Raw genomic sequence first — 87,428 nt, 5'->3', positions numbered from 1 at the left:
CATCAGTCAACATACCAGCCGTAGCCGCGTCAACCATGTTCCCCTCAGCAGCGGAAACAACATACAAACGCTTCGGATTCATGGTCCCGTGGTCATCACCAAACTGATGAGCCGCCACCTCCAAAGACGTCTGCACACGATCCAAACCGCCCAAACGAGCCAGCTTCGCAATCGAACCAGGCAAAGACGGAGCAGCCACAGCAGCCGGAGCAGCCACGCCACCCATGCCAGCAACCAGCGCCACCGAAGCAGCACCAATCACAAACTTCTTCTTCAAATTCATCTTCAAAAAAACCCTTCTTCTGGGTAATAAAGGGTCAGAAATTCGGGGGTAAATCAGGTTATAAACACACAGAGAATCCCGGGCAGACACCCGCCGGGGTTGCAGGAACGCGGGGATTCCCGAGCCAACACTGGCCGGGGTTGCAGGTACACGGGATCCGGTGAGAGACCATACCTGCGAGGATTTGAACAACAGCCGGATTTTTAGACCTATTCCGACCGGGTTGCAGGCACACAGGGATTCCCGGGCCGACACCGGACAGGGGCGCGGCTAAACCGGGGAGGTTATTTGAGGGGATACCCGGCAGGGGTGTGCCTAAAGGGGGAGTATAGCCGGGCAGCTGCCATTATTGGCAGCTACCCGGCTATACTCCCCCTATAAACCCCAAACCCCGAAGCACCCACGCATCCAGGCCCTCAATACCCCAACACCCTTCTGACTATTTTGCAGAAAAAATCCCCCGCCTTGGTGACATGAGCTACAGGGTGGGTATCACGCCTCGAGCAGCGCGAGGGGGATGACGTAGATTCCGTCGGGACGCCGGTAGGCTTGTGTGCCGGTGTTGATTACCGCGAGGAGCGGGTTTTGGCCCGGGAGTTGGCTGCGCAGCCAGTGCAGGTGTTTCACGTCTTGGTCATCGATGGCGCTGGCGAGTTTGACTTCCAGACCGGCAATCTCGCCGTTCGCGCCTTCTAAGATGATGTCGACTTCATGGTCGCCGTTACGGGTTCGCAAGTGGTAGACACGAGCCCGGTTCGCTTCGGCTGCCACGCGGAGGCTCAACACCGCGAGGGACTCAAAAAGCTGTCCCAAGAATTTTTGGCCGCGCGCTCCCAGCAGCGTGGTTTCGTTTAGATTCAGCAGCCGCATAGCCAAAGCGGGGTCTGCCAGCTGGTGTTTCGGGGCTTGTTGCAGCCGCTTGGGAGCGTTAGACGAAGGCGTCCAGCCGGGGACGGGATCGAGAATCCACAGAGCTGTCAAATGATCGCGATAGGCGATGGTCGTGGTTTTGGCCGGCTGGGAACCGTCCCCGCCAGTAGTCGCATCCAGCAGGTTAGCGTAGGAAGTAGTCTGCGAACTTGCCGCCGCATAAGCCGCCAACCAACGGCGCAGCGTCTCAGGTCGGCGCACGGTAGCCCCGTAATCAGGCAGGTCCCGGTCCACAATCAGACGCAGATATGAATCGAGCAACTCCTGAGCTACCTCGGCAGATTTCCCCATAATCCCAGGAAACCCACTGCGCGCGATGGCCCGGCAATAATCAGGCAAAGCAAAGTCTGTCCGCCCCTCCACGGCGTGGTCAGGGTCACTCAATAGTGCCCCCAGACTCACGGACGGTTGTGTCAGACCCCTTTCGAACAGCGCCATCGGACGCATCCGCAGTGACAGAATTCGCCCCGCCCCGCTGTGTGTCCCGTTTGCGTCGAAAGGCGTGGCCGAACCCGTCAGCAAAAACCTGCCCGCCGGAGCTCCCGCGTCAACTTGACGACGCACCGCGTCCCACACCGATGGAAACTTTTGCCACTCATCAAGCAGGAAAGTCCCCGCCTCGACAGTCAAAAAATCGGGATCCGCCGCCGCTACCAGCAGAGTCTCCTCGCGATCCAGCATCCAGACCGTGTCGGCCCGCTGCAGAGCCGTGGCCGTTTTCCCCACGCCCTTCGGGCCATCAATCGCAATAGCAGGCACCTCGGGCAGCAAGGCATTGAGCCGCCTATCCAACGCGCGCGTAACATAAGACATGATTCTATTATACTGTTAGCAGGTTATCTACGCTACCTTTAGCCGGTATTTTGTGATGCTTTTAGCAGGGATTGTGGTGCCCCTGGCGTGAAGCAATATCGTAAACATGCAACGCTAGATGTTGCTAATCGGGAAGTTTTCGTTGGGATAGCGCGGAAAGTGGGTAATAGTGGAGCCGGCGAAACCCGCGAAGCTGGCTGTGTCCACCAGGACAGTGCGGAATCACAAGAACGTTGAGGATTCAAGAGAGCGGATACGCCAGGGATAGTCGAGACGGTGGTGATTTTGTGGGCCTGGATGCGTGGGTGCTTCGTTGTTTGGGGTTTATAGGGGGAGTATAGCCGGGTAGCTGCCATTACTGGCAGCTACCCGGCTATTCTCCACCTTTAGGCACACCCCAAGCGGGTATCCCCTCAAAAAACCTCCATGATTCCCCGCAGCTCTGGCAGATGTCGGCCTTGGATTCTCTGTGTGTTCACAACCTGATTTACCCCCGAATTTCCGACCCTTTATTACCCAGAAGAAGGGTTTTTTTGAAGATGAATTTGAAGAAGAAGTTTGTGATTGGTGCTGCTTCGGTGGCGCTGGTTGCTGGCATGGGTGGCGTGGCTGCTCCGGCAGCTGTGGCTGTGGATGGTACGTTGACGTTGCCTGGTTATGCTAAGTCGTTGACGCGGTTGGCTGGTCTGGATCGTGTGCAGACTTCCCTGGCTGTGGCTGATAAGCAGTTCGGCAAGGGCATGCATAATTCGGTGAATCGTCCGACTCGTTTGTACATTGCTTCGGCTGCTGACGGGAACATGGTTGACGCGGCTTCTGCTGGCATGTTGCAGGATGGCCCGATTGTGTTCGTTTATGGTAGTTCTTATGTGTCTACTGCTGTTGGCGAGCACGTGAAGAATTTCGAGAAGAACACTGGCTACAATGGTTACGCTAATATTTCTGAGGTTGTGGCCATTGGTGGCGATGGTGCCGTGTCTGATGCTGCGTTGAAGAACGTTGCGGGGGCTTTGAAGGTTTCCAAGACTTCTCGTTTGGGTGGTAAGGATCGTTACGAGACTTCCGTGGCGATTGCTGACTATATTTATGGTCAGGCTCAGAAAGCTGTGAAGGGTGACGGTTACCGTGATCGTAACGGTGGCCTGATTATTAATGCGGCTACCACGAACTTGAACGTGGTTTACATCGCTAATGGTGCTGATACCCACGTGGTTGACTCGATGGTGTCGGGTACTTTGGATAATGGCCCGGTGTTGTTGGCTACCCCGGATGGTAAGATTCCCGAGCCGGTGGCTGAGTTCATTAAGAAGACTTTGCCTGAGCAGTTCGCTGCTTTGGGTGGGGCTCCGACTGTTCCGGATTCCACGATTCAGGAGGCTTGGCTGATTAAGGCTTTGGCTAACAAGTGGGATACGTCTTACAGTGTGCCTGACTTGAAGAAGAAGGTTGACAATCTGCAGCGTATTGTTAACGGCGACGGTGACAGCGCGAAATACGATGCTCTCGATTTCAAGGGCATGGAGCGTTCTTACCAGGATGCCGTGAATATCTACAATGCGTGGCATGGTGAGTACACCAAGAACACTAACGCTGTTAACAGCAAGTACTTCGCTCAGGATATGAAGGGCAAGGTTGCGCTAACTACTGCTGCGGCTACTTTGCTTGATCCTACGTCAGCTCCGGGTCAGGCTTTCCTGGCTTTGTACGGCACTAACGAATGGGTTCAGAAGGATATTGAGGGCTACTTCGATTCCTGGACTGAGAAAGGTGTGAAGTACGCGCGTTCCTTCGATTTTGATCGTTTCACGAAGGATAAGTTGGGTTCTGACTTTATTGACCCGGCTACTGATGCTTTGAACAAGGTGTGGACTGGTATCCAGGCTGACTTCAGCGCTTTGCAGACTAATAATGCTGGCGCGGCTTACGTGGCTATGGCTTCCCAGGACTTCCCGGATTTGGCTATTCCGACTTCCGGCACCAAGGGTAATGGCGTTGCTGTCGATCTCAAGGTTCCGATGGCTGCGGTGAATTTTGTGGCTGATTATGCTCGTAGCGCGGTCGAGACCCTGTTGAAGAATAAGAAGGCCGAGTTGGCTTCGACTTCGCAGAGCCTGCGTAACGAGTTGGACAAGATTGCTCCGAAGACCGAGCTGCGCCTTGGTGGTGCGGATCGTTTCGAGACCGCTCAGTTGATCGCGAACCAGTTCGCGAAGACTTACGGCAAGGTCATGACTAACGGTCATGCCGTTGACTTCAACGAGGCTTACATTGCTTCTGGTTACCGTATGGCTGATTCCCTGGCTGCTGGCCAGTTGGCTATGGGCCCGATCTTGTTGGTGAAGGGCACCGAGAAGGACGGTAAGGAACTGCCCGAGTTCACTCAGAACGTGGCAAAGAACCTCATGTGCTGGACCAAGCAGGCTACTATCGATGTTTACGGTATTGGTGGGGAAGGCGTCCTGGCTGACAGCGCCCTGGAAGCCACTATCGCCCTGATCGATAACCCCAACTGCAAGGTTGCCCCCGCGCCTGCTGCTACCGGTTTGCTTGACGACACTGTGCATGCTTACCCGAGCGAAAGCCTTGACGTGATTATGCACGTGGCTGGGGACAAGAACGCCCCGACCCTGACCCTGGATAATATCACCAAGAGCGACAAGAAGACCACTATCAAGGGTACTGGTGACGCACAGATTGCAGGTGTTGCTAACCAGGACAAGGCTGGTAACTCGAAGACTGGTGCCCTTCACTTCACGGTTGGTAAGGATGTCGTTCCTGGCACCTACTATGCTTTCGTGAACGATGCTAACGGCAACAAAGCTACGGTGACCATCATCGTCGCTAACAAGTTCGAAGTCACCCCGGCATTAATCGTAGGTAAAACAGGTACTACCCAGCAGTTGACCGCCAAGTTCAACGGTGGTACGACGGCACTCACCTACGGTACTGATTACACCTGTACGTCTAGCGACCCCAAGGTCACGATTAACGCTACTGGCGAGGTTACGCTTGGTGCGGACGATGGTAAAGAGGTTACCCTGACTTGTACCCATAAAGCTAGCAAGGCAACGGCCACTGTCAAGGTAATCGGATACACCAACGAGATTACCCCGGCCTCATATGACGTCGTGGCAGATTTGGGTGGAACGGCCGCTAAGAATGTTCCGAACAAGACCAAGACCACGGGTGCTCACTACACCTACAAGGTGACGGCAGACAACGATAACCTGACCGTTGAAAATCACGGAACTTTGTCGATTAGTATCGACCCGGCCACTGGTGAACTCACGGTTACCGACCCTGACTACAACAACGCCGCCGGCGCCACTGCTAAGACCGTGACGGTTACCGTGACGGCTTCTAAGTCCGGCCTGGCTCCGAAGGACGGGACCTTCACCATCAATACGAAGCGCTAATCTTTACGGATTAGCAACGCTATAACTTCATAACACTGGCCCCGGTAGTTACCTACCGGGGCCAGACTTTTATGAAGTTATCGTTGAAACCGTAAAGGTTTCAGTTGCGATTACGCAGTGAGAGTAATCGTCTTGGAGATGGTGTTCACGACCTCGCCCGCACGAGAAGCGGTAATCGTGATAACGAAAGAGTCACCAGCCTTAGCAGCAGTAGTGCTCTTGGTTACCGTTGCTTTGACTTTGCCATTGGCGTCGATTGCGGGGTTACCCAGAGCCACGGTCTCGTTACCGCCGCCGGTAGTCGCCGTGACGGGGCTGGTCACTGTAGCGCTGTAGGTGATACCCGCTGTAACACCGGCCGCGTAACCATCGATAGTCAAAGTAGCATCGACGTCACCAGAAGCAGCTTCCACAGCAGCAGCAGACACGGAGACATCCGTTTCAGTAACACTCAACGGGGTAGTCTTGGCGGTGGACTTGACGGTTCCGCAAGCGGAAGCGGTGTTGATCAGGGAGATTACTGCCTTGAGGGTTTCGTCAGAGACGACGCCCTTGCCGCCCAGAGCAGCCACACCGATGTTGCCAGCCTTGTTCCAGCACTGCAGGTGGGTAGCCACGTCCTTGGTGAACGCCGGGATATCCGTGGAATCACGTACCAGCATGATCGGGCCGTGAGACAACTGGCCACCAGCCAGGGAATCGGGCAGGCGAGTACCGTTAGCCACGTAAGCCTCGGTCATCACGTTAGCCGTCAAGCCCTTGTTGAACACGGTGCCGTAGAGCTTACCGTACTGGTTAGCAATCAACTGAGCGGTCTCGAAACGATCCGCACCACCCAAACGCAGCTCGGTCTTCGGAGCAATCTTGTCCAACTCGCCAGCCAAACGACCAGACACGTCAGCCAACTCGGCCTCGGTATCCTTCAACCACTGCTGCTGCTGAGCAGTAACCCACTCAGCCACGTCCTTCACCGCAGCCATCGGCACAGCCTTGGCGCGGTGAGCGTCAGCGGTGTTAGAAGTGTAGTTGCCCGCAGCCTCGGCAGCAGTAGGAGTGTTCTGAGAAGCCTCAGCCACCGGGTTACCCAACGCGACTACCGTGCCGTCCATAGCGGCCTTCCACTGGTCGGTCAAAGCCTTTTCAGCCGGAGCCACGTAAGCATTCTGGAAGCTCTTAGAGCCCAGCAGAGCCTTGTAATCGAAACCGACAACCTTCCAATGATCCTTGTTCATATCCGAAGTATCGTAAGGCTCAATATCGATGTACTTTTCAATCTTGGTCTTATCAATCGCACCAGAGGAGTCCAGCACGGCTTCGCCGAACAAAGCCCGCAACGCGGTAGCCACGTTAGAAGCATAGTCGGTTGCGCTAGTAGAAGGGCTATCAGCCTTGTACGCCGCAGTCGGGTAGTTGAGCATGGTAGCGCCAGCCAAAGCATTCTCGACATCAGCGCGGTTATTATGTGCAGCAACCTTGGAGATCTGGGACAGTTTAGCAACAGCCTCACCATATTGACCGTTCCAAGCGGTCTGCAAATTACCGGCCTCACGCACCACGTTACGCAGACCCATAAAGTCATCGCTGCCGGTCACGCGGTCAGTCTTGTTGCCCTTACCGTCGACCAGGGCCTTCAAGGTTTCCTGCTTGACCTTCAACTGCGGAATGCTAGAGGAAGTCTCCCACTTGTTAGCCAAAGCCTTAATGAGCCAAGCATCCTGAACGGTCTTATCCGAAACCGTAGGAGCCCCACCCAAAGCAGCGAACTGCAACGGCAAAGTCTTCTTAATGAACTCGGCCGCAACATCCGGGATAGTCCCATCAGCATTAACCAACACGACCGGGCCGTTATCCAACGTGCCAGCCACCATCGAATCGACCACGTGCTCGTTAGCACCGTTAGCCAGGTACATCACGTTCAAGTTAGTGCCATTAGACACAATATGATTACCCGCGCGATCCAGGTAAGCATCAGTGGACTGCAAGGCATGGTTGTAGATACGCGAAGCAATCGCCACGGAAGTCTCGAAACGATCCTTGCCGCCCAAGCGGTCGAAGGACTTCACGCCCATTTCTTCGCCAACGGCCTTCATCGCAGCGTCAGAAACCGCGCCTTCGCCACCAATGGCGATAATCTTTTTAATGTCAGAGTAGCCAACCAGCTCATCATCAGCAAAGTGCTTGCCAACAGCGGAAGCCACGTAAGAGTTGCCATAAACAAAAGCAATCGGGCCATCCTGCAACATGCCAGCCGAAGCAGCGTCAACCATGTTCGCATCCGCCGCGGAAGCAATGTAAAGCACACCCGGCTTGTTAGCGGTGCGATGGCCGAACTCGTGATCCGCAATCGCCAAGGCGGTCTGAATACGGTCAATACCGCCGAGACGACCCAGCTCAGTCGCGTAACCCGGCAGGCGGTTAGTATCAGCCACAGCAGCCGGAGCAGCCACGCCACCCATCGAAGCAATCAACGCCACCGAAGCAGCGCCAACCACAAACTTCTTCTTCAAATTCATCTTCAAAAAAACCCTTCTTCTGGGTAATAAAGGGTGGAATTTTTTAAACCACCCAGGTGATCCAGGACGGAAGCACCCGGGAAAAGTTTACACCACCCAAGTGTTCTGTCAATAATGCGAGAGGCCTTGAGTCGCGTTTTTACGCCACTTTCGAGCCTCACGCTTCCGGGATTTCCCGGAACCAAGGAATCCGTCACGCCTCGCGGCTATCAGCCTAAAGGTGGGCAGAAACCTTGCTAACACCCTGTATATGTAAAGGCTTGGAGCAATCTTACACGAAACCTCGGAAATCGAGTGTGATTTAGGTCACACTTACATCTAGGTGTAAAATTAGCATGATAAAACCAAAGCACCTTGAGCCTGATAGCCATATCGGTGATTGCCACGCCAAAGAGTTCTACGTTCCCCTCGATACTCAGTCCTCCGAAATTTTTATTGATGAATCCGGTTCTAAAGCCAGCCGCAGCGATTTTTTTGTTCTGGGCATGATTAAGTCGCGAGACACCGGACTTCTGGCCCGACATATCCGTGGCATCAGAGAGAAACACAGATTTTGGGATGAATTTCATTTTTCTGAAGCCACCCAGGGAAGCAAAGCGGCTTATTTCGCAGCCTGCGAGCTGCTGGGAATTTCGGACGTTCGAATCAGCGCTTATGTTTTCGACAAATCAATCTCCAATCCGTTTGCGCACAGGACAACATGGAGAACACAAGCCGATTGTGCAGCACGATTGGTGCGCGGAAATATCAACATGGGTGAGATTGTTTCCGTTTACCTTGACATCGTTACCACCCCGAATTGGTTTTCTATTGCTGAAAATGTAAAACAGCAAGTTAATGACAAATTCGGCAAGCTCGCCGTGGTCTCAGCCCTCGATTTGGACTCAAAATCGTCAGATTTGTTACAGATGGCTGATTTAGTTGCTGGAGCAGTCGCTTATTACAGAAGAACGTGGAGCGGGCAGCATCCTGACAGTCCCGACAGGAGCAACAATACGAAAGCCCAGATTATGCGTCGGTTGATGCGCTGCTTTGACCTGAATGATTTTGAAGATGTTCGCACCGGGAACGGAAAGGTAAACATTCAAACTGCAGGAAGACGCAAAGACGCCGTTGACTTGCAATTTGAACGATAATTTGGTAGTATCTAACTGCTGTGAGTCCTGGACTCTGTCCTACAGCTCGCAGTCCGGCCCGTGGCTCTGCTACGCAACCGGAGCATAGCGTATTTCTAGTACGCAAACATACTTTGAACCCCGGGCGTAAAAACCCGGGGTTCTTTGAAACCCCAACTAGCGAGACCAAACGCTCCGGGTTATTCCGTGAAGTTAGTTCCACCAGCACTGAGTGGCGCAGTTAGGCAGTCGGCTAGTGTCCGGCTATGGCTAGGGCCAACCCACTGAAACCCCTAGCCGCCACACCACAGCGCCAAGCGCCCAACGTGTAAAGCATTTTTACACGTCGGAAAAACGTGTAAAGAAATTCGGAAATTCTTTACACGTTGTCCTAAACGCGCTGGTACTCCCCCAGACGTACACGCGCGCTACAGCGGCGCGCCGCTATCGCTCATAATTCAACAAGTACCAATTTTATTGACGAATCTGGCACTTTCACATAGTCTATTTCTATAGCTCCCCGTCGTCTTCGGACTGGCGGGGTTTACTCTTATCGCAGGGGAATCAGATGAAATCTATGGCAGTGGTGATTGACTACCAAAACGTCCATATGACTGCCGCTGATGTTTTTCTTCCCAATAGGCCAAAAGAGGACGCGCTGATTTCACCCCACAACCACCGCGACCGCCACGCCGCAACACCCTTGTGAACTGAAACCTACCGCGAGCGAGCGGAATTCCAATCATTCGGCTCCCATTATGGTCGCCGTGAACCCCTTACCGCGGGCGGTACGGATTATCCTCGGCGGGGCGCAGAATCACGACACCGAGCGGGGGAATCCGCAAAGACACCGAACAGGGACGGTTGTTCCAGGGAATCTCTTCGGCCGTGACCTGACCCAGGTTGCCCACCCCGGAACCGCCGTAAACCTCGGCGTCCGTGTTTAGCACCTCGTCCCACTTGCCGGCAAACGGCAGGCCGACCCGGAACGGATCGTGGGGGTTGCCGCTAAAGTTCGCCACCACCGCCAGCAGGTGACCCGAATCAATCCCAGAAGGGTCCGATTCCGCCACGGACCGGCGCAGATAGGTAATCAAGTTGTGGTCGGCATCGCTGGGCTCAATCCACTCGAACCCGCGATAGTCGTCACACCACAGCGCCGGGTTGGACGCATACAGGTGGTTCAAATCGGTGACCAGCTGGCGAATCCCCTGATGCTCGGGAATGTCCAGGTGCCACCAATCCAGGGACGCCCCCGAATTCCATTCCGCGCCTTGGCCAAACTCGGAGCCCATGAAGATGAGCTGTTTGCCCGGATGGGTCCACTGGTAAGCAAACAGCAGGCGCAATCCGGCCAGCTGGCGCCAGTAATCGCCGGGCATCTTGGACAGCAGGGAGCCCTTGCCGTGCACGACCTCATCGTGGGACAGCGGCAGGACAAAGTTCTCTGAAAACGCGTAGACCAGGCTAAACGTCAGCTCGTTGTGGTGCCACTTGCGGTTGACCGGGTCCTCCGCCAAGTAGCGCAGGGTGTCGTTCATCCAGCCCATGTTCCACTTGAAACCAAAGCCCAGGCCACCTTCGGAAGTCGGCTGGGTCACGCCGGGCCACGCGGTCGATTCCTCGGCAATCATGACCGTGCCGGGGCAGACCCGGTAGCAGGTCGCGGTCACTTCCTGCAGCAGGGCGATGGCCTCGAGGTTTTCCCGCCCGCCGTACTGGTTCGGGTGCCACTGGCCCTCTTTGCGGGAATAGTCCAGGTAGAGCATCGACGCCACCGCGTCCACCCGCAGGCCATCAATGTGGAAGTCCTCCATCCAATACAGGGCATTAGCGACCAGGAAGTTCTTCACCTCGCGCCGGCCGTAGTTGAACACCAGCGTCCCCCAGTCCGGGTGCTCGCCGCGCTGCGGATCAGGGTCCTCGTACAAGGCCGTGCCGTCGAACCCGGCCAGCGCCCAGTCGTCCTTCGGGAAGTGCGCCGGAACCCAGTCCAAAATGACGCCAATCCCGTTTTGGTGCAGCACATCCACCAGGTAGCGGAAGTCGTCAGGCGTGCCGAAGCGGGCGGTCGGAGCAAAGTAGGACGTGCATTGATACCCCCAGGACGGGCCGAAGGGGTGTTCCGCCACGGGCATGAACTCCACGTGGGTGAAGCCCATTTCCTTGACGTAAGGCACCAGGTGTTCGGCCAGGTCACGGTAGCCATAGCCTTCTTTCCATGAACCAATGTGGCATTCGTAGATACTCATCGGCTGGGCGTGAATCGGGTGGTCCTCCACGTTCGCGGCACGCCGCTCCATCCATTCGTCATCGTTCCAAGTGTGGAATTTGTCGGTGACGACCGAGGCGGTAGCAGGGGGAATTTCAGTAGCGCGGGCCAGCGGGTCGGCCTTTTGCCGCCAGTTTCCGTCCGGGCCTTTGATGTCGTATTTGTAGCGTGCGCCTATCTCGACACCGGGAATGAACAGCTCCCAGACGCCCGACGCGCCGAGGCTGCGCATCGCGCACCCCGACCCGTCCCAAAAGTTGAAGTCCCCCACGACCTTCACCGCTTGTGCGTTCGGCGCCCACACCGCGAACGCCACGCCCTTTACGACCCCGAGCGGACCCTCGTACTCCTTAATATGTGCACCCAAAACGTCCCACAAGCGCTCGTGACGGCCTTCTGAAATGAGGTAGGTGTCCATTTCGCCCAAGGTCGGCAGGAAACGGTAGGGGTCGTCCCCCAAGACTTCTTGGTCGCCGTAGGTCACTTTCACACGGTAGTCCTCGACTTCGGCGTGCGGAATGACGGCCACCCACACCCCGTCCTGTTCGTGTTCAGCAGGGAATTCGCCGTGTTCGGTGACGATGGTGACGCTTTGCGCCATGTGGCGCACGGTGCGGATGGTGACGTCCTCACCGTCCGAGTGCGGCCCCAGCACCGAGTGCGGGGCGTAGTAATTCGCGTAGGCGACCTGGTTCAAAAGTTCCGGGGAAACGGTGATTTTAGCCATGGGGTAATTCTTTCATATTTTGCTAGGCGATGTTTGGGTTCAATCGGGAATGGGGCTGAAGCTGAGAATATGGCCGGGACCGGTATAGGGATTGAGCTGGACAAAATTATCTCGTCCCCAGGTATATTCACCGCCGGTCAGTTCATCGCGCACCACAAACAGGCGCTGCCCCTCGCCGGGCGCGGCCAGCTCCGGGAACTCCTCCGGGCTCAACCCTAGTGACGGCAAATCCAGGTGCACCCAGCCGGTTTGGGTGTTATGCGGGTCGAGGTTCACGATGACCAGCACCGTGTCCGCCCGGCCGGTCGGGGAATGCGCGGCATCAATATGCTTGGAAAAAGCGATGATGGCATCGTTTTCAACAGCGTGGAACTTGATGTTGCGCAGCTGCAGCAGCGCCGGGTGAGCGGACCGGGCCGCGTTCAGGGTGCGCAGCAGGGAGGCGATGCCGTACTTGTCGCGCGCCGCCCAGTCATAGACTTTCACCTCGTACTTCGGGTTGTCGATGACTTCCTCCACGCCGGGACGCTGCACGTTTTCGCAAAACTCGTAGCTGCCCCCGAGGATCCCCCAGGTCGGAGCGGCCGTGGCCGCCAGCAGGGCGCGGGCTTTGAACGCCCCTACCCCCTCGGTCATGTAGTCGGTCAAAATGTCTGGGGTCATGGGGAACAGCGCCGGGCGCAACACGTGTGCCGTTTCATAAGCGAGTTCCTCAAAGTACTCGGTCAGCTCCGTCTTGGAGTTGCGCCACGTAAAGTACGTGTAGGACAGGTGGAACCCCGCTTTTGCCAGCCCCCGCATCATTGCCGGAGCGGTAAACGCCTCGGAGAGCATGACTACTTCGGGATGGGTTTGGTGCAGGTCCGCCGCCAAGCGCTGCCAGAAACGCACCGGCTTCGTGTGCGGGTTATCCATGCGGAAAATCGTGACCCCGTGGTCAATCCAAAACTCGATCACCCGCCGGATTTCGGAATACAGCCCGTCCGGGTCGTGGTCGAAGTTCAGGGGATAGATGTCTTGGTATTTCTTTGGCGGGTTTTCCGCGTAGGCAATCGAGCCGTCAGCCCGGGCCGAGAACCATTCGGGGTGAGCCTTTACCCACGGGTGGTCCGGGGAACATTGCAGGGCAAAGTCCAAGGCAATCTCGAGGTGGTTGCGTTTCGCCGCCGCCGCGAACTCGTCAAACGCCTCAATCCCGCCCAAAGCCGGGTCGACCGCGTCATGTCCCCCGTCCTCGTTACCAATCGCCCAAGGCGAGCCGGGATCGTTTGGTCCGGCCACAAGGGCGTTGTTGCGCCCTTTGCGGAAAGCATGCCCAATCGGGTGGACGGGAGTGAGGTAAATGACATCGAAACCGTCAGCGGCAACCTCGGGCAAGATTTCCGCGGCCGTGCGCAAAGTTCCCGGCACAATCTGACCGTCCGACCCGTAATAGGATCCGATGGAACGCGGGAAGATTTCGTACCACGCTCCGGCCACCGAACGCGCCCGGTCCACCCGCAGCGGGCACAGCCGGGTACGAGTCACCAAATCCCGCAGCGGATTTTCCGCCAAAATGTTTGCGACCAGCTCATTCGTGGCGGCCGACAGACGCACCTGAGGGCGGCGCTTTTTCTCGCGCAAGCCAGCAATCGCGCCCTGTAGCACCGCCGCGTCAGCCGCGGGCAGCGGAACGGCGGGAGCGGCCGTGTCCCGAGCCGAACCGTAGGCCGGTTTCGCCTCGCCCGCAATCGCGCGTTCCAGCAGGCGGGCGCCCTCCTCGAGGGTCAGCTCCACGTCGATGCCCGCGGGGATTTTCACCTTGGCGTCATGCACCCAGGTTCCATAAGGGTCAATCCAAGACTCGACCGCGAAGGCGTAACGTCCCAGGGTGTTGGGCTGGAGCCAGGCTTCAAACTGGTTTTCACCAGTGCCGATTTCATACATCCGGGCGCGATCCACGACTTCCCAAGCGGTTGGGTCCCCCGGGTCGGGAGCGCCCTCGGGGCTGCCCGCTGGAGCGTAGAGGTCATACCCCTTTTCGCCACGGCGTTTCGGGTCGGCGGGGCGCAGCAGCACCGCGTCGGCGCCGAAGTGGGAATGCCCGTCCACAAACACGGTGGCGTGGACCGGGAACAACTCTCCGACCGCGGCTTTTGCCGGGAACAGCCCGTCCTCTACGGTGGGACGCAGCTCGGTGACGCTGATGCGGTTTAGTTCCGCGTCAGCAGGCAGGTGGTAGAGGTTCGCGAGGGTTGCCGGGGTTTTGGCTGCGGCGGCTGGGGTTTCGGGGGTATTAGCGGCCGCCGCGGGAGCCGGTTTCTTCGTTGATCTCGCGGCGCTTCCCGAGGATTTTGCCGTCGATTTTGTGCCAGAAGTCCGGGTCTTGCGGGCGGCAGTCGGCTTACTCGGCTTGTCAGCCGGGGGCTTCGCCGCCGGCTTCGTAGCCGGACGAGTGTTAGCAGTGGAATGACGCCCGGGTTTCTTGGCGTCGGAATTGCCCGTAGAGTTCGTCGTTTCGCTCACGTCTAAATCTTAAAGCATAACCACAGAATTTATAATCGTTGAATGTGGGGCATTTACAGCTTTAGTAAAGCCCGAGGTAGCACTCGGGTCGAACCAGCGCACCGGCACCCAAAGAGATCAAAACACCAGGGCAAACCCGGCGCAACACCCTTGTGAGCCTGGCGAAAACTCGACCCACCGGCTCCGTGAACTAACCGAAACCCCAGCGCCACTCCCCTTGTGACCCTAAGCAGTGACCCCCAAGAAGTGGCCGACCCCGCCGGTGATAATCATCGCCAGGGCGCCCCCGACCATGACCCGAATGACTGCGCGGAGCCGCGGGGCCTCGCCGCGCCACGCCGAAAGCCAGCCGACCAGCGCTAATGCGACCATCACCATGACGAATGTGGCTTGGATTTTCCACGGGCCGCTGAACAGCAGAATCGCCAGCAGCGGCACCAGCGCGCCGACTGTGAAGGACACCGCCGAGGAAAACGCCGCCGCCCAGGGCGAAGTGAACTCCTCGGAGCTCAGGCCGTAATGGGCCTGGACGTGGGCCTCTACCGGATCGTGGGCGGAGTATTCCTGGGCGACCAGGGTTGCGGTCGCGCGGGTCAGGCCCTTTTCGATGTAGTTTTCCACCAGGCCTTGAAATTCTTTTTCCGGGTCCTCGGCAATGAGGCGGCGTTCCTTTGTCACCACCGCTTTCTCCGTGTCGCGCTGGGTGGACACCGATACATATTCGCCCGCCGCCATCGACAGCGCCCCCGCGACCACAGCCGCGATGCCGGCGGTCGCGATGGCCATCGTGTTTTCCGGGTTCGCCGCTGCCACGCCCACGACCACGCCCGCGGTCGAAACAATGCCGTCATTGGCGCCTAACACTGCAGCTCGAAGCCAGTTGAGGCGCGAGGAAGTCGCCGCCGATTTATCGCGTTTCTGGTCAGGTTCGTTCGGGTTATCAACCGGGTTTTCGATTAAGCTTTGGCTCGGCTGTTCGCTCAAGGTGCGTTGCCTCCGTTGTCCCTTTCGGTACTGAGTTTACTGTCTCAAGTTACGGGGTTTTTGGCTATATTTCAACGAATCTAAGGCTTGCCTTGCTTAGGCGCGGCTATGTTCAGGCGGGTTCGAGGGGCGCGGTGGGGGCTTCGAGAAATGCGGGGCGGGCGACTCGGGGCGGAGCGGACGAAGCGGGCTACCCCGGTCAGGCGCGGCAGCGAACCCAACCAAAGCACCTCACTTGTGACAAATGTCGCGGCTCCGGAACACAGACGTGCGAAACTCCAGATGTCGCAGTCAGCACCGGCCGGTTTTAAGCGCTGGGCGATTTTTCCCCGATTGGATTTGATACAGTCCAGACTTAACAGGTTAAATATCAGCATACGGCCATTGTTGGCCCCGCTCGGAATTAGGAAAGATGAGGCATAACCATGAACGCTCCCGAAGAACTGCACGATATTCCCGCTGGTCAGGGCAGCGAGCCTGGTTCGGGCAATTTCGCTGGAGGCGCAGGTGCGAGCGGTGCGGCTGGCTCGCAAACCATTCCGGGGCCACTGGTGCGCGATGTCACTGACGACACATTTGCCCAGCTCCTGGAGCTTTCCCAGACTGTCCCGTTCATTTTGGACATGTGGGCGCCCTGGTGCGCTCCGTGCCGTCAGCTGGGACCAATTTTGGAAAAGTCGGTAGCGCAGGCAGGCGGGCGCGTAGCTTTGGCAAAGGTCAACGTAGACGAAAACCCCGCCATCGGCCAAGCATTCCGAGTACAAAGCATTCCAGCCGTGTTCTTGCTGATAAACGGGCAACCCGCGCCCTTGTTCAACGGCTCCCTGCCCGCTTCGGCTGTGCAGAAGGTCATCAGCAAGGTCATTGAACTGGCTGAGAAGGAAGGCGTGACGGGTCGTGTGCAGACCGATGAGGCCGGGGCGGCTGGGGCTGCTGACGGGGCTGAGGCTGCCGGTGCGGCTGGTACGCCTGCCCCAGACGCGCCGCCCGCGGTAGCCGAGGAAATCGAAACCGCGCTGAAACTTCAGGCCAAAGGCGAATATGGCCAGGCCATCGAGACTTTGGAGACCTACCTCAAAGCCAACCCCGGCGAATCCAGCAAGGTAGAGCCGCTGCTGGCGAAAGTTCGGTTGCAGGCCCGCTCAGCAGTTGCAGAACCTGCCGGTGACCAGGCCGAACAGGGGGCTCAGGCTGCGACCGGCGAGATAGCCGCGCAGCTCGAGGCAGCTGATGCCCAGATGAATGCGGGAGATGCTGCCGGGGCGATGTCTCGGCTACTGGGGGTCGTGGCGGAAACTAGCGGCGAAGACCGCGATGCGGCCCGGGCACGTTTAGTGGAGTATTTCGCGATTCTGGGCGATGATCCGCTGGTTCCGGCGATGCGCTCAAAGCTGGCTACTTTGCTTTACTAGCCTTCTTTGACGCGGATTTCGTGCCCGATTTCCGCGGGGCGCGGTTCGCGGGTTTAGCGGTCGACTTAGCGGCGGGTTTCCCAGTGGGTTTCTGGGAGTGAGCCGGACGCCCTGCTGACCCAGGTGCAGACCCGCTAGCTGCAGAGATGGCATTCGTGACCTCAGCCGACATGGTACGCAGGCCGCGGGAAAGCGCGCCCGCATCATCAAAACCGGCGGCCAGAGTGAGCGTGCCCTCTACCCCAGACAGAGTGCGTTCAGACAGGGAAGCTGCCAAACCGCGGTCTACTCCCAGGCTGAGCAGGGCTTTCGTCAGCGCAGCGCGCCACGTGTTGAAATGCTCCTGCACCTCGGGGGCAAAGTCGCGGCCCGCGGCGTCATGAACCAGCTTGCCCCAGATGCTCTGTTTCTCGCCGTGGTCAAAGAACGCCAGGATTCCGGCGAACATCCCGGCGATGTCTCCTGATTCCAGTGGCGCGACCACGGCGGCTTGAAAGTCGTGTTCCACGGCCGCCAGGACTTCGCGCATCATCTGAGCTTTTCCATCGGGAAAGAGGTGATACAGCGAGCCGCGCCCCAGTCCGGTCGTCGCCGAAATCTCGGCCATGCCAGCGCCGGTGTAGCCCCGAGCCTGAAACAGCGCCGCCAGTTTCCCTACTATTTCCACGCGATTTGGTTTCCCCACCGCCGGTCCTTTCCGCGAATCAATCCATCTAACTGACAGTATGGCGAATTTTTGACCGTTCGTTCCATTGCCGCGCCGACTGGCCTGATTTTCGCGAAAAATCCCTCGATATCAGGGTGTGCGTGGATTATAAGGGGAAAATAGCCGGGTAGCTGCCAATAATGGCAGCTACCCGGCTATTTTCCACCTTTAGGAACACCCCGGCGAGCAGCCCGCCGACAAACAGCGGCGGAAAACGCCTGCAGCCATAGAAAAAGCCCGGCCGGCTGGAATCCCAGCCGACCGGGCCAAAAGCGGGCAAAACCCAACGAACTTAGCTGCCGAAGAAGTAGTGAGTCTCCGGGTTATCGGCGGCACGCTCGGCGTTGGTCACCAGGCCCAGTTCGGTGTAACCGGCCATCAGCGGATGGTTCGGCACCACGCGAATTTGGTAACCCAGCGGGCCGGCGCTGTTCAAACGCGTCTCGACGCGGTAGGACACCACGCCGTTTTCTTCGCGTTCCGCCTGCATCGCCAGGACCTCAAAGCCAGACAAGTCGTCGCTGGAAGTCACGCGACCCAGCAGCAGCTGCACCTCGACGTCTTCGGGACGCAGGTTCCCCAACTGGACATCAGCAAAGAACGAGGCGCTATCCCCCACGGTCGCCACGTCGCCAACCTTGGAGGCGACATGCTTTACCGCGACTTGATTCCAGCCAGAACGCACCCGCGCCTTGTAAGCCGCCAGTTCACGAGCCTCTTGATGACCAGTGCTGTTCAGCACCCGACTGGAAGCAGCAATCGGGGTGTAGAGGTTTTCTACGTACTCGCTGACCATGCGCTGCGCCTGCACACGCGGGCCCAAGGTCGCCAGCGTGTGGCGCACCATTTCCATCCAGTTGCGCGGAATCCCGTTCGCGTCTCGATCGTAGAAGCGCGGGGCGACGGTGTTCTCGATGAGGTTATACAGTCCCTCGGCCTCGATAGCATCGCGGCGCTCCGGGTCATCGACCCCGTCAGCAGTGGGGATGGCCCAGCCGTTGCGGCCGTCATACATTTCGTCCCACCAGCCGTCCAGGATGGACAGGTTCAAAGCGCCGTTGATGGCGCACTTCATGCCGGAAGTACCGGAGGCCTCCAAGGGGCGCAGCGGGTTGTTCAGCCACACGTCCACGCCGGGCATCAGGGTTTGGGCCATGTCCATGTCGTAGTTGGGCAGGAAAGCGATGCGGTCACGCACATCATACTGGTCAGCGAACGCCACCAGACGTTGAATCAGGCTGACGCCCTGTTCATCGTCCGGGTGGGATTTCCCAGCCACGATGATTTGCACCGGACGTTCCTTGTTCGTCAAAATGGCCGCCAAACGCTCCGGGTTATTAATCATCAGCGTCAGACGCTTGTAAGTCGGCACGCGGCGAGCAAAACCAATGGTCAAGACGTCAGGATCGAGGATTTTGTTCGTCCAATCCAGCTCGGCCGGGGATGCTCCGCGTTCCAGCCAGGATTCGCGCACCCGCCGGCGAGCATCGAGAACCAGCTGTTCGCGCAGTTCACGACGCAGTTCCCAGAGTTCCTCATCGCTGACGCCGCCTTCCTCGGGCGGGCGCACCCACCGGTAGGTGTTGACGTGCTCGCCGGGATCCTGGTGTCCGCGAGCCAACTGCGCCAAACGGCCATCAGTCCAGGTCGGGCCGTGTACACCGTTGGTGATAGAGGTGATGGGCACCTCGGAGACATCAAATCCAGGCCATAGCTGGTGGAACATGCCGCGCGAAACTTTGCCGTGCAGCTGGGCCACACCGTTGGCCATCCGCGCCATGCGCAAGCCTAAAACCGCCATGTTGAATACGTTGGGATCCCCGCCCTCGTACGTTTCCGCACCGAGAGCCAGCAGCTGGTCGGTCGTCACGCCGGGAATCTCGATTGGCGCCAGGTAACGTTGCACCAAGGACCGGTCGAAACGGTCGATACCGGCAGGAACCGGCGTGTGAGTGGTGAATAGCGTGCCGGAACGCACCGCTTCGATAGCCGTGCCGAAGTCGAGGTGTTCCTCACCGGTCATCAGCTCGCGGATACGTTCCACCGCCATGAATCCGGCGTGGCCTTCGTTGCAGTGATAGACCTCGGGGGTCGGCGCGCCTGTCAAGCGGCTGTAGGCGCGCAGGGCTTTCACCCCGCCCACGCCGAGCAACAGTTCCTGTTCCATCCGGTGATCTTTTGACCCACCGTAGAGGCGGTCGGTCACCAGGCGGGCGGCCTCATCGTTCTTGGCCACATCAGAGTCCATCATCAGCAGGGCGATGCGACCGACTTTTGCGACCCACACTTGGGCATACAGGGTGCGGTGGTCGGGCAAAGGCACTTCCACCAGCGCGGGGGTGCCGTCGTCTTCACGTAACAGGGTCAGCGGCATGTTATCCGGGTCGATGACCGGGTAGGATTCGCGCTGCCAGCCTTCGCGGGTCAGAGATTGACGGAAGTAGCCGGCCTGGTAGAGCAGGCCCACGCCAATAATCGGAACGCCCAGGTCAGAGGCGGACTTCAGGTGGTCGCCAGCCAAAATCCCCAGGCCGCCGGAGTACTGGGGCAAAACGGCCGTCACGCCGAATTCAGCCGAGAAATACCCAATCGCGCTGGGCTTATCGGCATTGTTGAACTGGGACTGGAACCACTGGGGCTTTTCCAGATAATCGCCCAGGTCGCGTTCCAAAGCCTCGGCCTGGTTCACGATATCCGGGTTCGCCGAGAGCTCGTCCAGTTTCTGGACGGATACCGAACCGAGGAAAGCCGCCGGGTCGTGGCCGACTTCCTCCCATACTTGCGGATCTAAGGACGCGAAGAAATCGCGGGAAGGCCGGTGCCAGGACCAGCGCAGATTTTGAGCCAAGGTACCAATTGGCTTCAAATTTTCGGGAAGGACAGAGCGAACAGTAAATCTTCGTATTGCTTTCACAGTACCATCCTACGTGGTGGTCGTAGCTTTTAGGTAAAAATGTGCTAAAAATTTAGTTTTGGCGGCCCCGCAGGACCGCCAAAACTTGGGGGTGTCATGAAAAAAGGTTATTCGCTGGCTTCTTCCGGCAGGGCGTAAGCATCCACATCGGCCGGCAACTCTACCGGTTCGCGGGTTTCTTCGTCCTCTTCCAAAGCCTGCAGGCCAGAGATGGCATCGGCGGCACGCGACCCCAGCAGGCCACGCATTTCGTCGAGGTAGGCCGCCACGGATTCGCGCTGACGTTCCAGCTTTTCGACCGTGCGCTGGGCGGCGGCACGTTCGGCTTGAGCTTCGGCACGAGCCGCTTCACGCAGCTGCTGCGCTTCGACTTCCGCAGCTGAAATGGTGGCCTCGGCGGTACGGCGGGCATCCTCTTGACGGCGACGCACCACGGCGTCGGTATCAGTCAGCAGGCGCTCGGCACGCTGCAAGGTCTCGCCGAGGTGCTTCTCAGCGTCAGCAACCTGAGCCTTCGCGGTGGCGACCATCGCGGAGGTTTCAGCCCGAGCCTGTTCGTGAGCCTGTGCGTCAGCTTCACGAGCGGCCGCACGCGCGGAAGCAATCTCAGTTTCGGTGTCCTGGCGAGCCTGTTCGGATTCGGCACGCAGACGCTCGGCTTCGGCGCGAGCGTTAGAGATAATCTTGTCGGCTTCGGCGCGGGTTTCCGCCAGCAGCTTCTCGGCCATTTGCTGAGCCTGTTCGCGCACCTGAGTGGCTTCGGCAGTAGCGGTTTCGCGCAGTTCCTGAATTTCGGTTGCAGCTTCGTTGCGCAGAGCCGTGGTTTCCTGTTCAGCCTTAACCCGGGCTTCTACGTAATCCTTTTCAGCTTGGGCGCGCTGCAACTCGGTTTCGCGGTCAGCAGTGGCGCGCAGGTCGTTGACCTGAGTGTTCACTTCGGCGCGCAGCGAGGCCGCTTCACGTTCCGCCGCGGCGACCAGTTCATCAGCGCGGTGCTGCGCGTTGGTGAGCACGGTTTCCGCTTCGGTTTCCGCCTGGGTGGTGCGTTCCTCGGCTTCGCGACGAGCCTCAGCCAGCATGGAAGCCGCTTCGGCTTCGGCGCGCTGAGTCAGACGTTGAGTGTTAGAACGGGTCTTTTCCAGCAAGGATTCCGCGTCAGCGTTCGCCTTATTAATAACGGTGGTGGACTGTTCCTCAGCCGAACGCAGCAACTGTTCGATGCGTTCGCCCAGACCGGTATAACTCGACTTGTCGCTTTCCTTTAGACGGCGCTGAGCTTCGCCCAAATCCCCTGCCAGGGTGGCGTTACGCGCGTCAAGGGTTTCTACCTCACGGCGTGCCTCAGCCAAAGCCGTCATTAAAGTTTGAATCTGCAGGTCAACCTGAACGCGGTCGTACCCGCGCATCACGATTGGAAAATCTGTCTGCTCTTCGGTCACTTGTGAGTCCTCCTAAAGACGTCAACCAACGGGCAAATTAACCTGCCCCGCCAAACTTAGTATAACGATATCCTAAGTCTATAACGAAAAAATCTCTGATTAACCATTTACACGAACCTTTATGACATGGCTAAGTCGCTGTGGACCGCCAATCTCGCTAAAGTAAATGGTAGCCGGTTCCAAAATTCTCAAGGAGACCCATGTCATCGAATCGCACCACCCGCTATCTCAGCATGGCCCTGCTGATTGTCTCACTTTTGGTGGCCTTTATTGGAATGTCTCGCCTGACTTTCCTGCGCCCCAGCGCCAACGTGGCGTTTCACAGCGAACCGACCAAGTCGGCAATCGTCCTGACGGGAGAGAATCTGTTGGAATCCACCGGGGAAAAGGTCACGATTCGCGCTACCGGGCCGGCAAAACAAGAAGTCTTTTTAGGAATCGCCCTGACCACAGACGCCATGGCTTTTGCCAAATCGGTCAATCACTTGGAACTGACCGGTTTCAAAGCCGATAATCTGCTCACCTCCCACAGCGTCGCGGCGAAAAAAACTAATTCTGCTCCTGGCGAACAAACTTTGCCAGGCGGTTTGCAACAGTTGGCGTCCCCCGCCCAAAACGATGCAGCGGATCTAACGTCCTTAGACATCTGGAAACAAAGCGCTCATGGCACCGGTCACGCCTCTCTGAACTGGCAGCTGAGTGATAACCGCTGGAGCGCGGTCGCTTTCGTGGTCAATCCCCCGGACAAAGCGGCGGGACCGCAGCTGGAACTGAAGTGGAAACTGAAAAATGAGCCCTCCAGCATCTCGGCTATCCTCATGACCATCGTGGGGATTATCGCCGCTGGAGCTATCGGGACTTATCTGGCTTTGCTGGTGCTGTCCGAACGGCGTTCGCGTGCCAAACGTTTGGATACGTTGGAAAAGGATCAGGCACGACAGCTCGCCAGTCAGGTCACCTCCGCGGTCGCCGGCGACGCTCCCACGGACACCGGCGTCATTCCGGCAGTCCATCCCACGCGCCGCTCATTGCGCATGGCTGAAGAAGCTGATGACCAGCCTAAACGAACCAGAAAATGGCGGCGCCAACCGGAGAATAACGATGCGACAGACCCCGAAACGGAGGCCTCCCATGACGAATAAGCTGACGACCCTCCTTGCGGCCGGAGCGACCGCCCTGGCCCTGAGCGCTTGTGCCTACACCCCCACCCTCGTGACCTCCCCCAACGGCGGCAACGAACCGCCCGCTATTGACCAGCAACGCTTCACCGCAGTCACCACCGAGGCCAACGCCGTGGCTCAAGCTGGGGACGGCGCTCGCGACTGGCAGCAGCTGACCAGCCGTTTTACGAACCCGGCCCTGGGTATGCGCAACGGAGAATACCTGATGACGAACACGACTCGCGGCGCCAACCTGGGAGCGCTTCCCCTGGCGAATCCGCAGGTCACAGTGGTGCAGCAGGCTACGGATTGGCCGCGCTACGCCTACACGGTTTCGCCCACGGTCGAAGGTCAGCCGCTCTACGTGTTCGGTTTCGTCCAGTCCTCGCCGCGCGCCAACTACGCGGTGTGGGGCTACACGAAACTGTTCCCCAAGGCCAGCTTCCCCGCGACTTTCAAGCCCGAAGTCGGCTCGCCCACGCCCCAGGCGGATTCCAAAGACTTTGTGGTTCCGCCGGGAGCTTTGGCGAAAACTTACGCGGACTTCCTCAACGACCCCAACAACGCCAAGGACGTTTTTGACACCGCGATTGATTCTTTTGCCGCAACTTTCGCCCAGCGGCGCACGGACTATTCCGCCCTCGCCCAGCAAAGCCGCGGTTTGGAAGTCACTATGACCGCGCGGCCGGGCACTGACGGCTACATCGCCCTGGGTACTACGGACGGCGGAGCCTTGGTAATGGCCGCTCTGAACTACGACTTGACCATGAAATCTCCCCGGAAACTCCAGCTCTCGCCCCTGGCTCAGGCTTACACCGGGAAAACAGCTGCGGCATCGACCCTGACCGAAACGCACACGGTCGTGGTGCTATTCAACCTGCCGAACAAAGCCAGCCAGAACCAAAAGATTTCGGTTCTGGGCGCCTCCGATGCCGTCACGTCGATGAGCGCGGACTAGGGCGTTGCGGTCGCGTTTCGAGTTACACTACCGATAGCGTTCACAAGGGTGTTTCCGCAGGCTAGAGGGGTTTCGCGCGGCCTACATGCATTGGGGATACAGCGCCATCAGGCGGCGCGAGACGGCCCCGGGATTTTCAATCGGTACCAAGTGCGAGGTTTCGTGGACCTCGACGACCTCGGTATGGGCGGCCTGAGCCATCGCGGCGGCACGCTCGGGGGAAATGACCGGGTCCTCCTCGCCACGCATGACCAGGACGGGTTTGTCAAAATTTTCCAGCAGCGCCATCTGGTCCGGGCGCGCCGCCATAGCCCGTTGTGCCCAGGAAATTCCTTCGTTGGAGGCTTCCTCGGACCATTGCACGGCCTCGGACACGACTTCCGGGCGCCCTCGGCGGGTCGAGGCGGTGAACTGGGATTCAATCTGGGGGGTCAGCAGGCTCGCGCGGTCCCCGGCCAGCATGGTGATGAGGTTTTCGAACCGGTCGGCTTTTTCGCTGACCGTATCCGCGTCCGCCCGTGTTCCAATCAAGCCCAGACCGGCCACGACATCCGGGTGACGTTCCAAAATGGTGAGCGCCACGTAGCCGCCCAGCGAGTTACCGACCGGAATAATGCGTTCAATGCCGAACTTGCCCAGGTTTGCCACGATTTCATCCGCAAACGCGTCCAGCGAGGGGGTGTCCATCATCGGCGGAGTCTGGCCGAATCCGGGCGCATCCACCATCAGCAGCGGCACCCCACCCAAGCGGTCCGCGGTCGGCAGCCACATCCGGTGATCCATCGGGAAAGCGTGAAGCAGCACCATCGTAGGGCCAATCGGTCCGGGGATAATGTCGCGGGCAATCATGTTCAGCATGGTTTTATCTTAAAGGATTTCCTCTAATACCGGGTAAACCCGAACAGTGTTGCCCCCAACCCGGCACTGCCGGCCTCGCGTCCACGGCGTCAGCCGACCGCACCGGTCGCCACCCGGCAGGCGCCCGACACGACTAGGGAGCGAAAAAATTACTTTGGAACAGCGCAAAAATGCGATAATCGGAACATGAGTGAACCTTTTGCAGTACGCGGGCGCATCGTCACGCCGTCTTCCATAATCGTTGATGGAGCTGTCATTATTGACGGGGACTCCATAGTGTGGATGGGAGAAGCGCCCCAAGCGCAGGCGGCAGGTTACGGTGCCGAGGTCGTGGCCGCACCTTCCCCGACTGACGGGCGCTACATTTTGCCGGGTCTGGTCGACACCCACTGCCACGGGGGCGGGGGCAGCTCTTTCCCCACCGCCACCACGGTGGAAGCCATGATGACCGCGGTGTGGGAGCACCGGGTACACGGCACCACCACCCTGGTCGGTTCACTCTCGACAGCTTCCCCGGAGGACCTGCGCCGACAGGGTCAGATGATGGCCGATTTGTGTGACGCGGGCGAACTGGACGGGATTCACTTTGAAGGGCCGTTCCTGGCGTCGGGACGGTTGGGGGTAACCGGGATGCTCCCCGGAGACTCCCCCGCTGATTCCCTCCCGACCGAAGGGCTCAGCGCCAAGGAACGCGAGGAACGGGCTCGTGCCGTCCTGGGGTCCCAAGATTTTGCACAAGTTCAGCCGCCAAACCCGGCGCTGACCCGCGAACTCATGATTACCACTCGCGGACACACAGTGTCGATGACGCTGGCTCCGGAAGGCAAACGCGCTATCGGTTCCGGTTCCGTGGCGGAAGTTTTGATTGAAAACGGGGCGGTTCCCGCCTTTGGGCACACGGTCGCTTCCGCCGAGTTTATGCGCGGAGCCGCGACCTGGACGCGGGAAAAGCTGGGGCTGACGCCCTCGGAAAAGCTGCGTTGCCCCCGCTATGTGGTGACTCACTTCTTTAACGGGATGCAGCCCTTCCATCATCGCACCCCCGGCCCGATGTTAGAACTGCTGGCGGACGCGGCCGGAGGCGGCTGTATTCTGGAGCTGATTGCGGACGGTGAGCACGTGGATCTCAGTGCCGTGCGCAACGTGTTTGAGCTGGTCGGACGCGATTCAGTAGTGTTTGTCAGTAACGCGACCGCCGCCACAGGTATGCCCTTGGGCGAATCGAACTCCGCCCAGGAAGATCCAAACTGGCACCTGGTAGACATCGTGCGCCGCGCCTGGAAAGGCGCGGGAATCCCGCTGACCGACGCGGTGTACTGCGCCTCGGTACAGGGCGCTCGCATTTTGGGTCAGACCAACATCGGCGAAATCGCAACGGGCAAACGGGCGGATTTGCTGGTCACAGACGAGAATCTCTATCCGCTTTCGGTGTATCGCTACGGCACCCTGGTGGCATCCGTACCCAAGAATTATTCGGATTAGCCCGTGCCCAGTCAGCGAAAGTCCAAACGGCGCGGTCAACCCTATCGCCCCTTGGATATGCAGCGCCTTGCCAGCGTCCCGCGGGTCGTGACGCGCGGCGGGCAGGAATATCACGTCCAGCGTCTGACCGGCAGCGCCGGCCAGAAATCTTACGTCTGCCCCGGTTGCGGGCACGCTGTCGAAGCGAATACCCCGCATATCGTGGCTTGGCCGCTGAACGCGCCCTTTGGAGTGGACACCGGGGTGAGGGCGCGCCGCCACTGGCACAACTATTGCTGGGAATCCGGCACTACCGGGGGCTATTAGAGCCGATTCCGTGACGCCCCAGCCCGGACGGGGTGGGCACAAGCGGGGTGCGTGGCGTTTTGCGGGTCGTCTGGCGGGGTTTAGAACAATCGATTTTCGGCATCAAAATCCACGCCGCGCATCTCATCGTAATCCAGCACGACACAGCGAATCCCACGGTCTGTGGCCAGCGTGCGGGCCTGGGGTTTAATCTCTTGGGCAGCAAAAATCCCGGTAATGCCCTCCAGGTCGGCTTGCCGGCCCAGCAAATCCAGGTAGCGGGTCAACTGCTCAACCCCGTCAATTTCGCCGCGACGCTTCACCTCCACCGCCACCGGACGTCCTTGTGCATCACGAACCAGCAGGTCAACCGGACCAATGGGAGTGGGCCACTCCCGGCGCACCAAAGTCCAGCCCTCCCCCAGCCGTACCGCTACCTGTTCCGCCAGCAGCTTTTGCAGATGCGCCTCCACCCCGTCCTTTTCCAGTCCCGGATCGACCCCCAAATCACACACGACATCTTCATAGACCGCAGTGATGTTAATCAGCAGGGCGTCTCCGGATTTGGCCTGTACCCGCCACGTTTGCGGGCCTTGCGGGGCGTTGGAATCTTCCAGCTCAATGTGCAGCTGGCAGGGCGGACTCATCCAGTTCAGGGGCTTGTAGGAACCGCCATCGCTGTGAATCAGCACTGAACCGTCAGCTTTCACCATCAACAGGCGTTTCGCCGCAGCCAAATGCGCGTCCAAACGTCCCGAATAATTGACTTCGCAATCCGCTATGACCAGGCGCATACTGCTAGCCTAGCCGAACCGCGCGAGGTAAGAAACTCAGTAAACCATCTGGGTACGCGGCGGGGAGGATTCTTTCCAGCTGACCAAGCCGGAATAATCGTGTTCATCCATCGCCAACCAAAAATCGTCCGGCTCAGAAAAACCCTCACGCGGCGCGCGGCAATGCAAAATAGCCAGGGTATAGTCCGACCCCGGCTCGGTATCTACCGCCGATTCCAAAATCTCAAAATCCGCCCGTTCCCAACGGTGATTCGAGCCCCAACGCAGGGAAATTACCCGATACCACTTCAGAAAATCCTCGGAATAATGGCACACCCCGGCTCGCCACGGATCGGTAGTATTGGCCCGCCACGCGACGTTGAAAGAACCATCATTTTGGGCCTTAAACCGCAAGCGCGCCAGGAAGTAAATCGCCAGCGCGCAAACGAGGAACAGCACCAGGAGCAGACTGGCAAACATCGCACTGGTTGCGGTACCCATGATGTTCCTCCTCACGTCCTAGAGCCGCTACATTGAAGCCCAGCTCTGCGGCCAATGCCCAAAGTGGCGGGCATCTCAATGACCCCGCCACTGCTATCCCCAAGTTGCCTTAGAGAAAACCCGAAGAGCCTTATGGGCAATCATATCCCAATCGGACTGATTCGTGGAAGTTGTTTATTTTAGTCTGCCGATGCGGGAGCCTGATTCGCGGAGCTGGCAGCCAAGCTGCGATCCAGCACTACGGTCACGGTGTTATTATCCACCGAGGCGAAACCGGCCTCGACCGGGAAGTTATGCGAATCTGCTTTTCCGGTCGAGCCCGATGCGTCGACACGCACCTGTCCGGCCCGCAGCACGACAAACAGCGGCTGGTGGCCCGGCAAGACCCCCAGGTCACCGTCTGCGGCAGGCATGATGACCTGGGACGCTTCTCCCTGATACAGGGTGCGCGTGCGGTCTACCACCGCAACTTTCAGCGTGTCTGCCATGGTTTATCACATTTCCTTTTGCAGTTTCGCCCAGGCCGCTTCGAGGTCCTCGATACCGCCAATGTTAAAGAACGCCTGTTCGGGAATGTGGTCGTACTTGCCTTCGCAAATCCGCTTGAACGCCTCGATGGTTTCGCTCATCGGCACGGTCGAGCCGGGTACGCCGGTGAACTTTTCCGCCATGTAGGTGTTTTGGGACAGGAACTGTTCGATACGACGCGCGCGCGCCACCGTGACCTTGTCCTCTTCGGACAGTTCGTCCACACCGAGGATGGCGATGATGTCTTGCAGTTCCTTGTTCTTTTGCAGAATCTGTTTGACCTGGGTCGCGACCTCGTAGTGTTCCTTGCCGACATAGCGCGGGTCGAGGATACGCGAGGTGGAGGCCAGCGGATCCACCGCCGGGTACAGACCGCGGGACGCGATGTCACGAGACAGGTTCGTGGTCGCATCCAGGTGCGCGAAGGTCGTGGCCGGAGCCGGGTCGGTGTAGTCATCCGCCGGCACGTAGATGGCCTGCAGGGAGGTAATCGAGTGACCACCCGCGGAAGTAATGCGCTCCTGGAGCTGGCCCATTTCGTCAGCCAGGTTCGGCTGGTAGCCCACGGCGGAAGGCATCCGGCCCAGCAGGGTGGACACCTCCGAACCGGCCTGGGTGAAACGGAAGATGTTGTCGATGAACAGCAGCACGTCCTGGTTTTGCACGTCACGGAAGTATTCCGCCATCGTCAAACCGGACAGAGCCACGCGCAGACGCGTCCCCGGCGGCTCGTCCATCTGGCCGAAGACCATTGCGGTCTTGTCCAACACGCCCGCGTCAGCCATTTCGTGAATCAGGTCGTTGCCCTCACGAGTACGTTCACCGACCCCGGCGAACACGGACACACCGCCGTGGTCCTGAGCCACACGCTGAATCATCTCTTGAATCAACACGGTCTTGCCCACACCGGCACCGCCGAACAGGCCAATCTTGCCGCCCTGCACGTAGGGGGTCAGCAAGTCGATGACCTTAATGCCGGTCTCGAACATTTGAGTCTTGGATTCCAGCTTGTCGAAAGCCGGAGGGGTGCGGTGGATGGACCAACGCTCCTTGACGTCCAGAGTTTCGCCGTCTTTCAAGTTCAGGCAGTCGCCAATCACGTTAAAGACGTGACCCTTGGTGATGTCGCCCACCGGTACCGAAATCGGGGAGCCGGTATCGACTACCTTGGCTCCGCGCACCAAACCGTCAGTAGGCTTCAGGGCGATGGACCGGACAATGTTGTCGCCCAAGTGCTGAGCCACCTCCATCGTCATGGTCTGGGTCTGGCCGGCTTCGGTGCTGCCCATGCCCGTGTATTCCACGGTCAAAGCGTTGTACATCTCAGGCAGTTGATCCGGGGGGAACTCCACGTCCACGACCGGGCCAATAACCCGGGAGATACGACCGGTTCCTGGGGTTTTCTCACTCATTTTCGTTTCCTCTAATCGGCGTTTGGTAATCGGTTATTTCTTAGAATCTTGGAGCGCGTCAGCACCGGACACGATTTCCGTAATCTCGGTGGTGATGTCGGCCTGACGAGCCTTGTTCATGTCCAAAGTCAAGGTGTTAATCAAGTTGGACGCGTTATCGGTCGCGGCGTGCATGGCGTTTTGACGGCTGGCCAGCTCGGCGGCAGCCGCGTGCAGCAGGGCGGTGCGAATCCGCGACTCGACATACAGCGGCATGACGGTCTCGAGCACTTCCTCAGCGCTGGGTTCAAAGTCATACAGCGGCATGACGGACTTGTCGGCCGCTTTGTCCAAACCCATCCCGTCAATCTGGACCGGTTCATCGGGGTCGATGACCTTAATCGGCAGCATCTTGCGCACCTGGGGCACTTGGGACACCATCGAACGGAACTTGGTGTAAACCATGTACAGCTCGCACACCCCGCCCTCTTCCGGCGACTTGAGGAACGCCGCCAAGAGGCTCTTGGCGATTTCCATGGTGCGTTCCTCGCTGGGCTTATCCGAACCCCCGGTCCATGCCCGGCGCACTTCCATACCGCGGAAGTTGAAGTAGGACAAGCCGCGGCGACCCGAGACATAGACCACCGGGTCTTTGCCTTCATCACGCAAACGTTCCAGCAGACGCTCGGTTTCCCGCAGGATTGACGCGGAATAGGCACCGGCCATGCCGCGGTCAGAGGTGACCGCCAAAACCGCCACGCGGTTCGTGTCGGTGCGTTCCGTAATCAGCGGATGATCGAGTTTGGCGTGGGCGGACACGGCCGCGACTGCCGCCGCGATGGCCGAGTCATAAGTGGTGATGGATTCCGCCCCGGCGCGAGCCTTGCCCACGCGGGAGGCCGCAATCATCTCCATGGCACGGAAAATCTTTTGCAGAGTCTCAGTGGACCTGATTCTCTGCTTGAGAGCCCTTTGCGAACCTGACACTTTGCCCTTCCCTTACGTTCTGTTCGGTTACTTTCGTTGCTGACCAGCAGCGCTGGCCCAGGCGCCTCAGCGCTTCTTAACGATTTGTTCCTCGGACTGCTCCGCCTCGGCATCGCCCTCAATGGCATTCAAGTCAGCCTGGGGAACCAAGTCGTAAGACTTGCGGAAATCCTTGACGGCAGTTTCCAAACGCGCCACCAATTCATCGGGCCAAGCGCCCTTTTCCTTGATTTCGTTCAGGATGCTGCCCTCGTTACGCAGGTAATCCAGCCAGTCCTTTTCAAACTGGAGGACTTTGTCGGTAGCGATGTCGTCCAGGTAACCGTTCGTGCCAGCCCAGATGGAGCACACTTGTTCCTCAACGGGATAAGGCGTGTACTGGGGCTGCTTCAACAGTTCCATAAGCTTCTCGCCGCGAGTCAGCTGCTTGCGGGTCGTGGCGTCCAGGTCGGAAGCCAGCATGGCGAAAGCGGCCATCGAACGGTACTGCGCCAACGTCAGTTTCAACGTACCGGCGACCTTCTTCATGGCCTTAATCTGAGCGTCGCCGCCCACACGAGACACCGAAATGCCCACGTCCACGGCCGGACGCTGGTTCGCGTTGAACAGGTCGGACTGCAGGAAGATTTGGCCGTCCGTGATGGAAATCACGTTGGTCGGAATGTAGGCCGACACGTCATTTGCCTTCGTTTCGATAATCGGCAAGCCGGTCATCGAGCCACCGCCCAAATCGTCGGACAGCTTCGCGCAGCGTTCCAGCAAGCGAGAGTGCAGGTAGAACACGTCACCTGGGTAGGCTTCACGCCCCGGCGGACGGCGCAGCAACAGCGACACCGCACGGTAGGCTTCCGCCTGCTTGGATAGGTCATCAAACACAATCAACACGTGCTTGCCCTGGTACATCCAGTGCTGACCGATGGCTGAACCGGTGTAGGGAGCCAGGTACTTGAACCCAGCCGCGTCCGAAGCCGGGGAGGCCACGATAGTGGTGAACTCCATCGCGCCGGCGTCCTCCAACGCGCCCTTCACGGAGGCAATAGTGGAGCCCTTCTGGCCGACCGCCACGTAGATGCAGCGCACCTGCTTGTTGGGGTCGCCGGACTTCCAGTTGTCACGCTGGTTCAAAATCGTGTCGATGGCGATAGCGGTCTTGCCGGTCTGGCGGTCGCCAATAATCAGCTCACGCTGGCCGCGACCAATCGGAATCATCGAATCGATGGCTTTCAGCCCGGTCTGGAGCGGCTCGAACACGGAACGGCGCATCATCACGCCGGGAGCCTGCAATTCCAGAGCACGACGCTCGCCCAAGTCCTTGATTTCGCCCAGGCCGTCAATCGGGTTGCCCAGCGGGTCAACCACGCGGCCCAGGTAACCATCACCCACCGGCACGGAGAGCACGTCACCCGTGCGGTAGACCTCTTGACCTTCCTCAATCCCCGTGAAATCACCCAAGACGATAGCGCCAATCTCGCGCTCGTCCAGGTTCATTGCCAGACCCAGGGTACCGTCTTGGAAGCGCAGCAGCTCGTTGGCCATAGTGCCGGGCAAACCCTCGATATGGGCGATGCCGTCAGCAGTTTCGGTCACGTAGCCGATTTCCTCCGCGGTCGCGGCGGATGGTTCGTACGCATCCACAAACTTGTCCAGGGCGCTCTTAATGTCCTGGGGACTTATTGATAGCTCAGCCATCAGCATTCCTTCTGTTGTCGTTCCATAGGGTCTAGCCCTATCGGTCATATTTTCGTTTCGTATTAGCTTGCCAGCTTGCGCCGGAACTGCTCGGCGCGGGACTTGACCGCGCCATCCATCACCGTGTCGCCCTGCACAATCTTCATGCCGCCCACCAGGTTCGGGTCAATGACTACGTTGACCTCAACCTGTTCGCCGCTGCGAGCGGACAGCAACTGAATGAGCCGGGACTGCTGGGTTTCACTCAGCGGCGTGGCGGTGTAAACCGTCGCCATCCCCCGCTGGCGCATCCGCGCGGCCGAATCCAGCAAAGCCCGCAGGTCTGACGCGAGGCGACCGGGCGCCGCTTTGGCAATCACGGCATTCACCAGGCGCAACGCCAGGGGCTTGACCCCGGAACCGACCAGAGAGTTGAACGTCTCCAGACGCTGATCCAGGGGGGCGCGATGATTGTCAGTCAGGAAGTTGCGCAAATCGCGGTTCTTGGAGACGACCTGGCTCATGGCAAAGATGTCGCGTTCGACGTCCTCTAGCTGGCCGTTATCCTGGGCGGTTTTCAGCAACACGTGGTTTGCCAGCAACCGGCAGGCTTCCTGCAGGTCAAGCTCGCTGGACCAACGACCGGCGGCGAGTTCCAATACTCCCGCCAGGGCCGGTTCGGAAAGCTTAGAGCTCAAGATAGTGCGAGCCAGTTCCTGCTTGTCCGGGGCGGTACGCGCCGGGTCAGACAGGTTGCGGGCCAGACGGATGTTGTTTTCCAGCAGTTCAGACAGGGCAAAGTATTCCTCGGCGACCGCGGGGCCAGTCTTCATCGTGGCTTTCCCCAGGGTCTTATCGACGGCCATGACCATAGTGGCCAAGGTCCTTACCGACGAGGCTCTCATTGACTTCCCTTACCTTCTCTATCTTTAAGCCACCGGCTGGGCTTCGAGTTCGTCGAGGAACCGATCCACGACGCGCGAGCTCAGGGCTTCATCCTTCAGCTGTTCGCCCACAATCTTTTCCGCGAGCTGGGTAGCCAAGTCGCCCACGTCCTGACGCAGGGAGGCTTCCGCCGCGGCCCGCTCAGCAGCAATCTGGCGCTGAGCTTGCTCGATAATGCGCTTGGCTTCTTGATCAGCGCGTTCAGTGGCGCGGGAGACGATGTCCTCCGCTTGCGCATTGGCTTTATTGCGAATTTGGGCGGCTTCTTCCTTCGCGTCACGCAGTTCGGATTCAATCCGCTGCGCCGCGGCCTGCGAGTCCGCCTGTGCCTTCGCCGTAGCGTCCAAGCCCTCCTGGAGCTTGTCGGCACGCTCCTGCACCAGTCCGTTGTACTTCGGCAGAGCGACCTTCACAACCACCACCAAGATGACCACGAAGATGACCGCCGACCAAACGATGTCGTAAGTCTCTGGCAGCAGAGGGTTCGGGGTATCGCCCGCCTTAGCTACTAGTGATACTAAAGTGCCTAACATACGTGCTCCTTACCGGAACAGGAAGCCCGTCACCAAACCGATCAAAGCCAAGGCTTCGACGAAGGCGATACCGATGAACATGTTAGTGGTGAGCTTTCCGGACAGTTCCGGCTGGCGGGCAATAGCGTCCTGAGTGTGACCAATCAGAATGCCCAAGCCAATGCCAGGTCCAATAGCGGCCAGACCATAGCCGATGGTTGCGAGAACAAGTGCACTTCCAGTCATGTTTTCTTTCCTTATTTGTTGTTATTCTCACGCCGGTTGGCGCGAGAAGCCTATTTGTTTTTCTAATGTGCGTGTACGGAGAGGTTCACATACACCGCGGTCAGAATCGCGAAAATGTACGCCTGCAGGAAAGCCACCAGGATTTCGAACAGGGTAAACGCGAAAGCTGCCGCAAAAGTCAGGATTCCTATCGGGGACAGCGCCGAGAGATGCGCAAAGAGGAAGTAGTTCGTGGCGCTCAGGGTCAAAGCCAGCAGGAAGTGGCCGGCAATCATGTTGGCCAACAACCGGACGAACAGGGTGAACGGGCGAATGATAAAGGTGGAAATCGCCTCAATCGGGGTCAGCAGGAGATACAGCGGCCACGGCACACCCGGCGGGAACAGCGAGGACTTAAAGAACTGGCCTACACCGGTCTCGCGAATTCCGGCGTAAATGAAAACAAACCAGGCAAACACCGCTAACAGCAACGGGAAGCCCGGTTTTGAGGAACCAGCCAGGTTAAAGCCCGGAATAATACCCGCAATGTTCATGAACAGCACCGAGAAGAATACGGTCGTGATAATCGGGGTGTATTTACGCCCGATTTCCTTGCCGATGACTTCCTCAGCGATGTTTTCCTGGCAGAATTTGAACCCGAACTCCATCACGTACTGGGCGCGTCCCGGGATGAGTTTGGCCCGCGTGGCGTACAGTACCAGACACAGTACCAGCAGCAGTGTCATGATGAGACGAATCATCATGACACGGTCGATAGTGAAAGGAGTTCCGGCGAAAGCAACGACCGGGGGGAACAAGTCCATAATGGTGGGGGCATGGAACGAGTCATCTGTAGCGGGAACCAAATTCGGCATCAATGCCGACATGAGCGTCAACTGCACTCCCATTGTTCTCCTTTGAGTCCTAAATCATGAGTTCGCCTAACAACGTTATCATGAAATTCAAACGGGATTTGCACGAGTAAAAACTAGCTTGGGTAAAAACACGCAAATTTTCAATACGCGGTCGGTTTTTCCCCTTCAGTTTCCGACTGCGTCGGTGGTGAGACCGGGTCTAACAAGGGCACTTGCGCTTTTGCCAGCGCCACCGGAAAGACGATGGCCTGAACCAAAATCATGGCCAGCATGGTGAAAAAAATTATTTTCGCATCCAGGCCCGGCAGCTTTCGCGCCACCCCCAGAGCCAGCAAAATGACGATGATTTTCAAGACAAAATCCGCGCCCATGCCCGCCATCATCAAGTCGGGGTGATTCAGGGTGAACAGGTGTGTGGCAAACGTCACCGCCACCAGGCCCGCCCCCACTGCGGCGCATAAACCCACGGAACGCAGTCCCGCCGCTCCTTCCAACCACGCCGCTAACCCGGCCGCCACCAGCAGCACCATCAGCACAGCTAGGGAAATCGCGGTCAAAGAAAACTTCACCGCCCGGCGAGTCCGGGGACCCACTTGAGCCGCGAGGAAAGCGGGAGATTGCGCCGGCTGGGGAGTTGTTTCGTTCACGGCTTTACGCTATCAGAAAGGGAAGAGTCACGGTACAGGGCGTGTTCCGGGCCGTGGGGTTGGCGATATTTCGGGTTGAACCAGCGGCGCACCCCTTCACGCCAGGCAGGCAGAATCTCAATCGTCGCCACCATTGCCAGCAGGGAGGCTACCAGCATCAACACCAACACGTAGCGCATCCGCAGCAAAGTCAGCGAGGCCGCCCCCAGGGAAAACACCGCCGTCCACAGGTACATGACCAGCACGGCGCGCACCCGGGAACGTCCGGCATGGGACAGGCGATGATGCAGGTGACCGGCATCGGCTTGGAAGGGAGACTGATGATGATACAGCCGGCGAATCACCGAGGCGACCATGTCAAAAATGGGGATAGCCAACACCGCCAGAGGCAAAACAATGGGCAGGAAAGACGGAAAAGCCTGGCGAAAATAGACGACTGCCGGGTCGATTTGGCCGGTGACGATGATGGCGGCGGCCACCGTCAGTAAACCCAGCAGCATGGCTCCGGTATCGCCCATGAATATGGAGGCGGGAGAAAAGTTGTGTGCCAAGAATCCCAAGCAGATTCCGGCCAAAGCCGCCGCTACCGTCGAGGCCAGGGAGGCGTAGGACGCGGCCCCCAGCGTGCGCGACAGCGTGTAGGAATAGATGAACAGGCCGGTGGCGCTGATGGCCATCATGCCGGAGGCTAAACCATCCAAGCCGTCAACGAAGTTCACCGCGTTGATGGCAGCCACCACTACCAGCACTGTGACCAGCAAGGACAGGCGAGATGAGCCGATGGTAAGGCCGAAAATCGGGAAGGACGTCAACTGGATACCCAGCCAGGACATCAATCCTGCCACCAGGATTTGGCCTGCCAGTTTCGTGTACCAATCCAAGTCCCAGATGTCATCGATGACGCCCAGAATCACAATCAAGACGGCACCCACCGCCAAACCCTTGACGTGTTCAAAGCTGGCGGCATCAGCCAAAAATGGCGTGTGCGAGGCGATGGCCAGCGCCACGAGGAAACCCACGCCCATCGCTACCCCGCCCAGACGCGGAGTCGGAAATTCGTGGACATCACGTTCCCGCACCGGCGCTAAAGTCCCTGTCGCCAGGGCAAACTGGCGCACCAGCGGAACCGTGAGGTACGTAACCGCGGCCGCAACCAGGAATATCAACAGGTAAAACTTCATACGGGCTTTAGTTTAGCGGGTTAGAGGCGGGTTATTTCGCTCCGATGTGACTATAAGGGGGAGATATGCCGGGTAGCTGCCAATAATGGCAGCTACTGCCCATATCCCCCGGTATAAGCGCATGAGGCCTCAAGCCAGGGCGGCGAGGATGTCAGCCAGGGGGACATCGCCCTGGCGTATCAAGCGCGGGGAGCCCTGTGCCAAGGTGATGATGGTGGACGGGTGTCCGGAGGGCGAAGGTCCCGCGTCCACGTAAACACTAACCTGCTCACCAAAATATTCCGTGGCGGCGGCAATATCAGTGGCAGGAGGCCGAGTGTGCAGGTTGGCGGACGTGACGGCCAGTGGGCCGGTGTGGCCCAAGATCTCCAACGCCACCAGGTGATTGGGCTGGCGCAACGCAATCGTCCCGTGGGTTTGCCCCAAATCCCAGCCCAGAGCCGGGTTGGCAGTCACGATAATAGTCAGAGCACCGGGCCAAAAGCGCTCAGCGAGCACACGCGCGGCGCGCCGCTGACTCGCGCTAGCCTGCGGTTCCGGGGCCATCAATTCATCCAACGCCGCCGGACCGGAAACCAACACCGGCGGAGGAAAGTCCTCCCCCCGGCCTTTGGCCTGCTGCAAACGTGCCACCGCCGCGGGGGCAAACGGCACCGAGGCTATTCCATAAACCGTATCGGTAGGCATGACCAGCAGCTCATCGCGTTTCACCACCGCGTCAATCGCCGCCAGGTCAGACCGGGTAATCGGCCCGGTCAGGGCATCAACAATCTTCATAGAGCTGATTTTAGTCCCCGCGCCAGCCAAACCGGCTAAACCGACTCAACCGGCATCCCCGGCTCCACCTCGCTTGTGACTGTGTTCCCAAAACCGGCACAGCCGGGGCACGTCTCAGCCGACAAACCCCATCAGCGCCCACATCCGCGGCAGTGCGAACACCAGCGTCAAAGTGGCGGCAGTCCCGACCACCAAACCCAGCAAAGCCATCTGTTTCACCGAGATTTCCCCAGTGGCATAAGCAATGGCGTTCGGCGGGGTCGAGATAGGCAGCGACATGCCCAGCGAGCAGGCGATGGCTACAGCGCAGGCGACCGTGACCGTATCGACCGAATCGCCCAGGGATACCGCCAGGGACACAGCCAGGGGCACCAGCAGGTTAGCGGAGGCCGAGTGGGAGATGACGTTGGCGATAGCGAAACCGACAAAACCGAGCAGTGCCACAATCAACACCGCCCCCAGAGAGTTCCACGGCACGGAGTTGACCAGGAACTTGTCCAGGCCGGTGTTCCCGATGCCTTCACCCATCGCGATACCGCCTGCCACCAGCCACAGCACCGGCCAGTCGATGCTCTTAATGTCCTCGCCGCTCATGACCTTGAGACACAGTAGCGCTACGACGGGCAGGAACCCGACCACGTTGGAGGAAATCCCGTGCAGGCTCTCGGTCATCCACAACAGAATCGTGGATCCGGCGATGATGTAGAACAACACGGCTTTCGGGGTTTTGTTCCACTGGGAAGTCATTTCAATGTGAATCACGGCATCGCGCGGGATAAACACGGCGCTGAGGAACAGCCACGATAAAAACAGCACCACCAGCATAAACGGCACCGCCATCATCATCCACTGCCCGAAGGACACGTGAATGCCCTGGGCGGCCAGGGCGCCGACCGCAATGGCATTGGGCGGGGTACCGACCGGGGTACCGATACCGCCCACGTTGGCGGCCAAGGGAATCGACAGCGCCACGCCGGCTCGCGCCCGGCCCCTTGGCAATGCCGCCAAAATGGGGATGACCACGGTAAACATGGTGGCGGTCGTGGCGGTGTTGGACATAAACATGGACAGCAGAGCGGTAATCAGCATCAGTCCCAAGGTTGTCAGACGCGCCTTTTCCGGGAAAGGTTTGAGCAACACCGCCGCCAGGTTGCGGTCCAGCGAAAACTTTTCAGCGCCTTCCGCAATCATAAAACCGCCCATGAACAGGATGATTGTCGGGTTGGCCAGGGTCGCGAAGTATTCCGAATACTTGGCGACATGTTCGGCTTGCGACGGGTCACCGCCGGTGGGGTCAAACGGCGAACCCGTGGACACCAGCATGACCTCCAGGCCGATGACCAGCACCGCGGTGGCGGTCAGGGGAATCGGCTCGGTAATCCAAAACACGATAGCCAGCAGGAAAATCGCCAACATGCGTTCGCCGGGCACGCCCAGATTCGGGATGTCGACCAGCAGGGGGACGAAGAACACGATGGCCCCCAGCACCAGGCCAATCTTTTCTTTCCAGCCCAGCGGGGCGGATTTTTTGACGTTAGAAGGGGGTTTGGGCCGCAAAGTACGGATGGGACGTTTTGCGGGTTTCGGGGCGGCGGCACGAGACTGGGGCGCAGCTACCGCCGGTTCGTTTCCTTCCCGGCCCGCGTCGGATGGTTCGATAGCGTTTTCGGATTGCGGATTATCTGGATTACTCACTGATCCTGCCCCTTTGTTCCTCGCCGTTCGATGCTGCGTGCCGGCCACCGGTCAGTCCGGGCGGCTGAGCCCTTTGGTCAGCTCCATCGCCCGCGCCGGATCCAGCGCCGAGAGATAGGGCACCGGGTCAATCCCGGCCAGTTCCACGTAATCGGTCAACATGGTGCGCACCACGTCTTGGAGTTCTTCGGGTTTCCAGGGTTTCGCCACGTACTGATCGAGCCCGGCTTCGTTCACCGCACGCACGGTGTCAGATAGGTCAGCCTGACCGGTCACCAGGACTTTGCGGGTCAGCTGGGTGCGTTCGTCGGACATCATCTGGCCCATGAACTCGATGCCGGTCGTGCCGGGCAGCCGATGGTCGCACAGTGCCAGAGCCAGGGCATCGCCATCGTTTGAAATCTCATCGATGACCTCCCACGCGTCAGGCACATCCTCCGCCGGTTCGATGCGTAAAGTGTCCGCGAATCCCAGCAGGTCACGGGTCACAGCGGCACGAACTTCCGGTTCGTCTTCAAGGATTAGGATGGCGAGTTTCATGGTTTCTCCTTCATTGGGGACTTTTCTATTGTTTCACTCCATCGCGGGATTCGGACCAATTTGCCGGAAAACGTCAGAAAACGAAAACCAGCAGTCCGCGCGAAACCGCCCGACCGGGCTTGTGACCCTAAAGCGAGACTGGAATTCCGGTGGTCGGCAGTTCCACGATGGCCAAGGTGCCCGTCGGATTGGAGACGTTTTCCAGCCGGATGGTTCCGCCGTGATTTTCCACAATCGAGCGACACAGCCCCAGGCCGATACCCATGCCGAACCTCACTTCGCCGCCTTTGGTAGAGAAATGCGGCTGGAAAATGTGTTCGATGACATCGGGGGCAATGCCGGGTCCGGTATCGCGGAACGTCACCACGATTTGGTCGCCGCGGGCTTCCGTTTTGATGGTTAGCTGCCCAATCATTCCCGCCAGTTCGTCCCGGTCGGTGGGGCGCTTGCCGACCGCATCGCTGGCGGCCGAAGCCTCGCCGGACATAGCTTCCACCGCGTTCGTAATCAGGTTCGTCCACACCTCATCCAGCTGGCCGGGGTGGCAAGAAATCCGCGGTAGTTCGCCATAATGCACGTCAAGGTCGATTTTGTCCAAGCGGTGAGACAGCAGGCGCAACGTGTCTTGCAGGCCCGTGTTGACGTCGACGTTTTGTACCGGATCCCCATCGGGACGCGCATAAGAGCGCAGGGACGCCACCAGGTCAATGATGCGTCCCGAGGCGGTACGCAGGTTGCGCAGACTGGTGCCGATGGCAGCCGCTTGTTCCAAGGCCCCCAGGTCCGTGTCCGGGTTGGCTTTCATGTCTCTGGCGAGATTGCGGGCCAGGTCAGTGCTGTAGACTCCTGCCACGGACAGGCGTTCCACCAGGGTTGCGTCGCCCAGGATTTCCAACAGTTCACGTTTACGCGCCCGCGTTTCCTTGGTGGACAAGAACGGGGCTTCCTCGGCATTTTCCAGGGATTCCAGAGCCAGGTTCCGCCACGTTTCGTCGGGACAGGTCGACAGCAACATGCGCATATCCTCGTGAATGTAATCCGCGGCACGACGAATCGCCGCCACCGGATTATTGAGTTCGTGGGCCACACCCGCCGCCAGCTCCCCGAGCGAGGCAAAACGGGCTTGTGCAGCCATTTCCTCCCGGGTCTCGCGCAGTTTGTCCAGGGCTTTCGCCAAGTTCGCTCGCTGCAGCGCCAGTTGATCGGCCAGGACCGCCGTCTCCAAGTGGAGGTTTTCCGCGCGACGCAACCGGCGGTCGTAAGTGCGCATAAACAAGGCTGCCACCAGCAGCGACACCCGGGAATCCCCGGCAATAATCATGTTCATTTCGTCGAGGGTGAGGCTAATCCCCACGACCTCTTCGGTCACCACGGCCGTAAAGAACGCGCCGATTTCTTCCCCTGAGGACAGCATTCCGATGATGCGCCCGGTCGAAGCATGGTGCATCAGCAAATCCCCGCTCGCCGAGGAGCGTTCCAGCGCGATACTGCCGGATAGCGCCAGGATAATGCTACGAACCGGCTGGCCTTCCTCGGTTAGGTGCGCCCCCACCGGGAAGGTAATCCGTTCCTGGGGTCCCAAGATAATCTCGGCGCGGCGCACAATTTCGGCGATGATTTCTTCATCGTCCTGTTCGAGGTCAAAAACAAAGCGGCTTTCGTACATGCCACTATCATGCCGGAATTTCGCGAGCGCACGGGTAGGTTTGCGAGCCGAGGATATTTTTCGGGCGTTAATCCTATTAATTTGCCTCGGTGTGCCATATATGGCACACCGAGGCGTAAAAATAGTTTTTAGACAGGGTGCAAGCCCCGGGCTACTCGTAGCGCAGCGCCTCGATGGGGTCGAGCTTGGCGGCTTTGGACGCCGGATAGTAGCCGAAGAAAATCCCGATACCAAGCGAGAACGCCAGCGAGAACAGCACCCCTCCCAAGGGCGGGATAGCGGGATTGCCCATCACGTTGGACCCCAGATATCCAGCTAGACCTCCCAGGGCCACGCCGAGAAGCCCTCCCAGCAGACACACCATCATGGCCTCGACCAGGAACTGCAATCGGATATTCCACTGGGTCGCCCCCAGAGCCTTGCGAATACCTATCTCTCGGGTGCGTTCGGTGACCGACACCAGCATGATGTTCATCACCCCGATGCCGCCGACCAGCAAGCTCAGCCCCGCGATAACCGACAGCCCCAAGGCGATAGTGGAAAAGACTTTCTTAATCTCATCCATCATCGAGTCCATGGAATCAATCATGACCCCGTAATCCGAGTCAGCCCAGGTTTTATCCAAGAATTCCTGCAAACTGTGCTTCAAAGCTTTCGCATCGGTGCCGGGAATCGGGCGCAGCGTCGCCCAGTTGAACCCCGGTTCCTTAACCCCGCTAATCTCCTCTTCCAAAGTGTAGGGGATATAGAAACTGTCCCCGCTCGGCCCGCCGCCACCGATGAGAGCGTTGGCAGCCCCTTTCATTTGCACCTGCCGGGCGACCCCGATGACTTGAAAAGTCATTTGGGATTCGTCACTGTCAAACTCAAAGCTCTGACCCACGGCGTTTTGTGCCGCTCCCCCGAACAATTTTTTCGCCAGGGTGTCGGAGATAACCGCCACCGTGTCGGCGCTTTCGATTTCACCGGCATCAAAACCGCGGCCGGCGACCATTTCCATATTGGACCCAATCAGGAAATCCTGGTTGGTGGTCTGCACATCCGCGTCCACGTCTCCGGCCGCGCCCTTAGCGGTGCCGAAACTGCCCATACCTTGCACGCTGATACCTTTAACCTGGTCGGAAAATTCCTCGCGAATCTGGTCCAGAATTTCCGGAGTCAGGTATTGGTCATCCCCGTTGCTGTCTGCGAAAGCCGAGCCAGACCCGCTATCCCCAGACATGTCCTCGTCCTCGGTACTCTCGGAATCCCCAACCACATAAGTGGGGTCATCCGAGCCGGACTGTGCTTGGCGAGACTTTGCTTTGGCAATATTGTCCTTGGTATCCACCGAGAGATACATATCCTGACCCCCCAGGGAACCAAGCGAGTCAGTCACCGCGCTGGTCACGCCGCGAGAAATGGTGAGAATCGTCACCACGGAGGCGATACCGATGATGATGCCCAGCAGGGTCAAAATGGCGCGCAGCTTGTTTGCCCACAGTCCTGCCAGGGCTAGGCGCACGTTTTCTCCGAAAGTCATTGGGCGCCTCCTTGGGTCGACACACCCTCGCTCAGCACACCGTCAACCATGGTAAAGATGCGCTGGGTTTGCTGAGCCAGCTCCGGGTTGTGGGTAATCAAAACGATGGTTTTGCCCTGCTCGCGGTGCAGCCGGTGAAACAGGTCCATGACCATCAAACCGGTGGCGGTGTCCAAAGCACCGGTCGGCTCGTCAGCCAAAATAATGTCCGGGTCATTGGCCATTGCCCGCGCAATCGCCACCCGCTGCTTTTGCCCACCGGACAACTCACTGGGCTGATGGTGAATCCGTTCGCTCATGCCGACCAGTTCCAACAGTTTCAGCGCCCGTTCCCGGCGCTGAGCGCGCCCTACTCCGGCATACATCATGGGCAGCTCCACGTTCTTTAACGCGTCGGTACGCCCCACCAGGTTGAAGTTTTGGAACACGAACCCGATGGAAAGCGAGCGAATCAACGCAGCCTCGTTATCGTCAGCTTCGGAAATATCTACGTCACCCAGCAGGTAACTGCCCGAAGTGGGCCGGTCCAGCAAGCCGATGATGTTCATCAGGGTGGATTTGCCCGAACCGGAGGACCCCACGATGGACACGAACTCTCCCGGATAAATCGCCAGGTTCACGCCTTTCAGCACGGTCAGCTCGTGGTCGGTGCCCAGGAAGAATCCCTTATAGATGTCGCTCAGCTCGATGACCGGCTGTCCCTTCGTCGCCCCCGACTGTCCGCTACCCTGGCCGGTGGGCACGGGAGGGGACGCTTGTGAATGCGCCCGCCCCTCAGAAAAGACCCCCGGCAGGCTCATGATGTCACTCAACAGTCCCCTCCATCATCTGCGGAGTATCGACATAGTGACCGGTTTCCCCGGACAAGCCGACATAGTTCATGGCGTTATCCAGCACGGTCGTGCCTTCTTTGATGCCTTTACCCTTGATTGCGGCCATGCCGTTGCCTTCTACCAGGACTTCCACCTGGACTTCGCGAATCTTCGGCTGTTCCGAATCCGGGTTATCTATCACCAGCACGGACTTCGGGCCGTCTTCGCCCGTCGCCTCCGAGTGTGCCATTTCGGACGGAGCGGGAGCTTCGGTGGAGGGTGGAACCTGGTCGTCAAGCGGCATCATCGCATCAACCAAAGCACCCTTCGGCACGGTCAGAGCGTTCTTTTCACCGGCAACAATCGCCTTTACTTTGGCGGTAGACCCCAGGCGCAAGCCTTGCAAATCACCCGTTACCGTGATTTGCACCGGAAACATGACCGAGGCGTTGCCGCTCCCGCCCTGTTCGCCGCCCTGTCCGGGCTGCGTGGGGGTCTGGTCGATGGCGGCCGGAGAAATAAAGGACACCACGCCCGTGAACTCTTTATCCCCGGTGGCCGGAGTGGTGAAAGTGACCTGGTTACCCACGCTGAGTTTGGAGACCCCGGATTCTTTAATCTGGGTTTCGATGACCATGTTTTGGTCATCTTCCACCGTCATCAAGGCACCTTCCGGAGCGGCTCCGACCTTGGCGGTTACGGAGGTCACAATGCCTGATATCGGGGAAGTTACGTGCGCCGAGCTGATGTCGGCCCGCAGCTTTTGGATGGTGCTTTGCCCTTCCGCCAGGCCCGAACCCGCCGAGGCTTGGGCCGCCCGCAACGCCCGCAGATTCGAACTCACTTCCTGAGCCGCGTGGATTTTGGCGTATTCCAAGCTGATTTTGGCGTCAGACAGAGCGCCTTGCGCCTTCGCGACCGCCTCGCCGGCCTCGGCTATCTGGGTGTCTATTTGGCGGAGCGCAGCCTGGAATTGACGCCTTGCCATCCCCAAGTTTTCGTTCGCGTGGCCCACGGAAATATTGGCCTGAGCCTGCTGGGACCAGGCCGACCTGGCACCCTTGCTGCCATCATCAACATTTTGATCCAAGGTGGCGACCTGCGCTTCCAGCTCCGCGATGCGCTGGTTGACATTCTCAATGAGTGCATCGCGGCGTGTGGGGTCCAGGTTCTTGTCGGTCCGCAGCTGGGATAGTTGTTTCTTGGCCAGGTCCAAATCCGCTGCGGCCGAATTCCGCTCAATGATGGCGATGTCGCGCTGCAGGTTCGCTTCGGAAACCGCGGCTCCGGCGCGACCCGCTTCCATCTTGGCGTTTTCCACCTCTTGATAAGCCGAGCGCAGGGCATTTTCCTGTTCCAGCAAGGCTTGCAGAGTGCGGTTGTCTCTCTCCTGCTTCATTTGTTCGTAGGCCCGCGAAGATTTCACGTATTCGGTTTCGGCTTCCCGCAACGAAGTTTGGGCTCCGCGGATTTCCTGGTTCATGCCCTGATCCAGGGCGCTTTTCGCATTTTGATAGTTTTGGGCAGCCTCGTCGATGCTGTTTTGCTGGGTGATGCGGCTTTCGTTCAGCTGCGCCTGTTGGCTAGCCAGTTGCGAATTCGCCTCGGAACTGTCCAGCTGTGCCAGCAGCTGACCCTGGTTCACCCGGTCCCCCGCCTTCACGTTGAGAGCCTGTACTTTCGAGTTCAGCGAGGAGAACAAGGTCATGGTCTTGGCGCTTTTCAGCGTGCCGGTCATGCTGATGGTTTTGGTGACGTCCTCCCTGACGACGGTGGTCACGTCCCCGCGATAGACAGCCGTTGGGTCGTATTTGGGAGCCCCCAGGCCCATCACTGCCGGAATGCCCCACCCGGCAATAGCCAAGACGGCTACCGCGCTCACTCCAATGATGACTTTCTTTTTTCGTCCCCATTTGCGCCCGGATTTTTTGTTTCCCAACTGCGGTTTTTTCTTTGCTTTCCACCGTTCTTTCGGGGACTTCAGTTCTTTGGCAGGCTTTTCCGCGCTGTCCCCAGCCGCGGCGGGGGTGACGGTCGGGTCCTCGAGGGGAGTGAACACAGGTTCGTCGCTCACAAATTACTCCTTATTTCAAAAACGCATTTGAAAAACTATAAACTCCCGAAGGCACTTTTGCCCTGTGAAGAGCGGAAAATCCAGGAAAATCAGTCCGAAGTAGGAGGCTTCGTCACGCCCCGGACACACCGCTCTCACCCTTCAGGATGAGATAGTCCCAGATTATCTTGCCTACCCGCCCAGCCGCCATCAGGGTTACCCCTGATTTAACCCTGACGAGCCCCGAGGCATCCCACCGAAGTCGCCAGGCCGAGGCTATTCCCCCAGGCCGGCAACGGTCAGGCTAGAGCTTGTAGGAATCGGGGGCGACCGGCCAGGTCGCATCGGGTTTGGGCGTCTCTCAGCCCCAGCGCTTGGGCAGCCTTCACCAGGGCCTCGCCTTGTGACTCGGCGTGTTCCATCACGATGGTGGCACCCGGGGCTGCGACCGCCGCAGCCGCCGCCAAAAACGCCCGCGGCCGCTCCAGGCCGTCAGCGCCCCCGCCATAGAGCGCTAACTGCGGGTCCTGGGCCGCTTCGGGCTGCGTCACCGGGTCGACCACGTAGGGCGGATTGGTCGCGATGACGTGGAACTTTGGCGTAATATCGGCGCGCACAAGGGAGTCGCGCAGCGTTTGCGGGTCGGTAGCGTCAGCGTGCAGGACCCGCGCCGCTACCCCGGTAAACCGGGCGTTTTCCGCTGTCAGGTCCACCGCCGCTTCTGACACGTCCACGCAGGTCAGAACAGACTCGGGAACCTCGGAGGCAATAGACAGCCCCAGCGCCCCCGAACCGCAACCGAGATCCAGCACCCGCGGAGCGACCCCTTGACGCACCCAATCCGCGGCCGCATCAATGGCCCCTTGGGCGACCCACTCCGTCTCGGGACGCACCACAAACACTCCGGGGCGGGCGCGCAGGGTCAGATGACGAAAGTACATGACCCCCATGACGTGCTGCAACGGGACCCGGGTGGCGCGCTGTCCGACCAGCTCAAAGAATCGCTGCCAGGTCGGCCCGTCCAGGCGTTCGCCGTAACCGGGCTGGTGACCCAATACGTGCTCCAGCAGCAGGCGCGCCTCACCGAAGGCGTTGCCAATCCCGGCCTCGCTCAAGACAAAAGCCGCGTCATTGAGCGCCGATTGGGCCGCCGCTTGCTGGGGTATCTGCATTGGATTCCTTCCGCCGTCCCGGGCGACACGTATGCAGGCTAATGCGCGGATTTGCCTACTGCCGCCAAGCGAGCGGCTTCATCGGCATCAATAGCGGATTGGATGACCGGAGCCAGGTCGCCGTTTAACACCTGGTCCAAGTTGTAGGCCTTGTAGCCGGTGCGGTGATCGGCGATACGGTTTTCCGGGAAGTTGTAGGTGCGGATTCGCTCGGAGCGATCCACGGTGCGGACCTGAGATGCGCGGGCTTCGGCCGCTTCCGCCTCGCGCTTTTCCGCCTCCAGCTGCATCAGGCGCGAACGCAACACCCGCATCCCCGCTTCTTTGTTTTGCAGCTGAGACTTTTCGTTTTGCATCGACACCACGATTCCCGTGGGTAGGTGAGTGATGCGCACCGCCGAGTCGGTGGTGTTCACGGACTGACCCCCCGGCCCAGAGGAACGGTATACGTCAATGCGCAGGTCATTCGGGTCAATCTCGATGTCCCCGGTTTCCTCGGCCTCCGGCATGACCAGCACACCCGCAGCCGAAGTGTGGATACGCCCTTGTGACTCGGTGACCGGGACGCGCTGCACCCGGTGCACCCCACCCTCGTACTTCAGGTGGGCCCACACGCCCTCCTCCGGGGTGGGGTTACCTTTCGCTTTGAACGCAATCGAGGCATCCTTGACTCCGCCGAGGTCCGATTCCGTCAAGCCCAGGACCTGAACCGTCCAGCCCATCTTTTCGGCGTAATGCTGGTACATCCGCATCAAATCGCCAGCGAACAGGGCAGATTCTTCACCACCCTCGCCAGCTTTGATTTCCATAATGACATCGCGGGCATCGTCGGGGTCGCGTGGGGTCAGGGCCTCAATCAAATCGGCGTTGGCTTGCTCAAAAGCGGCCTCAAGCCCGGGGATTTCCGCCGCAAAGTCGGGGTCCTCACCTGCCATCTCGCGCCCGGCATCCAAGTCATCACGCGCCTGCAACCAGCTTTGCACCACGGTGTTGACACGGCTCAGTTCCGCGTAACGGCGACCGACCTTGCGGGCATGAGCCTGGTTGGAGTGCAAATCCGGGTCGCTCATCTGTGCCTCGACCTGGTGGAACTCCTCCAGCAGGGCTTCCACGCCGGCAAATTCTTCAGGGAAGTCACTCATTTCTGACCTTTCATTTCGTTTGCAAATCTGGGTGTTCACCAGGCAAACCCTGGCAAATAAAAGACACCGGTCGGTAACATGTACCGACCGGTGTCAAAGTTTCGCTATTCCGCAGCGGCGGGAGCCTTAGCTTCCTCAGCCTTAGCGGCCTGCTTAGCGGCCTTTTCGGCGTCTTTCTTAGCTTTATCAGCAGCTTTCTTCTTAGCGTCGTTGAACTTGGCGTAGCGAGCCTCGAAGCGAGCCACACGACCGCCGGTGTCAAGAATCTTTTGCTTGCCGGTATAGAACGGGTGGCAAGCCGAGCACACGTCCACGCGCATCTGGCCCGAAGCCAGGGTGGAGCGAGTCGTAAAGTGATTTCCGCAGGTGCAGGTGACCTCGGTCAAAACATATTCGGGGTGAATTCCCTGTTTCATAATTACTCCTTGGGTTCAAGGGCCCCGGGTCCCGAGGCGAAAGCTTTGGGTGAACCGGAAAGACCAAGGGTCTATTATGCCACACTCCGCAAAGTCACACCAACTGGCGCTACCACGGTCACTCGGCGATAGCTAACCGGTATGGGGGCTTCCCGATTCAATACGGTAATCAGTTATCATAAACATGGCATAGAGGGGAAACCATGGCACAAGATTTTGCAAATCCACAGCTGGAAATTCACGGTGTCGTCAAGCAAAAACGGCGCTGGCCCATAGTTACTGGTATCAGTGTGGGGGTCCTCGCCATCGCCCTGGCCGGTAGCGGTTGGGCTTATTCCACTCACTATTCCAATCTGGCCCTGCCTCACACGATGGTGGGAAACCACGATGTCGGAGGCCAGACTCCCGATGAACTGAAACGCGGTTTGACGGACCGCTGCCAGACCCTGAAAGCCACATTTAGCGGCGATGTCCCCGAAACCTCGTTGAGTCTGGGCCAGATGGGGTTGGACTGCGACGTTCCCGGCACCGCTGCGGCCGTGATGAAAGCGAACCAGAACCTGAGCGGAGTTTTGGCCTCTACCGTCAGAGAACGCCAAGTCACCCCCCTTTTCACCCTCGACAAAACCGCCGCCACTCAGGCAGCCCGGGCTTTGACCGCGAAGCGACCCGACACCGTCGTCGACCCGCATCTGGGGTTCAACAGCGAACAGGGTTCCTTTGTGGTGCAACCGGGTAGCGCCGGGCAGGGGGTTGACCCGACAGTCCTCATCGCGGCTGCTCAGAAAACTTGGAAAACCCAGACGAAACAATCTATAAAGGTGACACTGACCGAAGTTGCGCCGAGCGAAGCGGATCCGCAGCTGGAAACCTGGGTGCAGCAGGCTAACTCGCTCATTGCCCCGAAAGTGAACCTGATTGGTCGTCGAGTTGGGCACATCATTCCCCCCACGGACAAAGCCCAGTGGGTCGAAGTCACCGAGAACGGACCGGTCATCAGCCAAAAGCAAGTATTGGCTTGGCTAAAAACGTTCACCGACCAAGAAATCGACGTCAACAACAGTCCGGGCGAACGCACCATAACCAAAGACGGCTACCTTTTGACCATGACGAAAATGGCTCTGGACTCAAAGAAAGTCTCGAACAATGACACCATTGCCGCTGAAATCACCACGGCGCTGAACCGCGGACAAAACTATCGCGGAGTCTTTGAGATGGAAGTCCAGGAAGGCAAGTTCAACGACACCGTGGTGGACCAAAACCTTCCCCGCCCGCCCTACAACGCGAAACCCGGAGAAAAGTTCATCAGCATCGACCTGACCAACCACACCGTGGCGGCATGGGTTGGAGACAAAGTCGTGTGGGGACCGGTCGAGGCAGTCCACGGATCGCTGCCCTCCCCGACGCATCCGGGAATTTTCCGAGTCCAAACCAAACTGGTGAACGCCCACATGAAGAACGATGAGGCCTGGGACGGCCCTTACGACACCTGGAGTCCGTGGACCATGTACTACCACGGCGGCTACGCCGTACACGGCACCTATACACGCTGGAACTGGGTCCAAACGAACTATGGGGGGTCGCACGGCTGCGTGAACCTGAAGCCTGCGAAAGCTAAGGAGCTGTTCGACTGGGCTCGGGTAGGAACCCCGGTAGTCATCCACCGGGCTGGGGTTATCTAGGTTTTTGAAAGGTTCCACGAATGAGCTTCCTCTATCGCCCCACGCATCTGACGCCGCAACACCGGCGTCGGTCGTTGGCGACTAACCCCAGATGGCTCGCGGCCGCGGCCACGTTGCTGGTGGTGGCCGGGGGCGGCTGGCTCGCATTTGGCTACACGCCGCCTTGGAATGAGGACCAGTCCGCCCAAATCAGCGCGGCGCGGGACTCGGCATGCCAGCGCAGCGTCACTCTGCGCCTCGGCGACAGCAGCTTTTTGGCAAAACCTGACCAGGTCTGCTCCTGGCTGCATCCAGTCCCCCATCCGGTCAAGCAGCTCAGCTCGCAACCCCTGCCCCCACCCCGCTTTAGCACTGACGCAATCACTCAGTGGGTGAGTTCCTGCATCGCCCAAGTCGATAAACCCGCCGTGAACGGAAACCGGCAGGTGGACAGTGCCGGTCACCTGGTGCGTTTACTCAAAGATCCGGTTGACGGCGCGGTCGTGGACAAACCGAACAGTTTGGTTTCGCGCATCGCCAAGGCCCTGGACAAAAAAACAGGTAACGTGGAAGTCGCCACGAAGTTGTCTGCCCGCCAAGGCGGTTTTGATGACACCGTCGTTCCGGCCCCGGCTATGTCCTACGCGCCCCAGCCACAAGAACGGTGGGTGGACGTGAACCTGACGAACCACACTACTGCCGTCTATGACGGGACGAAAATCATTTACGGGCCGGTGGCGGCGGTGGACGGCCACGCCCAAGCCCCCACGGTGCAAGGGGTTTACAAAGTGTACGCCAAGCTAGAGATGCAAACCATGACCGGGGTGGGATTTGACGGCCCCTACAGTGAGACAGCCCCGTGGATTTCGTACTTTTCGGGAGATTTTGCGCTGCACGGGGCGCCGTGGCGCTCCACTTTCGTCTATACCCCTGAAAAAGGCTCTCACGGTTGCGTGAACCTGAGCGTGACGGATGCCAAAGCGATTTATGACCTGATAAGCATCGGCACTACGGTCGTGTCTCACACTTAGTCCACGTAGCCGGCGGCCGATTCCTCCAGGTCCCCGCTCAGACCCGCCCGTAGCGCCCGGCGACCGAAAAACACCACCCACGTCACCAGAGCCACATAGACCACCGCCGCCACCGCAATCTTTACGGGAGTCAGCAGCGCAGACGGGGTCAAGAACGCTTCTTCCAGACCCGAAATCCCCAACAGGATAATCAGCCCCGCCGCTACCGGCCCGAACTGGCGACCCGCACGCGCTAGGGACACCATGCGCGAATCCTCACCGGGCACAAACAACGCCCAGAACAGCCGCAAGGCCGCGGCGCAAGCCAAGACAATGCAGGACAGCTCGAGCAGCCCGTGGGGCGTAATCAACCCAAAGAAAATCCCCAAGTCACCGTACTTAGCCATGATGGCCCCGACGACTCCCACATTGGCAAAGTTCGTCAGCAACAGGTAGACCGGATAGGCGCCGGTAAAGAACAGGGCCACCATCAGGACAGCAATCGTCGCGTTGTTCGTCCACACCTGGGCGGCAAAATCCGGAGCCGGATAGTTTGAATAATAGGCTTTGAAAGAATCCTCGGCGTATTGGCGCAGTTCCATCTCAGATTGCTGGGCCAGCAGAGCCTCCGGGTGGGTGTAGGCCCAAAAACCGGTGAACACGGCGGTAATGAGTGACAGAGCCATGAGCACCAGGAAGACCGGCCCGATACGATACAGCGCCAGGGGCAGAGTTACGGTAAAGAACCCACCAACAGACTCCCGAAACGTGCGGCGCGTCCCCCCGATACGCCCTCGTGCCGTGGACACCAGATTCGTCAAATCCAGCACGACATCCGGGTCGGTCGGCACGGAAGTGATGGTCGCCAAGTCCGCGCTGGCTCGATGATACAAGCCCATCAATTCATCGATTTCCGCCCCGCTCAGACGGCGTTTCCGGTTCAGTTGAGCCAGGCGCGACCAGTCCTGAGTTCGCCCTGCGGTATACGCATCGATGTCCATGCTGCTAATTTATACTTAATGGAACAATTTAGCGGAACGAAAATCCGACCCGACGTGGTCATCACCGGTGAAGCCATCGCTTTACTGGTGCAGCCCGCTTCGTTATTTTTGCGTGTAGTTTCGGCCATTATTGATGCCATCGCGGTCATTTTAGGGATGATTATCACCTATGAGATGCTGTTCCTGATACTGACTCTGCACGATGGAAGTGACGATTTCATGTACTTCTCCAACGAGGCACAAGTAGCCGCGTTGGTTTCGATAATCACGGCGCTGTGGCTGTTCTTGGTGCCGATGACGGTAGAGACGCTGACTCGCGGGAAGTCGCTGGGACGCTTTATCGTGGGGACGCGCATAGTCCGTGACGACGGCGGGCCTATCACGTTGCGCCACGCGTTCGTGCGTACCTTGATTGGTTTGGGCGAGCTGTGGGCGACGATGGGTGCCGGAGCCATTATCGCGGCGTGGACGAACCGCAGAGGCAAACGTATCGGGGATATTTTCGCTGGAACCTACGCCGTTTCCGAGACTTCCGGGCTGACCCGCCGACCGCTGCTGCTGGCTCCGGAACTTGCCCAGTGGGCCAGCGAGGCCAATGTCGGTGAGCTGGACGGGGTTACCACCGTGACAGCGCGCCGGTTCCTGCAAAGCGCCACTAAGATGGACCCGCTCCACCGCCAGCAGGCGGCGCAAACGCTGGCCACCGCCCTTTTGAACCAGGTGTATCCGCCGCCTCCCCCCGGCACAGACCCGGAGCGATTCATTGCGGCAGTCCTGGTGTTGCGACGAGACGCCGAATACCACACGAACAACGCCATCCAGGCCCGACTGGAGAAAAAACTTTCCGCGGTATCCGGTTCCCGGTACGGGATTTAGAGCCGGACTGACCGGCATATCCACGGCGTTTGTCCTTGCTTAGCGGGGGCGCGGTTTCCTGCCCCCCATCAGCAGCGTGGTTAGCTGGTGAGGTGGACATAGATTTGGCTGGATACGGACAGGTCAGGAATCGGTTCCAGGGCATCAATCCCATCGCCATCCCCCAGATTGGTGGTGACCAGCTGAGTTACATACAGGTCAGGAGCCTCCACCAGTTGCGGAATCTCCTCTTGGAGGGGCACGACCACAGTCGTCATGGCATTGACGACGTGGGTGGCTCCGGCAACCCGGTATTCCATATTTTCGGCGTTAAGGTTCGTCACCAGCAGCTGGCGCTGTGTCGCGGCGGGTCCCATCACCACTCCTCCGCCGGTGGAAAGAGCAGGCAACCACGCCAGGTCACGCACAAATTTATCCGGGTCGGTGGCGGACACAGAGCCTTGCCGATAGACCACCGCCCCGGCCGCCACGGGCTGGGTGGCGTTGACGATGACCGCATAGTTGCCCGGCTGCAAGCCACCCAGCGTGAAATCGAGCACTGCGCCGGGATCCAAATCCAAATCTTTACCCCCCGGTAGCGGGAAACGACCGTTTTCGTTCACGACTTCAATGGTGGCTCGCGCCGAATCCGCACCGGGATTCAACAGGCGTACCGCGCCGAGACTCCCATCCATCGCCACGCCGGGAATAACCTGGGTAGTGCGGGGCGAGGTCGAGGCGTGTACCAGCGAGACACCCCCCGCGGTCAAACCCAGCAAACTATGCGTCATCAGCGAAGATGCCAGACCGGCTCCGTTCGCGGTGACCCGCACTACCAGGCGCTGGGTGCCTCCCACCTGGGATTCCAAAGGAATGGCCTGCAGCTGGTGGGCGGGGACGCTGATTTTGTCTCCGCGGGGGAAATCGAGTTTCCCGGTGTCGCCCCACACTTCTACCTTGGCGTCAACAGTATTGGCCGAGGGGTTCATCAGCTGCAGGACGCTCGATTCCCCGACCTCAGTCGACCCGCCGACCAGCCAAGATTCCAGCTGCGCCGGCTGACAGGACGCACTGGCCAAGCCGCGGTAGTCTCCTGAGGAAACTGATTGTTCGATATCTGCCCCGGCTAGAGCCACCTTGCCATCCCACGGCTGGGCGGTGAGGAAACCGCTGACCGGAGTGGAAAAACTGCCGTAAAGCATCGCCGATTTCGGGGTCAAGTCCAGGTCGTTGCGGGGATTTTCTGGAGGCGGCGCCACTTCTTCGCTGTCATCCGCCGCTGAGTGCGTCCCCTCGGCACGATGCGTTTTGCTCGAGTCCGTTTCCTCCGGTGTCGCAGCGGCGGGTTGCGGGGCGGGGCCTAACGAACCCAAAGGCTGGTACACCGCCTTTTCTGGGACTCGGTCAGTGCGCGCCAACACGGTGGAAGTCATCGACCCCGCAATTTTGGGCGGCGCCAGCGGATTGCCGGCACCATCGACTGCCGCGGGGTTGATCGTGGGCGGCACCTGAGGACAAGACAGGGTAATCTGGCCGGGAGGCACCGGCACGGGCTCGCCGTAGCGAGGCTTCTGGACGGCTGCCGGTCGGGTCAAACCAACGGCGACCACCAGGCCCGACACGGTAATGACCATCAGGGTGGCCAGGAACCAACGCACCCCATCCCAGCGACTGACCGCCACGTAACGAGAACCAGCCGACCCCACCTCTGGCGACTCCATCTCTGGCAGCGAATCTTCGATGGTTTCCAGTTTCACAATCTCACCTCCGACACCCGACGCAGCGGTAGGGCCGCAGCCAGGGCAATCAGCAGGGACAGTAGCAACGCCGCGCCCCACAACTGGTAAGGAAGATATGCATAGGTGATGGTCACGGTGCCGGGATTGGGAGGCAACTGGTAAAGCGCATTCCACTGGCCCGAATCTACCGGTTCTATGATTTTGCCGTTGAATCGCACCGTAAAGCTGCTATCAGCGCGTTCGCTGAAGGCCAGCAGCCGCCCGGCCGGACCCGCCTCGACGTGGGTTTTTCCGCCCCGTACGTTGAGCGCTTGCGCCGTCACTTCGCCGGTCGGCCAGGAGGGATGCCCCCCCTTCCACTGGGCCGGGGCGACCCGAGCCACGCTGACCGCAGCGGAATCGACCAGACGCCACACCGTGCCGGCCTCCGTGGTGGTAATCCGTTCCAGCGGCGCGGCCGAGTCCAACGTGTTGATTAGGGTGGTGGTCGCCGCGTCCTTACTGCGGGGTACGATGATGAAGTTCACGTCCAGCTGGGCGAGCTGCTCTCCCAGCTTCGGGGTGGAGCCTCCCAGCACCGACGCCACCGTAGCCTGCAGCACCGCGTCAGCCGCATCGGGGGTACGCGAACCGGTCACGTTGCGGTAGTTTTTCAGTTTCAGGTAGGGGGAAGCCTCAAAAGTCGTGTCGCGCCAGTCCCGCCATAAACCGGCCGTCACCAGGGTGGATTGGTTGGGAGCGCTGGTGACCTCCAGGTTCAGGGCGCGCAGGTGGCGCGGGGAGGACTGACCTTGGGCGACCGTGGCGGGGAGGCTCACATCCCGAAAAGTTGCCAGCGCGTTGAAATCGGACGCGCCGGGCGTAACCATCTGGTTCACCAGCATCGGAGTGGCCCCCAAAACCGGAATCAGCACCGCCACAGCCACCATGGCCTGGACACTGCGGTTACTCCAGTTTGCTATCTCCGCCGGCATCGTCAGCTGCAGACGCCCCACCGAGAACAGGGCGGAAGTGATTAATCCCGCGTGAAACAATGCTAATCCCGGCCCGCCCCAGGCACACACGGCGTTGGCTCCAGAGACGGAAACCGGGGTGGAGCTCGCCAGCCACGCCGTCGCCAGACCGCCCAGCGCGAACAGCAGACTCCATTGCGCCCCGGTGGAATGGCCCGGAATAATCACCCCGGCCACCACGGTCAGCAGCAGCAAAGCCAGGGGCAGGAAAGCAAGGAGTTGCCAGCCGGGCAGAGCAATAGGCAGAGAGGTCGCCGCCACGTCCACCGGCCAGGCTGCGAGTAAATCCCACCAGTTCGGCCTCGGGGTGGACAGCGGCACTGAAAGACTGGACAGCCACAGGGGCCATTGGGCGGGAGTACCGACCGTGCGCACGACCGTTGGCACCGCCAACAAAACAGCCGGAGCCAGCACAATCATGGCGTGGACGGCTTTCAGCCGCAGACGGGCCGGAATTGGGCTCCAGCCAAGGTCTGGCACCTCAGTTTGCGCCCCGGCAAAAAGCGGGTTAGCGACCCCTTTCAGCATCGCCATCCCCACCAGGAGCACCACGGGGATGACCATAATCACAGAGGCGCTGACCGCCAGGAAACCGGTGAGGGCGGCGATGCCGACCTGGATGATTGCGGCGGAATGCACGCTGACCGTGACCGGTTCGATTTCTCCCATCACGGTGCGGGACACCGGCATCCCGGTGCCACGGGCTAGAGAACCGGCGAAAAGGGGCAAACTCACCGCCAAAACCCACACCGGCAACTGCCCCAAGCCCATACTAACCAGCAGGTTCGGACTCAAGGCCCAGGAGAGGGCAGCCAGGGCACGCAGCGTGCGGGAATCAGTGAGAATCCCGGCAGCCCACCACGCGCTGAGCCAGGCCAGGGGCAGAGTTACAAAGAGTAAAACCGCCAGCACCACCGACCCTTTTACCCCTACGAAACCCGCAATTTGCCCCAGGCTCGCCACCTCCAGACCCAGGGGGTCCACCGCCCCGACCACCGAACCGTAGCCCAGACCGGCAGGAATCCACCCGGAGATGAGGTCGGCCCAAAAGTCCTGATTGTTCACCGGCAAGTTCGCCAGAGCTCCGCCGGACACCCCACCGATGGCGAAACGCCAACCCAAAAGCCCTATCAGGGTCAGGGTAGCCACAACGACCCACACGAGAGTGCGATCCACGGCCTTTTCGGTATAAAAGTTGCGCCGCGCTACCGCGTCCACGATTTGCGGGCGGCGCTGGTCTTTGGCGACACGTCGAGCCGTGGTTTTGGCTTGGCGAATTTGGGAAGATTTCACCTGGAGAGGCCGCAAAGTACGGGGACTCAACTTGCTTTGACGCACCCGCCGCAGCCTGGATTGCCACGCGGCAAAAGGCCGGAACACCGTCACCAGGGTGGATTGCAGTTCTCCGGCCGCGAGCTTGGGCTCTTTCGTGAGGATACGCCAGAAAAACCGCAGCAGGCCGAGTACCAGAACAATCAGCGGGAGGAAAATAAACAGCCACCAGGGTGCCGCCACCATCCAGTTGTGCAACTGGGCGGTACGCCGGGCGGTAAAGGAACGCTTCGCATCGGACTCCAGCTTGCCGTTGGCTTCCACGTCGCGCCCGGTGGGGTCGAAGCTGCGGGCGGAACGGGCGGGACGCCCCCCATCGAGACCGCGCAGCCCAAAGTAGCCCGCCATCTTGTGATACACCACAGCGCGCGGCGCCACCACGACCCGATACCCGGCCAGGTGTACCCGCCGGGAAAACTCCAGACCATCGCCGAAAGGACCCAGGTGCGGGTCAAAACCGTCCAGGCGGCAAAATGTTTCCCAGTCCACCAGCATTCCCGCCGTGCCCACGCCCAGCACGTCCTCGCGGCCGTCATATTGACCTTGGTCAACCTCGCCGGTGTCCATTTCTTGCAAGCGCCGCCCGGAACGGGTAGCGCGAATGCCGACCTCCACGATTTGATTGGCTTTGTCCCACAGCCGCTGTTTCGCGCCGACGACTTTGATAGATGAGCCAGATTCCAGGACTTTCAGCTGTTCGGCCAGGCAGGAGGGAGCCGGAGCGGAGTCGTCATGCAAAATCCACAGGGCGTGAGAATTTCCCGGAGCGGGCGTGGGGAAATCGGGCTGAGCTTTGGCTTGGCGCAACGCCTCGCCCAAGTTGGGGGCGCCGGGAGTTTTCAGGACTTTCGTGCCTGAACGATGAGCTACTCCGGAACTGGAAACGTCGATGACGAACACTTGCTGCGGTGCCAGGGTTTGCCGAGACACCGCCAAAAGGGTTGCCGCCAGGTAGGGTGTCTCCCCGGAAGTGACGATGAGGGCGGTAACTGCAGTGCGCACAGAGTTAAGGATATTACGTCCGCATTGGGGTCAGGACGCGCGACGCTTCATACGACGACGTTCCCGCTCGGACAAACCGCCCCAGATTCCAAAACGTTCGTCGTTTTCCAGCGCGTATTGCAGACACTCGGCCTTGACCGGGCAGCGGGAGCAAACGTTTTTCGCTTCACGGGTCGAACCGCCTTTTTCCGGGAAAAAAGCCTCCGGGTCGGTTTGCGCGCACAGTGCCTGAGCCTGCCAGGCCAGCGGTCCATTGAGAATTTCGTCGATCTCTGGGGTTGCATCAGCGAAATCGAGATCGCCTTCACCAAACAGATTCCACAAGGACCCTTCACCTCATTCGCTCTGACAACTTCTGTAAATTTGGCGTCGCGTCTCAGGGACACCAAAACCGTTACCTCTAAGTTACACGCGTGTGATTCAATAGTTCAAGTGGTTTCAGGCGCCGAGTTTGGCTCAAGCATGCGAAAATCCACCAATTGCACAGCTCGAGAGCAAATGTGAGATATGTCACATAGGTTCGACACGCCCGTGGAACGTTTGCCACAAAAACAGGTTTGGGACTAATTGCTGACTCGTGTCAGGGGATGTCCGCCTGGAGCACAATCCCGGTTCCGGCGGCATAGACCGGGACCTTATCCGCCCGCACAAACACAACTTCTCCCGGGTGCAGCACCAAACCGGCAGTCGCTCCATCACGCAAGGTTGGAGTGCCTTCGAGACACAGAATCAACCGTCCGCCGTGACCGGGCAGCGCCAGTTCCCGCCCGTCCAGGCGGGTCACGGAAAACTCGAAATCGTCCACCGGGGCATAGAACACCTGGGTCGATTCCGTCACCCACTCCGGGGCGATGCGTACCGGCGGGGCGGCGACATAATCCAGGCAGTTCAACAGTTCCTGACAATCCACGTGTTTTTCAGTCAGCCCTGCCCGCAGCACGTTATCTGAGCTGGCCATGACTTCCACACCCAGCCCGGACAGATAGGCGTGAATCCCGCCAGGAGGCGTAAACAGCACTTCCCCCGGCCGCAGCGTCACCGGGTTCAGCATCGCTGCCACCACCGCTCCGGCATCTCCCGGATAGGAACGCGCCAAACCCATCACGGTACGGTCCACCCGCACGGACGGTGAAGTCCCCGCCTGCAGACGGTCCGTCATCGCCGCCACCGTGGCCTCGACCTGCGCCGCTTGTGGGGTCGTATGCGGAGACAAGAGCCGATCCACCACCGTGCGGATACCCTCAGGAGACGTATTGTCTCGCAGCATAGACACGATTTGCACCGCTAGCTCCGTGTCCAAGTCAGCGAAGATTTCGATGATGCGCCGGGGCGCCCGAAACCCCGCCAGCGCCTCGAACTTCGTGATTGCATAGATGAGTTCGGGTTTATAGTTGGGGTCCTTGTACAGCCGCTGCGGGGAATCCAGCGGGATACCCGCCAATTCCTCGGCTTTGTAGCGGGCTGCGGCGCGCTCCCGATCCGGGTGTACCTGCAGGGACAGCGGGCGTTTCGGGGCGATGAACTTCATCAGGTAGGGCAAGCGCGGCCCAAAGCGCTCCACCACCGAAGCCCCCAGAGTGCCCACAGGGTCAGCTGCAATCCAGTCCTCCAAAGTCAAGGGGTCCTCCTCGGGCTGCCCCGACGCGTCGAGCAGGACCGAGGGCGACAGCTGGTGAGCACCGAACCACACTTCTGCCAGCGTCTGACCGGGCGTACCGATGCCAAAGCGCTCCTGGATAGCCGTATCCGAGCCCCAGGCGTAACGTTTCTCAATCCCTCCGATGCGCTCCACGGCGTTTCCCCTTTCGTTTGCTTGGGATTAATTTTAGGGAGGTTTTCGCCGTTCATTAGTACTTTCGGGGAGCTTTTGGTTGGTAGGCTTGGTTTCATGCGTGGAATTATTTTGGCCGGCGGGTCCGGCACTCGTTTACATCCCATCACTTTGGGCACCTCGAAACAGCTGGTGCCGGTCTATGACAAGCCGATGGTGTACTACCCCCTGACGACCTTGATTCTGGCCGGGATTCAAGACATCCTGGTCATCACCACCCCGCACGATGCCTCGTCTTTCCACCGTCTGCTCGGCGACGGCTCCCAGTTCGGGATTCACCTGGAATATCAGGTGCAAGAGGTCCCCAACGGCCTGGCTCAGGCGTTCGTGCTGGGGGCGGACTTCATCGGTTCGGAAGAAGCCGCCCTGGTGCTGGGCGACAATATTTTCTATGGTCCGGGCATGGGCGACCAGCTGCAGCGCTTTAAGGGTATTGATGGCGGGGCTGTATTTGCCTACCATGTCCACAACCCCAAGGCTTACGGCGTCGTGGAATTCGATGAGAACTTCCGCGCCATTTCCATTGAGGAAAAACCCGCGCAGCCCAAGTCAAACTATGCCGTGCCGGGTCTGTATTTCTATGACAATGACGTGGTAGGGATTGCCCGGGATTTGAAACCCAGTGCCCGCGGAGAATACGAGATTACGGACGTCAACCGGGTTTACCTCGAAGCGGGGAAACTGCAGGTTGAGGTCCTGCCACGCGGCACGGCCTGGCTGGACACCGGGACTTTTGATTCCCTGGCGGACGCGACTGCTTTCGTGCGAACCGTGGAAAAACGCCAAGACCTGAAAGTGGGCTGCCCCGAAGAAGCCGCTTGGCGTCGGGGATTTTTGAGTGACGCGGAGCTGGCCGAACGCGCCGAGCCGCTGCGGAAATCCGGCTACGGGGACTACCTGCTGGGGCTGCTGGAAGCCTAACGCCCCAGATTTGTCAGAAATCGGGGATTAAATCGGGGTTGCTGGTCTATATGACCAGCAACCCCGATTTAATCGCAAAATAGCTACAGCGGCTTTGTCTAGTGGCCCTGTTTCGCGTATTTTGCCTCAGTTGCTTCCTTTGCCGGACGCCACCAGTCCTCGTGGGCGGTGTACCAGTCGATAGTGTCACGCAGACCCTCCTCAAACGAGGTAAACCGCGGGGTCCAGCCAGTTTCCTGACACAGCTTCGTGTTGTCAATCGCGTAACGCCGGTCGTGACCGGGACGGTCCTTAACATGGTCGAAGTCGTCTTCGGGGAATCCCATCATCCGGTTCAGAGTTTGCACGACTTCCAGGTTGTTTTTCTCGCCGTTGGCGCCAATCAGGTAGGTTTCGCCCAAGCGGCCTTTCTCAATAATGGCCCACACGGCAGTGTTGTGGTCATGCACATGGATCCAATCGCGCACATTCAAACCATCGCCGTACAGGCGCGGACGCACCCCGTCGATGCGGTTTGTAATCATGCGGGGAATGAACTTTTCCACGTGCTGATAGGGTCCGTAGTTGTTTGAACAGTTTGAAATAGTCGCTTCCACCCCAAAGGAACGCACCCAGGCGCGCACCAGCATATCGGACCCCGCTTTTGAGGCCGAGTAGGGCGAGGAGGGCCAGTAGGGAGTTTCGGGAGTGAACTTGTGGGGGTCGTCTAGCGCCAGGTCGCCATAGACTTCATCGGTCGAGATGTGGTGGAGGCGCACGTGGTGGCGCCGGCAGGCCTCGAGGATATGGAAGGTGCCCACCAGGTTGGAATAGATAAACGGTGACGGATCTACCAGCGAGTTGTCATTGTGGGACTCGGCAGCGAAATGAACCACCAGGTCAGCGTCCTTCACAAGGGAGTCCACCAAGTCGCGGTCGGCCAGGTCACCGACCACCAGGTTCACCCGATCCAGCCCCGCAATCGAGTCCGGATTACCGGCATAGCCCAGCTTATCCAGCACCGTCACGGTAGCATCCGGGTAATCCTCCACAGTCGTGTGGACAAAGTTAGCGCCAATGAAACCGGCTCCGCCGGTGACCAAAACGTGCATGAAGTTCCTCCTTTATTTCGACGCTTTCCAGCCTACCTTGGTCAAGGTATGTTTACTCTGTTTTTTCGACAGGCTCATTATTTCCAGTTAGCTGTGCAACAGCCTCACCTTCCAAAGCGCCGGGGTTCCCAGTTTCCGGTCTGCCCAAGGCATTAGGGTTAGAACCGATTCCAGCTGGATTTGCCGCTTCCCGCTGCGGGCGCTCCAACGCTTTGAAAACGTAACGCATCACGACTCCATGACTGTGATAAAGCCCTACGGCCAGCACATAGGTCAGAACGCACACGACCGCCAGCATCATCCAACGTTGCAAGGGCACAAAGTCTTTCCAGTCCAGGTGGAAATACAGTTCCATAATCACCACGTGGTGTACCAGGAAGATGGCGTATGAATACTTAGAAATGAGATTGATGGGCACCTTGACAATGTTGAAGTCCACATAACGTGCCACAACCGCAAGAATAATGAAAGCCGCAATTCCCACCCAGGTCAGCGCGATGTCCTCGTCAAAATTCGGAAAAGCCGTGCTCAAACCTAAAACGGCAGCCGCGGGGAACACCAGCAGCGGATGGACTTTCCCTTCCCGAAAGAAAGAACCGAAATAGATTCCGAACAGCAATTCGGGAAGCCGCAACGGCAAAATGACCCCGTTAGGAAAACTGTGCGGAGTTGAGTGCAAGAAGTACCAGGTACCGACATAGATTGCCAGACCCACTATGGCAGTAACCACGGGGAAACGCTGCACCGCCCACAGTAGCAGCGGGAACACAATATAGAACAGGACAATGAAACCTAGGAACCACTCACCAAGCAAATACATGGTTTGCACTCCGAAGTTTGCCACCAAGCCATCTACCGCGAAGAACGTAAACACGAAAGTGCGAGCTGGGGCGGCATTGAGCGGGACCCCGTTATGGATCACAAACAGAGATAAAGTTCCTACCGCCCAAGCCATCCAAAACATGGGGTAGATTCCCAGGAAACGTTTTTTAAAGTATTTTTTAAAATCCAGCGGCCGTTTATACGTAAAGCTCAGTGCCGTCCCGGAAATAATCAGGAACAAGGACACCCCCAGACTGCCCACATACACTCCGAAGGGTTGGTTAGTAATCAGATAACCACCCGTAGACAGGTAAGGGTTGTTAAAGTGAGTCAGGACGATAATCAGGACACTAAGCGCCCGGATAAAATCCAGGTAAAAGTATCGCTTTTTTGGCTTTGCCCCGGGTTTTGATTCGTGTGATTCCACGCGTTTTTCGGTCGTTTCGCTCACTGTGTTCACTTACCCCCGTTCCGGCGCAAGTAGACCCGTTTCAGGACGGCAACCCAAGATTTCGGTAACCGAGTTTTCGCGAAATGCGCCAAACGCATTTTCAAGGTTTTATGTGAATGCAGGGACTTCAACATTTCCATGGCCGAGCCGCCGCCGAAACGTAGCGCTGTCCCGTAAGAAAATTCTTTGGTGTAGTAGCTCAAGTTCGTCAGCTCAATGCGCGCGAAAGTATCCGAAAACAGCCACGCGTTGAAATATCCCACGCTTTGCCCAAAATAGCCGTAACCTCGCTCAATATAGTGCAACAGAGTGCCGTCAATAGCATTGGGTTCGGGTGGGAAATCTTCCCACTGCCAATCTTTGGCGAACAGCGGTGCCAGGGCGGCAGGCCGGAACCAGAACATGGTTCCCAGGGGCGCAATAGGTTCTTTGTGCGGGTCGAGGGGAACCTCGACGCCCATGTCCTGGAGCAGATTCTTGGTGCCCTCAAAGTTCGGACCCCAGGCGACGCTGTAGGGCAGGAAATAATCCGCATGGTTCGGAGCGGTGGGGAACATCATGCCCAGCCGGGGCTCCTGAGCAAATTTATTAACCACGTTCTCGACAAATTCCCTGGTGGGAAGCAGATTTTCAAAGCATTTATAAGCGAAGCCGTCACCGATGGAACCGGGGGTGAGTTGGGTGACTTTCTTATCATGGAAAAAGCACACCAAATCGTAGTTATCAATGATGTCTTTGACCCCTACCAACAGCGCGGAAACGTCACGGCCGCGATTTTCAATGCGGCGTACCTCAACGTGGTAAGGCATTCCAGCACAGGCCGAACGGACTTGCGCAACTTTTTCCTCAGACCCGACGGTGATAATCAAGTCCGCGCCTTCCGGCATCGAACGCAGGTATTTCAAGGTTTGATCCAGCAAATCCATGTAGTACACGTGCGCAACCAAAGCAAGTTTTTGAGGGCGGGCATCCGTCTCAATGCGCGGGTTCAGAGCCTGGGTTGGCAACACATAGGTTAGCTTTAGGTTTTTCACCAAATCCGCCATATTCATGCTGCGCAAAGCATTGTTCCAAATCAAGTTCGTGTCATAGTCCGTGTGGTCACGCAGATATTCATAGAGCTCCACCGCCGCGTTACCGACAGACTGGTTCAAAACATCATCGTAGGGATGAAAGAAGGTGCGCCGCTTGAAAATCGGGCAGCGTTTTTCCGCAATCAGAGTTTTGGGGGCAAACAGGATTGGCTGGTTAGTGAAGCCTTCCATATCCTCAGTGTTTACATAGACATCGGATTTGAATCCCAGGTTCTCAAATCGTTTTGTAAACGGAATTTCATGTTTCCCGACGGAATCTAAATAGCTTGACATCGGGGGAAGATGATCCCAATAGTCCTGGAATTGGGGAGCACTGACCAAGGAACGGCGATAGACGTGAAAATGCGACTGAAGATGCCGGGGAATGTACCCCTCCGGGGTAGTCCCGAAAGGATCCTCGGGATATTCGTGGAACCACGTCACTCCCCAAAAATCAATGTCGCGCGTCCCCATGGAATCAAACATTTCCCGGAATGGATAAACCGGACCCATAATGGTCGCGTTGAACAGCACCGTTTCGTCAAATTCCACGAGCCGAGACCATCCGTAGGAATCCAACGCAGTCTTATAGGCCCAGGCATCAAGCCCAACGTTTTCCCGCACAATCAGCTTGTCGGCAAATTTTTCCAGGCGCGCCCGCCCGGCAGAATCCAGTTTGCCGTTCACCACCACGCACAGTTCAGCCGTGTTTTTCACCATGTCGGCGAGCATGGTTTCTATATAATCGTCAACCACGCCATCCGCATCAAAGAAGAAAAATATGCCCAGACGTTTCGGATTGGGTGCAAGTGCTGCCACAAAGTCTCCCTTTTTCCCTGTTCCAGGTTCTCTCGCTATCGGACTGTTAAGCCGAAGCCATAATCTGGTTTATCTTCGTCGGGTCGCCCCACACTCCAGGCGAATCATAAGGGCGGTCGGGGAAGGCTCCGTAGTCCAGAGTGATGTCCAAATGATTTTCCAAGATGTAGGCCTCGACTCGTTCCGCCAAGGATATTGGCTTGCCACTGCACACGTTGATAATCCCCGTTACCGCCGTTTGCGTTGAAGCCGCCGCGATTTGTTCGCCCAGTTCATCAACCGAAATGAAATCATAGAGGTTCTTTCCCATGGTGAAGGGAAAATGTTTTTGGCCGTCGCGCGAGGCTTTCAGCAGTTTGGAAAAGATTGAGTTTCCGTGCAGGTCATCGCCGGTAATGTAGTAGGCGCGCAACCACAATACCGTGGCATCATTTTGTTTAGCGCTCATGAAAGTGAACTGACGCAACGCGTTCTTTGCGATTCCGTAGTTTGATTCCGGGTTGCACGCACAGTGTTCGTCAATAGCGCCCTCCCAGTAGCCAACTTCGTGCATAGTTCCCATGGTGGCAAACGTTTTCAACCCGCCTTTGAACAGGTTCTCGGTGAAATGCATATGGGCAGCCAAATCATCAATATGAGCCGGGGAGTTATGCTTGAAACCATCGCGCCACGCCATATGCAACACGACTTCGGGACGTTCCAGCTCATCGTAGATAGTCTCGCTGCCGGAAAAAATATCGACATCCAAAATCTTGGCCCGTGGGTCGATACCGTCGGTGCGCCGATCGACCACGGAGACCTGGTGGCCTTTGCCAAGCAGTGACGAAACAACGTGGCGACCGATGTACCCGCCCGCCCCGGTAACCAAAATTTTCTTACGCATAATGTTGATAATACCAGCCTCTCAATTAGGGAAAACTTACCTTAAGATTTGTCTCGTTGCCAGGTCTGATCAATCCAGTTTGTCAGTTTCTGCAGGCCTTGTTCCAGACCAATTTCAGCCTGGAAGCCCAAGGCTTGAGCCGCCCCGGAGGAATCCGCCCAAGCGTGACGCACATCACCGTGACGCCACTGACCGGTCACCTCAGGCTCAGGGGCACCATAAATTCGCGCGATTATCCGCGCGGCCTCAGCGATGGTCGTGTACACTCCCGAACCAATATCGACTGGGAAACGGGGCGGGGTTTTGGCCTCCAAAGCCAACAGGCAGGCTCGAGCCACATCGTCAATAATCACGAAATCTCGACGTACCAGGCCGTCTTCGTAGAGGGGAATAACCCGGCCTTCCCGAGCCAGTCGAGAGAATATCGACATGATGCCGGTGTAGGGATTACCGGGAGTTTGCCCAGGACCATAAACATTTTGCAGACGTAAAATCACGATTTCACATCCAAAAGCATCCCCCCACAGGGTCAGCAGATCCTCTTGGGCACATTTGGTGATTCCGTACACTGATTCAGGGTGAACCGTAACCCGGCGGGCGTCCTGCGCCACTGGCTGAGCGCCAGGAAAATCCCACTGCCCCGCACCCAGCATCGCCGCGGTTCGCATTCCGGGGTAAAACAGTTCCCCGGCCTGCGGGCCTTCCTCTCGACGCCACGCACCCTCACCGTAGACCGCTCGGGAGGAACACAAGAGAATCCGGCGCGGTATGGCCTGGTGCGACTGAAGTTGATCCAGCATAAGGGAGGTTCCCACCACGTTCACCATCGTGTGACGGGTAGATTCCCGCAGGGACTGGCCGGTACCAGTTTCCGCCGCTAGATGCACCACAACCTCAGGTTTACCCTGTGAAAGCGCGGTTTCCCACGTATCAGCTGAGGTTACATCGCCGATTAGCAGCTCGACGCGTGAATCAAAACCGGCAGCGGGCTGGCCCTCCGGGTGAACTTGAGCCAGAAGGTTGTCGATGGCAATGACCTTATCGAAACGCTCCACGAGGGACGTGGACAGAGCCGACCCGATAAATCCAGCCCCACCGGTCACCCAGGCAATTCTTGGCTCCGTCATTGTTACTCCGTATTCCCCAAAAACCATCGTTGCGAACAGTGACTATCTTATCCGTTAGACCAAAGGCGAAAAAATGACAGTTTCACCTATCTGGCAGTATCGCAGAAATCGGCATCACCAGCGGTGGGAGGATTTCCCAAGGAATACGGTAGGATATGAAAAGTTCAAGAACCGTGGAGGAAGATTGCCAGCCGTAGCCATCGTGACCCGGACTCACAACCGGGAACTGCTTTTGAAGCGAGCCATTGCTAGTGTCGGCGCCCAGACCTTCACCGATTATGTCCATATTATTGTCAATGACCGCGGCAACCGCGACACGATTCAGGCCCTCCTCGAGTCCGTTCCTACCCAGCAGCGTGAACGCAGTGAAGTGATTAACTTGGGTCCCGGGGACGTAACCGGACGCGAGGGCGTGGTCAATCCCGGTTTTGCCCGCGCGCAACAGCTGCAAGCAACTTACACAGTTGTGTTAGACGATGATGATTCCTGGCAGCCGGAGTTCCTGGAAACAACCGTGGGTGAACTGCATCAGCACCCCACAGCGGTCGCGGCAGCCACCCAGAGCAACGTGATTTATGAGACTGTTGACGTGGAAAATCACACCGTTACCGAGGTCTCGCGCGAACTGTTGGCCGCGGACAAAACCGCGCTTAACTTGGAAGATACCCTAATTGAAAACTTTGTGCCCCCGGTAGCTTTGCTGTTTCGCACCGAAACACTAGAGACCCTGCGGGGATGGGATTCCACTCTGCCGGTTTTGGCGGATTGGGATTTTACCCTTCGGCTGCTGCTGCTTGGCGAGGTGCGCTACTTAGCGCAACCCCTGGCAAACTGGCATCACCGCCAAAACTTGAGCGGAGATTTAGGCAACTCAATTGTGGTGGCCGCTCGTGAACACCACGACTTTCACGCCATTATTCGCAATAACTACCTCCGCCAAGCGAACCATGCCAATCCAGCAACATTGGGATTGGCTCTGCTGATGGCTCACTATAAAGAGGAACTGCAACGTGAGCAACGCGAGATTGAGGCCGTTCAGGCACACCACCTCGAAATGGTGAAAGACGCCCAAATTCAGTTATTGGAAAGCCAAATGGCACAATATCAAGGTTTGCAGGCGGAAACCAACCAAAATCTATCCAATCAGATCAACGAAGCAACCGAGCTGTTGAAAGCCCTGCACCAGCGCCTCGACAACCGAAGTGTCAAGACCTGGATTGCCCGACTGCTTGGCCGTCGTCCCGGCACCGCACGCCCTTCTGCGGAGCCAAATACCCAGACCGACTCCTCCGACAAAGACGAAGCGTAGCTAATGACGAAGCAACCCGATTCCACAACCGGAGAGAACCCGAATTCCTGGAAGCACACCGTGGCTCTAACCATGGTGTTAGCCAAACGCGTCGTCAGCTCGGAATATAAAGGCACCCTGTTGGGTCGACTGTGGTCGCTGATTAACCCGTTGGCCACCATCGCGGTTTTCGCCGTGATTTTCGGGCTGGTTTTCCGCGGCGGAGTGGAACCGGGACGCAATTCCGGGATTGATTCCTTCGCGCTGTGGATTGGCATCGGAGTGTTGTGTTGGGGATACCTGGTGGGCGTAGTGAATGACGGCATGGGGGCTTTGGTCGGTAACTCAGGATTGTTGACCAAAGTGTATTTTCCGCGTTACGTGCTGGTACTTTCCGCAGCCCTGGCTCGCACTTTCGATTTTCTCTTTGAACTGAGCGTGTTGGTGATTATCACCGCCCTGGTTGGGGGACCCCAAGTCCTGATATACCTCCCCTTACTGCTGCTGATTGTCGTGATTACCGGGCTTTTCAGCTTTGGTTTGGCCTTGTTTTTGGCTATCGCCACCGTTTACTTTCGGGACATCGTTCATCTGTGGGGCATCCTTGCCCAAGTGTGGATGTACGCTTCCGGAGTCGTGTTCCCGCTCACGATGTTGGTGGCCGCCCAGGAGCATCTGTTTGAGATGGGTTGGGGCTGGCAGGGTAAACCCTTGCCTTTGGATGTGGCGTTCCGTCTCAACCCCGCCGAGCTTATCTTGGAAGCCTTCCGCTCGGTTCTCTACGACTACGCTTTGCCCGGACCAGAAGTGTGGGGAGGCATCCTGGCCTGGACTGCTTTTAATCTCCTGATGGGGATACTGGTTTACCGTCGTTTCTCACCGAGAATCGTGGAGGAACTCTAATGTCAAAACGCGACAGTCTTTCTCTCGCAACAGTCTCTACGGGCGATTCCTCACGTCCGCCCGCCATCACGGTCGAACACTTATCCAAGACTTTTCGGATTTACCACGAGCACGAACAATCCTTGAAACGTCGCCTCTTGAAAGGCAAGAAAGAACGCTATGAACTGTTCCATGCCTTGGATGACATCAATTTAGAGATTCCCGAAGGGAAAACTTTCGGCCTGTTAGGTCAGAACGGTTCGGGTAAATCTACTCTGTTGAAATGCATCGCCCGGATTTTGAGCCCCGACTCCGGCACTATTACCACCCGCGGCCGTGTTGCTGCCATGCTGGAAGTTGGTTCCGGGTTTCACCCCGATTTGACCGGCCGGGAAAATATTTTCCTCAACGGTTCCATCTTGGGTATGTCCAAAGCCGAGATTGAACGCAAACTAGACGCGATTGTGGAATTTTCCGGGGTGGAAAAGTTTATTGATCAACCGGTGAAAAGCTATTCTTCCGGAATGTATGTGCGCCTGGGATTTTCCGTAGCCATCCATGTGGAGCCGGAAATCTTGCTGGTTGATGAAATCCTGGCGGTTGGTGACCTGGAGTTCCAAGAAAAATGTATGGCAAAGTTTGCCCAGTTCCGTTCTGAAGGCCGCACCGTGGTTGTGGTCAGCCACGGTTTGGAACAAATGCGGACTTTCTGTGATGAGGCGGCTTGGCTGGATCACGGAAAACTGGTGGCTGTCGGAGGAGCCTCCGAGATTGTCGACCGCTATTCCAATATGGCTCACGGGGCGAGACGGGTTGAGCAGGGCGGCGGAACCCGGTTCGGCAGCGGACAGGTCGAAGTCACCAAGATGGAATGGCTGGGGCCTGAGGGGGCAGAAAAGGTTCACACCGGTGACCCAGTGACTATCCGACTGACCTATGAAGCCAAAGAACGCATCGAGAAACCTATCTTTGGAGTATCGGTAGACACTCGCGAAGGCTACTGGGTATGGGGATATCACACCCTGGACGCCGGATACGTACCGGAATACATCGACCCAGGCAGCGGCACTATTGAAGTCAAGATTCCTCGGCTGCCGCTGCGTCCGGGAACCTACTTCCTCTCTTGCTCCATTCAGAACATTGATTCGTCCGTCATGTACGATGCCTGGCAAAAAGGTTTAGCCTTTGATGTTCTGCCGTGGGCAGGAATGGAATCTGCCGGAGTAGTCACTTTTAACTCGACATTCACCAACCTGACTCCCCCGGTTCCAATGGTGAAATTACCCGCCCGAGACGCAGCCTATTGGGAAGCGTTAACAAATCCTGATACGTTCAGCGCAGATGAAGCTGGTCAAGCCTAAGAGCTGGCATAATAGCCAAAAATAGCGGTCCCGAATTTTCGCATACCCAGGCGTGTCTATAATAGTAGAGCATTTGGATTAAGCGATTGAAGGATCTCTATGATTTCTCACCAGAAACGGTTTTATTTACGCATCATCGCAGGATTATTTGCGTTCGCCATGGCTTTGACCGGGGTGACTGCCTGGCAGGCTCCCCGGGCTCACGCTTCCACTACCAGCTACTGGACTGCAGCCAGTAACGGTTGGAGTGCTAGCATCCAAGACCACAATGCGCAAGTGAACCTGGCAGGAAAATCCCAGGACGGGCTGTGGAGCGGAGCACAAGCCACCACTACCTACCAGATGGCCCGTCATGGCACCCTAAATCTGCAACTAGTGGGCAACAATGGGGAACACTGCCAGCCAGGTATGTGTACGTACGGCACCGGAGATCATAAGGCAGTGCTCCAGATGATGTTTGACGGGGCAAATTGGTACGAAATTGGAATTTTGAGTGAAGGCTACGTAACCTACGGCCCGCAAATCATCGTGCGCGGTATGAACCGGGGACAAATGTTCCAAGGTATCTATCCCCTGGTTGACTACAGCCAGCAACTGAACAACGCCTCCATCATTCAAAAGATGCAAAATGGCACCGCGGTGGACATCGACCAGCAGCATTACATTCGCGACTACCGTCACATCATCAAAGCCCAGTGGAGTTCTAAGTCAATCCTGTTTATCGTGGACAATACCCGCCGCTATGGACCCTACTATTTCAGCGGCTCTATGAACGGCCCGGCTGCAACCATGATGGCTGCCGGCAAGAATCCCGGCGACAGCGCCAATGTGACCTTCACTAACATAAACTTTTCCGGCATCAATAAAGGCACCCGGGTGTTTATCCCCGAAGGTAAGCCCTATGCTTCCATCAGCGCAAACCTGATGAATAACGGTGCCGGACGAGGCTTCAATGCCTACATTCGCCTGCACGATGAGTACGGGTCGGCGGCAGCGGCCGGGATACAAACCGACCGTGGAGCTCCGGAAACTGGTGGCAAACCCTGGATTTTCTTGGGCCGGATGGAGGACGGCATTTTCGACTACGACTATGTGAAACCCTCCGACTGGTCCTGGCATAACTTCCGAATTGAATGGTGGGCTGACTCCGGTTGGGCAGTCGTGTGGTATGACGGTCGGCCCATAGCGAATCTGAAAGTCAACTTCCGTGGCCGACTCTATGCCTCGGTGGAAGGCGATGGCGCCAATAACGGCGACTATGTTCATGCCTTCTTTAGTGACGTGGAAACCCAGGCTGGCAATGCCTCGGTGGGCGACTGCGGGTTCTACACGGAATGGACTCCAACTGAAACCTATGGTTTACATGCAAAACGTACCGCTAATCGCGACTTTGAAGTTGAGGGTATCGTTGGAGGTGTGCCGGCCGGCAAAGACTGGGATACGACTTTGATTGCCGGTTCAATGATTACTTGGCAGTTCCTTCCCGAAAACGGACAAGGCAACAACGGGGGCTGTATGACCGAGTCTTGGTCCACCGATCCAGCTCATCGGTTATAGTACTGATAACGGTTCATTTCAGGAGGAGCCTTGGTTTACACCGAGGCTCCTCCTTTTTTGCTGTTGCACGAGCTCGATGGGTTTCAAGGCGCGGCACCGTCTATTTCATCGTGGCTGAGTTTGCTCCGCAGGCCTCGATTTTATACACCGTGGCTTCGCCCAGCTGCGCGACCGGAGTGAAACCTCTGGTTACGTCCACGTTGTGCAGGCCCGGGTAGGTAAAGTCACCGTCGGACACTCCCGTGGCATCGGCGTAGTAGTGGGTAATCCGTTCCGCCCGGATAATGGCGCAGACCTTAGGGTTCGTGCCGATTTCGCGGAAGTGCTCGGCCAAGTACTTGCGGTTTTCGTCAAAGGCCGACCCGGACAGCTGCAGGTAATAGGTCGGTATGCCCGTGACGGCGTACAGGAGGCCTTCTCCGGCGGAGGGGTCGCCGATAACCAGGGAGTTTCGCGTCAGCTGGAGGCTAGACATGGCAGCAAATTCTTCGCTCGACACCCACGGGGCGTGGAACTGGGAACCGGGCACAAAGGCAATGGTGGCCAGCGTTACGCGGTCAGGATAGCACCGTGGCGCTATCGGAGTGGCTACTACCCCGGTGAGCAGGACCATGGTGAGGGAGGCAACCCCGACACGCACCGGCACAGCTCGTGACGGCACCGCGCGGGACAGCATCACCGCGAGTTCCCCTACCGCTCCCGCCGCGAAAACAGGCAGGAACACGGCGATCCCGGAACCGATACGGTCATAAGCTCCGTACCACAGGCCGGTGAGGATGCTGAGCGGCCCCAGCGACACTTTTGTGGCCGCCACCAGGACCAATATCCCGGCAATAATCGTCACCAGCCGCAGGTCGCGGCATTTTGTGGTGTACCAAACCAGGCCTAACAGGCTGAGCAGACCCAAGGGAAGTGGCAGCCACCAGGGGTCTTGATAGATTTGACTCAGGCCCAGCATGGCCGCCAGCGCCCGCAAGGTCTCCAGATTGTCCCCGGCTTGGGTGGCCCGCGCCCCGATTCCCAGCCAAGCCAGACCGAGGGGCACCACCAGTCCCCCCGCCAGGGCTGCTAAGACAACCCCCACCCACCACCACGGCTTGAGCTGGCGTTTCACGACCGCGTTTAACAGGCAGGCGAACACGGCCAGACAGAGGAAACCGAAAATGGAGGGGTGGGCATGAACGGCGGCGAAAACCACCAAAACACCCAACACAGTCTTGGGAAAAAATCGCTCCCAAAGCCGGGAAAAGGTGACGTCCGGGGCCTCGCCCGCATGCCAGCTCGCCAAAGTATCCGCCGATCTCAGGATGACCCACAGAGCCAGGGGCCACCACATGACCGCCAAAATGTAAGGGTAGAGGGATTGCAAAACCCCCAGATAATAAGGAAAAACCAAGGGCCAGGGGCTCAGCAGAACTGCCAGGGGGACGCTGGGGTGGCGCTGGCCAAAAGCGTATTGGGCCAGTAGGGCGACTCCGAGCGGCCACACGGTGAGAGTGAGGGCCATCAGCAGGGCGTTGGACAGGAACGTGGGGGTGGCGTAAGGAACAAAGAGGCTCAGCAGCGTCGCCCACTGAGCCGGATAGTACACGCCCTGACGGCCGGGATACAGCGAGTCTAAGGCCCCTTTCCAGGCGGCGCTGCCGTCCTCGGCCACGACCCGCACCGAGGAATAGTGGAACATCGCATCGAAGGATTGCGAGGGAGACGCTGGCATCGGCAGGGTTTGCACTAACGGTAGCAGTTGGATAATGCCGGCCACTACCAGGGCCAGGACCAGCGAAATCACGAACCAGACCCGCGACACGGCGGCATCGGAGGACACCGGGCGCGCCGGCATCTGCGCAATCATGGCGTGACCTCCCCGCGGCTGGTGTCTCAGGGAATACATCCGTTTAAAGCAGACTGCGGCCACCAGGAACACCAGGAAAGGCCCGACTACCTGAAGGTTCCACGGAATATGCAGCCAGGCCAGGACCTGACCGAAAACGGCCAGAATACCGGCGGTAATCGGAGCGCCCAGAGCGAGGGCGGGCAGGAGGCGGAAACGCGCGGCCAGGGCCAGGAGAAACCCGGGAAGAATCAGGAAAACCGCCAGTACGGCTATACACAGCAGGAACGCGGTCATCGGACCGGTCCCGATTCTGACGCAGGAGACTCGCCTGACGCGGGGGGCGCTGCGGTAATCGGGGCGGGCATTCGACCCCAGCCAGCACGCAGCGCTCGCAGGATTGTCATGGCGCGCTGGGCCCGGTCACGGGTCAGTCGCGGGGCAAACACCAGGTTGAAGGCTACAAATTTCGCCAGCCACACCGCGTATCCCAGCCGCCAAGTCGCCGGTATCGGGGCGATGCCGCGAATCAGCCAGCAAGTGTTGCGCACCAGGTAGAACACTCGGAACGGCGAGTGAACATGTACGACTTGGGCGCGACCCGGAATCTTCACGACATCGTCGCCGAGCTGGTGGTCAATAGTCGCCCCGGTCACCAGGACGGTACCGCGGCCGGCCGCGTTGGCTCGGGCGGACCATTCCAAATCCACGTGGTCAATGAACATGTCCGCGTTCATTGGTCCCACGGCTTGCCAGGTTTCCACTGGGACGTACAGCCCGGAGGCAATGAGGAAAGCCGCGGGCAGTAGGCCCCCGCCAGAGAGATCCGCGGACGCCTCGCGCAAGGTCGTGTCCGGATAGCGGCGCGGCCCAAAGCGGGTAAAGCGGTAGGCCAGTATGTCTCGTTTACTCGCATCGGTTTCGCGTTGGTCAAAAGCCAGGCCGCCCAGCGCCCCGATGTTGCCGACCAAACGCCCGTAAGCCTCTTCGATTTGTGCCACGTAGTCGCTGGCGAACACCGAGTCGTGGTCAAAGAACAGCAATGCGGTTGCACCGTGACGGATAGCATGGCAGGCGCCGAGGTTTTGGGCCGCCGCGATGCCGAGGTTGCGTCCGAGTTCCAACACCACTACCCCGCGTTTGGTCCAAGCCTGCCAGTATTCGTGCAGTTCCGCAGGGGGTTCCGGGGTGTTGTCGACTATCAACACCCGGTGGACCTGGGTTTGCAGCGAGGCGATGACCGCATCGAGCCGAGCGGTATCAGGGGCATAAGCCACCCCGATTGCCCACACCTGTTTTTGTGCTGTATCTACCATCCCTGACAGTTTAACGCATCACAACAAACGACATTGAGTAGCGGACACAAAGCCGGTCAAGCAGGAAATAAAACATGACCACCCTCAGGCGCAGCGGCACAAAACGCCACCACAATAACGGTTCCCTTGTGACAGCAAACAAACAACAAACTAAGCGGGAACGAACCAGTTAGAATGAAAACCGACTCGACCCCCACTCCTGCAAACGTTGACGGTCTATTTTTGAGAGGTGTTTGCCATGAAAAAGCTAAGTGGCTCCGTCTTGGCGCTGTTGTGCCTTTTAGCGCTGGGTTCCTGCGCGAATCAGTCCGAACACTCCACTGCCAGCAAGACACCGGAACAGTCTGCCGCCACACCTACCACCACTGCACCTGACATCGCTACTCCGCCGCCCGTAATCCCCACTCCTACCGAATCGGGAAATTGGAAAGCGAACCTGCCCACCGACGACTATGGCGAATATCTGCTCTCTAGGGTTTCAGCAGACAGAGTTATTGACGAGAACGACGTTGATTTCACGGACTGGGTTTGGAATCACCTGGCTCAATATGACGGTAAGCACAAAATACTGGCCGCCGCCTACGTAACCGGATTCGACCCCGACAAAAAACCCGAGGTCAAACTGTATGAGGGTTCCCTCACGACTTTAGGAAAAGACCTGGCCAAAGCCGATGAATCACAGGTTCTCGCCCCCGGGGAAGGTTGCCTACTGTACTACGAGGAGCACCCACAAGTGTGGATCCTCACCGATGACGGGTCAATCTATCAAGTGCGCTGGCCTCGGGATCGCTGCGAGCACAACATGGAAATGGATACCAAGTATCCCTTCATCTCCTCAAAAATATTCGGATAGGGTTAGCGACCCAAAGACGCCACGTAATCCAAGGTCGCCTGGTAGTCCGGCAGTAAGCCCTGTTCACGAGCCTCGGCCAGGCTCGGCGCGGCCGTGTCCTTTTCCGAAAGAATGACTTGCAGCGGCCGGCCCGCCAAGTCACGATCCGGCCACTGTAGCGCCACTTCTGGGTCGACCGGGGAAACCCCGTGTTCGCGTCCCGGATTGTAGCCCGCGGAGCACAGGTAAACCACGGTGGAGTTGTCCTCCAGCGCTACGAAACAGTGTCCCAAGCCCTCCGAAAGGTAGATGGCCCGGCGATGTTCGCCCTCCAGCAGCACCGAATCCCACTGACCAAAGGTGGGGGAACCCACGCGAATATCGACCGCGAAATCCAACACGGCACCGCTCGGACACATCACGTATTTGGCCTGGCTGGGCGGCACTTCCGCGAAGTGAATCCCGCGCACCACCCCGGCTTTTGAAATGGAGCAGTTCGCCTGCACCAGGTTTAGCGGATGTCCCACAACCCCGGCGAACTCGTCCATCTTGTACATTTCCATGAACGCCCCGCGTTCATCGGGGAACTGTTTGGGGGTAATCTCCCAAGCGCCGGGTATTTTTAGTTCGCGGTATTCCATCGTGTATTCCCTCCCTAGTCGGTGGCCGTTTCAGCCAACAATAGTTTAGTGGGTTTTTCCGCGCCCGCTAAGCAGCTCAGGCCGGTTAGCGGGCAAATCCGCTGGCCGCCATTGTTTCGGCGTAAACCTCGTCGTATTCCGCGGCAATGGCGGTCGGCGAGTAGCGGTCCCCGACAGTTTCAGCGACTTCGCGGGGCTCCATCGTGGCGGTAGCAGCTTGCAGCTCTTGGCAAGCCTCAGCCCAAAACTTCGAGTTCTTTTCCGTCACGATGCGCACGACCGGTTCGGTATCCGCGCTAATCCACTGCAAATCGCGGGCGCCTTCCCCCAGGACCAGGGGCCGACCCGCCAGGAGCGCCTGGAGGGCGGGCACGTAAAAGTTTTCCTCCTTGGTAGGGCCAATGAACAGATCCGCGGCGTTGAGGGCTTCCATCACCCCGACCTCGTTGGCGGAGACAAACCGCACGTACTCCTCCAGTTTCAGTTCCTTAATCTTTTCCTGACTCCGAATCTTTGCAACCCCTTCACCGACCCAGGTCAGGGTCGCGTCCACCCCGGCGGCGCGTAAGGTTTTCACCGTGCGAATCGCCACTTCCGGCTGATGTTTCGCGTTGACCGCACCAACCGAAACCAGGTGCAACTGACCCGCCACGCGCGGGCGTGGGACAAACTCGTTATCAGCGGAAACAGAGCTTTCTACCCCCTCCAGTGGCGGCAGCGAAGGATACAGTGGAGACGGCACAATGTAGGGCACCGCGGCGGTGTAGGACGTGTAGCGGCGGGAGGCAATATCCTCGAGCATTTTTACCGCCGGGGCAATCAGACCGTCGGGACGCAGCAGGATTTCCTCCACCGGCAGGATTTCCTGAGGCCAGTCGGTTGGACTGGTCAGCTGCCACGGCTCAGTATGCACCCAGGCACAAGCCAGCTGTTCTTCCTCCCGCTCGGGCAACCCAAACGGAATCAAGGAACGCAGATTCATCGTGTGAATAATGTCGAAACCGGGAGCTAGGGCGTACACAATCTGAGCGGCACGTTCGAAGTCCTCCGGAGCGCGCATCGCATTGGGAAAGCCCCGCACTTCCACGTTGGCGTCCAGGTAGTGACTTTCCTCACTGCCGGCCGCTTCGGAACGCAAATGCACCACCGTAACCTGGTGATTCATCCCGATAGCCTGGGCATTCATGCGCACAAACACGCCGGTATTGGGAGATTCAATCGTGGGATATTCAGTAGTAACAATGGCAACCTTCATACTGTCCATTATGTCTCATTACTTCGGCCAGGTTGCCGGTTCGGGGGTACTCGACGATATTGGCCTGACAAGAGCAGGTGGAGCGAGCCCACTGAGCTTGCGTGTGGAGCGAGACCACTAGCGCACGTGTCCGGGGCAGGTATCGTAGTTGACGCGATACAAGCGCTGGCCGGTGAACTCGTAATCCCCCGTATCGACCACGTTTTCCGCAATCTTTCGAAGCATGTGCTGGGGCGGGCGGAACTTTACATTCGGTTCTTTCCACATCCAGATGTAGGTGCCATATCGCGAGCCAGCCGCAAGGGTGTCGTTGTCCGAGTAATAGTGGGTCACCCCTTGTTCCTTTAGATAGTCACAAGTTTCGGGGGAGATTTGGCCGTCATAGAGGTCTTTCGTGACTTCCAGGGCTCGCCCGGTGGGGTAGCTCATAGCGGGACGCACCACGTGGACTCCGCCCAAAATCCACCAAAACGGGGTGCCAATCTGCGGTGCGCCCCAAATGACGGCATCGCGCGGCAAAGTCGGAGCCACCCGCTCGATGAACGCCTGTTCTGAGGCTGTAACCATCGTGCCGCGAACGATGACTGCCGGATCGTAGGAACCGTCGATAACCGTGAGGCGTCCCCACACGGTACCTCCGCACCCGCTGACCAGCACCACCGCGGCTAGTGACCACGAAAACCATCGATAGGCCTGCGGATGCAATAACCAACGAGGACGGGCGGTGAGCCGTCCCAAACCGCGCGACAGGGCTAGTGCCCCCAGAGGATAGGCACACATGAACACCAGCGGGGCAATCCGACCGGACTGCAGATACCACGGCGCCGTGAGGTAGTATCCCGGCCACACCGGCCCGGCCGCCAGCAAGAAGAACGCCGAGCTCACGACTAGCCCACCTACCAGCCACAACAGTCGGCGCTGACGCACCAACCACACGCTTGCCGCCACCGCTGCCACCGTATAAATCGCGCCACCCAGCCCGAAACCCGCAAAGAACGGGCCTTTCGGGTAATCCACCAGCAGCCGCCAGGTCATGTCCCAAGTGTGGTTATGCGGGTTGGCAAACTTCGACATGGAAACCAGACGCGGCACCATCACCAGCCAAAACCCGACCCCCAGCACGGCCGCAATGACCAGCGGCACGAACAGCTTTACCCCTCGGGACACCTGCCAGCCCCGCCACCAGCGCCACCCCAGCACCAAAGCCGGCAGGAACATCAGCAGCACCAGGTTGAACACCGCAGCCGGGTGGGTGCAGCCCAGACCGGCCAGTCCCACCAGCCAACCCAGGCTCATCCACGGGGCGAGCTGGGAGGACAGCAGACTGCGGCGGAGGCTTCCGCAGACTTTTTGCCCGCAGCGCCATGCCGCGCGCCCGGGAGAAGGTACGTCACGAGGGGCGTCAAGGGAGGTCCCGGCAGTCACGCGGCGAGGATACTTCACCGGGGCGGGGCGCAGACGATAGATGGCCACGGCAAAAATCACCATGCCCGGGGTTGCTATGAGCGAGAAGGTGTAGGGCGGGGTAGCCAGGTTCGCCATGTAGTTGGCGGTGAAGGTCGAGCTGGTGGCCGCACCCAAGGCAGTCAGGGCCGCGGTGGTTCGGCTGACCTCGCCCGCGCCTTTCCAGGACGTCAGCGCCAGCAGGGCAAACAGCCCCAGCAGAGCCGGCCACAGCACCAGCACGGCCGTCATCGCGCCTGCGTAAGACTGCAGCGGGGAGCCAGGCAGCAGCGCCACCAGGTTATGGAAGATATTCGGGTAATACGCCCCGACTCCTTCGTTCATAGGAGCCAACGTGACCCAGGGGCTAGCGGAGGCAAACTCGCGCGTATAGCGGATCCCGGACAGGTGAAATACCACGTCCCAGGTTTGGGGCACCCGCGTCGCCAAACGGGTCGCTACCAGGTAGGGCAGCGCCGACAGTGCGGCGCAGCCAGCGAAAACTGCCCACAGACCGCCAGAAACGCCGGTAGAAGGAACTCGAGGCCAGACGGCTCTTGACTCTCGGCGCAACGTCCACAGCCTACCCACCACGAAAGGCAGACAGATGAGCACCAGCAGCGGCAACGCCAGCCACGCCCGCCACGGCAGGTGCAACCCGATGGCAATCCAAGTCGCCCCGGCCCACAACCCCAAGCTCACCGCCGGAGCCGCCACGACGCGCAAAGCCCCGTGAATCCCTAAACCCCACAGCACCGTCAGCCCCGGCACCAGTAGGTAGACCAGAGCTACCAGCGTCGCGCCGGCCAGTACCAAAATGTCAGTCACCGTTGGTGGCTCCTTTCGAGCCAGCGGTTGGTGGAGTGCGCAGGAAAGCATCGAGGATTTCATCGATGACTTTCGACTGGGATTCAAAAGACAGCGGGTCAGCGGCGGTAGCGGCGGCTTGCTTGTAGCTGGTGATTGCTTGGGGGGTCAGACTTTGCAGGGCAGCCACGATGCTGGGCACACTGAAATCCTCAGAAACCACCCCGAGTCCGTATTCATTGACCACGTTGACCATTTCGACTGTCGGCCCGATGGCTACCGCCAGCCGGGCTTGGACAAAGTCGAAAAGTTTATTCGGCAAGGTCAAGCGGGCGTTCGTGTGCGTGGGGGGAATCCAAAAAACGCCGACGTCATAAGCGTTGAGGGTGGCCGGCAGTTCAAAGGGTTTCACCGGGTCATGGAAGCGAATCCGCGGGTTGCCCCCCGCGACTTCGCGCAGTTTTGCCAGGTAAGCTCCTCCGTCTCCGGCAGGAACCAGGTACAAATCCAGGGTGAAACGCGATCCGGCCTGGATGGTGGCCTCAATCATGGCTTCGATGTTGCGCCCGAATACCGCCCCGCCGGAATGCACCAGGCGGATGACGCCGTCAGGTACGGGCGTGGACTGCAAATCTGCGTAAGGAGCCGCGTTCATCAATAGGCGGGGTCGCACCCCGTAGTGACTCTCATAAAGTTTGGCGATTTCGGTTCCGACCGTGGTTGCGGCGGCAGTTTGGGGCAAATATTTCCGGCAAATGTGCTCCATCAGGGGTTTGACCAAGATTCGCCACGAGGCAATATGCGTGCGCTCCCCCGGAGCCCATTCGTGGAGGTCAGCCCACACTGGAGCCTGGTTGCGCCGGGCGATTGCGAAAGCTAGGGGCAGGGCTCTGGCGTCGTTGGCGACGATGGCGTCAAAAGTCCGGTCTGATAGAGCCCGTAGTGCGTACCGGTTTCCCGGTGCCGCCAGTTCCGCCTGGTTATGCAGGTGCAGGGCCAGGCGCAAAACCCCCAGCGGGGTTTGCGGCAAAGATTTCGCCGAGTCGGGCACTTGGATATGTTCGCTCACATAGTCGGGCTTTGGCCCGTAGCCCAAGCTGGTGACGTGACCGTGTTTGGCAACCACGCTAATCTCGCGCAGTACTCGCGCGTCACTTTCAATGTTTGAGAAAGAAATCACCAGGATTCTAGGGTCATTGGGCATGGTCACATCATACCGCCCGAAGGAAAAAACAGCGCTGGTATTATCGTTTCATCGAGAGGAGTCAACGTGAGTAAATCCAGTGGGGATTATCTGCGGGTCTTACACCTGGGCGACCCGGCGCATACCGCCACCCTGCTGACTCGCGCCGCGAATGAGACTGGGCGAGACTGGCAGGTACTCCCCCTGGCGCAAAGCCCACAGACAGCGAGCCCGATCGCACGAACGGTCGGCCGAGCCTGGCGCGGAGCCTGGTGGGAGGCACGTTTCTGGGGTGCGAAGTTGGCTCGTCCCCGCATACATCTGCATTCGGCGATGGCACTGCCCCACGTGGGTTGGGCTTTGGGGGATTACGTGTTACATCTGCACGGTACGGATATTCGCACACGTCGCTACGAACCGGCTTTCATCAACCGGATTCATGGCGCGGTAGAGAACGCCCACCAAGTGTTTTATTCCACTCCTGACCTGCGTGAACATCTCACAGATTGGCGGCCGGAAGCGCGGCTGATTCCGGTGCCGGTGGATTTGGATTGCCCGGCGACGATTAATCCTTATCGTTGTAAAGCACGCCCCACCGGTTCCTATGTTTTCTTTGTTTCCCGGTGGGAAGCCGTGAAGGGCGGAAACACACAGGTTGAGGCCGCTAAGTGTCTGCGCGCACGGCTGGACCAGTCAGTTGCGCTGATCGGTTTGCAATGGGGAGACTCGCAGCTGATGGATGCTGCCCGGGAAGCCGGAGTCTGCCTGATTCCAAAACTACCGGGGGCGCAATATCGCCAGGTTATCCGGGACGCGACGGCCTGTGTCGGGCAAACTGCCGGGATTCTCAGCGCCTCTGAACTAGAAGCGCTGGCAGAGGACGTGCCGCTCATCGCGCCGTTGAATCCGTCTTGGTATGACGCCTCGCACCCTTCACTGGTTGACGTTCCTGTCTTGGGCGGAACCGCCCTGGATCCCACGGACAGTGAGACCATCGCGGAACTGACGCTAGCGGCGCTGCAGACTCCGGTCTCACAGCGCCCACCGACCCGTGACTGGGTGCAGCGCTTCCATTCACCCACCGCAGCCCTAGCCGGGGTTCTGGAAGGATACCGCACCGCAGGGTGGTAGTGCGCTCTAGGCGTCAGTCGCCAGTTTCGCGTTGGCAAAAGCCACGGTCGCGTCGCTGTCTGCGCTGGCGCCGCCACCAACTCGCAGGTAGCGAGCGGCGGGGAAACGCGAGGGCGTGAGGACACCGCGGCCGTCAAAAATCACTTTCACTCCGGGCAAGTCCGACTCGGACAGTTCCCGGTATTCGGCATGGTCGGCCTGGAGGATGGCGGCTTCGACCGGCTCGCCCAGGTGGTAGGGCTCCCAGCCAAACCCGCGTAACTCCTCGTCACTGAACATCGGGTCGTGCACCACCACGTGTGCCCCGCGTCGCGAAAGCTCCGCGACGGTGGCAAACACGCCGGAAAACGCGGTTTCTTTCACACCGCCACGATAGGCCGCCCCCAGCACCACCACGGGAGTCCCCGAAAGCGCCGTACCCCGCTCGCCCAGGGCTTGTGAAAGACGTTCCACCACGTAAGCCGGCATTTCTGAGTTCGCCACCCGGGCGGAGCGCACCACCGTTGCGTCCGGGTCAGTCGAGAGGTAAAGGCGGGGATAGACCGGAATACAGTGCCCTCCCACGGCGATACCGGGACGGTGAATGTGGGAATAGGGCTGGGAGTTACAGGCGTTGATGACTTTCATCACGTCAATCCCGGCGCTATCAGCGAAACGCGCGAACTGGTTGGCCAGCCCGATGTTGACGTCTCGGTAGGTCGTTTCCGCCAGTTTCGCCATTTCGGCCGCTTCGGCGCTGCCCATATCCCACACACCGTTCGGTTGGGGCAGGTCGGGGCGCTGGTCAAAATCCAACACCGCGCGATAGAACTCGATTCCGCGCCGGGTGCCTTCTGCACTCAGCCCCCCCACGAGTTTCGGGTAACGGCGCAGGTCAGCATACACACGCCCAGTCAAGACCCGCTCTGGGGAAAACACCATCCAAAAGTCCTGGCTCTCGCGCAGACCCGAGAGTTTTTCGAGCATCGGCTGGAAACGGTGACGGGTCGTGCCCACCGGCAGGGTCGTTTCGTAGCTGACCAGTGTGCCGGCGGTGAGGTTTTCCCCGACCGAAGTCGTGGCCGCGTCCATAATCGTGAGGTCTGGCTCCCAGGTCTGGTCGTTAACGAACAGCGGCACTACGATTACGACCGCATCAGCTCCGGGAATCGCCTCGGCATAGTCCGTGGTGGCGTGCAGTTTCCCGGCGGGAACCAGCTTGGCCAGGTATTCGCCCAGGTGAGCCTCCCCAGGAAACGGCTCCTTCCCACTGTTGATGGCGGTAACCGTGTGCGGATTGATATCTACCCCCACAACCTGGTGACCCTTTGATGCGTATTGGGTCGCCAGCGGCAGGCCAATCTTTCCCATTCCCACAACAGCGATTTTCACGGCGTTTCCTTCCTTTCGCGGCACTTACGTGATACCTGTGCGGCATCGCAGCGCTAACTCGGCGCCATCTGCCCACGGTTGATTCTACGCTAGACTGACACCATGAGTGCTGAGCTTCCCGCGTCCCCGGCCGGGCCAAACCCGGAAAAGCCTGGGACTCCTGCGGAGAACGAGGCTTCGACCGCACCTCCCTCGACCGCAGACACCTCCGGACTGCGGGCTTGGCTCGGCCGCCACCGAGTCCTCACCGATGTGCTGACTATGCTGGGCGGCACCGGCGGGGCTCAGCTGATTACCCTGCTGGGTTACCTGGTTTTGGCCAGGATTTATACCGACAGCGATTTCGGCGTGCTTTCCATCATTGTTTCTATCGGCTCGATTGGCGCGGTGCTTGCGGCGGGTCGCTACGATCCGGCCATAATGCTGCCAGATACTGACCGGGACGCGAAACAGGTCGTGCGCCTGTCGGTGACGATAAACGTGATTTTTTCGGTCATTTTCCTGGCCGGGTGCGTGGTGGCAACCTTTGCACTGAGCCGGAGGTGGCCACAAGTCGCCCCGCTGCTGATTTTTGCCGCCCTGTATGTCACGGTTACTTCCTTGAGTTCCATTTGGACCTTTTGGTTGAATCGGCTGGGAGAATATCGCCAAATTTCAGTCAACCGGCTGTTTAGCGCCGTGGCGCAGGTCGGGTTACAGATTGGGGCCTGGCTGGTTGGTTTGGGCGGGGCCGTCGGGCTCATCGGCGGGCGAATTTTCGGGGTCCTGGCCGCGACTATCACCTTAGGTTATCGGGCACGAAGCAGCCGGGTGGATGTGGACAAGACCCCTGGAGCGAGGCGGCGAGCCTTGCGCCGATACCGGAAGATGCCCCTGTTGAACGGGCCGTCCGCTATCGCTGACGCGGTGCGGGTAAACGGCATCAATCTGATGATTGCGGCGATTTTCTCCACCGCCATGCTGGGGCAGTTTTCTTTCGCGTGGCTCATCGTGCAGGCTCCGGTCGCCCTGATTAACGGCGCGGTGTCACAAGTGTATTTCCGTGAGCTGACCAATACCCCACGCGGTCAGTTGCGAGCGATGGCCGCCAGCGTCACGAAACGCGGCGCTTTGGCGGGTCTGGTGCCGTTTGCGGCTTTGGCGGCGCTATCCCCCTGGCTGATTCCGCTCATTTTCGGGGCGCGCTGGGAGATGGCGGGGCTGATTGTGACGATTTTATGTCCGTGGCTCTACGTGAATTTGGTGACGTCGCCGGTTTCCAATATTTTTGTGGTTACCGAAACGCAACAGGTGTCCCTAGTGTTTTCCCTCGTGTTTGCGGCGGTTCCCCTCGGGTTGCTGGGGCTGGCAGGCTGGCTCGGCTGGGGCATCCTCGCCACCTGCGGGGTTTTGAGCGCCGCCATGACCGTCATGCTGGTCGTATTCATCGGGCTCGCCCTACACGTCGCCGCCCGCTTCGACACGGCAGCAGCCTAATCTCCGTCCGGCTGACGGGCCTCGCTGGGCTTGCCCAGCATCCGCGCGACCTCGTTTATTACGAATGAGGCCACTATCAGTGCGGTTCCTAAAGGCATTAAAAACCAAGAGCTAATCGAGCTGAGGAACTGCATGAACATGTACACGCCGTCAATGGGACGATCTTCTGCCACAAAGCCCGACGTGAACTGGGGTTGGACAAACTGCATCACCACCGCGAGGACAACGGCAACAATACCCGCCACCAAATATTTTCGCGCCCTGTTTTCCATGACTCCCCCTTAGCTTCGGTCAGTAAAACCGCAGATACACCCCGCGGCCCCATCGTCACGGTGCCTTAAATCTAGCATTTGGGCAGTGGGCAGTCTAGACCATTTTTACAGACCGGATTCAGCCCTGGGCTGCGCGTTCCACCAGGACCTTTACGGCTTCATGAGCGGCGGTGCCAGTTCCGTAGGGGGTGGCTGCGGTCGGCTCAGGCAGAGGCCGGGTCGCCGCCTGAACCAGCGAGGCTGGTTCGGCCAGCTGGTTCCAGCCCAGCTCAACCGTCTCTACCCACTCGGTTTGTGGTCGCACCGTGGTGGCCGGGACCCGCAGCAAGAACGCTTCCTTTTGCAGCCCCCCGGAATCCGTGACGATGTGGCGAGCCTGCAGCGCCGCCGCCACCAGCTGCGGATATGCCAGCGGTTCGTGCAGGTGAACGGCCCCGCGCGCCAGGTTCACGCCCGCCGCCTCCGCTTTGGCGCGCAAGCGCGGGTGGGCCAGCAGCACGACGGGGAACGGCAGGTCCGCGAGAGCCGCCACCACGGCCTCGAGACGGCTCGGATCGTCGGTGTTTTCGGCTCGGTGAATGGTGGCTAGGGCGTACTCGGAAGCCGCCAAGCCGAGTTCGGCGGGGAGAGGATTCGCAATCTGCCCGGATTGGACCCGGTCACGAATCGTGAACAGTACGTCAGTCATCACGTCTCCGACCAGGACCGAGCGGTCCTCTAGGCCTTCGTCTGCCAGGTGGCGCATCGCAACCTGGGTGGGCACCAGCAGCAAATCCGCGGCGTGGTCAGTGAGCACCCGGTTGATTTCTTCGGGCATGTCCCGGTTAAAGGAACGTAGCCCGGCCTCCAGGTGCGCGACCCGCTGGTGAATCTTTACCGCCGCGAGCGCCCCGGCCAGCGTCGAGTTTGTGTCCCCATAAACCAGCACCCAATCCGGCTGCGCCTCAGCAATGACCGGTTCCAGCTCAGCCAGCATCCGCCCGGTTTGCACCCCGTGACTGGCGCTACCCACGTTGAGATGTACGTCGGGACGCGGAATCTCCAGGTCTTGAAAGAACACTTCGGACAGCATCGGGTCGTAGTGCTGGCCGGTATGGACAATGAGATGTTCCACCTCTGCCTGGGCGCACGCCTTCGCGATCGGTGCCAGTTTCACAAACTGGGGGCGCGCCCCCACAATCGACATGATTTTCACGTCTCTAACTTACCAAGCCCGGGGCATCTGTACCTAGGCGCGAAGCTAGCGAACCCGCGAAAGCGCCGCACAAAGCTAGTGACGTATCCGCGCCAAAACCACCCGAGCCGCGTTCTGGCCGGTCAAACGCAACGAACGGTGCTCCTGCACCCACTT

General features: G+C 58.9%; 70 protein-coding genes and 1 pseudogene (1 of these 71 only partly in view). 19 read left to right on the top strand and 52 right to left on the bottom strand.

Going from position 1 to position 87,428, the window contains the following annotated elements:
* Both Q0V70_RS08295 and Q0V70_RS08290 read right to left on the bottom strand, forming a co-directional pair.
* Positions 1 to 283, bottom strand: a pseudogene (locus Q0V70_RS08295) (cell wall-binding repeat-containing protein); the annotation flags it as partial.
* 492 nt (positions 284 to 775) lie between these two features.
* Positions 776 to 2,026 (bottom strand): ATP-binding protein, encoded by a 1,251-nt coding sequence (locus Q0V70_RS08290; RefSeq protein WP_297590635.1) that lies wholly within the window; start codon positions 2,024 to 2,026, stop codon positions 776 to 778.
* A gap of 539 nt (positions 2,027 to 2,565) precedes the next feature.
* Here Q0V70_RS08290 and Q0V70_RS08285 point away from each other — a divergent pair.
* Positions 2,566 to 5,442, top strand: a complete 2,877-nt coding sequence (locus Q0V70_RS08285) for a cell wall-binding repeat-containing protein (RefSeq protein ID WP_297590632.1) — start codon at positions 2,566 to 2,568, stop codon at positions 5,440 to 5,442.
* 110 nt (positions 5,443 to 5,552) lie between these two features.
* Here Q0V70_RS08285 and Q0V70_RS08280 read toward each other — a convergent pair whose 3' ends face one another.
* Positions 5,553 to 7,955: a cell wall-binding repeat-containing protein gene (locus Q0V70_RS08280; RefSeq protein ID WP_297590628.1), complete on the bottom strand. Its 2,403-nt coding sequence runs from the start codon at positions 7,953 to 7,955 to the stop codon at positions 5,553 to 5,555.
* 335 nt (positions 7,956 to 8,290) lie between these two features.
* On the opposite strand from Q0V70_RS08280, the gene Q0V70_RS08275 reads away from it, so the two are divergent.
* Positions 8,291 to 9,091, top strand: coding sequence for a DUF3800 domain-containing protein (locus Q0V70_RS08275; RefSeq protein WP_297590625.1), 801 nt, complete (start codon positions 8,291 to 8,293; stop codon positions 9,089 to 9,091).
* 547 nt (positions 9,092 to 9,638) lie between these two features.
* Positions 9,639 to 9,779 carry a hypothetical protein gene (locus tag Q0V70_RS08270; protein WP_297590622.1) on the top strand — a complete coding sequence of 47 codons (141 nt, stop codon included), beginning with the start codon at positions 9,639 to 9,641 and terminating at the stop codon, positions 9,777 to 9,779.
* Between the two features lie 67 nt (positions 9,780 to 9,846).
* Here Q0V70_RS08270 and glgB read toward each other — a convergent pair whose 3' ends face one another.
* From glgB to Q0V70_RS08255, 3 genes are all read right to left on the bottom strand, one after another.
* Positions 9,847 to 12,069 carry a 1,4-alpha-glucan branching protein GlgB gene (gene glgB / locus Q0V70_RS08265; RefSeq protein WP_297590619.1) on the bottom strand — a complete coding sequence of 741 codons (2,223 nt, stop codon included), beginning with the start codon at positions 12,067 to 12,069 and terminating at the stop codon, positions 9,847 to 9,849.
* Between the two features lie 39 nt (positions 12,070 to 12,108).
* Positions 12,109 to 14,574, bottom strand: coding sequence for a maltotransferase domain-containing protein (locus Q0V70_RS08260; RefSeq protein WP_297590616.1), 2,466 nt, complete (start codon positions 14,572 to 14,574; stop codon positions 12,109 to 12,111).
* A gap of 225 nt (positions 14,575 to 14,799) precedes the next feature.
* A complete protein-coding gene (locus tag Q0V70_RS08255; protein WP_297590614.1) occupies positions 14,800 to 15,558 on the bottom strand; it encodes a VIT family protein in 759 nt (252 codons plus the stop codon).
* Between the two features lie 425 nt (positions 15,559 to 15,983).
* Here Q0V70_RS08255 and Q0V70_RS08250 point away from each other — a divergent pair, with 425 nt between their 5' ends.
* Positions 15,984 to 16,970 (top strand): tetratricopeptide repeat protein, encoded by a 987-nt coding sequence (locus Q0V70_RS08250; protein WP_297590611.1) that lies wholly within the window; start codon positions 15,984 to 15,986, stop codon positions 16,968 to 16,970.
* On the opposite strand, the gene Q0V70_RS08245 is transcribed toward Q0V70_RS08250, so the two are convergent.
* The 3 genes from Q0V70_RS08245 to Q0V70_RS08235 all read right to left on the bottom strand — a co-directional run bounded on the left by Q0V70_RS08245 (position 16,954) and on the right by Q0V70_RS08235 (position 22,029).
* A complete protein-coding gene (locus tag Q0V70_RS08245; RefSeq protein WP_297590608.1) occupies positions 16,954 to 17,655 on the bottom strand; it encodes a TetR/AcrR family transcriptional regulator in 702 nt (233 codons plus the stop codon). The two genes, Q0V70_RS08250 and Q0V70_RS08245, sit on opposite strands and share 17 nt — an antisense overlap.
* A 313-nt stretch (positions 17,656 to 17,968) precedes the next feature.
* Entirely contained in the window at positions 17,969 to 20,590 is a 2,622-nt protein-coding gene (glgP, locus tag Q0V70_RS08240) for an alpha-glucan family phosphorylase (RefSeq protein ID WP_297590605.1), read from the bottom strand.
* Positions 20,591 to 20,697: 107 nt separating this feature from the next.
* Positions 20,698 to 22,029: a DivIVA domain-containing protein gene (locus Q0V70_RS08235; RefSeq protein WP_282921128.1), complete on the bottom strand. Its 1,332-nt coding sequence runs from the start codon at positions 22,027 to 22,029 to the stop codon at positions 20,698 to 20,700.
* A 200-nt stretch (positions 22,030 to 22,229) separates the two neighbouring features.
* Here Q0V70_RS08235 and Q0V70_RS08230 point away from each other — a divergent pair, with 200 nt between their 5' ends.
* Both Q0V70_RS08230 and Q0V70_RS08225 read left to right on the top strand, forming a co-directional pair.
* Positions 22,230 to 23,171, top strand: a complete 942-nt coding sequence (locus Q0V70_RS08230; RefSeq protein ID WP_297590602.1) for a hypothetical protein — start codon at positions 22,230 to 22,232, stop codon at positions 23,169 to 23,171.
* Positions 23,161 to 24,147: a hypothetical protein gene (locus Q0V70_RS08225; RefSeq protein ID WP_297590599.1), complete on the top strand. Its 987-nt coding sequence runs from the start codon at positions 23,161 to 23,163 to the stop codon at positions 24,145 to 24,147. The genes Q0V70_RS08230 and Q0V70_RS08225 overlap by 11 nt, the downstream gene beginning before the upstream one ends.
* 81 nt (positions 24,148 to 24,228) lie before the next feature.
* Here the strand turns inward: Q0V70_RS08225 and Q0V70_RS08220 are convergent, their stop codons facing one another.
* The gene (locus Q0V70_RS08220; protein ID WP_297590596.1) at positions 24,229 to 25,005 is read right to left on the bottom strand and encodes an alpha/beta fold hydrolase; all 777 of its coding nucleotides are present in this window, start codon (positions 25,003 to 25,005) and stop codon (positions 24,229 to 24,231) included.
* 186 nt (positions 25,006 to 25,191) lie between these two features.
* On the opposite strand from Q0V70_RS08220, the gene Q0V70_RS08215 reads away from it, so the two are divergent.
* Both Q0V70_RS08215 and Q0V70_RS08210 read left to right on the top strand, forming a co-directional pair.
* Positions 25,192 to 26,487: an N-acetylglucosamine-6-phosphate deacetylase gene (locus Q0V70_RS08215; RefSeq protein WP_297590594.1), complete on the top strand. Its 1,296-nt coding sequence runs from the start codon at positions 25,192 to 25,194 to the stop codon at positions 26,485 to 26,487.
* A 3-nt stretch (positions 26,488 to 26,490) separates the two neighbouring features.
* Positions 26,491 to 26,793 (top strand): ATP/GTP-binding protein, encoded by a 303-nt coding sequence (locus Q0V70_RS08210; protein ID WP_297590592.1) that lies wholly within the window; start codon positions 26,491 to 26,493, stop codon positions 26,791 to 26,793.
* 80 nt (positions 26,794 to 26,873) lie between these two features.
* Here Q0V70_RS08210 and nucS read toward each other — a convergent pair whose 3' ends face one another.
* The 22 genes from nucS to rpmE form a co-directional block, all read right to left on the bottom strand.
* Entirely contained in the window at positions 26,874 to 27,566 is a 693-nt protein-coding gene (gene nucS / locus Q0V70_RS08205; protein ID WP_297590590.1) for an endonuclease NucS, read from the bottom strand.
* Positions 27,567 to 27,602: 36 nt separating this feature from the next.
* Positions 27,603 to 28,046: a DUF2550 domain-containing protein gene (locus tag Q0V70_RS08200; RefSeq protein ID WP_297590588.1), complete on the bottom strand. Its 444-nt coding sequence runs from the start codon at positions 28,044 to 28,046 to the stop codon at positions 27,603 to 27,605.
* Between the two features lie 179 nt (positions 28,047 to 28,225).
* The gene (locus Q0V70_RS08195) at positions 28,226 to 28,534 is read right to left on the bottom strand and encodes a F0F1 ATP synthase subunit epsilon (protein ID WP_297590586.1); all 309 of its coding nucleotides are present in this window, start codon (positions 28,532 to 28,534) and stop codon (positions 28,226 to 28,228) included.
* A gap of 6 nt (positions 28,535 to 28,540) precedes the next feature.
* On the bottom strand, positions 28,541 to 29,986 hold the full coding sequence (gene atpD / locus Q0V70_RS08190; RefSeq protein WP_297590584.1) for a F0F1 ATP synthase subunit beta: 1,446 nt from the start codon (positions 29,984 to 29,986) through the stop codon (positions 28,541 to 28,543).
* Positions 29,987 to 30,019: 33 nt separating this feature from the next.
* A complete protein-coding gene (locus Q0V70_RS08185; RefSeq protein ID WP_297590582.1) occupies positions 30,020 to 30,952 on the bottom strand; it encodes a F0F1 ATP synthase subunit gamma in 933 nt (310 codons plus the stop codon).
* 66 nt (positions 30,953 to 31,018) lie between these two features.
* On the bottom strand, positions 31,019 to 32,641 hold the full coding sequence (gene atpA, locus Q0V70_RS08180; RefSeq protein ID WP_297590580.1) for a F0F1 ATP synthase subunit alpha: 1,623 nt from the start codon (positions 32,639 to 32,641) through the stop codon (positions 31,019 to 31,021).
* A gap of 62 nt (positions 32,642 to 32,703) precedes the next feature.
* Positions 32,704 to 33,525 (bottom strand): F0F1 ATP synthase subunit delta, encoded by an 822-nt coding sequence (locus Q0V70_RS08175; RefSeq protein WP_297590577.1) that lies wholly within the window; start codon positions 33,523 to 33,525, stop codon positions 32,704 to 32,706.
* A 24-nt stretch (positions 33,526 to 33,549) separates the two neighbouring features.
* Positions 33,550 to 34,098 (bottom strand): F0F1 ATP synthase subunit B, encoded by a 549-nt coding sequence (locus tag Q0V70_RS08170; protein WP_296180455.1) that lies wholly within the window; start codon positions 34,096 to 34,098, stop codon positions 33,550 to 33,552.
* Between the two features lie 9 nt (positions 34,099 to 34,107).
* A complete protein-coding gene (atpE, locus tag Q0V70_RS08165; RefSeq protein ID WP_004007339.1) occupies positions 34,108 to 34,323 on the bottom strand; it encodes an ATP synthase F0 subunit C in 216 nt (71 codons plus the stop codon).
* A 62-nt stretch (positions 34,324 to 34,385) separates the two neighbouring features.
* Positions 34,386 to 35,210: a F0F1 ATP synthase subunit A gene (atpB, locus tag Q0V70_RS08160; RefSeq protein WP_297590574.1), complete on the bottom strand. Its 825-nt coding sequence runs from the start codon at positions 35,208 to 35,210 to the stop codon at positions 34,386 to 34,388.
* Between the two features lie 107 nt (positions 35,211 to 35,317).
* Entirely contained in the window at positions 35,318 to 35,824 is a 507-nt protein-coding gene (locus Q0V70_RS08155) for a hypothetical protein (RefSeq protein WP_297590572.1), read from the bottom strand.
* The gene (locus Q0V70_RS08150) at positions 35,821 to 37,005 is read right to left on the bottom strand and encodes an MraY family glycosyltransferase (RefSeq protein WP_297590569.1); all 1,185 of its coding nucleotides are present in this window, start codon (positions 37,003 to 37,005) and stop codon (positions 35,821 to 35,823) included. The genes Q0V70_RS08155 and Q0V70_RS08150 overlap by 4 nt, the downstream gene beginning before the upstream one ends.
* A gap of 129 nt (positions 37,006 to 37,134) precedes the next feature.
* A complete protein-coding gene (locus Q0V70_RS08145; RefSeq protein WP_297590567.1) occupies positions 37,135 to 37,782 on the bottom strand; it encodes an L-threonylcarbamoyladenylate synthase in 648 nt (215 codons plus the stop codon).
* 114 nt (positions 37,783 to 37,896) lie between these two features.
* A complete protein-coding gene (locus Q0V70_RS08140) occupies positions 37,897 to 39,477 on the bottom strand; it encodes a DASS family sodium-coupled anion symporter (RefSeq protein WP_297590566.1) in 1,581 nt (526 codons plus the stop codon).
* Between the two features lie 51 nt (positions 39,478 to 39,528).
* Positions 39,529 to 40,017: a response regulator gene (locus Q0V70_RS08135; RefSeq protein WP_282921109.1), complete on the bottom strand. Its 489-nt coding sequence runs from the start codon at positions 40,015 to 40,017 to the stop codon at positions 39,529 to 39,531.
* A 127-nt stretch (positions 40,018 to 40,144) separates the two neighbouring features.
* Positions 40,145 to 41,683 carry an ATP-binding protein gene (locus Q0V70_RS08130; protein WP_297590563.1) on the bottom strand — a complete coding sequence of 513 codons (1,539 nt, stop codon included), beginning with the start codon at positions 41,681 to 41,683 and terminating at the stop codon, positions 40,145 to 40,147.
* Positions 41,684 to 41,834: 151 nt separating this feature from the next.
* Complete coding sequence (locus Q0V70_RS08125; RefSeq protein ID WP_297590561.1) at positions 41,835 to 43,205, bottom strand: ABC transporter permease; 1,371 nt, start codon at positions 43,203 to 43,205, stop codon at positions 41,835 to 41,837.
* Positions 43,202 to 44,008, bottom strand: coding sequence for an ABC transporter ATP-binding protein (locus tag Q0V70_RS08120; protein WP_366126916.1), 807 nt, complete (start codon positions 44,006 to 44,008; stop codon positions 43,202 to 43,204). Before Q0V70_RS08120 ends, Q0V70_RS08125 begins: the two co-directional genes overlap by 4 nt.
* A 1-nt stretch (position 44,009) precedes the next feature.
* The gene (locus tag Q0V70_RS08115; RefSeq protein ID WP_297590555.1) at positions 44,010 to 46,091 is read right to left on the bottom strand and encodes a biotin/lipoyl-binding protein; all 2,082 of its coding nucleotides are present in this window, start codon (positions 46,089 to 46,091) and stop codon (positions 44,010 to 44,012) included.
* Positions 46,092 to 46,369: 278 nt separating this feature from the next.
* Positions 46,370 to 47,242 carry a peptide chain release factor N(5)-glutamine methyltransferase gene (locus Q0V70_RS08110; RefSeq protein ID WP_297590552.1) on the bottom strand — a complete coding sequence of 291 codons (873 nt, stop codon included), beginning with the start codon at positions 47,240 to 47,242 and terminating at the stop codon, positions 46,370 to 46,372.
* A 38-nt stretch (positions 47,243 to 47,280) separates the two neighbouring features.
* Complete coding sequence (gene prfA, locus Q0V70_RS08105; protein WP_297590550.1) at positions 47,281 to 48,384, bottom strand: peptide chain release factor 1; 1,104 nt, start codon at positions 48,382 to 48,384, stop codon at positions 47,281 to 47,283.
* Between the two features lie 104 nt (positions 48,385 to 48,488).
* A complete protein-coding gene (gene rpmE / locus Q0V70_RS08100; protein ID WP_296180421.1) occupies positions 48,489 to 48,800 on the bottom strand; it encodes a 50S ribosomal protein L31 in 312 nt (103 codons plus the stop codon).
* A gap of 203 nt (positions 48,801 to 49,003) precedes the next feature.
* On the opposite strand from rpmE, the gene Q0V70_RS08095 reads away from it, so the two are divergent.
* The gene (locus tag Q0V70_RS08095; RefSeq protein WP_297590548.1) at positions 49,004 to 50,482 is read left to right on the top strand and encodes a L,D-transpeptidase; all 1,479 of its coding nucleotides are present in this window, start codon (positions 49,004 to 49,006) and stop codon (positions 50,480 to 50,482) included.
* Positions 50,483 to 50,502: 20 nt separating this feature from the next.
* Positions 50,503 to 51,492: a L,D-transpeptidase gene (locus Q0V70_RS08090; protein WP_297345822.1), complete on the top strand. Its 990-nt coding sequence runs from the start codon at positions 50,503 to 50,505 to the stop codon at positions 51,490 to 51,492.
* On the opposite strand, the gene Q0V70_RS08085 is transcribed toward Q0V70_RS08090, so the two are convergent.
* Positions 51,489 to 52,472 carry a stage II sporulation protein M gene (locus Q0V70_RS08085; protein WP_297345821.1) on the bottom strand — a complete coding sequence of 328 codons (984 nt, stop codon included), beginning with the start codon at positions 52,470 to 52,472 and terminating at the stop codon, positions 51,489 to 51,491. The genes Q0V70_RS08090 and Q0V70_RS08085 overlap by 4 nt on opposite strands.
* Positions 52,473 to 52,490: 18 nt before the next feature.
* Here Q0V70_RS08085 and Q0V70_RS08080 point away from each other — a divergent pair, with 18 nt between their 5' ends.
* A complete protein-coding gene (locus Q0V70_RS08080; RefSeq protein ID WP_297590546.1) occupies positions 52,491 to 53,348 on the top strand; it encodes an RDD family protein in 858 nt (285 codons plus the stop codon).
* Between the two features lie 80 nt (positions 53,349 to 53,428).
* Here the strand turns inward: Q0V70_RS08080 and Q0V70_RS08075 are convergent, their stop codons facing one another.
* The 4 genes from Q0V70_RS08075 to manA all read right to left on the bottom strand — a co-directional run bounded on the left by Q0V70_RS08075 (position 53,429) and on the right by manA (position 60,205).
* Positions 53,429 to 55,084, bottom strand: coding sequence for a DUF5719 family protein (locus Q0V70_RS08075; protein WP_297590543.1), 1,656 nt, complete (start codon positions 55,082 to 55,084; stop codon positions 53,429 to 53,431).
* Positions 55,081 to 58,413 (bottom strand): glycosyltransferase family 2 protein, encoded by a 3,333-nt coding sequence (locus tag Q0V70_RS08070; RefSeq protein ID WP_297590541.1) that lies wholly within the window; start codon positions 58,411 to 58,413, stop codon positions 55,081 to 55,083. Before Q0V70_RS08070 ends, Q0V70_RS08075 begins: the two co-directional genes overlap by 4 nt.
* A 30-nt stretch (positions 58,414 to 58,443) precedes the next feature.
* Entirely contained in the window at positions 58,444 to 58,737 is a 294-nt protein-coding gene (locus Q0V70_RS08065) for a WhiB family transcriptional regulator (protein WP_282921090.1), read from the bottom strand.
* Between the two features lie 256 nt (positions 58,738 to 58,993).
* On the bottom strand, positions 58,994 to 60,205 hold the full coding sequence (gene manA / locus Q0V70_RS08060) for a mannose-6-phosphate isomerase, class I (protein WP_297590538.1): 1,212 nt from the start codon (positions 60,203 to 60,205) through the stop codon (positions 58,994 to 58,996).
* Positions 60,206 to 60,301: 96 nt separating this feature from the next.
* On the opposite strand from manA, the gene rfbA reads away from it, so the two are divergent.
* The gene (rfbA, locus tag Q0V70_RS08055; RefSeq protein ID WP_297590535.1) at positions 60,302 to 61,165 is read left to right on the top strand and encodes a glucose-1-phosphate thymidylyltransferase RfbA; all 864 of its coding nucleotides are present in this window, start codon (positions 60,302 to 60,304) and stop codon (positions 61,163 to 61,165) included.
* Positions 61,166 to 61,263: 98 nt separating this feature from the next.
* On the opposite strand, the gene rfbB is transcribed toward rfbA, so the two are convergent.
* Genes rfbB through Q0V70_RS08030 form a run of 5 tightly spaced genes read right to left on the bottom strand, consistent with a single transcriptional unit; the run spans position 61,264 to position 67,431 of the window.
* Entirely contained in the window at positions 61,264 to 62,256 is a 993-nt protein-coding gene (gene rfbB / locus Q0V70_RS08050) for a dTDP-glucose 4,6-dehydratase (protein WP_297590534.1), read from the bottom strand.
* 52 nt (positions 62,257 to 62,308) lie between these two features.
* Positions 62,309 to 63,529 carry an acyltransferase gene (locus Q0V70_RS08045; protein WP_297590532.1) on the bottom strand — a complete coding sequence of 407 codons (1,221 nt, stop codon included), beginning with the start codon at positions 63,527 to 63,529 and terminating at the stop codon, positions 62,309 to 62,311.
* 5 nt (positions 63,530 to 63,534) lie between these two features.
* On the bottom strand, positions 63,535 to 65,421 hold the full coding sequence (locus Q0V70_RS08040; protein ID WP_297590529.1) for a rhamnan synthesis F family protein: 1,887 nt from the start codon (positions 65,419 to 65,421) through the stop codon (positions 63,535 to 63,537).
* 46 nt (positions 65,422 to 65,467) lie between these two features.
* Entirely contained in the window at positions 65,468 to 66,304 is an 837-nt protein-coding gene (locus tag Q0V70_RS08035; RefSeq protein WP_297590526.1) for an NAD(P)-dependent oxidoreductase, read from the bottom strand.
* 41 nt (positions 66,305 to 66,345) lie between these two features.
* Positions 66,346 to 67,431 carry an NAD(P)-dependent oxidoreductase gene (locus tag Q0V70_RS08030; RefSeq protein WP_297590524.1) on the bottom strand — a complete coding sequence of 362 codons (1,086 nt, stop codon included), beginning with the start codon at positions 67,429 to 67,431 and terminating at the stop codon, positions 66,346 to 66,348.
* 73 nt (positions 67,432 to 67,504) lie between these two features.
* On the opposite strand from Q0V70_RS08030, the gene Q0V70_RS08025 reads away from it, so the two are divergent.
* The 4 genes from Q0V70_RS08025 to Q0V70_RS08010 all read left to right on the top strand — a co-directional run bounded on the left by Q0V70_RS08025 (position 67,505) and on the right by Q0V70_RS08010 (position 72,519).
* A complete protein-coding gene (locus Q0V70_RS08025) occupies positions 67,505 to 68,740 on the top strand; it encodes a glycosyltransferase family 2 protein (protein ID WP_297590521.1) in 1,236 nt (411 codons plus the stop codon).
* A 72-nt stretch (positions 68,741 to 68,812) separates the two neighbouring features.
* Positions 68,813 to 69,622, top strand: a complete 810-nt coding sequence (locus Q0V70_RS08020; RefSeq protein ID WP_297590644.1) for an ABC transporter permease — start codon at positions 68,813 to 68,815, stop codon at positions 69,620 to 69,622.
* Entirely contained in the window at positions 69,622 to 70,962 is a 1,341-nt protein-coding gene (locus Q0V70_RS08015) for an ABC transporter ATP-binding protein (protein ID WP_297590518.1), read from the top strand. Before Q0V70_RS08020 ends, Q0V70_RS08015 begins: the two co-directional genes overlap by 1 nt.
* 99 nt (positions 70,963 to 71,061) lie before the next feature.
* Complete coding sequence (locus Q0V70_RS08010) at positions 71,062 to 72,519, top strand: hypothetical protein (RefSeq protein ID WP_297590516.1); 1,458 nt, start codon at positions 71,062 to 71,064, stop codon at positions 72,517 to 72,519.
* A gap of 100 nt (positions 72,520 to 72,619) precedes the next feature.
* On the opposite strand, the gene Q0V70_RS08005 is transcribed toward Q0V70_RS08010, so the two are convergent.
* Both Q0V70_RS08005 and Q0V70_RS08000 read right to left on the bottom strand, forming a co-directional pair.
* Positions 72,620 to 74,647 (bottom strand): DUF6541 family protein, encoded by a 2,028-nt coding sequence (locus Q0V70_RS08005; protein WP_297590514.1) that lies wholly within the window; start codon positions 74,645 to 74,647, stop codon positions 72,620 to 72,622.
* Positions 74,644 to 75,666, bottom strand: a complete 1,023-nt coding sequence (locus Q0V70_RS08000; RefSeq protein WP_297590511.1) for a glycosyltransferase family 2 protein — start codon at positions 75,664 to 75,666, stop codon at positions 74,644 to 74,646. The genes Q0V70_RS08005 and Q0V70_RS08000 overlap by 4 nt, the downstream gene beginning before the upstream one ends.
* A 238-nt stretch (positions 75,667 to 75,904) precedes the next feature.
* Between Q0V70_RS08000 and Q0V70_RS07995 the strand changes: the two genes are divergently transcribed.
* Entirely contained in the window at positions 75,905 to 76,519 is a 615-nt protein-coding gene (locus Q0V70_RS07995) for a hypothetical protein (RefSeq protein WP_297590509.1), read from the top strand.
* A 2-nt stretch (positions 76,520 to 76,521) separates the two neighbouring features.
* Here Q0V70_RS07995 and rfbC read toward each other — a convergent pair whose 3' ends face one another.
* The 4 genes from rfbC to Q0V70_RS07975 all read right to left on the bottom strand — a co-directional run bounded on the left by rfbC (position 76,522) and on the right by Q0V70_RS07975 (position 81,848).
* Entirely contained in the window at positions 76,522 to 77,139 is a 618-nt protein-coding gene (gene rfbC / locus Q0V70_RS07990) for a dTDP-4-dehydrorhamnose 3,5-epimerase family protein (RefSeq protein ID WP_297590507.1), read from the bottom strand.
* A gap of 85 nt (positions 77,140 to 77,224) precedes the next feature.
* Positions 77,225 to 78,403 carry a glycosyltransferase gene (locus Q0V70_RS07985; RefSeq protein WP_297590505.1) on the bottom strand — a complete coding sequence of 393 codons (1,179 nt, stop codon included), beginning with the start codon at positions 78,401 to 78,403 and terminating at the stop codon, positions 77,225 to 77,227.
* A gap of 108 nt (positions 78,404 to 78,511) precedes the next feature.
* Positions 78,512 to 80,665: a DUF6541 family protein gene (locus Q0V70_RS07980; RefSeq protein WP_297590502.1), complete on the bottom strand. Its 2,154-nt coding sequence runs from the start codon at positions 80,663 to 80,665 to the stop codon at positions 78,512 to 78,514.
* A complete protein-coding gene (locus Q0V70_RS07975; protein WP_297590500.1) occupies positions 80,658 to 81,848 on the bottom strand; it encodes a hypothetical protein in 1,191 nt (396 codons plus the stop codon). Before Q0V70_RS07975 ends, Q0V70_RS07980 begins: the two co-directional genes overlap by 8 nt.
* Before the next feature lie 66 nt (positions 81,849 to 81,914).
* Between Q0V70_RS07975 and Q0V70_RS07970 the strand changes: the two genes are divergently transcribed.
* Entirely contained in the window at positions 81,915 to 82,958 is a 1,044-nt protein-coding gene (locus Q0V70_RS07970) for a hypothetical protein (RefSeq protein WP_297590496.1), read from the top strand.
* Positions 82,959 to 82,964: 6 nt separating this feature from the next.
* On the opposite strand, the gene Q0V70_RS07965 is transcribed toward Q0V70_RS07970, so the two are convergent.
* Entirely contained in the window at positions 82,965 to 84,329 is a 1,365-nt protein-coding gene (locus Q0V70_RS07965) for a nucleotide sugar dehydrogenase (RefSeq protein WP_297590494.1), read from the bottom strand.
* A 102-nt stretch (positions 84,330 to 84,431) separates the two neighbouring features.
* Between Q0V70_RS07965 and Q0V70_RS07960 the strand changes: the two genes are divergently transcribed.
* On the top strand, positions 84,432 to 85,805 hold the full coding sequence (locus Q0V70_RS07960; protein ID WP_297590492.1) for a lipopolysaccharide biosynthesis protein: 1,374 nt from the start codon (positions 84,432 to 84,434) through the stop codon (positions 85,803 to 85,805).
* On the opposite strand, the gene Q0V70_RS07955 is transcribed toward Q0V70_RS07960, so the two are convergent.
* From Q0V70_RS07955 to Q0V70_RS07945, 3 genes are all read right to left on the bottom strand, one after another.
* On the bottom strand, positions 85,802 to 86,077 hold the full coding sequence (locus Q0V70_RS07955; protein WP_297590490.1) for a hypothetical protein: 276 nt from the start codon (positions 86,075 to 86,077) through the stop codon (positions 85,802 to 85,804). The two genes, Q0V70_RS07960 and Q0V70_RS07955, sit on opposite strands and share 4 nt — an antisense overlap.
* A 118-nt stretch (positions 86,078 to 86,195) precedes the next feature.
* Complete coding sequence (gene wecB, locus Q0V70_RS07950) at positions 86,196 to 87,272, bottom strand: non-hydrolyzing UDP-N-acetylglucosamine 2-epimerase (protein WP_297590488.1); 1,077 nt, start codon at positions 87,270 to 87,272, stop codon at positions 86,196 to 86,198.
* 75 nt (positions 87,273 to 87,347) lie between these two features.
* Positions 87,348 to 87,428 carry the 3' end of a glycosyltransferase gene (locus Q0V70_RS07945; protein ID WP_297590486.1) on the bottom strand. The gene runs 1,128 nt beyond the window's last position, so only the last 81 of its 1,209 coding nucleotides appear in the window; its start codon lies beyond the right edge, outside the window — the gene reads right to left on this strand; it ends in the stop codon at positions 87,348 to 87,350.

This window comes from uncultured Mobiluncus sp. (assembly GCF_947087965.1).
Taxonomy (GTDB): Bacteria; Actinomycetota; Actinomycetes; order Actinomycetales; family Actinomycetaceae; genus Mobiluncus.
The sequence above is the reverse complement of the archived record's forward strand: the minus strand, read 5'-3'. Positions and strand labels throughout refer to the sequence as shown.

What these genes read in the sequence shown, in the direction of transcription:
- Q0V70_RS08290 (WP_297590635.1), bottom strand. Translation starts at nt 2,026, where the DNA reads ATGTCTTATGTTACGCGCGCGTTGGATAGGCGGCTCAATGCCTTGCTG.
- Q0V70_RS08285 (WP_297590632.1), top strand. Translation starts at nt 2,566, where the DNA reads ATGAATTTGAAGAAGAAGTTTGTGATTGGTGCTGCTTCGGTGGCGCTG.
- Q0V70_RS08280 (WP_297590628.1), bottom strand. Translation starts at nt 7,955, where the DNA reads ATGAATTTGAAGAAGAAGTTTGTGGTTGGCGCTGCTTCGGTGGCGTTG.
- Q0V70_RS08275 (WP_297590625.1), top strand. Translation starts at nt 8,291, where the DNA reads ATGATAAAACCAAAGCACCTTGAGCCTGATAGCCATATCGGTGATTGC.
- Q0V70_RS08270 (WP_297590622.1), top strand. Translation starts at nt 9,639, where the DNA reads ATGAAATCTATGGCAGTGGTGATTGACTACCAAAACGTCCATATGACT.
- glgB (WP_297590619.1), bottom strand. Translation starts at nt 12,069, where the DNA reads ATGGCTAAAATCACCGTTTCCCCGGAACTTTTGAACCAGGTCGCCTAC.
- Q0V70_RS08250 (WP_297590611.1), top strand. Translation starts at nt 15,984, where the DNA reads ATGAACGCTCCCGAAGAACTGCACGATATTCCCGCTGGTCAGGGCAGC.
- Q0V70_RS08230 (WP_297590602.1), top strand. Translation starts at nt 22,230, where the DNA reads ATGTCATCGAATCGCACCACCCGCTATCTCAGCATGGCCCTGCTGATT.
- Q0V70_RS08225 (WP_297590599.1), top strand. Translation starts at nt 23,161, where the DNA reads ATGACGAATAAGCTGACGACCCTCCTTGCGGCCGGAGCGACCGCCCTG.
- Q0V70_RS08220 (WP_297590596.1), bottom strand. Translation starts at nt 25,005, where the DNA reads ATGCTGAACATGATTGCCCGCGACATTATCCCCGGACCGATTGGCCCT.
- Q0V70_RS08215 (WP_297590594.1), top strand. Translation starts at nt 25,192, where the DNA reads ATGAGTGAACCTTTTGCAGTACGCGGGCGCATCGTCACGCCGTCTTCC.
- nucS (WP_297590590.1), bottom strand. Translation starts at nt 27,566, where the DNA reads ATGCGCCTGGTCATAGCGGATTGCGAAGTCAATTATTCGGGACGTTTG.
- Q0V70_RS08200 (WP_297590588.1), bottom strand. Translation starts at nt 28,046, where the DNA reads ATGGGTACCGCAACCAGTGCGATGTTTGCCAGTCTGCTCCTGGTGCTG.
- Q0V70_RS08195 (WP_297590586.1), bottom strand. Translation starts at nt 28,534, where the DNA reads ATGGCAGACACGCTGAAAGTTGCGGTGGTAGACCGCACGCGCACCCTG.
- atpD (WP_297590584.1), bottom strand. Translation starts at nt 29,986, where the DNA reads ATGAGTGAGAAAACCCCAGGAACCGGTCGTATCTCCCGGGTTATTGGC.
- atpA (WP_297590580.1), bottom strand. Translation starts at nt 32,641, where the DNA reads ATGGCTGAGCTATCAATAAGTCCCCAGGACATTAAGAGCGCCCTGGAC.
- Q0V70_RS08175 (WP_297590577.1), bottom strand. Translation starts at nt 33,525, where the DNA reads ATGAGAGCCTCGTCGGTAAGGACCTTGGCCACTATGGTCATGGCCGTC.
- Q0V70_RS08170 (WP_296180455.1), bottom strand. Translation starts at nt 34,098, where the DNA reads ATGTTAGGCACTTTAGTATCACTAGTAGCTAAGGCGGGCGATACCCCG.
- atpE (WP_004007339.1), bottom strand. Translation starts at nt 34,323, where the DNA reads ATGACTGGAAGTGCACTTGTTCTCGCAACCATCGGCTATGGTCTGGCC.
- atpB (WP_297590574.1), bottom strand. Translation starts at nt 35,210, where the DNA reads ATGGGAGTGCAGTTGACGCTCATGTCGGCATTGATGCCGAATTTGGTT.
- Q0V70_RS08150 (WP_297590569.1), bottom strand. Translation starts at nt 37,005, where the DNA reads ATGAAGTTTTACCTGTTGATATTCCTGGTTGCGGCCGCGGTTACGTAC.
- Q0V70_RS08145 (WP_297590567.1), bottom strand. Translation starts at nt 37,782, where the DNA reads ATGAAGATTGTTGATGCCCTGACCGGGCCGATTACCCGGTCTGACCTG.
- Q0V70_RS08135 (WP_282921109.1), bottom strand. Translation starts at nt 40,017, where the DNA reads ATGAAACTCGCCATCCTAATCCTTGAAGACGAACCGGAAGTTCGTGCC.
- Q0V70_RS08130 (WP_297590563.1), bottom strand. Translation starts at nt 41,683, where the DNA reads ATGTACGAAAGCCGCTTTGTTTTTGACCTCGAACAGGACGATGAAGAA.
- Q0V70_RS08125 (WP_297590561.1), bottom strand. Translation starts at nt 43,205, where the DNA reads ATGACTTTCGGAGAAAACGTGCGCCTAGCCCTGGCAGGACTGTGGGCA.
- Q0V70_RS08110 (WP_297590552.1), bottom strand. Translation starts at nt 47,242, where the DNA reads ATGCAGATACCCCAGCAAGCGGCGGCCCAATCGGCGCTCAATGACGCG.
- prfA (WP_297590550.1), bottom strand. Translation starts at nt 48,384, where the DNA reads ATGAGTGACTTCCCTGAAGAATTTGCCGGCGTGGAAGCCCTGCTGGAG.
- rpmE (WP_296180421.1), bottom strand. Translation starts at nt 48,800, where the DNA reads ATGAAACAGGGAATTCACCCCGAATATGTTTTGACCGAGGTCACCTGC.
- Q0V70_RS08095 (WP_297590548.1), top strand. Translation starts at nt 49,004, where the DNA reads ATGGCACAAGATTTTGCAAATCCACAGCTGGAAATTCACGGTGTCGTC.
- Q0V70_RS08090 (WP_297345822.1), top strand. Translation starts at nt 50,503, where the DNA reads ATGAGCTTCCTCTATCGCCCCACGCATCTGACGCCGCAACACCGGCGT.
- Q0V70_RS08085 (WP_297345821.1), bottom strand. Translation starts at nt 52,472, where the DNA reads ATGGACATCGATGCGTATACCGCAGGGCGAACTCAGGACTGGTCGCGC.
- Q0V70_RS08080 (WP_297590546.1), top strand. Translation starts at nt 52,491, where the DNA reads ATGGAACAATTTAGCGGAACGAAAATCCGACCCGACGTGGTCATCACC.
- rfbA (WP_297590535.1), top strand. Translation starts at nt 60,302, where the DNA reads ATGCGTGGAATTATTTTGGCCGGCGGGTCCGGCACTCGTTTACATCCC.
- rfbB (WP_297590534.1), bottom strand. Translation starts at nt 62,256, where the DNA reads ATGCACGTTTTGGTCACCGGCGGAGCCGGTTTCATTGGCGCTAACTTT.
- Q0V70_RS08035 (WP_297590526.1), bottom strand. Translation starts at nt 66,304, where the DNA reads ATGCGTAAGAAAATTTTGGTTACCGGGGCGGGCGGGTACATCGGTCGC.
- Q0V70_RS08030 (WP_297590524.1), bottom strand. Translation starts at nt 67,431, where the DNA reads ATGACGGAGCCAAGAATTGCCTGGGTGACCGGTGGGGCTGGATTTATC.
- Q0V70_RS08025 (WP_297590521.1), top strand. Translation starts at nt 67,505, where the DNA reads ATGACAGTTTCACCTATCTGGCAGTATCGCAGAAATCGGCATCACCAG.
- Q0V70_RS08020 (WP_297590644.1), top strand. Translation starts at nt 68,813, where the DNA reads ATGGTGTTAGCCAAACGCGTCGTCAGCTCGGAATATAAAGGCACCCTG.
- Q0V70_RS08015 (WP_297590518.1), top strand. Translation starts at nt 69,622, where the DNA reads ATGTCAAAACGCGACAGTCTTTCTCTCGCAACAGTCTCTACGGGCGAT.
- Q0V70_RS08010 (WP_297590516.1), top strand. Translation starts at nt 71,062, where the DNA reads ATGATTTCTCACCAGAAACGGTTTTATTTACGCATCATCGCAGGATTA.
- Q0V70_RS08005 (WP_297590514.1), bottom strand. Translation starts at nt 74,647, where the DNA reads ATGACCGCGTTCCTGCTGTGTATAGCCGTACTGGCGGTTTTCCTGATT.
- Q0V70_RS08000 (WP_297590511.1), bottom strand. Translation starts at nt 75,666, where the DNA reads ATGGTAGATACAGCACAAAAACAGGTGTGGGCAATCGGGGTGGCTTAT.
- Q0V70_RS07995 (WP_297590509.1), top strand. Translation starts at nt 75,905, where the DNA reads ATGAAAAAGCTAAGTGGCTCCGTCTTGGCGCTGTTGTGCCTTTTAGCG.
- rfbC (WP_297590507.1), bottom strand. Translation starts at nt 77,139, where the DNA reads ATGGAATACCGCGAACTAAAAATACCCGGCGCTTGGGAGATTACCCCC.
- Q0V70_RS07985 (WP_297590505.1), bottom strand. Translation starts at nt 78,403, where the DNA reads ATGGACAGTATGAAGGTTGCCATTGTTACTACTGAATATCCCACGATT.
- Q0V70_RS07975 (WP_297590500.1), bottom strand. Translation starts at nt 81,848, where the DNA reads ATGCCCAATGACCCTAGAATCCTGGTGATTTCTTTCTCAAACATTGAA.
- Q0V70_RS07960 (WP_297590492.1), top strand. Translation starts at nt 84,432, where the DNA reads ATGAGTGCTGAGCTTCCCGCGTCCCCGGCCGGGCCAAACCCGGAAAAG.
- Q0V70_RS07955 (WP_297590490.1), bottom strand. Translation starts at nt 86,077, where the DNA reads ATGGAAAACAGGGCGCGAAAATATTTGGTGGCGGGTATTGTTGCCGTT.